General features: G+C 73.3%; 90 protein-coding genes and 1 pseudogene (2 of these 91 cut by a window edge). 41 read left to right on the top strand and 50 right to left on the bottom strand.

Features of this window, described 5'->3' with window-relative positions; translation table 11 throughout:
• The 3 genes from ACGFIM_RS06520 to ACGFIM_RS06530 all read right to left on the bottom strand — a co-directional run.
• Positions 1-817 carry the 5' end (the start) of a phosphodiester glycosidase family protein gene (locus ACGFIM_RS06520; protein ID WP_393195622.1) on the bottom strand. It extends 2,576 nt beyond the left edge of the window, so 817 of the gene's 3,393 nt are visible here — the first part of the coding sequence; its start codon is at positions 815-817; its stop codon lies off the left edge, out of view.
• A 63-nt stretch (positions 818-880) separates the two neighbouring features.
• Positions 881-2,998 (bottom strand): hypothetical protein, encoded by a 2,118-nt coding sequence (locus ACGFIM_RS06525; protein WP_393195625.1) that lies wholly within the window; start codon positions 2,996-2,998, stop codon positions 881-883.
• A 56-nt stretch (positions 2,999-3,054) separates the two neighbouring features.
• Entirely contained in the window at positions 3,055-5,616 is a 2,562-nt protein-coding gene (locus ACGFIM_RS06530) for a hypothetical protein (RefSeq protein WP_393195628.1), read from the bottom strand.
• Between the two features lie 319 nt (positions 5,617-5,935).
• Here ACGFIM_RS06530 and pulA point away from each other — a divergent pair, with 319 nt between their 5' ends.
• From pulA to ACGFIM_RS06545, 3 genes are all read left to right on the top strand, one after another.
• Positions 5,936-8,560: a pullulanase-type alpha-1,6-glucosidase gene (gene pulA / locus ACGFIM_RS06535; protein ID WP_393199642.1), complete on the top strand. Its 2,625-nt coding sequence runs from the start codon at positions 5,936-5,938 to the stop codon at positions 8,558-8,560.
• Positions 8,561-8,688: 128 nt separating this feature from the next.
• The gene (locus ACGFIM_RS06540; protein WP_393195631.1) at positions 8,689-9,369 is read left to right on the top strand and encodes a hypothetical protein; all 681 of its coding nucleotides are present in this window, start codon (positions 8,689-8,691) and stop codon (positions 9,367-9,369) included.
• Between the two features lie 529 nt (positions 9,370-9,898).
• Positions 9,899-10,621 (top strand): VIT1/CCC1 transporter family protein, encoded by a 723-nt coding sequence (locus ACGFIM_RS06545; RefSeq protein ID WP_364053404.1) that lies wholly within the window; start codon positions 9,899-9,901, stop codon positions 10,619-10,621.
• Positions 10,622-10,768: 147 nt separating this feature from the next.
• On the opposite strand, the gene ACGFIM_RS06550 is transcribed toward ACGFIM_RS06545, so the two are convergent.
• Entirely contained in the window at positions 10,769-11,395 is a 627-nt protein-coding gene (locus ACGFIM_RS06550) for a LysE family translocator (protein ID WP_393195634.1), read from the bottom strand.
• 163 nt (positions 11,396-11,558) lie between these two features.
• Between ACGFIM_RS06550 and ACGFIM_RS06555 the strand changes: the two genes are divergently transcribed.
• Positions 11,559-12,038 carry a spore germination protein GerW family protein gene (locus ACGFIM_RS06555; protein WP_393195637.1) on the top strand — a complete coding sequence of 160 codons (480 nt, stop codon included), beginning with the start codon at positions 11,559-11,561 and terminating at the stop codon, positions 12,036-12,038.
• A gap of 382 nt (positions 12,039-12,420) precedes the next feature.
• Here ACGFIM_RS06555 and zwf read toward each other — a convergent pair whose 3' ends face one another.
• Positions 12,421-13,767 carry a glucose-6-phosphate dehydrogenase gene (gene zwf / locus ACGFIM_RS06560; RefSeq protein WP_393195640.1) on the bottom strand — a complete coding sequence of 449 codons (1,347 nt, stop codon included), beginning with the start codon at positions 13,765-13,767 and terminating at the stop codon, positions 12,421-12,423.
• 214 nt (positions 13,768-13,981) lie between these two features.
• Positions 13,982-15,613: a glucose-6-phosphate isomerase gene (gene pgi, locus ACGFIM_RS06565; protein ID WP_393195643.1), complete on the bottom strand. Its 1,632-nt coding sequence runs from the start codon at positions 15,611-15,613 to the stop codon at positions 13,982-13,984.
• 208 nt (positions 15,614-15,821) lie between these two features.
• On the opposite strand from pgi, the gene ACGFIM_RS06570 reads away from it, so the two are divergent.
• The 5 genes from ACGFIM_RS06570 (at position 15,822) to ACGFIM_RS06590 (ending at position 23,063) form a co-directional block, all read left to right on the top strand.
• Complete coding sequence (locus ACGFIM_RS06570; protein WP_393195646.1) at positions 15,822-18,128, top strand: phosphoketolase; 2,307 nt, start codon at positions 15,822-15,824, stop codon at positions 18,126-18,128.
• On the top strand, positions 18,101-19,300 hold the full coding sequence (locus tag ACGFIM_RS06575) for an acetate/propionate family kinase (protein ID WP_393195649.1): 1,200 nt from the start codon (positions 18,101-18,103) through the stop codon (positions 19,298-19,300). The genes ACGFIM_RS06570 and ACGFIM_RS06575 overlap by 28 nt, the downstream gene beginning before the upstream one ends.
• A gap of 200 nt (positions 19,301-19,500) precedes the next feature.
• Positions 19,501-19,902, top strand: a complete 402-nt coding sequence (locus ACGFIM_RS06580) for a cation:proton antiporter regulatory subunit (protein ID WP_393195652.1) — start codon at positions 19,501-19,503, stop codon at positions 19,900-19,902.
• Positions 19,903-19,910: 8 nt separating this feature from the next.
• Positions 19,911-21,074: a cation:proton antiporter gene (locus ACGFIM_RS06585; RefSeq protein WP_393195655.1), complete on the top strand. Its 1,164-nt coding sequence runs from the start codon at positions 19,911-19,913 to the stop codon at positions 21,072-21,074.
• 132 nt (positions 21,075-21,206) lie between these two features.
• Positions 21,207-23,063 (top strand): hypothetical protein, encoded by a 1,857-nt coding sequence (locus tag ACGFIM_RS06590; protein WP_393195658.1) that lies wholly within the window; start codon positions 21,207-21,209, stop codon positions 23,061-23,063.
• A 7-nt stretch (positions 23,064-23,070) separates the two neighbouring features.
• Here ACGFIM_RS06590 and ACGFIM_RS06595 read toward each other — a convergent pair whose 3' ends face one another.
• From ACGFIM_RS06595 to ACGFIM_RS06635, 9 genes are all read right to left on the bottom strand, one after another.
• Positions 23,071-24,075, bottom strand: coding sequence for a hypothetical protein (locus tag ACGFIM_RS06595; RefSeq protein WP_393195660.1), 1,005 nt, complete (start codon positions 24,073-24,075; stop codon positions 23,071-23,073).
• Positions 24,065-24,745: a copper resistance protein CopC gene (locus tag ACGFIM_RS06600; RefSeq protein WP_393195663.1), complete on the bottom strand. Its 681-nt coding sequence runs from the start codon at positions 24,743-24,745 to the stop codon at positions 24,065-24,067. Before ACGFIM_RS06600 ends, ACGFIM_RS06595 begins: the two co-directional genes overlap by 11 nt.
• An 89-nt stretch (positions 24,746-24,834) precedes the next feature.
• Positions 24,835-25,473 (bottom strand): hypothetical protein, encoded by a 639-nt coding sequence (locus ACGFIM_RS06605; protein WP_393195666.1) that lies wholly within the window; start codon positions 25,471-25,473, stop codon positions 24,835-24,837.
• Between the two features lie 224 nt (positions 25,474-25,697).
• Positions 25,698-26,735 (bottom strand): fatty acid desaturase family protein, encoded by a 1,038-nt coding sequence (locus ACGFIM_RS06610; RefSeq protein ID WP_393195669.1) that lies wholly within the window; start codon positions 26,733-26,735, stop codon positions 25,698-25,700.
• 222 nt (positions 26,736-26,957) lie between these two features.
• The gene (locus ACGFIM_RS06615; RefSeq protein ID WP_393195672.1) at positions 26,958-28,091 is read right to left on the bottom strand and encodes an FAD-dependent monooxygenase; all 1,134 of its coding nucleotides are present in this window, start codon (positions 28,089-28,091) and stop codon (positions 26,958-26,960) included.
• A 26-nt stretch (positions 28,092-28,117) separates the two neighbouring features.
• Entirely contained in the window at positions 28,118-29,749 is a 1,632-nt protein-coding gene (locus ACGFIM_RS06620; protein WP_393195675.1) for an MFS transporter, read from the bottom strand.
• Positions 29,750-29,843: 94 nt separating this feature from the next.
• Positions 29,844-31,244, bottom strand: coding sequence for an FAD-binding oxidoreductase (locus ACGFIM_RS06625; protein WP_393195678.1), 1,401 nt, complete (start codon positions 31,242-31,244; stop codon positions 29,844-29,846).
• A 68-nt stretch (positions 31,245-31,312) separates the two neighbouring features.
• Positions 31,313-31,642, bottom strand: a complete 330-nt coding sequence (locus ACGFIM_RS06630) for a hypothetical protein (protein WP_393195681.1) — start codon at positions 31,640-31,642, stop codon at positions 31,313-31,315.
• 67 nt (positions 31,643-31,709) lie between these two features.
• Positions 31,710-32,606 carry a hypothetical protein gene (locus tag ACGFIM_RS06635; protein WP_393195684.1) on the bottom strand — a complete coding sequence of 299 codons (897 nt, stop codon included), beginning with the start codon at positions 32,604-32,606 and terminating at the stop codon, positions 31,710-31,712.
• Between the two features lie 245 nt (positions 32,607-32,851).
• On the opposite strand from ACGFIM_RS06635, the gene ACGFIM_RS06640 reads away from it, so the two are divergent.
• Positions 32,852-34,564, top strand: a complete 1,713-nt coding sequence (locus tag ACGFIM_RS06640) for an exo-alpha-sialidase (RefSeq protein ID WP_393195687.1) — start codon at positions 32,852-32,854, stop codon at positions 34,562-34,564.
• Between the two features lie 430 nt (positions 34,565-34,994).
• Here ACGFIM_RS06640 and ACGFIM_RS06645 read toward each other — a convergent pair whose 3' ends face one another.
• From ACGFIM_RS06645 to ACGFIM_RS06655, 3 genes are all read right to left on the bottom strand, one after another.
• Complete coding sequence (locus ACGFIM_RS06645; protein ID WP_393195690.1) at positions 34,995-36,173, bottom strand: DUF2382 domain-containing protein; 1,179 nt, start codon at positions 36,171-36,173, stop codon at positions 34,995-34,997.
• Between the two features lie 96 nt (positions 36,174-36,269).
• On the bottom strand, positions 36,270-36,917 hold the full coding sequence (locus ACGFIM_RS06650) for a hypothetical protein (RefSeq protein WP_393195692.1): 648 nt from the start codon (positions 36,915-36,917) through the stop codon (positions 36,270-36,272).
• 354 nt (positions 36,918-37,271) lie between these two features.
• Positions 37,272-37,826, bottom strand: coding sequence for a DUF4142 domain-containing protein (locus tag ACGFIM_RS06655; RefSeq protein WP_393195695.1), 555 nt, complete (start codon positions 37,824-37,826; stop codon positions 37,272-37,274).
• A gap of 821 nt (positions 37,827-38,647) precedes the next feature.
• On the opposite strand from ACGFIM_RS06655, the gene ACGFIM_RS06660 reads away from it, so the two are divergent.
• Positions 38,648-40,129, top strand: a complete 1,482-nt coding sequence (locus ACGFIM_RS06660; protein ID WP_393195698.1) for an alpha/beta fold hydrolase — start codon at positions 38,648-38,650, stop codon at positions 40,127-40,129.
• A 913-nt stretch (positions 40,130-41,042) separates the two neighbouring features.
• Here ACGFIM_RS06660 and ACGFIM_RS06665 read toward each other — a convergent pair.
• Positions 41,043-41,315 carry a hypothetical protein gene (locus tag ACGFIM_RS06665; RefSeq protein WP_393195701.1) on the bottom strand — a complete coding sequence of 91 codons (273 nt, stop codon included), beginning with the start codon at positions 41,313-41,315 and terminating at the stop codon, positions 41,043-41,045.
• 115 nt (positions 41,316-41,430) lie between these two features.
• Between ACGFIM_RS06665 and ACGFIM_RS06670 the strand changes: the two genes are divergently transcribed.
• Positions 41,431-42,411 (top strand): acetylxylan esterase, encoded by a 981-nt coding sequence (locus tag ACGFIM_RS06670; protein WP_393195704.1) that lies wholly within the window; start codon positions 41,431-41,433, stop codon positions 42,409-42,411.
• Positions 42,412-42,456: 45 nt separating this feature from the next.
• On the opposite strand, the gene ACGFIM_RS06675 is transcribed toward ACGFIM_RS06670, so the two are convergent.
• Complete coding sequence (locus tag ACGFIM_RS06675) at positions 42,457-42,744, bottom strand: HesB/IscA family protein (protein ID WP_393195707.1); 288 nt, start codon at positions 42,742-42,744, stop codon at positions 42,457-42,459.
• A 119-nt stretch (positions 42,745-42,863) separates the two neighbouring features.
• Here ACGFIM_RS06675 and ACGFIM_RS06680 point away from each other — a divergent pair, with 119 nt between their 5' ends.
• The gene (locus ACGFIM_RS06680) at positions 42,864-44,027 is read left to right on the top strand and encodes a methyltransferase domain-containing protein (protein ID WP_393195710.1); all 1,164 of its coding nucleotides are present in this window, start codon (positions 42,864-42,866) and stop codon (positions 44,025-44,027) included.
• Positions 44,028-44,037: 10 nt separating this feature from the next.
• On the opposite strand, the gene ACGFIM_RS06685 is transcribed toward ACGFIM_RS06680, so the two are convergent.
• The 3 genes from ACGFIM_RS06685 to ACGFIM_RS06695 all read right to left on the bottom strand — a co-directional run bounded on the left by ACGFIM_RS06685 (position 44,038) and on the right by ACGFIM_RS06695 (position 49,833).
• Complete coding sequence (locus ACGFIM_RS06685) at positions 44,038-44,496, bottom strand: pyridoxamine 5'-phosphate oxidase family protein (RefSeq protein WP_393195713.1); 459 nt, start codon at positions 44,494-44,496, stop codon at positions 44,038-44,040.
• A 78-nt stretch (positions 44,497-44,574) separates the two neighbouring features.
• Entirely contained in the window at positions 44,575-48,702 is a 4,128-nt protein-coding gene (locus ACGFIM_RS06690) for a hypothetical protein (protein ID WP_393195716.1), read from the bottom strand.
• A 159-nt stretch (positions 48,703-48,861) separates the two neighbouring features.
• Positions 48,862-49,833 (bottom strand): NAD(P)-dependent alcohol dehydrogenase, encoded by a 972-nt coding sequence (locus ACGFIM_RS06695; protein ID WP_393195719.1) that lies wholly within the window; start codon positions 49,831-49,833, stop codon positions 48,862-48,864.
• A 69-nt stretch (positions 49,834-49,902) separates the two neighbouring features.
• Between ACGFIM_RS06695 and ACGFIM_RS06700 the strand changes: the two genes are divergently transcribed.
• The 4 genes from ACGFIM_RS06700 to ACGFIM_RS06715 all read left to right on the top strand — a co-directional run bounded on the left by ACGFIM_RS06700 (position 49,903) and on the right by ACGFIM_RS06715 (position 52,447).
• Positions 49,903-50,607, top strand: a complete 705-nt coding sequence (locus ACGFIM_RS06700; protein WP_393195722.1) for a TetR/AcrR family transcriptional regulator — start codon at positions 49,903-49,905, stop codon at positions 50,605-50,607.
• Between the two features lie 115 nt (positions 50,608-50,722).
• Entirely contained in the window at positions 50,723-50,917 is a 195-nt protein-coding gene (locus tag ACGFIM_RS06705; RefSeq protein WP_393195725.1) for a DUF1918 domain-containing protein, read from the top strand.
• Positions 50,918-51,098: 181 nt separating this feature from the next.
• A complete protein-coding gene (locus ACGFIM_RS06710; protein ID WP_393195727.1) occupies positions 51,099-51,689 on the top strand; it encodes a hypothetical protein in 591 nt (196 codons plus the stop codon).
• Positions 51,686-52,447, top strand: a complete 762-nt coding sequence (locus ACGFIM_RS06715; RefSeq protein ID WP_393195730.1) for an SDR family NAD(P)-dependent oxidoreductase — start codon at positions 51,686-51,688, stop codon at positions 52,445-52,447. The genes ACGFIM_RS06710 and ACGFIM_RS06715 overlap by 4 nt, the downstream gene beginning before the upstream one ends.
• A gap of 475 nt (positions 52,448-52,922) precedes the next feature.
• On the opposite strand, the gene ACGFIM_RS06720 is transcribed toward ACGFIM_RS06715, so the two are convergent.
• From ACGFIM_RS06720 to ACGFIM_RS06755, 8 genes are all read right to left on the bottom strand, one after another.
• A complete protein-coding gene (locus ACGFIM_RS06720) occupies positions 52,923-54,341 on the bottom strand; it encodes an aldehyde dehydrogenase family protein (protein ID WP_393195733.1) in 1,419 nt (472 codons plus the stop codon).
• 304 nt (positions 54,342-54,645) lie between these two features.
• A complete protein-coding gene (locus ACGFIM_RS06725; RefSeq protein WP_393195736.1) occupies positions 54,646-55,650 on the bottom strand; it encodes a P1 family peptidase in 1,005 nt (334 codons plus the stop codon).
• On the bottom strand, positions 55,650-56,834 hold the full coding sequence (locus ACGFIM_RS06730) for a M20 family metallopeptidase (protein ID WP_393195739.1): 1,185 nt from the start codon (positions 56,832-56,834) through the stop codon (positions 55,650-55,652). The genes ACGFIM_RS06725 and ACGFIM_RS06730 overlap by 1 nt, the downstream gene beginning before the upstream one ends.
• On the bottom strand, positions 56,825-57,616 hold the full coding sequence (locus ACGFIM_RS06735) for an ATP-binding cassette domain-containing protein (protein ID WP_393195742.1): 792 nt from the start codon (positions 57,614-57,616) through the stop codon (positions 56,825-56,827). The genes ACGFIM_RS06730 and ACGFIM_RS06735 overlap by 10 nt, the downstream gene beginning before the upstream one ends.
• A 13-nt stretch (positions 57,617-57,629) precedes the next feature.
• Entirely contained in the window at positions 57,630-58,613 is a 984-nt protein-coding gene (locus tag ACGFIM_RS06740) for an ABC transporter ATP-binding protein (RefSeq protein ID WP_393195745.1), read from the bottom strand.
• The gene (locus tag ACGFIM_RS06745) at positions 58,600-59,433 is read right to left on the bottom strand and encodes an ABC transporter permease (protein WP_393195748.1); all 834 of its coding nucleotides are present in this window, start codon (positions 59,431-59,433) and stop codon (positions 58,600-58,602) included. Before ACGFIM_RS06745 ends, ACGFIM_RS06740 begins: the two co-directional genes overlap by 14 nt.
• Positions 59,430-60,368, bottom strand: a complete 939-nt coding sequence (locus tag ACGFIM_RS06750; protein ID WP_393195751.1) for an ABC transporter permease — start codon at positions 60,366-60,368, stop codon at positions 59,430-59,432. The genes ACGFIM_RS06745 and ACGFIM_RS06750 overlap by 4 nt, the downstream gene beginning before the upstream one ends.
• Positions 60,365-61,867 carry an ABC transporter substrate-binding protein gene (locus ACGFIM_RS06755; protein WP_393195754.1) on the bottom strand — a complete coding sequence of 501 codons (1,503 nt, stop codon included), beginning with the start codon at positions 61,865-61,867 and terminating at the stop codon, positions 60,365-60,367. The genes ACGFIM_RS06750 and ACGFIM_RS06755 overlap by 4 nt, the downstream gene beginning before the upstream one ends.
• Positions 61,868-61,955: 88 nt before the next feature.
• Between ACGFIM_RS06755 and ACGFIM_RS06760 the strand changes: the two genes are divergently transcribed.
• The 8 genes from ACGFIM_RS06760 (at position 61,956) to ACGFIM_RS06795 (ending at position 69,439) form a co-directional block, all read left to right on the top strand.
• Positions 61,956-62,723, top strand: a complete 768-nt coding sequence (locus ACGFIM_RS06760; protein ID WP_393195757.1) for a FadR/GntR family transcriptional regulator — start codon at positions 61,956-61,958, stop codon at positions 62,721-62,723.
• Positions 62,724-62,762: 39 nt separating this feature from the next.
• Complete coding sequence (locus tag ACGFIM_RS06765) at positions 62,763-63,719, top strand: adenylate/guanylate cyclase domain-containing protein (RefSeq protein WP_393199645.1); 957 nt, start codon at positions 62,763-62,765, stop codon at positions 63,717-63,719.
• A gap of 115 nt (positions 63,720-63,834) precedes the next feature.
• The gene (locus ACGFIM_RS06770; RefSeq protein WP_393195760.1) at positions 63,835-64,317 is read left to right on the top strand and encodes a SigE family RNA polymerase sigma factor; all 483 of its coding nucleotides are present in this window, start codon (positions 63,835-63,837) and stop codon (positions 64,315-64,317) included.
• A complete protein-coding gene (locus tag ACGFIM_RS06775; RefSeq protein WP_393195763.1) occupies positions 64,314-65,309 on the top strand; it encodes a hypothetical protein in 996 nt (331 codons plus the stop codon). The genes ACGFIM_RS06770 and ACGFIM_RS06775 overlap by 4 nt, the downstream gene beginning before the upstream one ends.
• A gap of 18 nt (positions 65,310-65,327) precedes the next feature.
• Positions 65,328-66,110: an aminotransferase class IV gene (locus tag ACGFIM_RS06780; protein WP_393195766.1), complete on the top strand. Its 783-nt coding sequence runs from the start codon at positions 65,328-65,330 to the stop codon at positions 66,108-66,110.
• A 29-nt stretch (positions 66,111-66,139) separates the two neighbouring features.
• Positions 66,140-67,123, top strand: coding sequence for an LLM class flavin-dependent oxidoreductase (locus tag ACGFIM_RS06785; protein ID WP_393195769.1), 984 nt, complete (start codon positions 66,140-66,142; stop codon positions 67,121-67,123).
• Between the two features lie 42 nt (positions 67,124-67,165).
• Positions 67,166-68,686 carry an acyl-CoA synthetase gene (locus ACGFIM_RS06790; RefSeq protein WP_393195772.1) on the top strand — a complete coding sequence of 507 codons (1,521 nt, stop codon included), beginning with the start codon at positions 67,166-67,168 and terminating at the stop codon, positions 68,684-68,686.
• A gap of 111 nt (positions 68,687-68,797) precedes the next feature.
• Positions 68,798-69,439: a class I SAM-dependent methyltransferase gene (locus tag ACGFIM_RS06795; RefSeq protein ID WP_393195775.1), complete on the top strand. Its 642-nt coding sequence runs from the start codon at positions 68,798-68,800 to the stop codon at positions 69,437-69,439.
• Here ACGFIM_RS06795 and ACGFIM_RS06800 read toward each other — a convergent pair.
• Both ACGFIM_RS06800 and ACGFIM_RS06805 read right to left on the bottom strand, forming a co-directional pair.
• Positions 69,382-69,777: a hypothetical protein gene (locus tag ACGFIM_RS06800; protein ID WP_393195778.1), complete on the bottom strand. Its 396-nt coding sequence runs from the start codon at positions 69,775-69,777 to the stop codon at positions 69,382-69,384. The two genes, ACGFIM_RS06795 and ACGFIM_RS06800, sit on opposite strands and share 58 nt — an antisense overlap.
• A 52-nt stretch (positions 69,778-69,829) precedes the next feature.
• The gene (locus tag ACGFIM_RS06805; RefSeq protein WP_393195781.1) at positions 69,830-70,792 is read right to left on the bottom strand and encodes a LysR substrate-binding domain-containing protein; all 963 of its coding nucleotides are present in this window, start codon (positions 70,790-70,792) and stop codon (positions 69,830-69,832) included.
• Between the two features lie 90 nt (positions 70,793-70,882).
• On the opposite strand from ACGFIM_RS06805, the gene ACGFIM_RS06810 reads away from it, so the two are divergent.
• Positions 70,883-72,145 carry an MFS transporter gene (locus ACGFIM_RS06810; protein WP_393195784.1) on the top strand — a complete coding sequence of 421 codons (1,263 nt, stop codon included), beginning with the start codon at positions 70,883-70,885 and terminating at the stop codon, positions 72,143-72,145.
• 88 nt (positions 72,146-72,233) lie between these two features.
• Here ACGFIM_RS06810 and ACGFIM_RS06815 read toward each other — a convergent pair whose 3' ends face one another.
• Complete coding sequence (locus tag ACGFIM_RS06815) at positions 72,234-73,262, bottom strand: MerR family transcriptional regulator (protein ID WP_393195786.1); 1,029 nt, start codon at positions 73,260-73,262, stop codon at positions 72,234-72,236.
• A 104-nt stretch (positions 73,263-73,366) separates the two neighbouring features.
• Here ACGFIM_RS06815 and ACGFIM_RS06820 point away from each other — a divergent pair, with 104 nt between their 5' ends.
• Positions 73,367-74,182, top strand: a complete 816-nt coding sequence (locus ACGFIM_RS06820; protein WP_393195789.1) for a maleylpyruvate isomerase family mycothiol-dependent enzyme — start codon at positions 73,367-73,369, stop codon at positions 74,180-74,182.
• Between the two features lie 92 nt (positions 74,183-74,274).
• Here ACGFIM_RS06820 and ACGFIM_RS06825 read toward each other — a convergent pair whose 3' ends face one another.
• From ACGFIM_RS06825 to ACGFIM_RS06835, 3 genes and pseudogenes are all read right to left on the bottom strand, one after another.
• Positions 74,275-75,093, bottom strand: coding sequence for an aldo/keto reductase (locus ACGFIM_RS06825; RefSeq protein ID WP_393195792.1), 819 nt, complete (start codon positions 75,091-75,093; stop codon positions 74,275-74,277).
• Positions 75,094-75,126: 33 nt separating this feature from the next.
• Positions 75,127-75,532, bottom strand: a pseudogene (locus tag ACGFIM_RS06830) (response regulator).
• A gap of 161 nt (positions 75,533-75,693) precedes the next feature.
• Positions 75,694-78,567, bottom strand: coding sequence for a response regulator (locus tag ACGFIM_RS06835; RefSeq protein ID WP_393195795.1), 2,874 nt, complete (start codon positions 78,565-78,567; stop codon positions 75,694-75,696).
• Between the two features lie 155 nt (positions 78,568-78,722).
• On the opposite strand from ACGFIM_RS06835, the gene ACGFIM_RS06840 reads away from it, so the two are divergent.
• From ACGFIM_RS06840 to ACGFIM_RS06865, 6 genes are all read left to right on the top strand, one after another.
• Positions 78,723-79,409: a response regulator gene (locus tag ACGFIM_RS06840; RefSeq protein ID WP_393195798.1), complete on the top strand. Its 687-nt coding sequence runs from the start codon at positions 78,723-78,725 to the stop codon at positions 79,407-79,409.
• A gap of 46 nt (positions 79,410-79,455) precedes the next feature.
• Positions 79,456-80,286: a glutamate ABC transporter substrate-binding protein gene (locus ACGFIM_RS06845; protein ID WP_393195801.1), complete on the top strand. Its 831-nt coding sequence runs from the start codon at positions 79,456-79,458 to the stop codon at positions 80,284-80,286.
• Positions 80,287-80,386: 100 nt separating this feature from the next.
• Entirely contained in the window at positions 80,387-81,130 is a 744-nt protein-coding gene (locus ACGFIM_RS06850) for an amino acid ABC transporter ATP-binding protein (RefSeq protein ID WP_393195804.1), read from the top strand.
• A 30-nt stretch (positions 81,131-81,160) separates the two neighbouring features.
• Positions 81,161-82,003, top strand: a complete 843-nt coding sequence (locus ACGFIM_RS06855; RefSeq protein WP_393195807.1) for a glutamate ABC transporter substrate-binding protein — start codon at positions 81,161-81,163, stop codon at positions 82,001-82,003.
• 7 nt (positions 82,004-82,010) lie between these two features.
• Entirely contained in the window at positions 82,011-82,679 is a 669-nt protein-coding gene (locus tag ACGFIM_RS06860) for an amino acid ABC transporter permease (RefSeq protein WP_393195810.1), read from the top strand.
• Positions 82,676-83,485, top strand: a complete 810-nt coding sequence (locus ACGFIM_RS06865) for an amino acid ABC transporter permease (RefSeq protein ID WP_393195813.1) — start codon at positions 82,676-82,678, stop codon at positions 83,483-83,485. The genes ACGFIM_RS06860 and ACGFIM_RS06865 overlap by 4 nt, the downstream gene beginning before the upstream one ends.
• Here ACGFIM_RS06865 and ACGFIM_RS06870 read toward each other — a convergent pair.
• Positions 83,482-84,780 (bottom strand): hypothetical protein, encoded by a 1,299-nt coding sequence (locus ACGFIM_RS06870; RefSeq protein WP_393195816.1) that lies wholly within the window; start codon positions 84,778-84,780, stop codon positions 83,482-83,484. The two genes, ACGFIM_RS06865 and ACGFIM_RS06870, sit on opposite strands and share 4 nt — an antisense overlap.
• A 59-nt stretch (positions 84,781-84,839) precedes the next feature.
• Between ACGFIM_RS06870 and ACGFIM_RS06875 the strand changes: the two genes are divergently transcribed.
• Complete coding sequence (locus ACGFIM_RS06875) at positions 84,840-86,189, top strand: amidase (protein WP_393195819.1); 1,350 nt, start codon at positions 84,840-84,842, stop codon at positions 86,187-86,189.
• 22 nt (positions 86,190-86,211) lie between these two features.
• On the opposite strand, the gene ACGFIM_RS06880 is transcribed toward ACGFIM_RS06875, so the two are convergent.
• The 4 genes from ACGFIM_RS06880 to ACGFIM_RS06895 form a co-directional block, all read right to left on the bottom strand.
• Complete coding sequence (locus ACGFIM_RS06880; protein WP_393195822.1) at positions 86,212-86,412, bottom strand: hypothetical protein; 201 nt, start codon at positions 86,410-86,412, stop codon at positions 86,212-86,214.
• Positions 86,413-86,424: 12 nt separating this feature from the next.
• Positions 86,425-87,846 (bottom strand): amidase, encoded by a 1,422-nt coding sequence (locus tag ACGFIM_RS06885; RefSeq protein ID WP_393195825.1) that lies wholly within the window; start codon positions 87,844-87,846, stop codon positions 86,425-86,427.
• 20 nt (positions 87,847-87,866) lie between these two features.
• Positions 87,867-88,619, bottom strand: a complete 753-nt coding sequence (locus ACGFIM_RS06890) for a GntR family transcriptional regulator (RefSeq protein WP_393195828.1) — start codon at positions 88,617-88,619, stop codon at positions 87,867-87,869.
• A 462-nt stretch (positions 88,620-89,081) separates the two neighbouring features.
• Positions 89,082-89,810, bottom strand: a complete 729-nt coding sequence (locus ACGFIM_RS06895) for an SDR family NAD(P)-dependent oxidoreductase (protein ID WP_393195831.1) — start codon at positions 89,808-89,810, stop codon at positions 89,082-89,084.
• 119 nt (positions 89,811-89,929) lie between these two features.
• Between ACGFIM_RS06895 and ACGFIM_RS06900 the strand changes: the two genes are divergently transcribed.
• From ACGFIM_RS06900 to ACGFIM_RS06910, 3 genes are all read left to right on the top strand, one after another.
• Positions 89,930-91,351: a tetratricopeptide repeat protein gene (locus ACGFIM_RS06900; protein WP_393195834.1), complete on the top strand. Its 1,422-nt coding sequence runs from the start codon at positions 89,930-89,932 to the stop codon at positions 91,349-91,351.
• Positions 91,352-91,361: 10 nt separating this feature from the next.
• Positions 91,362-92,186 carry a PIG-L family deacetylase gene (locus ACGFIM_RS06905; RefSeq protein ID WP_393195837.1) on the top strand — a complete coding sequence of 275 codons (825 nt, stop codon included), beginning with the start codon at positions 91,362-91,364 and terminating at the stop codon, positions 92,184-92,186.
• Between the two features lie 652 nt (positions 92,187-92,838).
• Positions 92,839-94,449: a PQQ-dependent sugar dehydrogenase gene (locus tag ACGFIM_RS06910; RefSeq protein WP_393195840.1), complete on the top strand. Its 1,611-nt coding sequence runs from the start codon at positions 92,839-92,841 to the stop codon at positions 94,447-94,449.
• Between the two features lie 231 nt (positions 94,450-94,680).
• On the opposite strand, the gene ACGFIM_RS06915 is transcribed toward ACGFIM_RS06910, so the two are convergent.
• A complete protein-coding gene (locus ACGFIM_RS06915; RefSeq protein ID WP_393195843.1) occupies positions 94,681-95,688 on the bottom strand; it encodes a helix-turn-helix domain-containing protein in 1,008 nt (335 codons plus the stop codon).
• A 193-nt stretch (positions 95,689-95,881) separates the two neighbouring features.
• On the opposite strand from ACGFIM_RS06915, the gene ACGFIM_RS06920 reads away from it, so the two are divergent.
• Together ACGFIM_RS06920 and ACGFIM_RS06925 are read left to right on the top strand one after the other, a co-directional pair.
• Complete coding sequence (locus tag ACGFIM_RS06920; RefSeq protein WP_393195846.1) at positions 95,882-99,241, top strand: S8 family serine peptidase; 3,360 nt, start codon at positions 95,882-95,884, stop codon at positions 99,239-99,241.
• Between the two features lie 278 nt (positions 99,242-99,519).
• The gene (locus ACGFIM_RS06925) at positions 99,520-100,500 is read left to right on the top strand and encodes a carbohydrate kinase (RefSeq protein ID WP_393195849.1); all 981 of its coding nucleotides are present in this window, start codon (positions 99,520-99,522) and stop codon (positions 100,498-100,500) included.
• A gap of 97 nt (positions 100,501-100,597) precedes the next feature.
• Here the strand turns inward: ACGFIM_RS06925 and rhaS are convergent, their stop codons facing one another.
• From rhaS to ACGFIM_RS06960, 7 genes are all read right to left on the bottom strand, one after another.
• Positions 100,598-101,662 (bottom strand): rhamnose ABC transporter substrate-binding protein, encoded by a 1,065-nt coding sequence (gene rhaS / locus ACGFIM_RS06930; RefSeq protein WP_393195852.1) that lies wholly within the window; start codon positions 101,660-101,662, stop codon positions 100,598-100,600.
• Positions 101,663-101,694: 32 nt separating this feature from the next.
• Positions 101,695-102,732, bottom strand: coding sequence for an ABC transporter permease (locus ACGFIM_RS06935; protein WP_393195855.1), 1,038 nt, complete (start codon positions 102,730-102,732; stop codon positions 101,695-101,697).
• Positions 102,725-103,753: an ABC transporter permease gene (locus tag ACGFIM_RS06940; RefSeq protein ID WP_393195858.1), complete on the bottom strand. Its 1,029-nt coding sequence runs from the start codon at positions 103,751-103,753 to the stop codon at positions 102,725-102,727. The genes ACGFIM_RS06935 and ACGFIM_RS06940 overlap by 8 nt, the downstream gene beginning before the upstream one ends.
• On the bottom strand, positions 103,750-105,255 hold the full coding sequence (locus ACGFIM_RS06945; RefSeq protein ID WP_393195861.1) for a sugar ABC transporter ATP-binding protein: 1,506 nt from the start codon (positions 105,253-105,255) through the stop codon (positions 103,750-103,752). The genes ACGFIM_RS06940 and ACGFIM_RS06945 overlap by 4 nt, the downstream gene beginning before the upstream one ends.
• Positions 105,256-105,415: 160 nt before the next feature.
• Entirely contained in the window at positions 105,416-109,459 is a 4,044-nt protein-coding gene (locus tag ACGFIM_RS06950; protein WP_393195864.1) for a TIGR02680 family protein, read from the bottom strand.
• On the bottom strand, positions 109,459-110,673 hold the full coding sequence (locus tag ACGFIM_RS06955; protein ID WP_393195867.1) for a TIGR02678 family protein: 1,215 nt from the start codon (positions 110,671-110,673) through the stop codon (positions 109,459-109,461). Before ACGFIM_RS06955 ends, ACGFIM_RS06950 begins: the two co-directional genes overlap by 1 nt.
• Positions 110,670-112,223 carry a TIGR02677 family protein gene (locus ACGFIM_RS06960; protein WP_393195870.1) on the bottom strand — a complete coding sequence of 518 codons (1,554 nt, stop codon included), beginning with the start codon at positions 112,221-112,223 and terminating at the stop codon, positions 110,670-110,672. Before ACGFIM_RS06960 ends, ACGFIM_RS06955 begins: the two co-directional genes overlap by 4 nt.
• Before the next feature lie 131 nt (positions 112,224-112,354).
• On the opposite strand from ACGFIM_RS06960, the gene ACGFIM_RS06965 reads away from it, so the two are divergent.
• Positions 112,355-112,774, top strand: a complete 420-nt coding sequence (locus ACGFIM_RS06965; protein ID WP_393195873.1) for an SRPBCC family protein — start codon at positions 112,355-112,357, stop codon at positions 112,772-112,774.
• A gap of 1,714 nt (positions 112,775-114,488) precedes the next feature.
• Positions 114,489-115,343, top strand: partial view of an alpha/beta hydrolase gene (locus tag ACGFIM_RS06970; protein WP_393195876.1) — the 5' portion only. The gene runs 438 nt beyond the window's last position; 855 of the gene's 1,293 nt are visible here — the first part of the coding sequence; its start codon is at positions 114,489-114,491; its stop codon lies beyond the right edge, outside the window.

A 115,343-nucleotide genomic window follows, 5' to 3' on the forward strand; every position in this document is an offset into this window, starting at 1 on the left:
TCACGTCCACCTTGTCGCCCGGCTCGAGCGCGGCCACGGCGGCGGCGCCCTTGTCGCGGCCGAGCAGGATGGTGCTGCCCGCCGGGATGGGGCCGCTGCCCGCGGCGTCGCGCACCTCGGAGACGACGCCGTCCACCAGCACGGCCTCGGCGACCTCAGTGGCGCCCTCGACGGCGCGGGCCCGCGTGTACGAGCCCCACAGCGGGGTGAACAGCCCGACGCCGTCCTTCTGGATGAGCTGGTTGAACTGGGTCAGCGTGATCGGCTCGCCGCCGGACGGGGTGGCGGTGCCCTCGAAGTACATCTCGATGACGCGGCCCACGCCCTCGGGCGAGATGGCGACCGCCTTCTCGTGGCCGGCGATCGGCGACTGGATGAGCGTGCCGTTCTGCACGCCGATGCCCTGGGCGGCGCCGGAGTTGTTGATGTCGAAGAAGTCGCCGTTGACGGCGGCGACCGCGCGGCTGCGCCTGGCCGGGCCGGACAGCGGCTCGGTCTTCGACACCTCGCCGGAGAACACGTAGTCGGCCTTGGCGCTGCCGAGGTCGGCGGTGAGGGCGTCGGCGCGCAGCCAGCCGAGCTCGTCGAAGGTGTCGAACGAGGTCAGCGAGATGCCGGGCGCGACGGGCCGGGTGGTCTTCGCGGTCTCCAGCCGCCGGCTCTCTGCGGCCTTGGCGAGGAGGGTGGAGGAAGCGGGGTAGGACGACGCCGGGAGCGCGTCCTCTGCGGGAGAGACGGGATCGGCCTGCGCGGGCGTGCCCAGGGCCACGGGGCCTAACACGAGCGCGGCGGCGGCCAGCATTCGGAGGGTCTGCACGACCCGAATGCAATCGCTCGTGGTTATAAGTTTCAAGGCTTTGACATGAACTAAAAGAAAATTTCAGATCTTGACGCCGATCCGCTCCCCCACCGCGCCTTCAGGAGGCTCCTCCTGCCCGGCGACCTCGGGCAGCCGGACGCCGGCGTGCAGCACCAGCGGCACCGCCAGCGCCACCACCATCGACAGCACCGCCGTGCCGGAGTCGTTGACCAGCATGCCGACCACGCCGCTGGCCAGCGCCCCGAGCAGCCCGGCCCGCAGCATCGGCGCCCGCGCGAACGCGGCGGGCACCACGCCCGCGCTCACCGTCCCCGGCCGCAGCACGGCGAAGACCAGGAAGACCAACCCGGCCAGCACGATCGGCATGAGGGTGGGCGAGAGCAGGGTGCTGAGCATCGCGCCCAGCTTGCGCCCGATGACCGGCCAGAACGTGCCATCGAGCACCTGGCCCACGAACCTGCCGAGGTGCGTCTGCTCCTCCTGCGGGCGCAGATGGTCGAGCGCGGCGATGACCGTCACCGCCACGCCGCCGAGCACGCAGAACCCGGCCAGCTTCAGCAGCGACACCGTACGCCCCGCGACCAGCAGCGCGGTCACCGCGATGCCCGGCACGAACGCGATCACGCCGCCGAAGTCGCTGCCCACGCCCGGCCAGCCGGCCAGCAGCATCGCCACCACGCCGAGCACGACCACCCCGGCCACGGCGGCGCGCCGCCGCCCGGCGCGTAAGAGGTGCTGGGCCGCCACCGCCGAGCCCATGAGCACGGAGGTGACGAGCAGCGCGAACGGGATGTTCGCCAGCCCGTAGTAGCGGCCGCCGACCACGGCGGTGTAGCCCATGAGGCTGTTGAACTGCAGCGTCGTGCCCGTCAGCAGGTCGGCGACGAGCACGCCCGCGGTGATCGCGGTGACCGCGGCGGGCGGGCCGAGCGGGTCGCGCCGCCACGGGCCGAGCAGCGCCACGGCCGCGAAGGCCGCCGTCACCGCGAGCACCGCCCCGACCAGCGTCGCCACCGGGTAGGGGCTGCGGTCCCACGGCAGCACGTTCACCGCGTACGTCGCGACCGGCACGCAGGCCGGGATCACCGCGGCCGTCCCCACCAGCCGCAGGTGCCGCCGCCGCGACAGCAGCAGGTACGCCGCGACGTAGAAGGCCACCTGGACCACCGCGTAGGCGGTGAAGAACCAGCCGGTCAGGCCGCGCACGCTGGTGCCCGCCACATCGGCCCTGACCAGGTCGGCGGGCGTGACGGGCGCCCCGAGCCGCCACGGCACCCCGACCACGCCGGGCGGCGGGGCGATGCCGGCCGCGTTCAGGATCGTGGGCGTGATGTCGGGCAGCGCCACGAGGTCGTCGCGCATGGTGGAGGCGGCCCCGATCGACGGCCCCGCCTCCCCCGCGACGGCCTCCGTGCCCGGCCGCCGCCACATCGCCACCCGCAGGTGCGGCACCGAGCCGTGGTCGCCGATGCCGGCCAGCACGACCTCGGTGTCCGGGGGCAGCCGGTCGAGCACCGCGCCCACCTCGGTGTCGGCCTGCCTGGCCAGCTCGCGGCGCTGCTCGGGCGAGATCACCTCGGGCTCGCGGGGCAGCCTGCCGTCCAGCAGGTACGGCTGCACGAGCGCGGCCACGTCCACGGCCAATACCCGGCAGCGCGACCAGTCGGGCAGCTTGGCCGGCTCCGCGGCGTACAGGTCGACGCGGCCCTCCCGGTCGGCGAGCGCCACCGCCGCGCCCCTGCCGATCGCCGCCGTGCAGCCGCCCGCGGCGTGCACGGCGGCGCCCAGCGTGCCGGCGAACGCGCCGTCCGTGGTGCCGATCAGCTCGGGCACCTCGGGCACGATCGCGCCGGAACCCGTGGGGATCGGCTCCGGCGGCAGCCCGCAGCGGCGCCCGACGGCCGAGCGCACGCCCGCCGACACGCTCAGCCAGCCGTCGTACGGGCAGGTGACGGTGCCGACGGCCTTGACCGAGAGCGAGCCGAGCGCGCTGTCGCCGGCCAGGTCCCACAGGCGCGGGGTGTCGCGCGGGTCGAGGTCGTCCCACATGAGGCCGGGCACGCCGATGAAGGCCACCCGCCCGGCCGGCGCGCCCGGCTCGGCCCGCGCCGCCGCCTCCCCCGCCTGAGGCACCGCCCACGACCCCGCGACCAGCACGAGTAACAGGACCCAACGCACGTCAGCCCCCATGCCTCACCGACTCGGACCGCGGGCCACCCTACAGCGCGGGACGTTCAGACGGCGGGAGTGACGGTGATCAGGCTGTCCAGGGCCTCGTCGTACAGCGGATCCAGCCAGTACGCGGTGTGCCATCGCGTCTCCGGCAGCGGCTCGCCGGGGCCGGGGCGGCGCGGATCCCAGCAGAACCGGTCGACGCCGTCCGGCCGCCCGCCGGCCAGCGGATCGACGCGGCGGAACACGGGGCCGCCGATCGGGTCGCTGAGCCGGTAGAGGTTGCACCACGTCACCGCCTCGCGTACCGCCGCAAGACCCTGAGGACCGAAGTAGGCGGGGAAGTACGCGGCGTAGAGACGGCGCAGCGGCGAGCCGTGCGTGAGCAGCCGCACGCGCGCCCGGGTCGCCGGGTCGAGCTGCAGCACCACGGCGGCGGCGATGACGCTGCCCTGGCTGTGGCCCGACAGCACGACCTGGTCGCGGTCGGTCGCGGCGAGCCTGCGCACCCTGTCGACCAGCTCGGGCACCACGCGCTCGGTGTAGCAGGGCGGCGCGAGGGGGTGGATGGCGCGCGGCCAGAACGTGCAGATGTCCCACAGCACGCCGATCGCCCTGCGCAGCCGCGAGTCGCGGTACGTGCGCCGCGCCACCAGCACGACCGCCGCCACGGCCACCACCATGGCCCAGGCGCCCGCCGACGCGAAAATCCCGGCGACCCCGCCGCCCGGCGTGAACAGCCCGAGCCAGTGCAGCACCGTCACCGCCGCCGAGCCCGCCGCGCCGATCGCGGTGAGCACGCCGAGCACCAGCCCCGCCCGGTCGGTCAGCGCGGCCAGCGCCCAGGCGTCGGCGACCCGCTCGGCGTCGTCGCGCTGGTCGTAGTACGCCTTCAGCTCGGGCGCCAGCCGGGCCGCCACCGACCTGCGGATCAGCCAGAGCACGCCCGCGAGCGCGAGCAGGCCGCAGGCGAGCAGCGGCACCAGCGCCGCCGTCCACCAGGCCGAGTCGTCGAGCAGCAGCGCCCGGTCCAGCGGGCCGGGCGCGGCGGCGGTGCCGGGGACGCCGAAGAACGCGGCCGTCCAGAACAGCAGGCCGAGCGCCAGCACGTTCGCGCTGCCCACGGCCACCATGAGCACGAACCAGGCGGCCATGCCCATCATCGCCCGCGGCCCCCTGTCGCCCGGGCGGCCGGCGCGGGCCAGGACGAACGTGGTGATCAGCAGGAACAGGCCGAGCCCGACGGTGAGCGCGTACTGGAAGGCGCCGATGCCGACGCCGGGCAGCTGCCAGGCGAGCGTGCCGCCGTCGCCCGGCGGCAGGCCGGCGAGCGCGGCCCCTGCCGTGGCGAGGAACACCGCCGGTGCCGCCACCCGCAGCGCCCGGCAGGCGACGTCGAGCGGGACGGGCGTGCGGCGTCCGGCGTGCGGATCGACCCGGCGTGCGATGCACGGCAGCGTGACCAGCACGGCGGCGGCCACCTGCACCGCCGCGTTGGCGGCGGTGAGCGCGAGCCCGGCCGCCGTCCCGGCGAACGGCGCGGCCACCGCGACCCCGATCGAGGCGATGGCGAACGCCACGTGCACCACCCGCAGCCGCCACACCGGCGCGCCGCCATGCCACAGCCTGGGCCGCTCCAGCAGCACTCCGTTTCCCGCCCGCTCCCCCGGGCCCGTCGCGCCGCCCGCCCGCGCACCCGCTCCCGCCGCGCCGCTCCCCCGCCCGGCGGAGATCCCCGCGCCCGTGGCGACCCCGCTCCCCCGCGCACCCGCTCCGGCCGCGCCGTTCCCTCGCCCGGCGGAGATCCCCGCGCCTGGAGCGCCCTTCAGGCGTGCGGTCGTGGCCGAGGCGGCGCCCGCCGTGCGGGCGGCCGGGATGACCGCCCCGCCCCCGCCCGGTGCGGCGGATGGGGGCGGGGCGTCGTCCGCCTGGGCGCGCGGGGCCGGGACCCCGCCCGCGGGCGGCATCGCCGCGGCCGGCGCGGGCGTCGCGGGCTCGCCAGGCGGAAGCGTGTTCTCGTCGCGCCGCCAGGTGCGCCGGGCGAGCCACCACAGCAGCACCACGACCAGCAGCGGCACCAGCGACGTGACCGCCAGCCGCCTGGACGGCGCGTCGCCCCACACGACGGCGAGCCACCGCACCCAGGAGGGCGCGGTCTCGGCGGCGCAGGCGCGTCCTGCGGCGGTGCACTGCCAGCCGATGACGTCGACGGCGGCCCTGGTGACGGCGCCGACCAGCGTGCCGGTGAGCAGCAGGGCGAACAGCCGCTGCCCCGCCTCGGTGACGTGGCGCAGCCGGCGGGCGCGGGCGGGCCTGGGCAGCATGAAGTAGGCGAGGTTGGCCAGCGAGAACGGCAGCAGGAGCAGCCACAGCGCGACGGCCCGCCCGCCCGAGGTGAGGTTGCCCCAGGCGTAGGCCTCGCGGTGGCGCACGCCGGGCACGTCGGCGTGCTCTCCGGAGGGCGGCCCGCCCTCCCACCAGCGGCGGTAGAAGCCGGTGGTGCCGTCGCCGGCGACGAGCCTGGGGCGGGGGTGGGCGAGGATGACGGACGGCGGCGTGCCCGAGACGCCGTGCACGCGCAGCTCGGTCACACCCTCGCAGGTCTCGTCGATGAATCCGTCCATCAACCCAGCATCTAATCACTACAGGTAATCGGTCAAATACCGAAAGTGATCGAACCGGCGGGATCGCGGCCCTCGACGGCCTGCGCCACCGGGCTTGGCGAACCTTGCGGGCGGGACGAACGGGGAGTGCGAAAGACCAGGTCAGCGTTACTTTTTTCGAAACTTCCGGCAAGCAGCCCTAAGGAATGGTTTTCCGGACGCTTCGCTTCGCTTTCACTCAGGGGGGAACGACGACCCGCGGAGGCGGTCACCCGCGCAGGGGACGTGAAGAAACGCGGGATGCCTGTGCACCGAGGGGGCGGGGAGCCTGAGGAACATCATTCGCAGAGGTGACGACACCGAGGCGCCGCAGCAGGGGCATGCCGACGGGGACGGCGAGAGCCTGCGGGAGGCGCGAGCGCACTGGATCGACCGTGACACGGTGGTGTGGCCGGGCGACCCGAACGCGACCGAGGGCGCGTTCCTCGCCTTCCACCCCGGCGACGTGCCGCTGCGGCACGACGAGCACGCGTGCGGCTCCGGCCTGATCCGGCTGCTGCCCTGCCGGCTCACCGCGCAGCAGCGGGTACGGTGGCCGCACCTCGCCGGGCATCCCGCGTTCCAGGTGGACCCCGCGGACATCGACCTCGTCCACGAGGCGCTGCGCGGCCAGGTCGTGGCCGTGCGGCGGGACGCCGAGGGCGGGGTCGCGGCCGTGACCGGGGTGCAGATCGCGGGCGTGCTCGACGACCTGTACGCGGCCGCCGCCGGCGCCGTGCTCGGCCCGTCGGGGCGGATGTTCCCGAAGCTCTCGGTGTGGGCGCCGACCGCGCGGAAGGTCGAGCTGGCCCTGTACGGCCCCGGCGGGCGCCGGGTGTACCGCATGAAGCGCGACGACGAGACCGGCGTGTGGTCGGTGCACGGGCCGCCCGCCTGGTGGGGGCTGGAGTACACGTACCTGGTGACCGTCTACTCGCCCGAGGCGGGAGCGGTGGTCACGAACGAGGTCACCGACCCCTACAGCGTGGACGTCACCGCCGACGGCCGCCGCAGCAGGCTCGTCCACCTGTCCAGGGCGGCGCTCAAGCCACCCGGCTGGGACCGGCACGCCACGCCGCCGCCCGTGCCGCAGCACCAGGCCGTGGTCTACGAGCTGCACGTCCGCGACTTCTCCGCCTCCGACGCGACCGTGCCGGAGGAGCTGCGCGGCACGTACGCGGCCTTCACCCTCGACTCGGCCGGGATGCGCGAGCTGCACAGGCTGGCCGCCGACGGGGTCACGCACGTGCACCTGCTGCCCGTGTTCGACTTCGCCACCGTCCCCGAGCGCCGCGCCGACCGCACCGAGCCTCCCATCGGCGAACTGGCCGCGCTGCCGCCCGACTCCGAGCGGCAGCAGGAGATCATCGCCCGCACCGCCGCCGTCGACTCCTACAACTGGGGCTACGACCCGCTGCACTACACGGCGCCCGAGGGCTCGTACGCGACCGATCCTGACGACCGCGTGCGGGAGTTCCGCGCGATGGTGGCCGCGCTGCACAAGGCCGGGCTGCGCGTCGTCATGGACGTCGTCTACAACCACACCTACTCCACCGCCGTGCTCGACCCCATCGTGCCCGGCTACTACCACCGGCGCCTCGACGACGGCTCGCTCGCCACCTCCACCTGCTGCGCCAACACCGCACCCGAGCACATGATGATGGGCAAGCTCATCGTCGACTCGGTGGTCACCTGGGCCAGGCAGTACCGCGTCGACGGCTTCCGCTTCGACCTCATGGGCCACCACCCGCTGTCCAACATGCTCGCCGTACGCCGCGCGCTCGACGCGCTCACGCCCGAGACCGACGGGGTGGACGGCCGCTCGATCATCCTGTACGGCGAGGGCTGGAGCTTCGGCGAGGTGGCCGGCGACGCCCGGTTCCTGCAGGCCAGCCAGGCCCACATGGCGGGCACCGGCATCGCGACGTTCAACGACCGGCTGCGCGACGCGGTGCGCGGCGGCGCGCCCTTCGACGCCGACCCGCGCGCACAGGGCTTCGGCTCCGGCCTGGCCGGCGCGCCCAACGGCGCCCCCGTCAACGGCGGACCCGAGCAGCAGCGCGAGCGGCTGGCCGCCTACGCCGACCTCATCAGGATCGGGCTCACCGGCGGCCTGGCCGACTACGTGCTGCCGTCCGGGCAGGCGGCCCGCGACATCTGGTACAACGGCATGCCCGCCGGATACGCCGCCGAGCCGGGCGAGGCGGTCGCGTACGTGGACGCGCACGACAACGAGACGCTCTACGACGCGCTGGCGTACAAGCTGCCGCAGCAGACGCCGATGGCCGACCGGGTGCGCATGCAGGTGCTGTCGCTTTCCATGGCGGTGCTGGCGCAGGGCATGGTGTTCGTGCACGCGGGCAGCGAGCGGCTGCGCTCGAAGTCGCTCGACCGCAACTCCTACGACTCCGGCGACTGGTTCAACCGGCTGCTGTGGGACTGCGAGCAGGGCAACAACTTCGGCGTGGGCCTGCCGCCCCGGCGCGACAACGAGGCCCGCTGGCCGTACGCGCGGCCGCTGCTCGCCGATCCGGCGCTGCGCCCCGGCTGCCCGGAGATCCGCGCGGCCCGCGCACAGTTCGGCGAGCTGCTGCGGATCCGCTGGTCCACGCCGGCGTTCTCGCTCGGGTCGGCGGAGGAGGTCCGGCGGCGGCTGACGTTCCCCGCCTCCGCCGAGGGGGTGATCGCGATGCACGTGGACACCTCGGGCCTGGACGCGCGGTGGCGATCGGTCACGGTGGTGTTCAACGCCACGCCGTGGACGCAGGCCCAGGCCATGCCGCCGTCCGCGGGGCCCGGCGTGCGGCTCCACCCCGTACAGGCGAACTCGGTCGATCCCGTCGTACGGCGGTCCTCGTACGACCCGGCCACCGGAACGCTGACGGTCCCGGCCCGCACGGTCGCCGTTTTCGTCGAGCCGGCGTGACATGCCGGTGAGAGCGGGTTGGAGTGTGACCTCTAAGGGTAGAGGGAACGTTCATCGCATCACTGGTAATGAGCCGCACGACAGCGCAGACTGGATAGACGGCGATCGCGTGGAGCAGTGGAGCACCCGTGAACAATCACCTTGATCACCTCCCGGTCCTTTCCCGTGGCAGGCATCGCAACCCCAAGCGCGGCGCCTGCTTCATGGAACTCGCCTCCTACCTGGCCGGCGAGCGCTGGAGCGACCACCCGGCCTGCACGCACCCGCTGCTGGCCGCGCTCGCCCGGCTCGTCAACGACAACACCGACGACGAGAACCGCGCCAAGCTCGTCCCGCTCGTGCCGTCCATCATCGGCCTGGTCAGCGACGACCTGCGCGTGGACGCCCACATCGCGCTGCGCTGTGCCACCACCGCGCTGCCCGTCGCCGCCGCCGAACGCCAGCTCGCGCTGGCCGTGTCCGTGCTCGCGGCCGAGGAGATGCTGGCACGGCTCGACGGCGCGCCGCCCGGCCGCATGAGCGAGCGCAGCCGGCAGGCCATGGCGGAGGTGCCGCACGCCGCCCAGCAGGCCCGCCGCTTCAGCCGCGCCGCCCGCATCACCGAGAAGGGCTTCCGGCGGTACGCCGCCCCGAACGCCGTCCAGCTGGCCGTGGTCGGCATCGTGCAGGCGTGCATCCCCGACCCCGACGGGCTGCTGCGCAGGCTGCTGGAGGAGACGATCGAGGAGTGCACCGCGCTCATCCGCCCCTCCCGCCCCGAGCCCACCACGCTGAACCACCTTCCGCCCTTGACCCCGACCCACGCCTGACCTTTCCCGAGGCCAACGGGGGCCCGGCGTCCCCGGCGCGATCCGGGCCGCGGCGCCAACGCCCGCCCTCGGGCGAGCGACCCGGACCGGCGCCCATCTTTCGAGCGAACACCCGTCCCCGGGGCTGGACTCCGCGCCCTCGGGCGCCCCGAGCGTGGTCGGCCGGGTGACATGGTCGCACCCGCCACTTCACCCGCCCGGGGTCACCTTCCCGGGTCCCCCCGCCAGGGCCCGCGCCCCGGCCCTGGCCGACGGCCTCCGACCACCCCGGTCGGACCCCGGCACTCGAGACCCGCGTGCGCAAAACCGCTTGTCAGCGCCTTCCTGGACCTGCTCCCCGCTGCCCGCCGACCCGCGGCCGTGCCCTCGATCAGGCCCTCCACCCCCCCGATCACTCTTCGAACAAGAAGCTCACTGTAAGTAACAGTCGGTGCTAATGCCGCAGGTCAGGCAAGCCTCTCCTTCGTTGCGGATCTTGCATCCCATATGTCACATTCAAGGCGAGAGATCCAAAAGGGGAGGAAAAGCTATGACCATCGAGCTCGCTCGCCCCCACTCCCCCGAGGCGCACCACAGCCACCGAGACGTGACCGGCGGGTGGCTGCGGCCGGCGGTGTTCGGGGCGATGGATGGGCTCGTGTCCAACTTCGCGCTGATCGCCGGAGTAGTCGGCGCGGCGGGGGCCGGGCAGGGGGCGGTGCTCGCCGGTTTTGCAGGACTGATCGCCGGGGCGTGCTCCATGGCCGCGGGCGAGTACACGTCCGTGAAGTCCCAGACCGAGCTGATGCGGGCGGAGATCGCGGTCGAGCGCCGCGAGCTGGCCCGCAACCCGGACGGCGAGCGTGCCGAGCTGGCAGCGCTCTACCGGTCGCGCGGGCTCGACGCCGAGCTGGCCGAACGGGTGGCCGACGGCCTGTCGGCGGACCCCGAGCAGGCGCTGCGGGTGCACGTCCGCGAAGAGCTCGGGGTGGACGTCGACGACCTGCCGTCCCCGTACGTGGCCGCCGGATCGTCGTTCTGCGCCTTCGCCACCGGGGCGCTGGTGCCGCTGGTGCCGTTCCTGTTCGGGGCGTCCGGGCTGATGGTGGCGCTGGTGGTGAGCGTGCTGGCGCTGTTCGGGTTCGGTGCCGTGGTGGCGGTGATGACGGCACGGCCGTGGTGGCTCGGCGGCCTGCGCCAGCTCGCCCTGGGCGTCGGCGCCGCCTCCGTGACCTTCGGCCTCGGCCATCTCCTAGGCGTCACCATCGCCTGACCCCGCGCCACGGAAACGGCCTCGAAGGGACCCTCATCCTGGCCGGCGTGCGAGGGGACCTCGGGCCGACCGACGCGCGAAGGGGCCTCGACCTGGCCGGCGCACGGAGGGTCCCTTGTCCGGGCCGGCGCCGGAGACGGTAGGGCGTCAAGGGCGGGTGGTGGTGGCCAGCTTGAGCCCGAGAGCGACGAGCGCGACGCCGGTCAGCCCGTCGATCGCGCGCCGCACGTTCGGCCGGGCGAACAGCCTGCGCAGCGCGCCCACGACGTTCGCCACCACCAGGAACCAGAGCACCGTCCCCACCAGCGCCACCGCCGAAAGCGCCGCCACCGGCACACCCGCCCCGAGGAACTGCGGCACCAGCGCCACGAAGAACAGCGCGGCCTTCGGGTTGAGCACGTTCGTGAGGAAGCCCTCCATGAACGCCGCCCCCGGCCCTCGCCCGCCCGCGTCCGGCACGTCCAGCCGAAGGGCGCCGCCGCCGCGCCAGGCCGCGCGCAGCGACCGGATGCCCAGGTAGAGCAGGTAGGCGGCGCCGACCACCTTGACGACGGTGAACGCCACCGCGGACGCCGCGAGCAGCGCGGCCACACCCGTGGCGGCGGCGACCACCCAGGCGAAGACCCCCACCGCGATCCCGGCCGCGGCGGCCATCCCGTGCACGCGCCCCGAGACGGCCGAACGCCGCACGACCACGGCGAAGTCAGGGCCGGGCGACATCGCCCCGAGCATCACCACACCACCGAACGCCGCAATCTCCGCCACCGCCGACATACCGCCCACCCTACGACCCACGCCCCTTCTCCTGGCAGCGACCGGCGACTTCGGCAGGAGCATCGCCTCCGGCCGCCCCCGCTCCGGCCGGTTCACCGGAAGGCAGGCGCACCGACCGTGGGATACGGCCCTGATCGCTTTGGCCGTGGGCGTTGTGGCGTTGGTGGCTGCGCAGCAGTGCGGGCCGCTGGACATTGCGAGGGCTCACCAGGCGAGATCCTGGGCAGGCGGGCGCACGGCGGGCGAGGGGTTCGACGGGGCGGCGTCGCCGGGCGACGATGGGGAAATGGACATCATGGAACTGGTCGAGAAGTCGAAAGACACCGCGACGGTGAGCCGGGTCTTCGGCGAACCGATCCGGCACGGCGACGTCGTGGTCATCCCGGTCGCCAGGGTCGCTCAGGGCGGCGGAGGAGGCCAAGGCGAGGGGAAGGGCGAGAAGGGCGAGGTCGCCGGCGGCGGCAGCGGCGGAGGATTCGGCTTCGGCGCCACTCCGGCCGGAGTGTTCGTCATCAAGGACGGTGAGGTCTCCTGGCGCCCCGCGGTCGACGTCAACCGGATCGTCATCGGCGGCCAGTTCGTCGCGGTCGTTCTGCTGCTGACCCTGCGCTCGATTCTGAAGAGGCGCCGCCGCAAGCACTGACAGCCCTGGCGCGTTCGCGGGACGGCGTTTCTTCTGGCGCCGGTGCGGCGGCGCTCACGGAGCGCCGCCGCCGAATCGAACGCACCACGCGGCACAAACCCCGGGAACTCGAATGCACCACACGCGGGCGCGACCCCGCCACCTCAGGCACACCACACACGCGGCACAACCCTGCGAACGCGAGCGCACCACAGGCGGCGCGGATGGCCGGCGCAGGTCACCGCAGCGGGCGTCGGCGCGCCGACCCCGGATCCGAGCAGCCCGGTGTCCGGGCCGGGGCCGGGCCGGACACCGGGCCGGGCCGGGGCCGGGCCGGGCCGGGCCGGACACCGGGCCGGGCCGGGGATGGGCCGGGGATGGGGCCGGGGCGGGTGGCGGGTGGTCAGTCGAACGTGTTGGAGATCTTGTGCCAGCCGCCCGGGGGGATCTCGGCGGCGGGTGCCGGGCCCCAGGTGCCCGGTTCGTACGGCAGCGGCGGCTCCGTCATGTCGAGGACCGGAGCGACGATCCGCCACGACTCCTCCACCAGGTCGAACCTGAGGAACCTGCGCGCATCGCCGCTCACCGCGTCGGAGAGGATGCGTTCGTAGGCGGCGTCCATCGGCCCGAGCTCCTTGGTGAAGTCGACGCTGACCGGGACGGGCCTGGTGCGCTGCCTGCCCGGCTCCTTGGCCAGCACGTCGAAGGTCACCCCGGCGTCGGGTTGCAGCCGGAACCGGATGAGGTTGGGGCCGGCGGGTGCCTGGGCGTCGTCGAACATGGTGACCGGCGGCCGGCGCAGCTCGGCGACGACCTCCAGGTCGGTCATGGGCATGGCCTTGCCGGAGCGGATGCACCAGGGCACGCCGGCCCAGCGCCAGTTGTCGATGTAGGCGCGCAGGGCGACGAAGGTCTCGGTGGTGGAGCCGGGACGTACGCCTTCGGTGTCTTGGTAGCCGGCGTACTGGCCGCGTACGACGTCGGCCGGGTCGATGGTCTTGACCGCCCGCAGCACCCGCCACTTCTCGTCGAGAGTGGCCCGGGCGTCGGTGGACGGCGGCGGGTCCATGGCGAGCAGGGCGAGCAGCTGTAGCAGGTGGTTCTGTACGACGTCGCGCACGGTGCCGTTGGCGTCGTAGAAGGCGCCGCGGTCGCGCACGTCGAAGTCCTCGGCCATGGTGATCTGCACGCTGCGGATGTACGAGCGGTTCCAGATGGGCTCGAGCAGCATGTTGGCGAACCTGAAGACCATGAGGTCCTCGACCGGCTCCTTGCCGAGGAAGTGGTCGACCCGGCGCAGGTGGTCTTCGTCGAAGTGCCGCAGGAGCCGGTCGTTGAGCTCGCGCGCCGACCGGAGGTCGTGGCCGAACGGCTTCTCCACGACCAGCCGGGCGTCGCGGTTGAGCCCCACCCCGGCCAGGCCCTCGGCGACGGGGGCGAACAGCGCGGGCGGCACGGCGAGGTAGTGGACGAGGAAGCCCATGCCCTCGACCTCGTCGCGGAGCCGGGTGAAGGTGGCGGGGTCGCCGTAGTCGCCGGCGACGAGCCGCAGGTTGCCGGCCAGCCGGTCGAACGCCGCGTCGCGCACCCCGCCGCACGCGTCGCGGGCGCGCTCGCGCAGCCCGTCGAGGTCGAGGTCGGTCTTGGCGACCCCGACGATCGGCAGGTCGAGCCGCCCGGCGGCGGTCAGCCGGTAGAGGGCGGGCAGCAGCATCTTGTGCGCGAGGTCGCCGGTGATGCCGAACAGCACCAGCGCCCCCGCCCGGCTGGATCCGGCCGAGCCCGCCCGCGCCTGCCCGGCCGAAGCCGGAGCCGGAGTCCCCCGCCGGGCCCCGGCCGAAGCCGGAGCCGCAGCCCCCTGCCCGGCCCCGGCCGGAGCCGCAGGCTCCTGCCCGGTCTCCTGCGAGACCGGGCCTGAATGGCCGGACGCCCCCGGGCCGGGGGCCGCCGCACCGGTTCCCATGTCAGACGCGCCTTCCGCGCAGCGCCCGGTAGCGGCGGATCAGCTGCTCGGTGGAGGTGTCGGGGAAGGAGGTGGGCGGCTCGTCGGAGACCAGCGCGGGCGCGAGGTCGAGCGCCATCTTCTTGCCCAGCTCGACGCCCCACTGGTCGAAGGAGTCGATGCCCCAGATGGTGCCCTCGACGAACACGATGTGCTCGTAGAGCGCGACGAGCTGGCCCAGCGTGGACGGGGTGAGCTTGGGCGCGAGGATCGTGGAGGTGGGCCGGTTGCCGGGCATCACCTTGTGGGGCACGATCTCGGGCGCGGTGCCCTCGGCCGCGATCTCCTCGGCGGTCTTGCCGAACGCCAGCGCGGAGGTCTGGGCGAGCAGGTTGGCGGTGAGCTGGTCGTGCATGCCCTCGCGGTCTTCGTACGGCTCGGCGAAGCCGATGAAGTCGGCGGGCACGAGCCGGGTGCCCTGGTGGAGGAGCTGGTAGAAGGCGTGCTGGCCGTTGGTGCCGGGCTCGCCCCAGAAGATCTCGCCGGTGGTGGCGGTGACGGGCGTGCCGTCGGCGCGTACGGACTTGCCGTTGGACTCCATCGTGAGCTGCTGCAGGTAGGCGGGGAAGCGGTGGAGCCGCTGGCTGTAGGGCAGCACGGCGCGGGTCTCGGCGCCGAAGAAGTCGGTGTACCAGATGCCGAGCAGGCCCATGAGCACCGGCATGTTCTCCTTGAACGGCGCGGTGCGGAAGTGCTCGTCGATGGTGTGGAAGCCGTCGAGCATCTCGCGGAAGCGCTCGGGGCCGATGGCGATCATCAGGGAGAGGCCGATGGCGCCGTCGTAGGAGTAGCGGCCGCCGACCCAGTCCCAGAAGCCGAACATGTTGGCCGTGTCGATGCCGAACTCCTGCACCTTGGCGGCGTTGGTGGAGACGGCGACGAAGTGCTTGGCGACGGCCTCCTCGCCGAGCGCGTCGACCAGCCAGCGGCGCGCGACCCTGGCGTTGGTGAGGGTCTCGAGCGTGGTGAAGGTCTTGGAGCTGACCACGAAGAGCGTGGTGGCCGGGTCGAGGCCGGCGAGGTTGCCGGTGATGTCGGCGGGGTCGATGTTGGAGACGAACCTGGCGGTGATGCCGGCGTCGGCGTAGTCGCGCAGCGCCTCGTACGCCATCGCGGGGCCGAGGTCGGAGCCGCCGATGCCGATGTTGACGACGGTCTCGATGGGCTTGCCCGTGGCGCCCTTCCACTCCTTCGACCTCACCCGGTCGGCGAAGTCGCTCATCTTGTCGAGCACGGCGTGCACGTCGGCCACGACGTCCTGGCCGTCCACCACCAGCTCGGCGCTGCGCGGCAGGCGCAGCGCGACGTGGAGGACCGCGCGGTCCTCGCTGACGTTGATGTGGTCACCGCGGAACATGGCGTCGATGCGCTCGCGCAACCCGGCACGCTCGGCCAGCGCCACCAGCAGGTCGATGGTCTCCTGCGTGGCACGGTGCTTGGCGTAGTCGAGGTAGAGGTCGCCGGCGGTCACCGTCATCCGCCCGGCCCGCCCCGGGTCGTCCGCGAACAGCTCGCGCAGGTGCTTGCCCGCCAGCTCTTCGTGGTGCTTGCCCAGGGCCGCCCACTCCTGGCTCTGGGTGATGTCGCCGTTCACAATGCCTCCTCATGTCGCCAGAACAGTGGCGCCAAGCCGATCTTGCCTGGTCCCATCGTCCCGTAACCGTGTACCCCACGCGGTTGATTCCGCGCATGGCGGAGCGGAGTCTTTAGGCGCTCAGTGAAAGTTCCGTGAAATGCGCGTGCCGGGCGGCATATCGGGCCGTGGGGGGATTGCGCCCCTTCTGTGGAGGAAGCAGCAGGGGATGGAGCACATAGACGCGTACTGGCGGGCGGCCAACTACCTGTCCGTCGGGCAGATCTACCTGCTGGACAATCCGCTGCTCACCGAGCCGCTGCGGCCCGAGCACATCAAGCCGCGGCTGCTCGGCCACTGGGGGACGACGCCCGGCCTGAACTTCTGCTTCGCCCACCTCAACCGGGTGATCCGCGAGCGGGACCAGGACATGATCTACATCGCGGGGCCGGGACACGGCGGTCCCGCCGCGGTGGCGCACGCGTGGCTGGAGGGCACGTACTCCGAGCGCTATCCGGACGTGTCGCAGGACGTGTCGGGCATGCGCCGGCTGTTCCGGCAGTTCTCCTTCCCCGGCGGCGTGCCGAGCCACGTCGCGCCGGAGACGCCAGGGTCGATCCACGAGGGCGGCGAGCTGGGCTATGCGCTGGCGCACGCGTACGGCGCCGCCTTCGACAACCCCGATCTGGTGGTGGCCTGCATCATCGGCGACGGCGAGGCCGAGACGGGCCCGCTGGCCGCGAGCTGGCACTCCAACAAGTTCCTCGACCGCGAGAGGGACGGGATGGTGCTGCCGATCCTGCACCTGAACGGCTACAAGATCGCCAACCCCACGATCCTGGCCCGCATCCCGATCGGCGACCTGATCAAGCTGATGGAGGGGTACGGCTACCGCCCCCACCTGGTGGGCCCCGACCACGGGGAGATGGCGGGCACGCTGGACACCGCGTTCGACGAGCTGGCCGCGTACAAGGCGGGCGACACGGACCGGCTGCCGATGATCATCCTGCGCACGCCGAAGGGCTGGACGGGCCCGCGCGCGGTGGACGGCCTGCCGGTGGAGGGCACGTGGCGCTCGCACCAGGTGCCGCTGGCCAAGGTACGCGAGAACGCCGCGCATCTGGCGCTGCTCGAGGAGTGGATGCGGTCGTACCGGCCGGAGGAGCTGTTCGGCCCCGACGGGCGGCCGGTCGAGGCGATCCGCCGTACGGTGCCGCAGGGCGAGCGCAGGATGAGCGCCAACCCGCACACCAACGGCGGCGAGCTGCTCGAGCCGCTGCGGCTGCCGGACTTCCGGCGGCTCGCGGTGGAGGTGAAGGCGCCGGCCGCGCAGATGAGCGAGCCGACGCGGGTGCTCGGCGGGCTGCTGCGCGACGTGATCGAGGCGAACCCGCGCACGTTCCGGCTGATGGGGCCGGACGAGACGGCGTCGAACCGGCTGTCGTCGGTGTTCGAGGTGACCGACCGGGCGTGGAACGCCGAGACGCTGCCCACGGACGAGAACCTCGGCGCGGGCGGCCGGGTCATGGAGGTGCTGAGCGAGCACCTGTGCCAGGGCTGGCTGGAGGGCTACCTGCTGACCGGCAGGCACGGGCTGTTCAACTGCTACGAGGCGTTCATCCACATCGTGGACGCCATGTTCAACCAGCACGCCAAGTGGCTGGAGTCGTCGCAGAAGATCCCGTGGCGGCGGCCGGTGGCGTCGCTGACGTACCTGCTGTCGTCCCACGTGTGGCGGCAGGACCACAACGGCTTCAGCCACCAGGACCCGGGCTTCCTCGACGTCGTGGTGAACAAGAAGGCGTCGGTGGTGCGGGTCTACCTGCCGCCGGACGCCAACACGCTGCTGTCGGTGGCCGACCACTGCCTGCGCTCGCGCGACTACGTCAACGTGATCGTGGCGGGCAAGCAGCCGGTCCTGGACCTGTTCACGATGGACGAGGCCGTGGCGCACAACACGCGCGGCCTCGGCATCCTGCCGTGGGCGTCCAGCGACGAGGGCGGCGAGCCGGACGTGGTGCTGGCCTGCGCGGGCGACGTGCCGACGCTGGAGACGCTGGCCGCCACCGCGCTGCTGCGCGAGCACCTGCCGGAGCTGAAGGTGCGCGTCGTCAACGTGGTGGACCTCATGCGGCTGCAGCCGGAGTCGGAGCATCCGCACGGCATGCCGGACGCCGCGTTCGACACGCTGTTCACCGTCGACCGGCCGGTGATCTTCAACTTCCACGGCTACCCGTCGCTGATCCACCAGCTCACCTACCGCCGCCACGGGCACCGCAACATCCACGTGCGCGGCTACAAGGAGGAGGGCACGACGACGACGCCGTTCGACATGTGCATGCTCAACGACATCGACCGCTTCCACCTCGTCATGGACGTGATCGACCGGGTGCCCGGCCTCGGCAGCAGGGCGGCCCATCTGCGGCAGCGAATGAGCGACGAGCGGCTGCGGGCCAGGGCGTACACGCGCGAGCACGGCGAGGATCCGCCGGAGATCAGGTCGTGGACATGGCCGGACGACACATCCTCGTCCTGAACACCGGCTCGTCGTCCATCAAGTACGAGCTGGTGGACGTGGCCGGCCGGGACCGCCCGGCCAAGGGCCTGGTGGAGCGCATCGGCGAGGAGCGCGGGCGGCTCGTCCACCGTCACGGCGGCGCTCCCCCGTACGTGGTGGAACGGCCCTTCCCCGACCACGGGGAGGGGCTGGCGGCGATGATGGCGGCCTTCGCCAAGGCGGGGCCCGCGCTGGATCCGGTCGCGGTCGGTCACCGGGTGGTGCACGGCGGCGCCAGGTTCGACCGGGCGGTGCTGGTGGACGATGAGGTGATCGCGGCGATCGAGGAGCTGGCCCCGCTCGCGCCGCTGCACAACGCGGTCAATCTCGCCGGGATCAGGGTGGCGCGGGCGGCGTTCCCGTCGGTGCCGCAGGTGGCGGTGTTCGACACGGCGTTCCAGCTGTCGCTGCCGCCGGAGGCGTACACGTACGCGGTGCCGCGCGAGTGGCGGGAGCGCCTGGGCGTGCGCCGGTTCGGCTTTCACGGGACGTCGTGCGCGTACGTCTCCCGCCGCGCCGCCGCCTTCCTCGGCCGCGATCCGGCCGAGCTGAAGCTGATCGTGCTTCACCTCGGCAACGGCGCGAGCGCCACCGCCGTCGAGTGCGGCCGCAGCATCGACACCTCGATGGGCCTCACCCCGCTGGAGGGCCTGGTCATGGGCACCCGGTCGGGCGACGTTGACCCCGCGCTGCCCGGCTACCTGTCCAGGGTGGACGGGCTGGACGCCGAGAGCGCGGAGGACGCGCTGGGGCACGCGGGCGGACTGCTCGCGCTGGCGGGCTCCGGCGACATGCGCGAAGTCCGCGCTCGCGCCGCGGACGGCGATGAGGAGGCCCGCCTCGCCCTCGCCGTCTACACCCGCCGCATCCGCAAGTACGTCGGCGCCTACTACGCCCTCCTCGGCCGCCTCGACGCGATCGTCTTCACCGGCGGCGTCGGCGAGAACGACCCCCTCACCCGCGCCGAAGCCCTGAACGGGCTGGACCGCCTCGGCATCACCCTCGACCCCGCCCGCAACCACGCCGCAGCGCACGGCGAACGCGCCGTCTCACCCGGTGGCGCCGAGGTCGCCGTGCTGGTCATCCCCACCGACGAGGAGTGGGAGATCGCCCGCCAGGCCCACGCCCTCATCAACGGCGAGCAGCCGTAATCCAAGTCCGCGCCACAGGAGAGCGCGCCCGGTCAAGCGCGCTTCAGGCCATGGGCAACTCCGGGTCACAGCATTGGTAGGGTTATCCAGAAATGCGCGGATCTATACGGGTGGGACAGGTGGAGGTAGAACAAACAGCACTGCCGGGCATCGGATTGCGGCACGACTTCACCACTCGCAAGGGACAGCGAGTCGGTGTCGTGTCTCATCGCACCGGCCGCCGGGATCTCGTCATCTACGACGCCAACGACCCCGACGCCGTCTGCCACACGGTGAAGCTCAACGACGAAGAGGCCGACGCTCTGGCCGAGCTCCTCGGCGCGCCCCGCATCGTGCAGCGGCTCAACCAGCTGCACCAGCAGGTCGAGGGCCTGGTGAGCGTGCAGCTGCCCATCCCGGCCGGCTCCCCCTACGCGGGCCGCCCGATGGGGGACGCTCGCGTGCGCACCCGTACCAGCGCGTCCATCGTCGCGATCGTCCGGGGCGGACAGGTGTTCGCGAGCCCCGGTCCCGACTTCGTCTTCGCCGTGGGCGACGTCGTGGTCGTCGTGGGCAGCGAGGACAGCACGTCCGAAGTCGCCGACATCCTGGTGAACGGGTAGGGCTGCGGGTGCACGAAACCGCGGTCATCTTCCTGGAGTTCGGCGCCGTCCTTCTCGGTCTGGGGATCCTCGGCGCGCTCGCACTGCGCGGCGGCATCTCTCCCATCCCTCTGTACCTGATCGCCGGGCTGGCGTTCGGTACCGGCGGGGTGTTGCCGCTGGCGACGAGCGAGTCGTTCATCTCCACCGGCGCCGAGATGGGCGTGGTCCTGCTGCTCCTCACGCTCGGTCTCGAATACAACGCGGACGAGCTGGTCACCAGCATGACCAGCAACTTCCGCGCCGGCCTCGTCGACCTGGTGCTCAACGCCGCGCCGGGCGCCATCATCGCCCTGCTGCTCGGCTGGGGGCCGGTCGCGGCCGTCGCCATGGCGGGCGTCACGTACGCCACCTCCTCGGGCATCACCGCCAAGGTGCTGTCCGATTTGGGGTGGATCGGTAACCGCGAGACGCCCACGGTGCTGTCGCTGCTGGTCTTCGAAGACCTCACGATGGCGATCTACCTGCCGGTCCTGACGACCATGCTGGCCGGGCTGAGCCTGCTCAGCGGGGCGATCTCGGTCGGCATCGCGCTGCTCACCGTGAGCGTCGTCCTCGTCGTGGCGCTGAAGTTCGGGCGCTACATCGAGGCGTTCGTGCGCAGCCCCAACAACGAGGTGATGCTGCTCAAGGTCGTCGGCCTGGCGCTGCTGGTGGCCGGTCTGGCCCAGCAGCTGCAGGTCTCGGCGGCGGTCGGCGCGTTCCTGGTCGGCATCGCGCTGTCCGGGCAGCTCGCCGAGGACGCGCACGCGCTGCTCGCGCCGCTGCGCGACCTGTTCGCGGCGGTGTTCTTCGTCTTCTTCGGTTTCCAGACCGACCCGTCGAAGATCCTGCCGGTGGCCGGCCTCGCGGCGCTGCTCGCCCTGATCAGCATGATCACCAAGCTGCTGACCGGTATGTACGCGGCCAGGCGGGCGGGCATCGCCAAGGCCGGCCAGGCACGTGCCGGTATCGCGCTCATCCCGCGCGGTGAGTTCAACATCGTCATCGCCGGTCTGGCGGTCGGCGCGGGCGTGCACCCCGACCTGGGCGCCCTGGCCGCCGCGTACGTGCTCATCCTGGCGGCGTTCGGCCCGCTGGCGGCCAAGCTGGTCCAGCCGCTGATCACCGCCATCACCGAACGCGCCGCCTGACACCGGCCGTGGGGCCGGGCACCCGCAGACGCCCTGGAGCGGGCGGTCACCGTCCGCCGGCCGGCAGGCCGGCCCGGAGGTGGCCGCCCGTTCCGGCTTTCGGCGCGGGCGGATGAACGCCAGGATGTCCTCGTGCGCGACAAGGAGCTGACCCCCGCGGAGCAGGCCATCGCCGAGGCCGTCCCGCACGGGGCGAAAGTGGACGTCGGCCCGCTCGGGCGGGTGCGCGCCGAGGTGCTGGCCGAGCTGCTGCTCGCCGACCGCACCGAGCCGGGCGCCAAACCGGCGCTGCGGCTGACGGGGGCCCACATCGAGGGGCGGCTGCACCTGGCGTTCGCCGAGCTCGACCTGCCGATCCTGCTGCACGACTGCGTCTTCGACGAGGTCCCCGACATCTACCAGGCCCGTACCAGGTTCCTCAGCCTGGCCGGTTCCAGGCTGCCCGGCCTGATCGCCTCGAACGCCCAGGTCGAGGGCAACATGCGGCTCAACGACTGCCACATCACCGGCGAGCTGCGCATGCACGGCGCGCGGATCAACGGCACGCTCACGCTCAGCGGCGCCCGGCTCGAACACCCCGGCGGCGCCGCGTTCAACGCCGAACATCTCGACGTCGGCGCGAGCCTGCGCGCTCAGGACGGCTTCACCTGCGACGGCGAGATCGTGCTGACCGCCGCCAGGGTCGGCGCGGCGGTGAACTTCGACGGCGCCCGGTTACGCGCGCCGGGCGGGCTCGCGTTCGGCGGCTCCGACCTCGACGTCCAGGCGGGGCTGTTCGCCCGGTACATGGAGGTGGACGGCGAGGTCAGCCTGCGCTCCGCGCGCGTCGGCGGCCCGCTCACGCTGCGCGGCTCGCGGCTGCGCAACCCCGGCGGCCTCGCCGTGCACGGCGGCGGGCTCACCGCGGAGGGCGGCCTGTTCCTTGCGCACGCCAGGACCGAGGGGACGGTGTGGCTGAAGTCCGCCGCCGTCGGCCGCACGCTCAGCCTCGACGGCGCGCACCTGGCCGACCCGGGCGGCCTCGCGCTGGCGGGAGACGGCCTGTCCGTGAACGGCGCGCTGGCGGCCCGGCGCGGCCTGGTCGCCGAGGGCGAGATCAGCCTGCTCGACGCCTCCGTCAGCGGCCCCGCGCACTTCGACGGAGCGCGGCTGGTCAACCCCGGCGGCACGGCCCTGTCGGCCAACGGCATCACCGTCGGCAAGGTGCTCAACCTGTGTGACGGCTTCTCCGCCGAAGGCCGGGTACGCCTGACGAACGCGCAGATCGGCAGCCGCCTGTGCCTCGACGACGCCGTGCTGTCCGCACCCGGCGACGTGGCGCTCAAGTGCCGGCGGCTGGAGACGCGCGAGCTGGCCATGCGCACCGCCGAGCCGATCCGCGGCCGGGTGGAGCTGGGCCACGCCCGCATCGGCGTCCTGCGCGACGACCCCGCCGTCTGGCCGGGCGAGCTGCGCATGGACGGCGCGTCGTACGAGGTGCTCGAACCCATGCTGCCGGCCGCCGAGCGCATCGCCTGGCTGCGCCGCGACCCCGACGGCTACCGGCCCAACGCCTACGAGCAGCTCGCCGCGATGTACCGGCGGCTGGGCGGCGACGCCGACGCCCGCGCGACCATGCTGGCCGGGCAGCAGCACCGCCGCACCACGCTCCCCTGGTACGCGCGCTTGTGGGGCCACCTCCAGGACGTCACCGTCGGCTACGGCTTCCGCCCGCTGCGCGCGGCCGCCTGGCTGCTCGCGCTGCTCGCCGCCGGCACCGTGGTGTTCGCGCTGAACCCGCCGCCGCCGCTCAAACGCGGCGAGTCGCCCGAGTTCAACCCGCTGGTCTACACGCTCGACCTGCTCCTGCCGATCATCGACTTCGGGCAGGAGAAGGCGTTCAATCCGGGGGGCGGCGCCCAGTGGCTGGCGTACGGGCTGATCGCCGCCGGGTGGGTGCTGGCGACGACGATCGCGACCGGTCTCACCCGCACCCTGCGCAGGGCCTGACCCCGGCTCACGACGGCATGAGCGCGGTGGCGGTCCGCCACAGCTCCGGCAGCTCCGCCAGCACCCGGCCGGCGCGCCTGCGGCGGTCGGCGTGCGTGGCCGCGCCCAGGTCGGCGAGCAGCTCGCGGAAGCCGTCCTCATAGCCCCGCTCCCCCGCCAGCGCCCGCTTGTCCAGGCAGCGCGCGTACGTCGCCACCAGCCAGAACACCGCCTCCCTGTGCAGGCCCGAGCCGATCAGCTCGCGGGTGCCGCCGACGGCGGCCGGGCGGGCGACGGGGCTGATGTCGGTGTCGAACCGGTAGCCGGGGACCCGCAGCGGGGCGGTGGCGTCGAAGACCTGCTCCAGTGCCGCCAGGTGCCTTTCGACCTGAGATCGGCTCAGGTGGGCGCAGCCGAGCAGGTCGAGCAGGCTCTCGTGCTGGTCCAGCCGCCCGTGCGCGGCCAGCAGCTCGCGTGCGGCGGCGTAGCGGCGCCGCACGGTCGGGTTGCGCAGCCCGGCCACCAGCAGCACGTGAGCGGTCACGCCGGTGCCGAACAGCCACGAGGTGACCTGGGCGGGCAGCGGCGCGGACTCGTCGATGCCGTTGAGCCAGGCCCGCACCCGGTCCATGGCGGCCGTGCAGCGGGCCAGCACCCAGGGGCGTTCGGCGAAGCCGCGGGCCACCCCGCGCTGGATCTCGGCCAGCCGTCCCGTAGGGTCGGCCAGCAGCCCCGGGAGGTGGAGGCTGCCGGCCAGGTGGTAGTCACTGAGCGCGTCGTGGACGGAGCGGGGCTCCGCCATGGTGGAGACCTCGAGCAGCACCCCCTCGTAGCGGAACTTGCCGATGTGCCCGGCGCCGGCCTCGGGGTCGGTGACCACCATGACGTCCACGTCGGAGTGCGGGGCCAGCTCGTCGCCCGGGTCGGCCCACAGGACCGACCCGGTCAGGAACGCCCCGCCGAACCCCGGCAGCTTCGTCCCCTCGTCGAGGACCCACTGCCGGGCGATCTCCCGTGCCCGCTCAACCTGCATCCGTTTCCGCCGGCTTGGGCGCCTCCTCGGGTGCGCGGCGCGCGGTCCGCAGCCAGACGAGCACGCCCAGCACGACGAGCACCGCGAGCACGGCCCAGATCCAGGCGGGGACGCCGGCCGTGGCACCTGCCGCAGCGGCCGCGTCGCCCTGCTGCCCGGCCGTTGCGTCGGTGGACGGCGCCGCTGCCGCCTCGCCGGTGCTCGACGGCGCGGCCGAGGCGTCCGATGGCGAGCCCTGCACGGTGAAGGGGATCTCGCCCTCGATGGGGTGGCCGTCGGAGGAGACGACGCGCCAGGCGATGGTGTACGAGCCGGGCGCGACCGGCTGCGTCACCCCGGCGGTGACGACCGGCCCGTCCAGCTCGGGCTCGCCCAGCGGGAGCTGCTTGCCGGCCGCGTCGTGCAGCACCACGAACGGGAACTTGACGCTCGCGGTGAACTCCAGCTCGATCTTCTCCAGCGTGACGACCTCGGCGTCCTTGGCGGGCGAGCTGCGCTTGAGCGAGTCGTGCGCGAGCGCGGGCGAGGCGGAGAAGGCCAGCACGAGGCAGGCGCTCAGCAGCGCGGCGAGCGCGGCTGCCGCGGCGCGGAGGAACCCCGCGGGCGCGGCGGACGCCGGGGCGGGCGTGCCGGTGGACGCTCGGTGGGTGTGGCGTGGTGGGTATGCCATGGTGGGTCTCCAAGAACGATCTTCTTCCGGACGAGCGCGCAGGTGGCGCCGGACGTCCGGACACAGGCCAGAGGGAACCGCGGAGGGCGTCAGCGACGCCGGAACGCGGGCGGACCTCGCCTGCTGATCGTGCGGGAGACGAGGCGGCCCCGGCGCGGGGCGGCCTCGGAGGTGACCGGTCGCCGGACAGGCCTCCCCGTCTCGGGCATGGCGGGTGCGGTGGCGAGCAACCCGACGGCCGGGAGCGGGATGCCGTACAGACGGATGATCAGCCACAGCGCCCGCTCGCCGCGGTGCAGCCACCACGCGGTCAGCGCCGCGACCGTGAGGTGGACCAGCATCATGCCCGTGGCCGCGGGACCGTGGACGTGGCCGGTCAGCTCGCCGGGCGCGAACCGTTCGAAGATCTGGTGGAGCAGCGTCTGGGTGCCGACGGTGGCCGCGAGCACGGCGCCGAGCCCGCGCTCCCGCCTGTCGGCGAGGTAGGCCATCGCGAGCGTCGCCAGCACCGCGGCCAGGTAGACGGGGAACGGCACCGGGCCTCCCCCGGCCAGCATGTGCCCGCCCGCCGACACCGCGCCGCAGACCGTCGCGAACACCACGGCCCGCGCCAGCCGCAACACCGTGGCCGCCACCGGCGCACCGGCCGTCCGCGCGGTGGCGGACGGGCCGGGCGGGCGGCCCGTTGGCAGGCCGGGCAGCGGGGCCGGGGATGTCGCGGAGGACACGATCGCCATCCTTCCACACGACACCCGCGCTCCTGAGATCCGTGACAGTGCGCGCCGGGACGGCGGAAGTCCCGGCCACCGAGCCCGCGCCGGGGTGCCGGGACGGCGGAACCCGGCCATCGGATCCGCGCCGGGGCGGCGCAGCCCAGATCGCCAGGCCCGGAGCGGAGACCGGGGCCGTCAGGCTCAGGGCGGAGGCCGAGACCCAGCGGAGGCCGGGGTCGTCAGGCTCTGGCGGCGCGGAGCGGGCGGCCGACGTCGTGGAGGTGGCGCAGCGCCTGCCCCCACGACTCGAAGAGCCCGCATTCGACGTAGTCGATGCCGAGCGAGGCGCAGTAGTCGCGGACGATGGGCCGCGCCCTGTGCAGGTTCGCGGTGGGCATGCTGGGGAAGAGGTGGTGCTCGATCTGGTAGTTCAGGCCGCCGAGGGCGATGGTGACGAGGTGCCCGCCGCGCACGTTGCGCGAGGTCAGCACCTGCTTGCGGAGGAAGTCCAGCTCGTCCTCCGCGGTGAGCACCGGCATGCCCTTGTGGTTGGGGGCGAAGGTGCAGCCGAGGTAGATGCCGTAGCAGGCCTGGTGGACGGCGAAGAAGAGCAGCGCCTTGGGCAGCGGCAGCACCAGGAGCAGCGCCCCCAGGTACGCCAGCACGTGCCCGCCGAGCAGCGCCCCTTCCAGCCCCCGGCTCTTGAGCGTGGGCCTGCGCAGCGCGCGGAAGCTCGACACCTTCAGGTTGAGACCTTCGAGGGTGAGCAGCGGGAAGAACAGCCACGCCTGGTAGCGCCCGATGAAGCGGGGCAGCCCCCGGCTGGCCTCGGCCTGGCGGCGTGACCACACCAGGATGTCGGGGTTGACGTCGGGGTCGTGGTCCTCGTGGTTGGGGTTGGCGTGGTGGCGGGTGTGCTTGTCCATCCACCAGCCGTAGCTGAGCCCGACGGCGAGGTTGCCGGCGACGAGGCCGGCGATCCTGCTGGTGCGCCGGGAGCGGGAGATCTGCCCGTGCGCCAGGTCGTGGGCGAGCAGCGTGACCTGGCCGAAGGCCACCGCGAGGAGCACGGCGACGGGGATCTGCCACCACGAGTCCCCGACCGCGGCGAACAGCGCCCAGGTGCCGGCGAACAGGGCGGCGACCAGCCCGATCCTGACCGCGTAGTAGCCGGGCCGCCGGTCGAGCAGCCCCGCCTGGGCGATGAGCCGCGACAATCTCGCGTAGTCGCTGCCCCGCCGCCCCGAGGGGGCGCGGGAGGTCTCCGTCACAGTCACATGCGTCTCCGGATGCCGAGGGGATTGTGCGATCGCTCCTCAGCATCGCGGCGCGAGGGGTGCCGGCGGACCCCCGCTGTCACCCGACTTGGGGGTAGGGCCAGCACTACCGCGATCACCCGCCGGAGCGCCCCCGCCGCCTGGGTATCGGGCTGCCACCGCACTCAGCGCGGCGCTGAACGACCTCACCGGGTGGGGATCGGCGGGCGGCGGGGGCGCGGCTCAGACGAGTTGCGGCACATTCGGCACGGCACCCGCCTCACCGAAGATGTGCAGGTCGGGGCGGAAGGCCGCGAGGTAGGCGTCCCGGTCGTGGAACGTCGTGGCCAGCGCGTCGCCGTAGTCGATGAGCTCGCGGTGTGCGTGCCTGCGCGGCTCGTAGCGTGCGTGCAGCAGCCGGTCGAGCAGCTCGGCGTCGCCGCCCGCGGCGCAGATGACGTCGGCGAGGATCTCGGCGTCGCGGACCGTGTAGCTCATGCCCATGCCGGTCATCGGGTGGCAGGCGAACGCGGCCGAGCCGAGCAGCGCGGCGTTGCCCATGTGGTAGGGCTCGACCCGCATCGCGGACACCTTGATGCGCTGCCAGGTCGCCGCCTGCAGGTGGTCGAAGGCGTCGGAGCTGTCGGTGACGAACTTCTTCAGCTCGTCGAGCAGTGACGGGATGCCGTCCTCGAAGATCATCTCGTCGTCCTCGGGCGGCAGGCCGACGAACACGCGGGTCTCGTCCCTGCCGACCGGGTAAAGGTAGGTGAACCAGCCGTCGGAGGAGAAGTACAGCCGGTTGAGCTGGGCGACGCTGGCGCTGAGCGGCACGGTCGCCACCCGCATGATCACCCGCTCGTACGGCGAGACGCGCTGCTCGATGCCGAGCGCGCTCCGGACGACGGACCTGGTGCCGTCGGCGCCGACGAGGGCGCCGGCGCGTAGGGTGCGCCCGTCCTTGAGCGTCAGCTCGGCGGGGCGGCCCTCGCCGAGGTCGAGGCGGTCGATGCCGGCGTCGAACCAGAACTCGACGCCCGCCGTCGTGCACGCGGTGTAGATGAGCTCGACCAGCTCGCGGTACGGGCGGATCAGGAAGCCGCCTTCGGGGAAGCGGATCTCCTGGATGGGGTCGCCATCGTGGTAGTAGCGGATGGTGTCGCGCCGCAGGCCGTGGCGTCCGGCGAGGTCCGCCAGCCCGTGCCTGGCCAGCACGCGCAGCCCGGGGGGCTTGAGGAAGTCGGCGCCCGCGCTCGGGACCGATGGTCCCTGCTCGATGACGACGACGCGCTGCCCGCGGCGGCCCAGCAGTAAGGCCAGGAAGCAGCCGCCGAGCCCGGCGCCGACGATCGCTACGTCGCACGATGTGGTTGCCATGACGAGAGCCCTTCTGAATGGTCGATCTAGTTCGTGTGCCCGCGGGTGCCGGCGAGCGGCCCCGGCTCGGCCGTGCGCGGCCGCGGGACCCCGTCGGTGTGCGTGCCGGTGTGCGGGCCGGTGTGCGGGCCGGTGTGCGGGCCGGTGTGCGGATCCGCGGCGGGGGCGCGGTTCTCGACCGGCAGCAGCGCGTCGGCCTCCGCCGCCACGGTGGCGAGGGTCATGCGCAGTTCGAGCAGCATCCGGCGGGGCACCTTGACCATCACGTCACCCGGGTCCGGCCTGAGCCGGGTGACCTTGGTGAGTGCCAGCGCGCCGGTCAGCACCGAGATGGCCACGCACATGGCGAGCGCGCCGGCCAGGCCCGCGAAGGGGCCGGTCATGAACGGGTGGTCGATCACGACCGACACGACGGCCACGCCGACCGCTCCGCCGACCATGCGGGCCATGGTGCCCGCGCCGACGGCGGAGGCGTACTGGTGCGGGTGGGCGGCCAGGGTGGTGGCGACGGAGGTGCCGGGCGCGAGCGCGCCGACGCCCATGCCGGCCACGACGCTGGCGATCAGGCCCCAGATGGTGGGTCCCGTCTGCGTCATCACGAGCACGCAGGCGCCGCCGCACAGCAGCGAGCCGGCGTAGATGAGCCCGTACGCACCGACCCGCTTGACCAGCTTCCCTGCCAGGAAGCTCGTCACGACCACGGCCACCGAGGTCGGGGTGAGCCACATGGCCACCTCCAGCATCGGGTAGCCGAGGTGCAGCAGGTAGAGGGGCTGCACGGTGAGCAGCCCGTACGACAGCGCGCCGAATCCCCAGGTGGCCAGCCAGCCCCAGACGAACCTGGGCCGCCGCCACAGCGCCAGGTCGATGGCGGGCAGGCGGTGGTGCCGCGCCTGGGCGAGCGCGCCGCCGATGAGCGCCAGGGCTGCGAGCCCCAGCCACAGCACGTCCGTTCCCCACTCCATGGCCTTGGAGATGGCGAGCACGATGACCGCGATGCCGGCGGCCAGCAGCCAGGCGCCGAGGACGTCCGGCACGCCCTTGGCGTTGCCGCGCTTGCCCGCGGGCACTCCGAGGCAGGCGATCAGCAGGAGCACGCCGATCACCACGTCGGGGACGAACAGCGCCCGCCAGCCGACGGCCGCGGCGAGCCAGCCGCCGCCGGCCTGCATGAGCAGGCAGCCGAGCCCGGAGGCCGAGCTCCACAACGCGATCGCGCCGCGCCGCTGCGACTCGGGCAGCTCGCCGAGCAGCAGCCCGAGGCTGGCCGGGATCATCGCCGCGGCACCCGCGCCCTGGACGGCCCGTGCGGCCAGCACGGCGGACCAGGACTCCACGGTGACGGCGGCGATGCCGCCCAGCACGAACACGACGAGCCCGACCGCGAGCACCCGCCGGCGGCCGAACAGGTCGGCCCAGCGGCCCGCGGTGGCCAGCAGCGCGGCGATCGGGATGAACGCCGCACTGGTCAGCCAGACCAGATCACCGAGCGGCATGCCGGCGCCGGCGGGCGTGTACTTGAGCACTCCCACCGCCAGAGTGGTGGCCGTGGTGTCGGCCATCACCGTGAACATGACGCCCGCGCCGACCAGGCGCAGCATCACGCCGTGACGCCTGCTGGTCGTGGTGGGCCTGACGGCCGCTGGTGACGAACGCACGTGGATCCTCCTTGGGATGCGTCGAGCCGTTCTCCCGCCCCGGGCGCTCCGGCCGCGCGCCGGGGCGGCGCGTTGTCCGTGTCCGGCTCCTGGGTCAGGCGCCGTACCGGCCGGGTGAGAGCAGGCCGTCCGGGTCGAGCGCCGTCTTGAGACGGTGCAGCATGCCGAGGCCGGCGGTGCTGGTCTCGGACCAGACGTCGGCGGCGGCGTGGTCGATGTCGGAGCGGTAGATGGCGCAGCCGTTGCCGCGCAGCACGCAGCTACCGTCGTTGCGGAGCTGGTGCGCCCGGTGCGCCGCGCCGGGGGCGTTGCGGTCGAAGAAGATCTGCATGACGCCGTTGGCCCGGTGCGGGCTGACCATGTTCCACTCGATCATCATCGCGGTGCTGTGCGCGTCCACCGCGGCCTGCAGACCGGCCACGACGTGCTCGGTCTTGCGGGCCTGCTGCGGCATGAGCGGCAGCAGCGCGAGGAAGCCCATCGGGCCGTCGTCGATCTGGTCGCAGGAGGTCACGTTGAGCGCGTGGTGCACGCCGAGGCAGGTGGGGATGCCCCGCGACATGAGCGCCCTGGCGTACAGGGGGTCGGCGGGGTCGACCGTGGCGGTGTCCACGACGCGCAGCGCCTCGGCGCCCTCGACCTCGATGAGCGACTTGCGCAGCAGCTCCTCGGCCAGCTCCACGGTGGCGTCGCTGCCCATGAGCGGCCCGAGCACGGTGAACAGGCTCGGGTCGACGCCGGCGGGCAGCGTCCAGTCGCCGGAGGAGGGGACGAGGGACAGCTCGCGTACGCGCATCAGCCCGTCGGCCGGGTTGCCACGGCGCAGGAAGCCGGAGATCGCCTCCACCGCCACGCCCACCTGGCGGGCCGGCATGCGGCCGTGCACGAGCGCGATGGTCTGGGGGCGCGGTATCAGCGAGACGGCCATCGCGGTGACGATGCCGAGGTTGTGCTGGACGAACGCCTGCGTCAGGTCGGGTCCTGCGACCCGGCCGTGGTAGTGGCCGGCGGGGTCGAGGCCTCCGGTGGTGACCACGCTGCCGTCGGCGAGCACGGCCTCGAGGCCGGCCACGTCGTGGACGCGGGAGCGGATGGAGCCGTCGCCGCGGTCGAGCGCGTTGCCGATCACCGAGGTGTCGGCGCACGAGGCGGTGACGTTCAGCATCCACGGGGTGCCCTCCAGCACCTCGGCGAGCTGCCGCTGGGTGACGCCCGGCTCGACGATCGCGTAGCCGTTGTCGAGGTCGAGACCGCGGATGCGGTTCATGCCGCCGAGGTCGACGACGAGGTTGTCGTCGGTGACCGGCATGGCCGAGCCCATGCCCCAGTTCCTGCCGGTGCTGATGGGGTACAGGCGGAGCTTGTCCACCATGGCCTGGCGGACGAGGGCGCGTACCTCGTCGAGGTTGCGCGGCGTCTCGATGCCCGCCACGGTGCGCGGCTGGTGGCCCCCGACGTCACGCGACCGCAGTTCGGGGCGCGAAAGGTCCTGCATGACTCTCTCCAAGTGGTGCGGTTTGACGCTCTTCCGGCCTCCGCCGTTGGGGGCCGCTGGTGACGACTTCAGGCGGTGTGCTGGAGCAGGTCGTCGATGGAGCCGATGGCCTGGTTGGACATCTCCCTGATGCCGAGCAGCCGCTGCTCGACGAACGCGTCCGCCTCGGGGGGCGGTGCCGCCTCGAACGGGGTGCCGAAGCGGCCGCGGAACGGGTCGCCCTGCACGTGGTCGTGCTGTCCCGTGTAGGTGTGGGGGGCGTACGTCGTACGTGCCGTGTGCGGCGCGGACGGGGCGGGCAGGTCCCGCCCGTACGGGTGGCGCCTGGGCTGCTCGGCACGGGCCCGGTCGGTACGGTCATGCCTGGGCCGGGCGGGCAGGTGCGGGGGGGTTCGCATGACGGGACTCTCCTACCGGATCGTTCGGGGTTTTCCGGGCGACCGCTCGCCGTTGAGCGGCTCGAGGTCAGCGCGCGCCCTCTCCGAGGTCGACAGGGGCGACCTGGGGAGTGACGGCCACGGGGGTCGCCCGCGGCACGCCGTGGTTGATGACGCTCGCGGCGATGCGGCGTTCGGCCAGGCTCATGTGCGGCCGGCCCGCGCCTGTGGTGATCGGCCGTGCGGTGGCCGTCACGCGGATCATGGAACTGGCGTGCACCCATCGGCGCGACTCCGCCAGGACGTCGCGCCGCGCGCGGGCCGGGTCCCCGTGCCGCGCGTGGTGCTCGATGACGGCCCGCGCCAGCACCCGCGCCATGACGAGGTGCTCTTCGCAGGCCGCTGCCACCTTCGCCTCCAGGCCGGTGACCTGGGCGAGGAGCAGTTGCAGGTGCGGCAGGCCCGAGCTGCGCTCGAACCCGTCGAGCTCCGCCAGCCGCTCCGGCCAGCGCAGCCGCCGCTTGATGGCGGCGCACACCTCGTCCACCAGCCGCGTCGCCGGCTCGTCGCCGGGGTCGCGGCCTTCGAGTTGCACGGCCCGCTGGGCGGTGGGCCCGAAGTCGGCGAGCCTGCGCAGCCCGCTCTGCAGCAGGCGGACCCGGTTGTGCAGGCACGCGGCGCTCCAGCCCAGGACCAGCAGGCGGTCGGCGTCGGCCTCGCAATGCCAGCCGACCAGCGCCACTTCGCGGGCCATGCGGTGGTACAGCACCCACGACTCCTGCTCGGCGATCGGCACCGGGGTGTCGATCCACACCTGCAGTCCGCCGGGGGGTAGTTCGGCTACGCCGATGTCCACGCCGGCCGGCGCGACCCTGGCGCAGATCCGTTCGACGACCCGCTGTTGCGCGGCCGTCTCCGGCGCCATCGGCGCCGGGGTGGGCAGCACGCGCTCGGGGGCTACGCTCGCCCTCGGCTCGATGCTCATTGAGGGCCACCTCCTGACCCGACCTACGTAAATTGACACTTAATAGTGCCGTCCCGATAGTCGTCAGGAGCCGGTTCTCTGTCAACTGTCACTTTACGCAACTGGCATGCATACACCCGGCAGAACCTGGGTAGCGCCGCGAACCCCCGACTTCCCGCAGGTGAATGCGGCGTCACGCGCTGTCGATGATCTAAAGTGCGCTCAGATGCCGGCGGTCGGCAGGGGGAAGCCGAGGAGCGAGCGCGGTGCGGGTGCCAAGATCCATGGTCGTGGGCCTGTCTCTGGCCCTGCCGGCGGTCCTCGCGCCGCTCGCCGCCCCCGGTCGCGCGCAGGCCGAACCCGGTTACTGCGTGCTACCGGAGCGCTCCCTCCAGTCCGGGTCTTACCTCATCGCCACTGCTTCCTCACTAGGCTGGATTCACCCGTATCCCCCGCCACCCGCGCGCGAGCCCACCAACACCGAGCGGCTCGACTTCGCCGGGTTCCCCAACGTGTCGGCACTTGACGTGACGGGGCCGCGCGGGCGTCCCGCGCGCAAGGTCATCACCACGTTCACCACGAACGTCGACCGCGTGGTCGTCCTCACCAGCGCGGCGGCCGTCTCCGACGACGACGGCCGCACGTTCGGCCCCGCCGCGCCCACACCGCTGCGCGAGTCGCCGATCGAGCTGCTGGACGGCCGGTTCTTCGCCACCGAGTACTATCCGGCCCGCACCGGGCCGCACACCGCGCGGCTCGGCGTGCTCACCTCGCCGGTGTCGTCCGACGGCGAGAGCTGGGTGCGCTCCGAGGCGACGCTGGTCACGCCCGGCGAGCTGCTGCCCGGCGGCGCCGCCCACGGCACGCCGGTCCAGCTCGCCGACGGCACCATCCTCATCACCGTGTACGCCCGCTACGCCGAAACGGAGGCCTACCAGGCCGAGGTGTACGCCAGCGGCGACGGCGGCGGCACCTTCGTCAGGCGCGGGGTCATCGCCGAGCCCGCGGACGGCTTCGCCTTCACCGAGGCCGCGCTCGCGCAGGCCGCGGACGGAACCCTGGTGGCGGTGCTGCGGCGCGACGGCGGGCCGTACGCGACGCTGTGGCAGAGCCGCTCCGCCGACGGCGGCATCACCTGGACGCCGGCCCGCGAGCTGCGCTTCGCCGGGCTCGACTGCGTGGTGCGCGGCGTGGCTCCCCGGCTGCTGCTCATGCCCGGCGGCGCGCTCGTGCTCAGCGCCGGACGCCCGGACAACTGGCTCGCGATCTCCCCCGACGGCACCGGCGAGCAGTGGCTGGAGCCGCGTGTCACGTACCACAACCGCGACGGCATCTGGGACGCGCACGGCTCCTCCGGCTACACCGGCATCGCCGCCGTGGGGCCGCACCGGCTCATCCAGGTCTTCGACAACTGCAAGCTGCCCGGCGTACGGCCGGACGGGATGCTCGACGAGACCGCCTGCCCCGCGCACGGGCGGTTCGAGCACGGCGGCTGGTACGCGATCAAGCGGTTGCTCTTCGACGTCGCCGTCCCCGGCACCCGGATCGACCTCGCCGACCTGCACCGCCGCGGCGAGCTGCGGATCTCCACCACGATGCGCTGGACGAGCCCGCACCGCCCGCGCACCCGCCCCACCGGGGCCTTCGACGGCAGCACCGGCTACTGGTCGAGCGCCGTCGCCGCCGGGCGCGGCCGGTACGTGCTCCGCTTCGACCGCCTCCGCCCGATCAGCCGCATCGGGCTCAGCCTCCGGCCGGGCCATCCGGCGTCGGCGCGCGTGTACATGTCGGATGACGGGCGATCGTGGGGTCCGCCCGTTCTGACGATCGAGGACCGCACCGATTACGCACTCCGATACGCGACGGTCGGGCGGACCGCCCGATACGTCAAGATCGTGCTGCCCGCCGCGCGCTCCGGATGCGAACCGGAGATCGGGGAATCGTGCAGCATGCTGAACGAGCTCGAACTGTATTCCTGAGGTGGTATCCGAATCGCACGCGAGAAGTGGTCGCCGGCTTTTCAACGGCGGGCTTCACCGACCTATCGGTGAATGCCGCTGAATGGCAGCGGAAGGCGTCTCCTGTGAGCCCCCGAATTCCCGATCACGGCTTTTGATTGACGCGTTTGAATGCGCACTGGCGCGGCGATCACGGCGCAACCGTACGCATGGACCGGCGAGCTCGGCTACGGCGTGCAGCGCCACCCGTCAGCCGGACGGCGAGCGCGACGCCCGGCCCTCGGCCGTCCACCCGGCGGCGGCCCGCCCGGCGCATGGCCGCCTGCTTCTTCGGGCCGCCCGCCCTTCCGGACGTCGGCCGCCCCAAGTGGGACCATCCGCCGCGGAGAACCACCCGGGGCGCGACCGCGCTGGGGCGGGCGTGTTCGCTTGCCGGTTCCGTTTCCGGCCCTTACCGGCTCGGCGGGAATCCGTCGCCGCGGCCGAATCCTCTGTCGTCCCTGCTCGCGCCTTCCTCGTCGATCTCCAGGCGCTCCTTGCGGATCTGCCCTTCGACGACCTCCTCGCTCTGGACGTCCCTCTTGTACACGTGAATGCGCTCGACGGGAACGGTCTCCTTGCCGATCACCGGGCGCTCCTCGTGCAGAATCATCTCCCGGTCTTCCGCGCCTATCTCGTACGGCCCGGAAAGGCCGGCGTCGCGAATGTCCTCGCGCTCGATGACGATTTCCTCGTGCGAAAGCGGAACCGTTTCCTGGACGTCCTCCGTCTCCACGTACTTGTGCAGCCGGACGCGTCCGCTTTCCCGGCTTTCCTTGCCGATGTGCAGCTGTTCCTCCGACCGCGTCATGTCGATGTCGCGGTCCTCGGCGAAGCCGCCGCCGGTCTCGCCCGCGAAGCCCCGCGCCCGTTCGCCGGGCACGTCATCGCGCAGGTCGCCGGACATGTCGTCTCTCATGCCGGTCGTCTCGCCGGGCATGTCGGAACGCATGCCGGTGACGGGTCCGCCGGGCATGAAGCCTGGCTCGTCGGCCCTGCCGGATGCGAAGCCTGGCTCGTCGGCTCTGCCGGCGGTGAAGCCGGGCTCGTCCGAGGTGAAGCCGGTCTCGTCGGCTCTGCCGGATGCCAAGCCGGGCTCGCCCGTTCCGCCGGACATGAAGCCGGGCTTGTCGGTTCTGTCCGGCGTGTCGCCGATAAGGCGATCGGAGTCCTCCAGCCCTCCCGGCCGGTCGGTGTCCGTCGCGGCCGGTCTGCCCAGCAGGCCCTGGCCGCCTGCGGCCATGCCCTCAGGGCTGTCGGCGGTGCGCTGACGCGGGACGTCCGCCGGCTGCATGCCGTAGTAGCTGTAGAGGTCGGCCTCCTCGTCGAGGGAGAGCCTGCCATCCACGTCGATGCTGGGCGCTCCCTTGATCATCTCTTTGTCGAAGGGGACCCTGAGTTCCTCACCCGAGCGGCGAGCGTCCTGCAGCGGCACGAAGGTCTGCTTCATGCCGAAGAACCCCGTACGTACGGTCACCCACTCGGGCTCGCCCGAGCGGTCGTTGAGGTAGACCTGGCCCACCTTCCCGATCGGTTGCCCGTCGGATCCCACGACATGGCAGTCGAGCAGGTTACGGATCTCTGTGTTCATGGCCACGACGATCCCCTTGGTGTGTTGTCCTGGTTTCAAAAAGGACAAATACCCCAAATCGCGACTTTTCCGTAAATGTTCTGGGCATGTTTCGCCCTATTTCACGGAACGACTCTCGCGCCACTCCCCGCCGCGCCCCAGCTTCGCCCGGCGGCCCTGCCGCGACCCCTCGTACGCGGCGCCTCTCAGCACCTGCAGGCGGCTCGCCGGGCACAGGTGGGGGACGCTGTTGACGAGCGGATCGAACGTCAGGTCCTGCCCGACGAGCGCCGTGTGCACCCGCAGCCGGCCCAGATACCGCACCCCCGCCCACAGGTGGAAGACGAGGTCCCGGCGTGCCAGCACGCCCGGCAGCTCCGCCGGATCGACCGGCACCCATCCGCCCGCCTCCGGCCTCGCCACGATCCTGCAGCGCCGCGACCCGCAGCGGTAGGAGGCGAGCGTCGAGTACGGGCCCGAGGTGAAGCCCCGTCTGGGCACCGGCAGGAAGCCGTACCCGGTGGACAGCAGCAGATCGACGCCGTTCGGCAGGCGCACGGCCAGGCCCAGCACGTCGGGCAGGCGGCCGGGCAGCGACACGCCCTTCGACAGGCGTACCGGAACCTCGTGCTCGCCGCGCTCCCCCAGCAGCTCCGACTTCACCGTGAGCGTCCCCTGCAGCAGGTGGCCGCGCGGATGCAAGGCGCGCCCGCGCCGCACCACCGCGACCAGCCGCGTCACCGCCCGCGCCACCTTCCCGGCCACGCTCCCGAGCCTGCGCGCGGCCCGATCACCCACGCCTTCACGTCCGTGCACGTCCTCCCCCGCCGCACCCTCGGCTCTCCGCCCGTCACGCCCGCCCGGGGCTCGACCCCCCGCGCCTTCACGCCCGCGCACGTCCTCCCCCGCCGCACCCTCGTCCCCGCGCACCGCTTGGCCCCCTGCGCCCTCGCCCCCGCGCACCGCCTGACCCGCTGCGCTCTCGTCCCCGCGCAACGCCTCGCCTGCCGTGCCCTCGTGCCTGCGCGCGGTTTCCTCGGCCGCTTCCTTGAGCTTGCGCGCGGCTCTGTCCGCTCCGCTCACCGTCCATCGCCTCCTGCGCGATCCGTGCCGTGCCGGTCAGCCGCCGCCCTGAGCCTTGCGCAGGTCGGCGAGGTGCTTCTCCAGGGACGGCTCCGCCGCCTTGGCCAGCGACACCACCGCCGGCGCGGAGCCCTTGGAGATCTCGGTCTTGGTGGCGTTCAGCGCCTGCCGGTGCGCCTTGATCATTCCCGACACGAAGTCCTGGTCGAAGTCCTGCCCGCTGGCGCTCTGGATGCGGTCGAGCATCTCGCGCTGCTCCTTCGACTGCGAGGTGGGCAGGTCGATGCCGAGCTGCTCGGCCGTCTTGGTGACCTTGGTGTCGAGCTGGGTGTGGTCCTTGACGAGCGTCTCGCCGACCTTCTTGATCTGCTTGGTGGTGGCCTTGCCCTGAGCCAGCCGTCCCGCTTGGACCTCGGCCAGGTTCGCCTGGTGGATGAGCCGCATCCACTCCCGGTCCTGCTCGGAGACCTCGGCCCCGGCATCGGAGGGCGGCGCGGGCACCGCCGCGGTGTACGGCGGCTGCTGCCCGGCACAGCCAGGCAGAACGGCCAGAGTGATGACGGCCAGCGACAGGGTCAGACGAGCACGCATGAGGCTTCCTACGACGGAGTGGTACATCTCACACACAGAGCGTAATCGTCACCCTTTCCTCAGCCCGGCATCCGCCCGCACCGGGCGCGTCCAGGTCACGCCCGCCCACCCCACACCCACCCGCCCAGACACTTGACCGCCCCCACCCCACCCGGCCGCCGCCCAAGCACCTCCTTCGCCATGCCCGGCTCCGCCTGACCGCCACCCACCCGGCCTCCTTCGCCACCGCGCCCCACACCTGACCGCTCGTCCTGCTCGGCTCGTCCTGCTCGGCGCCCTCGCCACCGCAACTCCACACCCGACCGCGCACCCTCAAGGCGCCCTCACCACCGCAACTCCACACCCGCCTCCTCACCCTCAAGGCGCCCTCACCGCGACTCCACACCTGACGACCCGCCCACTCGGCGTCCTCACCACCGCAACTCGGCACCCGACCACTCACCCACTCGGCGCTCACCACCGCGCGCGACGCCGGCGCACTCCCCCACCGGCGGCGCTTCCCTCGATCGGCGCCCGCTTCCGACGAACCCGGTTGCGTCCCGAGGACGCAGATCGCGGCGCGAGCGCACTGACGCCTCCGATCGTCGGTCCCGCCTGCCCGACCGAACCGCGGAAAAACCGCGCCTGTCCGACTCACCGCGCGAACAGCCCCGGCCTTCGACCGCCCCGCCGGAGGCGTCCTGCACTCCCCCACCAGCGCGGCCCTGCCCCCTCACTCAAGGCATCGCGTGCTTCCTTCCACACCGCACCCATCGCCCGGCCCCTGCGGCTCCGCCTCGTTCGCAGGTCTCGGCGAGGCGGATTGCACTACCGTCCCTTTTGTGGCTTTGGTCGCCAGGATCACCGGGCGGGTGGTGGCGGGTGCCGGGGTGCTGGCGCTCTCGCCGGTACTGGGGCTGGCCGCTCTGGCCGGGACCGCGATGGTGGGGGCGCGGCCGGTGGTGTTCGCGGGTACGGGGCTGACGGTGTTCGCATCGGTGTTCTTCCTGGGGCTGCTGCTGTGCGTGCCCCGGCCGCAGGCGGTGTGGGGGCGCCGGGTACGGGCGGTGGCGCTGCTGGCCGTCGAGACGCTGGTGGTGTGGCAGGTGGGTGCCGCTGCGCTCGGGCCGCCTCCGCCCGCCGAGCCGGTCGCCAAGGTGCCGGGGCAGCGGGAGTGGCGGCTGCCGACGGGATCGCGGCTGGCGTACGTACGCACCGCTCCCAAAAGGGTCACCCGGCCGGAGCCGGTGGTGTTCTTGCACGGCGGGCCCGGGATCGGCGACCTCGCCGGTGACGCGGCGTTCTACGGGCGGCTGGCGTCCGAGGGTTTCGAGGTGTACGTCTACGACCAGGTCGGCGCGGGACGGTCCGCCCGGCTCGCCGATCCGCGCGACTACGGCCTCGACCGGGACATGGCCGACCTGGAGGCGATCCGCCGTCTCCTCGGTGCCGAGCGGCTGAACCTCGTCGCCCGCGACCACGGCGCCCAGCTCGCGGCCGCCTACCTCGTACGCCATCCAGGGAGGGTCGCCAGGGCGGCCCTGTACTCCCCCGACGGGCTCACCCCGTCGCGTCCCGCCGCCTCGGCCCTCCTGAGCCCCGCGAACCTGGCCTCCGACCCGCCGGATCCCCGCTCTCTGGCCATCGCCACTCTGCTCCGGGTGGATCCGCCCGCCGCGCACGCCTACGCCGGTGACAGCGGGCTGGCGGCGTACCTCGATCACCTGCGCCGGACCGCCGAGCCTCCCTGCCCGTCGCGGTCCACGGCGGCCCTCGGGCACGGGTCGGCTCCGGCTCCCGATGGGGCTCCTACGTCCGAGAAACCTTCCTCACCCGAGAAGGCTCCAGCGCAGGAGGGGACTTCAGCGCAGGAGAAGATCCCAGCGGGGAGGGAGAATCCGGCGCAGGACAAGGAACCAGCAGGGAGGGAGGCCCCGGCGCAGGACAAGGAACCAGCGGAGAAGGAGACTCCGGCGCGGGGGACGACCGGCGCGTCCCGAGAGCGGTCCGCCGCGGCCGGCGACCGTCTCGGGGGTTACGTCGCGGTGGCCGGGCGGCCGGGGCCCGCGTCTCTGCGTACCGACCTGGGTGCGGTGGAGGTGCCGGTGCTGATCGTCAAGGGCGCGTGTGACGCTGAGAGCTGGTCGGCCGCCACCGCGTACCGGGAGGCGCTGCCCGATGCCCGCCTCGCCTACATCGGCGACGCCGCTGGGGGCGACCACAGCACGGCCCACCTGCGGCTGCTCCGGGCGTTCCTCACCGGCCGCCCCGTCTCCGCCTACGAGGGCGACGCTCCTCCCCGGGACTACCTCGGCCCAGCCTGACCACCCTGACCGTTGCCGTGATCAGGCCCGCCGTCCAGGACCGACCCGCCTCTGGCACGGTCAGGCTCTCGCCGGTCGGCCCAGGTCCCCGCTGTCGCCGGTTTCCTCCCCCGGCCACTCCGCCCAGGCCGGCCGGACGGCGAACGGCCGACCTCGGGAGCCAGGCCGGCAGGCCGCCGAGGCACAGCGGCGCGATCGGAAGCGGTGCAGCCGGAGCGTGAGATCCCGTGCGGGGGTGACCGCACGAGAGATGGTCAGGAGCGCGGCCAGGTACGCGAATGAAGCAGGGCAGAGTGCGGCATCCGGCCAACCGCGAAGGACGAGGCGAAGAAGGAAGCAGCGCACCGGACACGAAGGGCGAAGCAGTCGAAAGGCAGCGCACTATCGGCAGGAGCCGCCGCGCACCAAAGCCGCACACCGGAAGAGAGCCGACGAGTGAGCAGCACGACACCAAGCGCGAGAGGCGACGCAGCCGAAAGGCAGCACACCGCCCACCAGGAGCCACCACACGCCACAAACCGGACCCTGCACCGAGCAGCACGACACCCGAGCACGAGAGGGCGGGGTGGCCCGAAGGCAGCGCACTGCCGGCTGGAGCGGCCGCAGGCCGGAAGAGGGGCGATGGGCAAGCAGCGCGGCACCGAGCGTGAGACGGCGGCGGAGAAGGGGGCGCGACGCCGAACCCGCAAGGGGGCGGGAGCGGTGCGGGGGCGGACTGTAGTCTCCGGCCCGGGGGGGCGGGCTGGAGGCTCCCTCCCCAGTCTCCGGCCCCAGGGGCGGGCTGGAGGCTCCCTCCCCGGAAAGCGAGCTGGAGGCTCCGCGCCGGAAAACGAGCTGGAGGCTCCGGCGCCGGAAGGTGGGCTGGGGGCCGAGGTGGGCTGGGGGCCGAGGTGGGCTGGGGGCCGAGGTGGGGTCAGGGGATGGAGGGGCCGAGGTGGAGGTGGAGGCGTGTGCCGTGGCGGACGAGATCGCGGACGGTCCAGACGCGTTCGTCCACCACCGTCCCGTCGGCCGTCATGTAGCCGCCCACGCGGAGCAGCGGCCGGCCGGTGTCGTCGTTGAGGAGCTGCGCGCGGGACTCGGTGTCGCCGAGGAGGACGAGGAAGTCGTGAGTGCCGGCGGGGGCGTCGAGGATCAAACCGGGGCGGAGGTGCGAGTAGGGGACCTCGATAACATGTTCGCTCACGGCCCCGCGCCTACCCATATTTCGGCTCTTGAGCGGAGAAAGCAGACAGGATAGCGCTTTCCATCGGTTTGGGATGAAATAGCAGGAACCTCTCTACACAGCTGGAGTTACCACAGTGCCACTGTTCGACCTGCCCCTGGAGCAGCTCCGTACCTATCTCCCCGACCGCGACGAGCCCGCCGACTTCGACGCGTTCTGGCAGGCGACCCTCGCCGAGGCCAGGGAGCACGACCTGGCCGCCGAGTACGTCCCGTACGACCTGCCCTTCACGACCGTGGACGTCTACGACGTGTCGTTCGCCGGGTGGGGCGGGCACCGCATCAACGGCTGGTTCCTGCTGCCGCACGGCACGGAGGGCCGGATCCCGTGCGTGATGCACTACATCGGCTACAGCGGCGGCCGCGGATTCCCGAAGGACCACCTGCTGTGGCCGGCCGCCGGGTACGCGGTGTTCGTGATGGAGACGCGCGGCCATGGCGGCGCGAACGTCAACAGCCCCGGCGTCACCGGCGACCCGCACGGTAGCGCGAACTCGCAGGCGCCCGGCATGATGACGCGCGGCATCCTCGACCCTAAGGACTACTACTACCGCCGGGTGTTCACCGACGCGGTGCGGGCGGTGGACGCGGCGGCGCAGCATCCTTCGGTGGACCCGAGCCGGATCGTGGTGTCGGGCGGCAGCCAGGGCGGCGCGATCGCGCAGGCCACGGCGGCGCTGCACGAGGGCGTGAAGGCGGCGCTGATCGACGTGCCGTTCCTGTCGCACTTCCGGCGGGCGGTGGAGATCACGCCGCGCGATCCGTACCTGGAGCTGGTGCGCTTCCTCGCGTCCCGGCGGGACACGGCCGACCAGGTGTTCCGCACGCTGTCGTACTTCGACGGGATGAACTTCGCCGCCCGCGGCAAGGTGCCGGCGCTGTACTCGGTGGCGCTGATGGACGACATCTGCCCGCCGTCGACGGTGTTCGCCGCCTACAACCACTGGCAGGGCCCGAAGGAGATCACGGTCTGGCCGTGGAACAACCACGAGGGCGGCGGCGGCTTCCAGACGGAGGAGCAGGTGCGCTACCTGCACAAGCTGCTCTCCGAGAGCTGAGAGGGACCTCGCCGCGCCGGAGTGCTCCGGCGCGGCGAGGCCGCCTCAGGCGGGCTTGTCGGTGACCAGGAACGACACGCTGCCCTGGTCGTCGGATCCGGCGTCCAGGGACTTGTCCTCGAGCACGGTCGCGGCCACCGGGTCGAGGTAGACGCGCGCGCCTTCGGACTCGACCACCGCGTCCGCCGGTTCGGGGGCGGTGGCCAGGGTCAGGGTGAGCGAGCCGGTGCCCTCTCCCTGGGACGAGATGCGGATCCCGCTCTGGGAGGGTTCGGGCGCCGCCGCTGTGAGATCGCGGATCGCCTGGGCTGCGTTGGCTGTCAGGGTGAGCACTACGGCTCCTCCTCACGTTCGACGTACATGAATTGGCTGCCCTTCCCGCTGAATCGCCGCTCAACCCTCTTTGCCGGTTTTCTTTACGAGGGCTTCCGGTCGCGGTGGACAATGACCGCGTGGATGTGACCGGATTGCGGGAATCCATGGTGGCGAAGCTCACAGAGCAGCAGGGGGTGAGCGAGCGGGTCGCGGCGGCCATGCGCGCGGTGCCGCGCCATCTCTTCGTGCCCGGCGTTCCGCCGGACGAGGCCTACCGCGACGAGCCGATCGTCACCCGGCGCGACGACGCGGGCCGGCCGACCAGCTCCTCGTCGCAGCCTGCGATCATGGCCGCCATGCTCGACCAGCTCGACGTGCGGCCGGGGCACCGGGTGCTGGAGATCGGGGCGGGCACCGGCTACAACGCGGCGCTGCTGGCCCGCCTCGCGGCGCCCGGCGGCCTGGTGGTCTGTCTCGACATCGACGCGGACGTCGCGGACGAGGCGCGCGCCCATCTGGACGAGGCCGGGCTGCCGCAGGTCGAGGTGGTGTGCAGGGACGGAGCCGAGGGCCATCCCGAGCGGGCGCCGTACGACCGGCTGATCGCCACCGTGGGCGCCTGGGACCTCGCGCCCGCCTGGATGGAGCAGCTCGCGCCCGGCGGGCGGATGGTGGTGCCGCTCGACGTCAACGGTCTGCAGCTGTCGGTGGCGCTGGACCGCGACGGCGACCACTGGACGAGCCGGTCGGTGCTGCCGTGCGGTTTCATGCGGATGCGCGGGTCGCTCGCGGGCACCGAGGTGACCGAGGTGGTGAGCCGCGATCCGCAGGTGGCGCTCTCGCTGCCCGGGCCGCGCGAGCTCGGCGACCTGGCGGCGGCGCTCGGCTCCGCCCCCGTCGAGCTTCCCCTGGGGGATCTCCTGGACGGCAGGAAGGCGCCGCAGGACGGCGCGTGGGACGCGGGGCACCACACGGGCGTGCCGATGTGGCTGGCGCTGCACGAGCCGCGCTGGTGCACGGTGCTCGGCGAAGAACACGGTTTCTGCGCGGGTATCGCAGAGCCGAGCGCCGTGGCGCTCCTCCCTCTGTGGGGCGATGCCGTCGTGCGCGGCCACGGGCCCGGCGGTGAACGGCTCGCCCGCGAGCTGCTCGCCCACGTGCGGGCCTGGACGGACGCGGGACGCCCGCAGCCGACCGGCCTGCGCATCGACGTCCATCCGGCCGGTGCGGACGTCCCGGGGCCGCTCGTGGTCCGCAAGCGCCATACGACGGTGTCGGTCGCCCTGCCGTCCCGGGGCTGAGGGGCGGGCGTCAGCCGACGGTCCAGCGGCCGTCGCGCATCAGCGTGCGGCCAGCCAGCTCGTTCGCCTCGCGCCACGCCTGGATCCGGAGCGGCGTGATGTGGAAGTAGTAGTAGGACTCGGGCTCCTTGCGCGGGTCGAACCCGGCCTTGGCCGCGAACGCGTCGCCTACCTCGGCGGGCAGCTCAGCGGCCGGCGTGGCGCGTACGGTGCCGTCGATGAGCACGACGTCGCGCACCAGCCCGATGCCGATCCGGACCTTGCCGCCCGCGAGCAGGTTGCGCCCGGTGGCGCTGGTGGCGGTGGTGGAGACGATCAGCGACTGGCCGTCCCAGAGGAATGACAGCGGCACCATGTACGGCGTCCCGTCGGCGCTCGCGGTGGCCACCCAGGCGTCCACGTCGTGTTCGAACCGGTGCAGGGTGTCCTGCTTGCGCTGCTGCGGGCTGCGCGGTGGTGGGGCGGTCATGCGTTCCTCTCCCTGTCGGACGTTCGTCACGGCCGCGGGGAGGCGGCAGCGACTTGATCCGACATTATGGACGAGAACTCAGCGATCGTCATCGCCGGGCCCGGCGGTCTTGCCGGGCCCGCAGGACCCGGCGTCCAGCCCGGCCACCTTCCACTCCGCGCCCGGGAACGGGCTCATGAAGTGCGTGAGCAGGTCCACCGCGTAGTCGGGCACCTGACCGCCCGGGTCGAGCAGCGACACCATCTGGGGCCCGTCGGCGCCGCGCAGCGTGATCCTGTTGGCGGCGCCGCCGCCGGCCGCGAAGCCCGGCTTGGCGTCCACGGTCACGCAGGCGAGGCTGATGCCGGCGGCCTTGATCTGCTGCTTGGCCCCGATGCGCCGCATGCGCTGGTCGTAGCGGCGCAGGGCGAGCGAGGTGGTGGGGCCGATGCGGACGGACTGGCGGAAGACGTCGGCGCCGATCTCGCGGCTCAGCTTGATGTCCAGCTTGACGTCCGGCCGCAGGTCCACGCCCGTCGCGGCGATCTTGACGGTGCCGTACGAGCCTTCGAAGCCGGGTGCGACGTACCCGATCGCGGCGGGCGCCTTCAGCCCGAACGGGATCCTGCCGGGCCGCAGCCGCAGCCACGACATGCGGGAGATGCTGAACGTGACCCGCTCGACCGAGCTCTTGCGCAGCCCGAAGCTGCCGCCCACGTGGTAGGTGAGGAAGCCGCCGGTGTGCGGGACCTCCTTGTCCACGGCGAGCTTCTGCGCGGGCATGCCGTCGATGCGCAGCCCGCCGCGTACGGTGATGCGCCCGGTGGGCACCGGCTTGGAGACCAGGTCGAGCGACTGGTCGGGGTTGAGCCTGATCGTGGTGTCGGCGGCCAGGTCGCGCACGGAGAGCGCGACGTCGCCGAGCCGCCCCGACGGGTCCACCAGGCCGCCCTCGACGCTGAGCCGCCCGTCGAGCGTGTTGACGTTCCCGACCGCCTTGTAGGTGACGGCGGGCACGCTCAGCCCGGCGGCCGAGGCGTCGGCGTCCACGCCGAAGACCGCGGGCACGTCGGAGAAGCGCAGCTCGCCGGTGCCCTTGCCGGGCAGCGTGACCTTGGCCTTGAGGTGCTTGACGGGCGCGGAGTTGCTGACCCTGATCCGGGTCTTGGCCCCGTACGTGCCCTGGAAGGCGAAGGAGGCGGGCACCGGGTCGATGGCGAGCCGTCCGCGCAGCCCGGCGGCCTCGGCGTGCACCGACAGCGCGCCGAGCGTGGCGGCGGGCTCGATCTTGTACGCGGCCTGCACCGCGCCGCCCTGTGACACCGTGATCGGCCCGAGCGACATGCCGGTGACCTTCTCGGGCAGGCCGGCCAGCTTGGCCCTGGCCTTGACCGGCACCGGCGACAGCACGCTGCTGGCGAGGTAGACGTCCAGGGAGCGGTTCTCGGGGCGGAAGCCGGAGAAGGCGAACGTCTTGCCGCCGAGGTCCACCGTCACCTGCTCGGGCAGGCCGCTGACGTCGAGGTAGCCCTGCAGGCCGAAGCAGCCGCGCCGGGCCGCGCAGAACGCCCCCTGCGCGCAGCCCGGGCGTCCGGGGGCGCAGGCGCCGTCCACCAGCGACACGCCGCCGGACACGGCGGGCGCGGCCCGCATGCGGTCGAGCGCGGCGGCCTTGCCGAGCCAGGCGCGGGCCTTCACGTCGAGCGGGGAGCCGGTGTAGGTGAGCCTGCCGCCGTCGGAGGCGACCGAGAAGCGGCCGGGGACGGGGCCGACGGTGCCGAGGATGCCGTAGCGGTCGTCGCCCTGCCGGATGTCGGCGTCCACGGTGATGCGGCCTCCCGCGGCGTCCAGGCCGGCGGTGAGGCCCTGCGGCGACGGGGTGAGCTCGACCTGCTTGAGCTTCTCCACGCGCACGCTGGCGTCGAGGTCGCCGCTCGCCTGGTCGTAGTGGGCGGCGAGGTGCGGTCCTGCGGGCGAGGTGGCGCGGTCGTGGTTGGTGAAGGCGAGCTCCGCCGACCCGACGGGGCCGGACAGCCCGCGGAAGCGGTACGCCCCGGCGGCCCACGAGGCGTCGAACGTGGCGGGCACGCCGGTGACCTGGGCCGCGGCCCTGGCGTAGCGGTCGCCGAGCTTGGCTCTGGCGAGCGCGGTCACCTTCGACACCGGCCCGTCGGCGGTCCAGGTGAGGGTCTGCGCCTTGGTGTCGGCGACGAGCTCGGCGCGCTTGCCCACGCCGTCGACGACGGCGCGGACGTCCTCGCCGGACGGCGTCGTCACGTGCGCTTTATTGGCATAAATCCGCACCGAACGTACCTTGCCCGACGACGCGACCTTGACCGTCGAGCGCTCGCCGAGCGCCCATGACGCCTCCACGCTGTCGCGCACGCCGAGCACGGTGGCGTCCACGGTGGGGCCGGACCTGACGTTCGCGTACGCGGCCCGCATCGTGCCGATCACGCCGCCGGCCCGGTAGACGGCCTTGCGCGCGACGGGGTCGAGGGTGACGTCCACGGTCGCGGGCGTGCTGGACAGCTCCAGGCGGGCCAGATGGGTGCGGTCGATGCTCGCCGCGCCCGTGAACGGCCCGCCGCCCGCCGCGGCGTCGAGGTGGGCGTGCGGCTTCGCCCCGTACGTGACGTCGAAGCCGCGCAGCCCCGACAGCCTGCCGGACACGCCGATCGCGGCGCCGTCCTTGATCATGGTGACGTGGTCGCCGCGCGGGGTGGCGATCGCGCCGCCCCCGCGCTGCAGCACCACGGCGAAGTCCTTGATGGGCGCGCTGGAGCTGTGCGTGACGCGGTGCGCGGCCATGTCGTTGACCACGCCGACCTTGCCGGGCACGGCGCTGAGCCGGGCCTTGATCACGGTCTGCCCGGCGCCGCGGTCGTAGAAGACGATGTCGGACCGGCCGGCACCGCCTCCGGCGGTCGCGGCCGAGAGCGTCTGCTTCCTGTCCGCCGAGCGGTAGCGGGCGGTGAAGGAGGGCGGCACCCGGTCCATGCCGACGCGGATGACGCGTGACAGGCGGCCGTTGCGGTAGTGGAGGTCGTCCAGCTCGGCCCGGCCCACGGAGGAGGGGCTGGTGAAGGTGATCGTGCCGCCGGAGACGCGCACCTGGGCGCGGGCGGCCATGCGGTCGAGCACGGCGTGGGTGAAGCGGCTGCCGGTCACGGCGAGCGCCTCGAGCCGGGCGGGGGCGGATGCGGCGACGTCGAGCGAGGGCTCGCCGAGCGCCGCGTTCACGGTCAGCCGGGAGGTGGCCGGGGTCTGGCGGAGGCTGACGGAGTTGCGGCCCTTCAGCCCGGCGACCAGGGCGGCGGAGGCTCCCGGCTCCTTGCGCCGCACGACGGCCTTGACCCGCCTGCCCGCCAGGTCCACGGTGAACGTGCCCCGGTCGGATGCCGACAGCGAGGAGCCGCGGCGCAGGCCGTCGAAGCCGACCGAGACCTTGCCGTCGTACTCGGCCCAGACCTGCGCCTTGAGGTTCTGCCCGCCGAGCCGCTTGACGGTGAACGTCACGCCGGCCACGCCCTTGCCCGGCTCGGTCGCGGGCACCAGGTCGGCGACCAGGTCGGGCTTGTCGTCGCCGGTGACGTCGGCGTACATGGGGACGGCCACGGGACGGCGGGCCGAGCAGGACACCGGCACCTGGGCGCTCTCCACGCACAGCCGGTACGTCACCCCGGAGACCGTCTTGGCCGCCGGGTCCGGCAGCGACGTGGTGGTCTTCGGCAGCACCTTCGAGGTGACCTTGCCGAGCGTCTTGCCGAGGTCGCCGACCGCCTTGCCCGTCCGCTCGGTCACCTTGGCCAGCCCGAGCGGGCGGGCCTTCGAAGTGTCCGGCAGCACGTTCCCCGCCTCCGGCGCGCCCCTGCCGTACCCCAGCCGCTCCTGCACGGCGGCGGCGCCCGAGGTGATCTGGTTCACCAGGCCGGAGCCCGCGGGCGTGGTCACCACGGGCGCGCCGGGACCCACCCGCCGCTCCCCCATCGGCCGCAGGGCGAGCGAGGGCCGGCGCGAGACGGTGACGACGGCGGGCGGCGGCTCCTCCACGGCCGGTACGGGCGCGATGCGCACCGCCGCGGGCTTGGCCCGCACCTGCGCCGGGGTCCGCGGTCCGGCCTGGGCCGGCGTCCAGGTTCCCGCCTGGGCCGCCGGCGGTACGGCCGTCAGGGCCGTGCCCGCGATCGCCGTCGAAACGAGCACGCGCAGGAGGGCGTGCGGCATTGAGCGTTTCCCCCGACCTGGTCTCGGTTCATCCCTTCAGAAACAATGGTCACGAGATGACCACATTTCCTCACAGGGAGTCAAACGCCCCCGGACATGGGGCTCCAATTTTTCGGGAACGGTCGGGTTTCGCCGCAGGTAGCGGGCTTCAGGAGGGTTTCACGACACGTGTACGACGATCTTGCCGCGTACGCCGCCCGCCTCCAGCGCCCGGTGCGCTGCGGCCACCTCGTCGAGCGGGAACACCCGGTCCACGGCCGGCCGCAGCTCGCCCTTCTCGACGTGGCGGGCCAGGTCGGCGAGCAGCCGATGCGAGGGCTTGCCGCTGAAGAAGCGCACGCGGGAGCGCCCGCGGCGGGCCGACGCGGCGATGTAGGCCAGCGAGGAGACGGGGCGGCGCAGGTCGAACGCGATCGTCACCATGCGCCCGCCCGGCGCGAGCAGGCGGTGGAAGACCCGCTGATCGGTGCCGACGGTGTCGAAGACCACGTCGAAGCGGCCCAGCTCGGACGGGTCCGTGGCCGCGTAGTCGAACGCCTCGTGCGCACCGAGGCCGCGGACGAAGTCCAGCGTGCCCGCCCCCGTGAGCGCGGTGACGTGCGCGCCGTACGCCCTGCCGAGCTGTACGGCGATGTGCCCCACGCCGCCGGCGGCGCCGCGGACGAGCAGCCGCTCGCCGGGGCGCAGCCCGCCCTTGTCGCGCAGCGCGGTGATCGCCACCGTGCCCACGGGCAGGGCCGCCGCCTCCACGTGGCCGAGCCCGGACGGCGTCAACGCGATGGCCCGGGGGCGTACGACGACGTACTCGGCGAAGCTGCCGAACGTCCTGCCGAGCACGCCCCACACCCGGTCGCCCGCCTTCGGGCCGGTGGCGCCGGGGCCCACCTCGGCGACCTCGCCGGCGAAGTCGAGACCCATCGGCTTCGGCCAGCCGCGCGGGTTCACGTCCGTCACCAGCCGCACCTCGCCCGCCCTGCCGTGCAGGTCACCACCGTTGACGCTGCCCGCGTGCACGCGCACCAGCACCTCGCCGGGGCCGGGGACCGGCTTGGGGAGCGTGCCGACGTACAGCACGTCGGGCGGGCCGTACCGGTCGAACAGGACCGCGCGCATCTCGTTCACTGTGCTCATTCCCTTTCGCTTCGGGTGTCTCCGACAGCTAAACGGATGGCGCCCTCCACTTACGCTAATCTGAGAGACATGCCTGGTCATCGCTCTCACATCGCCGATCGCCGGGAGCTGCGGGCCGACGCGCGGCACAATCGCGATCGGATACTCGACGCGGCCAGGGAGGCGTTCGCGGCGCGCGGTCTCGACGTGCCGATGGCGGCCATCGCGCGGCGGGCCGGCGTGGGCGTCGCCACGCTCTACCGGCGCTTCCCCTCGCGCGAGTCGCTGGTGACCGCGGTCTTCTCCGACCAGGTCGCCGAGTGCGCGGGAGCGGTGGACGAGGCGCTGGCCGACCCCGACCCGTGGCACGCGTTCCAGACGCTGGTGGAGAAGGTGTGCGCGATGCAGGTGGCCGACAAGGGGTTCACCGCCGCGTTCATGACCGCCTTCCCCGAGGCGATCGACTTCGAGCGCATGCGGCGGCGGGCCGAGCAGGGGCTGGCCGAGGTCGTGCGCAGGGCCAAGGCCGCCGGGCGGCTGCGCGCCGACTTCGCCATCGCAGACCTGGTCGTGCTGATGCAGGCCAACGGCGGGGTCGCCGCGATGGCGGGCGAGTCGGCGGCGGTCGCGTCGCGGCGGCTGGTGGCGTACATGCTGCAGGCCTTCCGTGCCGGCAGCCCCGCCGGGAACGCGGCCGAGGACAACGCCGCTGACAACAAGGCAGCTGAGCGCGCCGTGCCGCTGCCGCCGCCCGCGCCGCTGCGGCTCGTGCACGCTCTCGCCCCACAAACCTGACGGCCGCGCCACGGGTTCCACCGCTTTGCTGGGCGGCCGGCATGTTGCAAGGTGGAAATAGGTGGAAGTAGGCACCTCAACGTTGACGAGAGTGTTCGGCTGAGAGGAGCCCACCATGCATGCGAAGACCGGTGACAAGCTGATCATCCACGGCAATGTCGTCGGCCAGGGCGACAGGGAGGGCGAGATCATCGAGGTCCGGGGGCCGGAGGGCGCGCCACCGTACGTCGTGCGCTTCCCCGACGGCCACGAGCAGTTCGTCTTCCCCGGGCCCGACGCCGTCATCGTCCCGGCCCAGAGGCAGGACTGACCGGGGAGGCCGGCGAAGGCCCCAGGAGGCCGTCAGCAGGCTCCTGGGGAGCTTCTGAGGAGGGCATCGCGCGGTCCCGCCGCCCGCTCCGGCGGCGGGCCGCAGCGGGCCCCTGACAGGTGAGAGCCACGCGAGCCCGTGGAGCGCGTCGCGCGAGCCCCTGGGCGCGCGGGGCCTTCGGGTGCCCGGCGGCCCGGCGCGGCAGGAGAGCGCCGACGGCCACGAACTGCGGTTCGCGGTCGACTACCTGTCCGGATACCTGCTGACCCGGCTGCCGCTGCCGGTGCTGAAGGCGGCGGCGCCGTCCAGGATCGTCAACGTCAGCAGCCTCGGCCAGTCCCCCATCGATTTCGACGACGTGATGCTGCTCAAGGGCTACAGCGGCCGCCGGGCCTACACGCAGAGCAAGCCGGTGTTCACCGTCGATCTGGCCGAGGAGCCGGCGGGCACCGGGGTGACGGCCAACGCGCTGCACCCGGCCACGTACATGCCGACCAAGATGGTGACCGCGGCGCCGCTGAGCGAGCTGCGCGAGGGCGTGGAGGCCACCTCGCGGCTCGTCACGGACCCGGAGCTGGACCCCGGAGCTGGAGGGGGTGTCCGGGCGGTTCTTCGACGGGCTGCGGCCCGCTCGGGCGCTGGAGCAGGCCCACGATCCCGACGCGCGGGCCAGGCTGCGGGCGCTGTCGCGGGAGCTGACCGGGTGCTGAGCGTCACCCGCTTCACCTGCCCCTTTGGGCGCATCGGCGGGCGGCTAAGGTGCCTCGTATGAAATATGACACGTTGTTCCGCCTGGACGGGCGGCGGGCCGTAGTGATCGGCGCCGGAAGCGGGATCGGCAGGGAGGCGGCGCTGGCGCTGTCCGCCCACGGCGCTCACGTGATCTGCGCCGACCGCGACCTCGCCACCGCCACCGAGACCGCGGAAGGGTGCGGCGGCAGCGCCCGTCTGCTCGACGTGCTCGACGGCGAGGCGGTGCGGGCGCTCGCCGCCGAGGAGCCGGCGGACGTGCTGGTGTTCACCGCGGCCACGAACGTGCGCAAGCGGCTGCTCGACTACTCGGGCGAGGAGTTCGACCGCGTGGTGAACCTCAACCTGCGCGCCTCCTTCGACGTCGTACGCGCCTTCGGAGCCGGCATGGTCGAGCGGGGACGCGGATCGATCATCGGCTTCGCCTCCATCCGCGCCTCCGTCACCGAGCCGGGCCAGGGCGTCTACTCGGCCACCAAGGCCGGCCTGGTGCAGCTGCTGCGGACGGCGGCCGCCGAGTTCGGGCCGAGCGGCGTGCGGGTCAACGCCATCGCGCCCGGCGTCGTGGAGACCCCGCTGACCCGGCAGATCAAGGACAACCCCGCCTGGTACGACGCGTACGCCGCCAAGAGCGCGCTCGGCCGCTGGGCCGCGCCCGAGGAGCTGGCGGGCGCGGTGGTGTACCTCGCCGGCGACGCGGCCAGCTTCGTGACGGGCTCCGTCCTGTACGTGGACGGCGGCTGGACCGCCGTGGACGGCCGCTTCGACCCGCCCAACTGACCCCTCCCCCGGGCCACCCCGCCCTCACCCGGCCTCCCCGCCTCACCCGGCCTCCCCGGCCTCGACCGGCGCGGAGGCCGGGCCACCCCGCCCTCGCTCGGCTTCCCCGCCTCACCCGGCCTCCCCGGCCTCGACCGGTGCGGAGGCCGGGCGTCCCCGCCCTCGACCGGGCATCCCACCCACGACCGGCTTCCCCACCCCCGATGGGGGAGGAAGCCCGGGCACCCACCCTCGAACGCCAGGAGGCCGGGCGCGCTTCTCCAGCGCCCCAGGCGCGGTCAGGCCGCACTCGCAGTCAGGCCGCACTCGCAGTCGGGCCGTGGTCGGGGTCGGAGCGCCGTCGCGTCGGGCCGCCGACGGGGGACCGGGCCGGGGACCGGGCCGGTCCCCCGGCTCGGGCCGGGCGGGACTGCGCCGCGGGCGGACCCCGGGCCGGGGGCGGGGCTTCCCGGCCCGGAAAGCCCCGCCGGGGCGGTTACGGGCGGATGATGGCCATGCGGGTGACGGTCAGCTCCTCGATGGCGAACCTCGGTCCCTCGCGCCCGGCGCCGGAGTCCTTGACGCCCCCGTACGGCATGTTGTCCGCACGGAACCCCGGCACCTCGTTGACCACCACTCCCCCGGCCTCGATGCGGTCGATGGCGGCGAACGCCGTGGCCAGGGAGCGGGTGAAGACGGCGGCGTGCAGGCCGTACCGCGAGGCGTTGACGGCGTCGAACGCGGCCTCCAGCGAGGGCACGGGCCGCACGCACACGACGGGCCCGAAGATCTCCTCCTCCCAGGCGGCGGCGCCGTCCGGCACCCCGGACAGCACGGTCGGCGCGATGGCCCGCCCTTCGCGGTGCCCGCCGGTGACCACCTCGGCTCCGGAGCCGGCGATCCAGTCGAGGACGCGGTCGGTGGCGGCGGGGTCGATGAGCGGCGCGACGCGGGTCTCGGGCAGGCGCGGGTCGCCGACGGCGACGTCCTTGACCTTCTCGGCGAGCAGCGCCGTGAACGGCTCGGCCACGCTCTCCTCGACCAGCACCCGCTGCACGGAGATGCAGGCCTGCCCTGAGGCGTAGTAGCCGCCTCTGACGACCGCGTCGGCGGCGGCCTCGATGTCGGCGTCGCCGGCCACGACGAGCGCCGCGTTCGAGCCGAGTTCGAGCAGCACCTTGGTGGGGGCGGCGGAGCGGGCGATGGCGTGGCCCGCGGCGGCCGAGCCGGTGAAGGAGACCGCGCCGATCCTCCGGTCCTCCACCAGCCGCCTGCCCACCTCCACGTCGCCGGTGACGAGCTGCACGCCGGCCGGGGGCAGGCCCGCCTCCCTGAGCAGGTGCACCAGCCAGAGCGTGGCGAGCGGGGTGGCGGGGGCCGGCTTGACGATCACGGGGCAGCCCGCGGCGACCGCCGGGGCGATCTTGTGGGCGGCCAGCAGCAGCGGATAGTTGAAGCCGGTGATGCCGACGACGACGCCGATGGGGCGGCGCGTCCAGAACCCGACCAGGCCCTCGCCGGACGGCAGCAGGTCGAGCGGCACGGTCTCGCCGTGCAGCCTGGCGACCTCCTCTGCGGCGGTCTCCAGCGTCACGAGCGTCCTGTCCACCTCCACCCGGCAGTCCACCAGCGGCTTGCCGGTCTCCAGCACCAGCAGCCGCTCGAAGTCGGCGCGCCGCGCGCGCAGGGCGTCGCGGGCGCCGGTCAGCGCGGCGCGGCGGGCGTGCGAGGGCAGCGCCGCCATCCGCGGGGCGGCCTCCAGCGCGGCGTCCAGGGCGCGCGCGGCCAGCTCGGGCGTGCCGAGCGGGGCGTCCGCCACCGTGGAGCCGTCGTAGGGGAAGATGACGCCGCTGGTGTCCGCGGTCTCCACCCAGCCGCCGCCGATGGGCAGCCCGCCGGGCCACTCCTGCTTCATGACCGCCTCCTCAGGCTTGGAACAACGTTGAGACTCAGGTGGCGTCCCCGCGAGCGTGGAGGGACGCTCAGGGGCACGCCGGGCGCAGGCGCGGCGGCGCCCGGGACCGTGCCGAGCGCGGACGCGCGCCCCGCACCACGGGGACAGGCGTCAGGCGCGGGCACCGCACCACGGGGACGAGCGTCAAGCGCACCCGCCGCACCACCGGGGCGAGCGTCAAGCGCACCCGCCGCACCACGGGGACAGGTGCCGAGCGCGCGCGGCGCGTCGCGGGGACAGGTGCCGAGCGCGGGCGCGGCATCGCTCACGCCGGCCGCCTCGCGCTCGGGAACACGTCGAGGTAGGCGGGCGCGCCGTCGCGGCCGGTGGCGGCCAGGACGGCGTGCGCGACGGCGCGGCTGAAGGCGTCGGCCGCCGCCGCGAGCATGTCCTGGAAGGCGTCGTGACCGGGAGCCGGGGCGGCGCAGGTGGCCAGGCCGAAGACGGTGTCGCCGTCGGTCATGGTGTGGGCCGGCCTGATGGCCCTGGCCAGGCCGTCGTGGGCGACCGCGGCCAGCTTGCCGCACTGGGCCTTGGTGAGCGTGCGGTCGGTGGCGACGACGCCGATCGTCGTGTTGAACGACGGTGCGCGCACGGGCGTCCAGGCGGCCACCTCGGCCGGGTCGGGGACCTGGAGGTGGCCGAACTCTCCGGGCAGGCCGTAGCGGACCCCGGCGAGCGTGCCGTCGAGGGGGTCGAGCACGGAGCCGGCCGCGTTGACCACGCTCAGCGCGGCCACGGTCGTGCCGTCGCCGAGCACGGCGCTCGCCGTGCCCACGCCGCCGGCCAGCCCGCCCGCCACGGCCCCGGTGCCCGCGCCCACGCTGCCCTGGCCGGGGACGCCCCCGGCCGTCGCCACGTCGTAGGCGGCCGCGCCGAAGGACGGATCGGGGGTGGCGCGGAAGGAGCCGCCGCGACCGAGGTCGAAGATGACGGCGGCGGGCACGATCGGCACCACGCCGCCCGCCACCGGGTAGCCGATCCCGGCGTCGGCCAGCCGGTCCACCACGCCGCACGCCGCCGCCAGCCCGTACGCGCTGCCGCCGGTGAGCACCACGGCGTGCACCCGCTCGACCAGGTTGCGCGGGTCGAGCAGCTCGGTCTCCCTGGTGCCGGGCGCGGCGCCGCGCACGTCGACGCCGGCCACCGCGCCCGCGCCGGAGCACAGGACGACGGTGGTGCCGGTGCGGTGGCCGGCATCGGTGCGCTGGTGGTGGCCGACGCGCAGCCCGGCCACGTCGGACAGGCAGTTGGCCGGTCCCGGCCGCATCAGTGGTCCCCGGTGAGGAAGCGCCTGGCGGCCTCGGCGAAGACGCGGGTGCAGCGCACGATGTCGTCGATCTCGACGTACTCGTCGGCCTGGTGGGCGATCCACTTGCCGCCGGGGCCGTACACGACGGACGGGATGCCGCCCCAGTGGGTGAGCACGGTGCCGTCGGTGCTGCCCGGCACGCCGCCGTAGACGGGCTCCTCGCCGGTCACCGTGCGGTGGGCGGCGGCGAGCGCGGCGACCACGGGGTCGGTCACCGGCACGTCCACCGGCGGCCGGTCCACCAGCACGCTCACCTCGGCGGTGATCCCGTCGTGAGCGGCGAGGGCGGCGACCCGGTCGGCGATGTCCTTGTGCTCGACGCCGGGGATGGTGCGCACGTCCACGAAGATCGAGGCGACCGCGGGGATGACGTTGACCTGCTCCTGCGAACCCGCCTGGAGCACGGTCGGGGTGACGTACACCTCGCCGAGGTGCTCGTGGGCGGGGTGGCGGGCCTGCAGCTCGTCCTGGAGCGCGCGCAGCCCGACGAGCAGCGGCCCGGCGGCCTGGATGGGGTTGCGGCCGTGCTGCGGCATCGCGCCGTGCGCCATCTTGCCGGTGAGGTCGACGCGCAGCCGCAGCGCGCCCTTGGCGACGGCGCAGATCTCGCCCGCCTCGGGCTCGGCGACGATGGCGCCGTCCACGTCCGCGGCGAGGCCCTCGGAGACGAAGTGGTGCGCGCCGATCATCAGGCCCTCCTCGTCGGCCAGCGCGCACACCTTGATCCGGCCGGGGAACGGTCCAGCGAGCTGCAGCGCGCGGGTGGCGTAGAGGGTGGCGGCCAGGCCGGATTTCATGTCGGCGCTGCCCCTGCCCCACAGCTTGCCGTCGCGGATCTCGCCGCCGAACGGGTCGACGGTCCAGGACGACAGGTCGCCTTCGGTGACGACGTCGGTGTGCCCCTCGAACATCAGCGTCGGGCCGGGCCCTCCGCCGCCCTCGACCACGGCGACCACGTTGGGGCGTCCCGGCGCGGCCTCGTACACGACGGGGTCCCAGCCCCACTCGCGCATCTTGGCCGCGACCAGGTCCGCGGCGGGCTGCTCGGAGCGGCCCTTCGCCGGGTCGTTGGTGCTGGGGATGCGTACCAGCGCCTGCGTGAACTCCACCACTCCGTCGGCGTCGACCTCGATCATGTCCATCCCTCCAGCGTCGGTACGGCCTCCAGCAGCGCCCGCGTGTACGGGTGGGCGGGCGCGGCCCAGACGTCGTCCACGGGCCCGGTCTCGACGATCTCTCCCTGCCGCATGACCGCCACGGTCTCGCACACGTGCCGCACCACCGACAGGTCGTGCGAGACGAACACGAGCGTGAGCCCCAGCTCGTCGGCGAGGTCGGTGAGCAGGTTGAGTATCTGCCCGCGCACGGAGACGTCCAGCGCGCTGACCGGCTCGTCGGCGACCAGCACCGCGGGTCTGGGCGCGAGCGCGCGGGCGATGGCGATGCGCTGGCGCTGCCCGCCGGAGAACTGGTGCGGGTAGCGCTCGGCGGCGTCGGCGGGCAGCCCGACGGCCTCCAGCAGCTCGGTGACCCGGCCGTCCACGGGGAGGCCGAGCGCGACGAGCGGCTCGGCGATGAGGTCCCGGACGCGCATGCGCGGGTCGAGCGAACTGAGCGGGTCCTGGAAGACGATCTGGAGGTTCTCGCGCAGGAAGCGCAGCCTGCGCTCGGGCAGTCCGGTGATCTCCCGCCCGTCGAAGCGGATGCTGCCCGAGGTGGGCCGGTCGAGCCCGCACAGCAGGCGCAGCAGGGTCGACTTGCCCGAGCCGGACTCGCCGACGATGCCGAAGCGCTCGCCGCGGTGCACGGTCAGGGAGACGTCGCGCAGCGCGCGCACCTCCGCGCCCGGCTTGGTCAGCGAGGTGCGGGGGCGGCGGTAGACGCGGGTGAGGCCGGTGACCTCGATCAGCGGGGTGCCTGGCATGTCGCTTCTCCCGTCAGTGGTCCGCACGGTCTGCTGCGGGGTCTGCTGCGTGCTCTTCTGCGGGGTGCTCTTGGGCGGGGTTCTCTTCTGCGGGGTGCCAGCACGCGTACGCGTGGCCGTCGCCCGTGAGGTCCGGCGCCGTCTCGCACTGGGGGGTGGCGTGCGGGCAGCGGTTACGGAACACGCAGCCGGCGGGGAAGCGCCCGGCGGGCGGGACGCTGCCCGCGATGGTGGGCAGGCGGGTGCCGCGCGGGGTGAGCTTGGAGGCGGCCAGCAGGCCCTGCGTGTAGCGGTGGCGGGGCCGGGAGAAGACCTCGCGCAGCGGGCCGGACTCGACGATGCGGCCGCCGTACATGACGATGACGCGCTCGCAGACGGAGGCGACGACGGCGAGGTCGTGGGTGATGAACAGCAGGGCGGGCGCGACCTCGGCGATCAGCTCCAGCATCTGCTTCTGCACGGTGACGTCGAGCGCGGTGGTGGGCTCGTCGCAGATGAGCAGCGAGGGGTCGTTGGCCAGGGCGATGGCGAGCATGACGCGCTGGCGCTGGCCGCCGGAGAGCTGGTGCGGGTACGAGCGGGCGATCTGGGCGGGCTCGGGCAGACGCACCCGGTCCAGCAGCTCGACCGCCCGCGCGCGGGCCTCGTCGCGGGGCCGGCCGTGCAGCGTCATGACCTCGGCGACCTGGGCGCCGATCCGCATGAGCGGGTTGAGCGCGGTCATGGGCTCCTGGAAGACCATGGACAGCTCGCGCCCGCGCAGCCGCTTGAGCCGGCTCTCCGGCACGCCCACCAGGTCGTGCTCGCCGAGCCGCGCCCGGCCGGTGGCGGTGACGCCCTCGGGCAGCAGGCCCATGAGGGACAGCGCGGTCAGCGACTTGCCCGACCCGGACTCGCCGATCAGCCCGACCCGTTCGCCGGGCGCGATGCCGAACGACACGTCGTGGACGAGCTCGACGTCGCCGGCGCGGACGGTGAGTCCGTCAACGCTCAGCACGGATCCTCCTGAGCTTGGGGTCGAGGAAGTCGCGCAGGCCGTCGCCGAGCAGGTTGAAGCCGAGCACGGCGAGTGCGATGGCGAGGCCGGGCCACAGGGCCAGGCGCGGGGTGGAGAACAGCAGCTCCTGCGACTCCTGCAGCATGCGTCCCCACGACGGGGTGGGCGGCCGGGTGCCGAAGCCGAGGAACGACAGCGCCGCCTCGGCGAGGATCGCGATGGCGAACGACACCGACGCCTGCACGATGAGCACGGAGCCGATGTTGGGCAGCACGTGGCGCAGCGCGATGGCGGACCGGCGGCGGCCGGCGGCCCTGGCGGCGAGCACGTAGTCGGTCACCATGACCTGGAGCGTGGCGGCGCGGGCGACCCGGGCGAACGCCGGGACCGTGGCCACACCGATCGCGATCATCGCGGTGAGCGTGCCGGGGCCGTAGACGGCGCCCAGCATGACGGCGAGCAGCAGCGCGGGGAAGGCGAAGACGAGGTCGTTGACCCGCATGATGAGCTCCGACAGCCAGCCGCGCGGCGTCATCCCGGCGATCATGCCGAGCGGGATGCCGAGCGCGGCGGCGATGCCGACCGCGACGATGCCGACGTACAGGGTGGTGCGGGCGCCCACCATGAGCTGGCTGAAGGTGTCGCGGCCGAACTTGTCGGCGCCGAGCAGGTAGCCGCCGCCGGGCTCGCGCAGCTTCTGCGCGGCGTCGACGAGGGTCGGGTCGTGCGGGGTCCAGAAGAACGACACCAGCGCGGCGAGCGTGACGAGCCCGACGAGCGTGCCGCCGACCAGGAGCCCGGCGTTCAGCCTGCCTCTCATCGCAGCCTCGGATCGAGCAGGTGGTAGGCGACGTCCACCACGAAGTTGATCAGCAGTACGGCGGCCACCAGCACCATCACCACGCCTTGGACGAGCAGCAGGTCGCGCCCGGCGACGCCGTTGAGCAGCAGGTCGCCGAGCCCGGGGATGACGAAGACGCGTTCGACGACGACCGCGCCGATGAGCAGCGTGGCCAGCTGCAGGCCGAGCACGGTGACGACGGGGATGGAGGCGTTGCGCAGGCCGTGCCGCCACAGCGCGCCGGTGGCGCCGCGGCCCTTGGCCCTGGCGGTGCGCAGGTAGTCCTCGCGCATGACGTCGAGCACGGCGCTGCGCACGTACCGGGTGAGCACGGCGCCCTGGACGAGGCCGAGCGACAGCCACGGCAGCAGCAGGCCGCGCAGCCACTCCCCCGGGCTCTCCGAGATCGGCACGTAGCCGCCGGACGGCAGCGCCTGCGCCTTCACCGCGAAGACGAACACCAGCAGGATGCCGGCGAGGAACGCGGGGACGGCGATGCCGACCTGGCTGAAGGCGCTGATGGCGGCGCCGAGCGGGTTGCGGTGGTGCACGGCGGCGAACGTGCCGGCGGGCACCGCCAGCACCAGCGCCACGACCATGCCGCCGAGCACGAGCACGGCGGTGACGCCGAGCCGGTCGGAGATCTGCGGGCCGATGGGCGAGCTGGTCACGTACGAGACGCCGAAGTCGCCGTGGAGCAGGCCGCCCGCCCAGTCGAGGAACTGGGTGAGCGGCGGGCGGTCGGTGCCGTACTGGCGGCGCAGCTCGGCGACCGCCTCGGGGGTGGCGTTGACGCCGAGCGCGATCTCGGCGGGGTCGCCGGGCAGCAGCGCCATGAACGCGAAGACCACCACGGCGGCCGCGGCGGTGCTCGCGATGAGCACCGCCAGGCGTTTGAGCAGGTAGAGCGTCACTGTTGCCGGGAGAGTGCGGTGAAGTCGAAGGACTCGGAGATGGCGTTCTTCGGCAGCCCGGTGACGCCCTTCTTCGCCACGATCAGGTTGGGGAAGAGGAAGAGGAAGTCCGCCGCGGCGTCGTCGGACAGCAGCTTGGCGGCCTTCTTGAGGTCGTCGATCTGCTCCTGCTCGGTGCCCTCGTCGGCGGAGGCGAGCAGCTTGCCGAACTCGGGGTTGTCGTACCGGAAGTAGTACGACTTATCGGCAAATATGCCCATGTCGCGGGGTTCGACGTGGTTGATGATCGACAGGTCGTAGTCGCCCTTGGTGAACACCTGGTCGAGCCAGCGGGCGGGGAACTCCAGCGGCTCGATCTCGGCGTTGATGCCGACCTGGGCGAGCTGCGACTTGACGACCTGCGCGCTGCTGACCGCGTACGGCAGGTTGGGGATGCGCATCTTGACGTTGTACGTCTTGCCGCCCAGCAGCTGCTTGGCCTTGGCCGGGTCGTACGGGTAGTCGCCGGTGCGGTCCTCGTACCAGGGGTCGGTGGGCGGCACCATCGAGCCGATGAGCTGGCCGCGCCCGGCCCAGGCGGTGTCGAGCAGCGCCTTGTGGTCGATGGCGTACCGGACGGCCTGCCGGACCTTCTTGTCGTCGAACGGCGGCCGGCCGTTGTTCATCGACAGCACGACCTCGCCGTTGGTGGTGCCCTCGACGGTCTCGAACCTGTTGGGGTCGGCGAACTGCTGCAGCGACTCGGGCGCCTGCACGCTGGAGATGACGTCGATGCCGCCGGTCAGCAGCGCGTTGTTCATCGCCGTGGCGTCCTTGAAGTACTTCAAGGTGATCGACGACAGCGCCGGCTTGGCGCCCCAGTAGGAGGGGTTGGCGTCGAGCCTGATGGAGTCGCCGCGCCGCCAGTCGCCGAGCACGTACGGGCCGGTGCCGACGGGCTTGTTGGCCAGGTCGTCCACGCCGGTGCGGCTGAACATCGCGCCGAGCCTGGTGGCCATGGCGTAGAGGAAGCCGTTGCTCGGCCGCTTGAGCGTGACGACGGCGGTGCCGTCGTCCTTCTTCTCCACGTCGTCGATCACGTCGAGCTGCGACTTGATCTTGAGCTTCCAGTCGGTCTTGACGCGGTCGAGCGAGAAGACGACGTCGTCGGCGGTGAACGGCGCGCCGCTGGAGAACTTCACGCCCTTGCGGAGGGTGAAGGTGTAGGTCTTACGGTCGTCCGAGATGTCCCACTTCTCGGCGAGCAGCGGCACGATCTTGCCGTCCTGGTCGAGCTTGACCAGTCCCTCGTAGACGTTCACGAGCAGCGCCTGCGGGATGGCGGCGCCCTCGGTGGAGGTGAAGTCGAGGTTGGCCGGCTCGGCCACGAACCCGACCGACAGCGATTGCGCCTTGGAGCCTCCTGTGTCACCGCCGCCGCCACCGCTACCGCCGCCGCCGCACGCGGCGGTGGCCAGCAGGAGGCCGCCCGCGGCGAGCCAGATCCCGATTCGCCTCATGTCTTACAGCCTCCTGGCTAGTGCACTGGTCTGACCAGTAGGCTACGCACATTGCCAGTTGACGACGGCTCGGGTCAAGGGGGCTTACATGGGTGGTCCGCGCTTTGAGCCCGTACGCGCGGTGCGCGCCTACGAGCGGGTCGTCGAGCAGATCGAAGAGGCGATCGAGAGCGGCGCCCTGTCCCCGGGCGAGCGGCTGCCCAGCGAGCGCGAGCTGATGGTGCAGCTCGCGGTGGGCCGCTCCACCGTACGCGAGGCGCTGCGCGTGCTGCAGGCCCGCGGGCTGGTGCGCTCGCGGCCCGGCGACCCCCACGGCGCGGAGGTGCTGCCGTTCTCGCCGGCCGCGCTGCACAAGTCGATGACCACGCTGGCCCGCGTGGAGCAGCTGTCGCTGGGCGAGCTGGTGCAGTTCAGGATGGTGCTCGACTCCGCGGCGATCCTGCTGGCCGCGCGGCTGCGCACCGATGAGCAGCTCGCCGAGATGAACAAGGCGGTGGAGGCGATGCGCGCGGCGGCGGGCACGGAGCCCGGCACGGCCGACACCGAGGCGTTCGGCCGGGCCGACGTGGCCTTCCACGACGCGGTGGTCGCGGCGAGCGGCAACAAGCTCATCCAGATCTGCACCGACGTCGTACGCCAGATCGTGCTGCGGCAGATCTCCGCCCGCATCGACGCCGCCGACGACCGGCAGGCGCTGATGCGGCGCAGCATCCGGCACCACGAAGAGGTCATCGAGGCGATCAGGGCCGGCGACGGCCCGCTGGCGGCCCGCCTGTCACGCAGGGCGATGTACGACTACTACGCACCTTATGTAAAGGAAAGCGAGACAAGTGCCCTGCGAGCACTGCTGGAGTGATCTGGCCCACAAGGGTGTTATCTTGCCCAGGTGGCGCGCGTGGACCGGGATCGGTTGACTGAGGCTTTTCTACGCGAGCCGCGCCGATACACCAGTCACCAGGTCGCCGAGATGGCGGGCGTGCCGGTCTATCGCGCGCGGCGCTTCTGGCGTGCCCTCGGGTTCCCCAACGTGCCCGACGACGCGATCGAGTTCACCGATTCCGACGTCGAGGCGCTCAAGACGCTGCTGGGCATGGTCACCTCCGGCATCTACGACGAGGAGCACGTGCTGCTGACGGCCCGCGCGCTCGGCCAGGCCACGGCGCGGCTCGCCGAGTCGCAGGCCGAGCTGGGCGCGGAGGCGCTGGACCGGGCCGGCGTGCCGCTCGCCGAGCGGCCCAAGGCGTGGCGGCGGCGGGCCGAGCGGGTGGTGCCCGACCTCGCCCGCCTGCTCGTCTACGCCTGGCAGCGCCAGCTCGCCGCCGCCGCGGGCCGCATAGCCGAGCAGGACATGAGCGCCGTACGCCTGTCCGTGGGCTTCGCCGACCTGGTGGCCTTCACCCGGCTGAGCCGGCAGATCACCGCCGCCGAGCTGGCCAGGCTCATCGACAGGTTCGAGGGGCGCTCGGCCGACATCGTGACCTCCACCGGCGGCCGGGTGGTCAAGACGCTGGGCGACTCGGTGCTGTTCGTCTCCGAGAAGGCGCACGTGGCGGCCGAGATCGCGCTGAAGCTCGTGGAGACGCACGCGCGCGGCCGGGACATGCCCGAGCTGCGGGTGGGCCTCGCCTCGGGGCCGGTCATCTGGCGCATGGGCGACGTGTTCGGCACGACCGTCAACCTCGCCAGCAGGCTGACCGCGCTGGCGCTGCCCGGCAGCATCCTCGCCGACCCGCAGCTCGCCGAGGAGCTGGAGGGCGATCGCGCGTTCCGGCTGCGCGAGGTGAACCGGCTGTCGGTGCGCGGGCTCGGCGAGCTGGCCCCGTACACGGTGCTCCGCGCCGAATCCACCTGAGCCGTCCGCAGCCGTCCGCAGCCGTCCGCAGCCGTCCGTGCAACCCGGGCAACGCGGCGCGGCGGACGATGCGTCTGTACCGGCGACCGGCAAGGGCGACGGAAGGCGCACAAAGGTGGCGGACAGGGCGATATTCGATGAATTCGTGGCGACGCGCACGGATCGGCTGTTACGCACCGCGTACCTGCTGACCAGGGACTGGGGCGTCGCGGAGGACCTGCTGCAGGAGTCACTGGCCAAGGCGTGGTTCGCCTGGCCGGACATCGACGAGCCCGAGGCGTACGTGCGCAGGGTCCTGGTGACCACGTACACGTCCTGGTGGCGGCGGCGCTGGCGCAGGGAACTGCCCAGCGACGCCCTGCCCGAGCGGCCCGTCGAGGACCGGGGCGACGGCGAGCGCGAGGAGGTCTGGCGGGCGGTGGGGCGCCTGCCCGCCAGGCAGCGCGCGGTGATCGTGCTGCGCTTCTACGAGGACCTGCCGGTGAGCGCGGTGGCCCGGCTGCTGGGCTGCGGCGAGGGCACGGTCAAGAGCCAGACCGCCAAGGCGCTGGCCAAGCTGCGCGTGGACGAGTCGATCATGAGGGAGGCGTACCGATGAGCGTGCGAGAGCTGCGTGACGTCCTGCGCGAGCGGGCGGATGGTCCCGCGCCGGCGAACCCGTACCGCATCGAGCAGGTCCGCGCGCGGGTGCGGCGGGTCAGGAGGCGGCGGACGGCGGCCACGGTGGCGCTGGCGGGGGCCGCGACCGTGGTCACCGTGCTCGCCTCGGTGACCGTCACGGGCGCGCTGCACCCGGGCGCGCCCGACGCGGCGGCCGTGCCGGGGATCGGCGGCGGGGCGGAGCTGCCCGCGTACTACGTCTCGCCCGACGGCACCGCGTACCGGCGGCTGGAGGAGGCCACGGTGGACGCGCGGGGCGAGAAGACGACGATCACGGTCACCAACACCGGGCGCCCGCTGGAGGCGGCCGTCATGTGCGGCACGGACGCGGCCGCGATCGCGCCCGAGGTGTACGTGAACGGGCGGCGGGCGGAGTCGCCCGGGATCGCCTGCGAAGGCGCCGGCATGCGGCTGCGCCCCCTGGAGGTGCCCGCGGGTGCCGGAGAGGTGCAGGTCACGTTCGACACGACGGGTCCCGCCTGCGTGATCAGGACGGAGAACGGGCCGTGCACGCCGGAGCAGCCCCGCGCGGGCCGCTGGAGGGTGGCGGTCTACGACTGGACGCCGCCTGCGCGCCCCGTCAAGCCGCGCCCCGTCACCCTGCCCGGCCGTCTCGACGGCGCGACGCGGATCAAGGGGTTCACCGGCACATGGCCGGACGACGGGTCCTACGAGACCACGCTCACCGCTCCCGGCCGCTACACCATCGAGCGCGACTGCTCGGGCGACCTGGGCGACCGGCTGTGGTTCAAGTACTGGATCGACGGCGCCGAATCGCGCGCCCTCACCGGGTGCGGCGTACGCCCGCTGGGCGGGGACGCGTTCACCGTGCGCAAGGGCCAGAAGGTGAAGGTCCGGGTGCTGGTGGGGCTGTGGGGGGCCGGCACCAACCGGCCGGTGTCGTGGGCGGTGGGACTCTACCGCCGGTAGGCGCATAATCTGAGGCGCGTGATCGTCGAGGAGAGGGGGCCGGCGTTGGTCCGTCGTGCCGCGATGGAGGGCGAGCCGCTCGGCGGCGAGGCGCTGCTCGGCCTGGAGGCCCGCTACGGCCACTTCACCGCCATGCAGGTGGCCGGCCGCCGGGTGCGCGGGCTCGAGCTGCACCTCGACCGGCTGGAGCAGGCGGGTAAGGAGCTGTTCGGCGCCGGTCCCGACCGCGAGGTGGTGCTGGCCACGATCAGGGCGGCGCTGGGCGACGAGCGGGACGCGAGCGTGCGCGTCTACGAGGTCGAGGTGGACGGCAGGCCGCGGGTCATCGCCACGACGGCGCCGCCGCATCCGCCGCTGCCCGGCCCGCTGCGCGTCAGGCCGGTCGTCTACCAGCGCTACCTGGCGCACATCAAGCAGGCGTCGGGCTTCCAGCAGCCGCACATCCTGCGTACGGTGAACCGCGCCGGCTTCGACGAGGCGCTGCTGACCACCGAGGACGGCCTGATCAGTGAGGGCGCGATCACGAACCTGGGCGGCTTCGCCGGCGGCCGGCTGATCTGGCCGGACGCGCCGAAGCTGCACGGCATCACCATGCGGCTGCTGGAGCGGATGGACGTGCCGCAGGAGCACCGCCCGCTGCGGGTGGCCGACCTCGCGGGCTTCGACCTGGTGTTCCTGTGCAACTCGTGGGGCGTGATGCCGGTCGGCGAGGTGGACGGCACGAAGCTGCGCCTGGACGCCGGGCCGGCCGAGCAGGTGGCCGCCTTCTACGAGGGCGTCCCCGGCGACCCGGTGGATTGATCCCGCGGCCGGGTGCGTTGCACCAGGACGTGACCGGCTCGCTCTTCTCGATCCTTGACCGCTCGCTCGTCCGCCGGGGCTCCACGCCCGCCGAGGCGCTGCGCGAGACCGTGCGCTTCGCCCGGCAGGCCGAGGAGCTCGGCTATCACCGGTTCTGGGTGTCGGAGCACCACAGCGTGCCCGGCGTGGCGGGCTCGGCGCCGACCGTGCTGGCGGCCGCCGTGGCCGCGGCGACCTCCCGGATCCGGGTGGGCACCGGCGGGGTGATGCTGCCCAACCACCGGCCGCTGGTGGTGGCCGAGCAGTTCGGCGTGCTGGAGTCGCTGTATCCGGGCCGGGTGGACATGGGGCTGGGGCGCTCCGTGGGGTTCACCGGCGGCATCCGCAGGGCGCTCGGGCACGGCAAGGACGACGCCGACCGCTTCGGCGAGCAGCTCGGCGAGCTGCTGGGCTTCTTCACCGGCGGCCAGACCGCCTACCCCGGCGTGCACGCGCTGCCCGCCGAGGGGCTGCGGCCGCAGGTGTTCGTGCTGGCCATGGGGGCGGGCGCGGAGATCGCGGCCGAGCACGGGCTGCCCCTGGTGATCGGGGCGGGCTCGCGGATGCCGGACGCGGTGGCCCGCTACCGTGCCGGGTTCCGGCCGTCGGCGTGGGCGGCACGGCCGTACGTGGTGATCGCGGTGAACGTGGCGGTCGGCGCGACCGCGGAGGAGGCGGCGCTGCTCCAGCTCCCCGAGGCGTGGGCGACCGCGAAGTCGCGCACCAGCGGCTCGTTCCCGCCGCTCATCCCGGCCGAGGAGGTCGCCGCGATGGACATGACCGAGCGGGAGCGCTCGTATCTGGAGCAGTCGCTGAAGGGGCAGATCCACGGCACCGAGCGTGAGGTCGCGGTCGCGCTGGGCTCGCTGGTGGACGCGAGCGGCGCCGACGAGGTGCTGATCACCATGAACACCTACGATCTCGACCGGCGGCTCGACTCCTACCGGCGGCTCGCGGCGCTGTTCACGGGTTAGGATCGCCCGAACATCGCTCTGCGACTGAAGGGTGCCCCCCATATGACCCGTCAGCACACCATCGGTGACCTCCTGCGGCGCTCGGCCGCCCGCCACCCCGCCAAGACCGCGATCGTCTTCGGCGATCTGCGCCAGAGCTACGCCGACCTGGACCTCATGGTGAACAGGACGGCCAACGCGCTCGCCGCGCGCGGGGTGCGCAAGGGCGACAGGTTCGCCGTCTTCAGCCACAACAACCACGCCTTCGTCGTCGCCTACTTCGCCCTGGCCCGGCTGGGCGCGATCTCCGTGCCGGTCAACTTCATGCTGGGGGCCGAGGAGGTGGCGTACATCCTCGAACACTCCGGCGCGACCGGGATCCTGGCCGAGGACGCGCTGCTGCCGGTCGCGCGGGAGGCCGTGAGCGAGCGGGTGACCGTACGCGGGGTGATCGGGGCCGGGCAGGAGGGGTGGGAGCCGTTCACCGCCTGGTCGTCCCACGACGACGGCTCCGAACGGGCCGTGGAGATCGCCGACGACGACCCGATCCAGATCATGTACACCAGCGGCACCGAGTCCCGCCCCAAGGGTGCCGTGCTGTCCAGCAAGAGCCTCATCTCCCAGTACGTCACCTGCATGGTGGACGGCGAGATGAGCCACGACGACGTCGAGGTGCACGCCCTTCCCCTCTACCACTGCGCGCAGCTCCACTGCTTCCTGACGCCCGGCATCTACCTCGGCGCCACCAACATCGTGCTGCCCGGCGCGAGCCCCGCGGCCATCCTGGCCACGATCGAGGGCGAGCGCGCGACCAAGCTGTTCTGCCCGCCCACCGTGTGGATCTCGCTGCTGCGCCACCCCGACTTCGACCGGCGCGACCTGTCCTCGCTGCGCAAGGGCTACTACGGCGCCTCGATCATGCCGGTCGAGGTGCTGAAGGAGATCGCCGCCCGGCTGCCGGACGTGCGGCTGTTCAACTTCTACGGGCAGACGGAGATGGCCCCGGTGGCGACCATCCTGCGCCCCGAGGAGCAGCTCACCCGGCTCGGTTCGGCCGGCAAGCCCGCGCTGAACGTCGAGACCAGGATCGTCGACGACGCCGACCGGCCGGTGCCGCCCGGCACGGCGGGCGAGATCGTCCACCGCAGCCCGCACGCCATGCTCGGCTACTGGAACGACCCGGACAAGACCGCCGAGGCGTTCCGCGGCGGCTGGTTCCACAGCGGCGACCTCGGCGTGATGGACGCCGACGGCTACCTGTCGGTCGTCGACAGGAAGAAGGACATGATCAAGACGGGCGGCGAGAACGTCGCGAGCCGCGAGGTCGAGGAGGCCATCTACCAGCATCCGGCGGTGGCCGAGGCGGCGGTGTTCGGAGTGCCCGACGAGAAGTGGATCGAGGCGGTCACGGCCGCGGTGGTGCTGCGGCAGGGGGCCGAGCTGACCGCCGGCGAGCTGATCGGGTTCCTGCGGGGGAGGCTCGCGCCGTTCAAGACGCCCAAGCGGGTGATGTTCGTGGACGCGCTGCCGAAGAACGCCTCCGGCAAGGTGCTCAAGCGGGAGCTGCGGGAGGCCATGGCGTAGAGCGGCGGCTTCGGCGTTGCCCGCCCGGTTCCCGGGAATCCCATCCGGCGACGACTTCACCTCACGTCCCGGACCGACCGGCCATGGGGGTCCCTGACCGAGAGAGGCCGCATGCCGAGTCTGCCTGACCGCCTGCACCGCACGTTCTTCCGTGCCCTGTCCCTGCTCTCTCCCAAGGGTCAGGGCATCGTCCTGCGCGGCTACTTCGAGTGGCGGCACCGCACGCCCGATCCGTGGCGGCTGGCGAGCGATGACTACGAGCAGCACAAGTACCGGGTGACGCTCAGGCACCTGCCGGCCAGGCCGTACCGGCGCATCATCGAGGTGGGCTGCGCCGAGGGCGTCTTCACCGGGACGCTCGCCGCCGCCTACCCCGACGCGGAGATCACCGGCGTGGACGTCTCGGAACGTGCCCTGGCGCGCGCCAGGGCACGCGTGCCGGACGGCGGGCGGATCCGCTTCATCCAGGCCGACCTCCTCACCCACCGCCCCGAACCCCGCTACGACCTGGTCCTCTGCTCGGAGACCCTGTACTACCTGGGCCGCCACGACCGGCTGCGCCGCGCGTCCCGGCAGCTCAGCGCGCTGCTCGCGCCGGACGGCGTGCTGGTGGCGGTGCACCCGTGGCCGGAGGCGGACCGGCTGCACCGGTACCTGGACGTCTACGGCGCGCTGACCCGGCTCAGCGAGGAGGTCTACCCGGCACCGCCGCGCCCGTTCGCCGTCACCGTCTGGTCCCGCGGCCCCGCCTGACCGTCTCCAGGACGCCGGTCGAGCGCCTGCACCCACTTCACCGCGACCGCCGCGACCTGGATCAGCTCCCTGCGCAGCCGCTGCGGGTCCTCCTCGGCGAACGCCTCCATGACCTCCTCGGCCAGGATGTGCCGCCACGTCAGCCCGCCGGCCCGCGCCGCCGCCTCCGTCTCATCGCGCGCCGCGCCGGCCGCCGCGACCGTGCCGTGGCCGCCGGTCCCGTCGGGCAGCACCTGCATGCCCCACCGCTCGTCCTGCGCCACCCGCTCGTCCCGCACGTCCGCGAGCACCCGCGCCAGCGACCCCGGCACTCCCGCGTCCCCGTCCTGCTCTCCCATGCGCCCCAGTCTCCCGCAGCACTCGCCCGCGCGGGTACGGCCTCCGCAGCCCTCACCCGCCGGCCCCCGGCTGCGGGGCTCTGGGCGGGCGGAAGCCCGGGGTGTGCAGGGGGAGGGCGGAGAGGGCGTGGTCGCGGAAGGCGCGGGCGGCCGGGGTGAGGCCGTCGCCGGCGCGCCAGCTCATGCCGATGGTCCGGAACAGCGGCGGCGACAGGGGAATCTCGACGACGCCCCCGGCGGGCGGCTGTTCGGAGTGGGGCAGTACGGCGACGCCGAGCCCGGCGGCGACGAGCCCGCGTACGGTCTCCGACTCCTGCCCCTCGAACGCGATGCGCGGCTCGAACCCGGCCGCCGCGCACAGGTCGTCGGTGATCTGCCGCAGCCCGTACCCGGGTTCGAGCGTCACCAGCTCCTCCCCCGCCAGCTCGGCCGCCCGCACCCGCTTCCTGGCGGCCAGGCGGTGGGTGGGCGGCACCGACAGCACCAGCTCCTGATCGGCGATGGGATGGCTGACGAGGTCGGGGTCGTCGAGCGGCATGGGGGCGACGAACACCAGGTCGATCTCGCCGTCGCGGAGCGCCCGCAGCATGTCCTGCCGCGAGCCCTGCGCCAGGCTGAAGCGTACGCCGGGGTTGCGCTCGCGGAACGCGCCGATGAGCGAGGGCACCAGCGTGCGGCCGAGCAGGTGCAGGAAGCCGAGGCCGATACGGCCGGTGGCGGGGTCGATCTCCTCACGGACCTCGCGGACGGCTGCGGTCACGGCGGTCAGGGCGCGGCTTGCCGCGCCGGCCAGCGTGATGCCGGCACGGGTGAGGCGGATGCCGCGGCCCGACGGGAGCGTGAGCGGGGCGCCGACCAGCTCGCCGAGCGCGGCCAGGCGGCGGCTCGCGGTGGGCTGGGGGATGCCGAGGAGCTCGGCGGCTCGGGTCACGTGGCCGGTCTCGCCGACGGCGGCCAGCAGGGCGAGTGACGGGGCGAGCCGGGCGGCCAGCCTGTCATCGGATTCATACGTCACAGCATGAATTATCGGCTATGTGCGTATTGGACGTATTGTTTCCGCCGACCTAGCGTGCTGGACGTGGCGGTTTTGCGTAGTTCATCCCCGATGGGAGGCGATGGCACCCGGCGGGTCAGCGCGGCCGTCGCCGCGGCCGGCCTGTCGTCCTTCGCCCTGCTGTACTCGCCGCAGCCGGTGCTTCCCCAGCTCGCGGCCGCGTACGGACTGGATCCCGGCGGCGCGTCCCTCGCGGTCGGCGTGGCCACCGGGTCGCTCGCCGTCGCGGTCCTGCCGCTGGCCTGGCTGGCAGGCCGCGTGGGGCGGCGGCGGGTCATCCTGTGGGCGGTGCTGGTGCCCGCGGTGCTGGGGCTGCTGCCGCCGCTCGCGCCGTCGTTCCCCGTGCTGCTGGTGCTGCGGGCGGCGCAGGGGGTGGCGATCGCCGGGTTCGCCGGTGTGGCGGCGGCCTACCTGGCCGACCAGCTCGGCACGAGCCGGCTGGCAGGCGCGGTCGGCGCGATGATCGCAGGCAACTCCGTGGGCGGCATGCTGGGCCGGCTGGGCGCGGGCTTCGCCGCCGGCCCGCTGGGCTGGCAGGGCTCGCAACTCGCCGTCGCGGCCGTGGCCCTCCTCTGCGCGGGCTTCGCCGCCGCCACCCTGCCCGGCGCGCCCCGGCCCGATGCCGCACCCGGACCTGAGACCGCACCCGGACCTGAGGCCGCACCCGAGCCTGGAGCCGCGGCCCGGCCCGCGACCAGGGCCGCGGGGCGTACGTGGGCGGTGCTCGGGGTGCCCGTGGCGGTCGGAGGGCTGGCCATGGGGGCGTTCGTGGCCGTCTACAACGCGGCCGGGTTCCGGCTGGCCGCGCCGCCCATCTCGCTCAGCCCGGCCGCCGCGTCGCTGGTGTTCCTGTCGTACGCGATGGGCACGATGTCCTCGGCCGCCGCCGGACGGCTGACGGCCCGCTTCGGCAGGACGGCGGCGCTGGTGGCGGCGCTGGCCGTGACGGTGGCGGGTTCGCTGCTGACCGCCCACTCCGCACTCGCCGTGGTCGTCACCGGTTTCGCGGTCCTGACGGCGGGGTTCTTCGCCGCGCACGCCATCGCCAACGCCTGGGTCACCGCCGACGCGCCCCCGCACGCCCGCGGCCGCGCCGCCGGAATCTACACGCTCTGCTACTACCTGGGCAGCGGCGCGGGCGGCACGGCGGGCGCCGTCGTGTACGGCCACGCGGGCTGGCCCTGGCTGATCGCCATGACCTGCGGCTGGCTGCTGCTGGCGGCCCTCCTCGTCCTCGCCGCCCACCGCGCGCACCCGCCCCGCACGGCCGGCGGCGCCGCCACCCCGGCGGCGGCAACCGTCCAGGACGCCTGAGACACGGGTGCGGCTCACGGCGCCCGGCCCCGGCTCCCGCCGTCAGAAGCGGCCGCGCCGCCCGACGCCCGTCTTACCCGTGCCCGTCTTACCCGGTCTTACCCGTGCCCGTCTTACCCGGGCCCTTCTTACCCGGGCCCCGCTCTGGGACGGCGAGCGAGTGCGCCAGCGCGTCGCCGAGCCAGGTGATCGTGTGGCCGACCGTCGTGGACGTGCCGCTCACCTCGCCCACCAGCCGCCAGTAGCGGCGCATGCGGGGGTCGTGGTCGGCGGCGAGGACGCCGAGCAGCTCGCGCCGGAAGTCCGGGGTGTCGGCGCGGCGGCGTACACCGGCGTGGGCGGCGACGAACCGGTCGAGCTCCGGCCCCGGCCCGGGCGGCTCGCCCGCCGCGACCAGCGGCTGCGCCAGGGCGACGGCCTCGCCGACGCCGTGCATCAGCTCGTTCTCGTCGGTGATGGCGCGGGCGTTCTCCCGTGCCCTCGCGCGCAGATCGCGCGCCAGCGAGCGGTCGCCGGCCAGGGCGACGAGTTCGGCGTACGCGACGACCTGCGCGGGAGCCGGATCGGCCGGAGGCGGTGGAGCGGCCATGGCGGCGAACGAGCCGAACAGCTCGTCGGTCACCGGCAGGACCATCTGCAGCCGCCAGAACGCGACCAGCCGCGCGTGCGCGGCCTCGGCGTCCTCGACGGCGGCGAGCAGCTCGAGCCTGGCCGCGACCAGCCGCTCGCGGGCGGCCTCGGCGTCCTCGGCCGGGGCGAGCCCCGCCGCCTGCTCGGCGGCTGATGCGGCCTCCTCCACGGCCCGCAGCCGGGCGCGCCGCCAGGCCAGTTCGCGCAGCCGTGCGTCGAGGGCGGCGCGTTCGTCCGCCACCGCCTTCGCCAGGGTGGCCTCGCCCTCCAGCACCGCGCCGATCGCGCTCAGCCCCAGCCCGAGCCCGCGCAGCCGCCTGATGAGGGCCAGCCGCTCGACCGCCGCCCGGTCGAACCTGCGGTGGCCGCCCGCGCTGCGCACGGACGTGATCACCCCTTCGTCGCAGTAGAAGCGGATGGTCCGCACGGGCACGCCGGTGAGCCTGGCCAGGTCGCCGATGCCGAGCATCTCATCGCGAAACGGCACTTGAACCTCCACCCGGGTGGAGCTCCTACGCTACCGGCGATCCCGGCCGGCGGCCCGAGCGCCCCGGCCTGGGGGTGGATGAAAGTGAGGAGTGCGTGAAGGCCATGACGACGTTGGAGCCGGACCGGCTGGTGGCGGGGCTGCGCGAGCAGACGGCGGCGTTCGGCAGGGCCGTCGCGGGCGGCGACCCGGAGGCGAAGGTTCCGGCCTGCCCGGAGTGGCGGCTGCGCGATCTGACCGGGCACATGGGACAGGCCACCCGCTGGGCGGCGGGCCTGATCCGCGCGGCGAGCAGCCCTACGCGCGTGCCGGATGAGCACGGCGGCGCACCGGCCACCGGGCGGACCCCCGCGGCGAGTGCCCCGCCGCCCGTGCCCGATCCGCTCGACGGCCTGCCGGATGCGCCCGGGGCCTGGGAGGCATGGCTGCGGGACGGCGCCGAGGAGCTGATCGCCGCCGTACGGTCGGCCGCGCCGGACGCGCCCGTCTGGTCGTTCACGGGTTCGGTGCCGCCGGTCTTCTGGCTGCGGCGGATGTTCTGCGAGACCGCCGTCCATCATCACGACGCGGCGGTCACCACGGGTGCGGGCTTTGCGATCGCCGACGACCTGGCCGCCGACGTGATCACCGAGGGCCTTGAGCTCGTGACGGCGCCGGGGGTGGAGGCGTTCAAGCCGGAGCTGGCCGGGCTGCGCGGCCGGGGTGAGCGGCTGGCGGTGTGGCCGGACGGCATGCGCGGCTGGCTGATCACCAGGACGCCCGGCGGGCCGCGGTGGGAGCGGTCGCAGGCGGACGCCGACGTGGTGCTGTCGGGGCCGGTGGCCGAGTGCATGCTGGTGCTCGCCCGGCGGGTGCCGCCGCACCGCGTGTACGGCGATCGGGCGCTGCTGCGGCACTGGCTCGACCACACCGCCTTCTGAGCCGGGCGGTCGCACCTCATCACCGCCACGCCGGCCCGGACGGCTTCCCGCGCCCGGCGGTCAGGGCGCCGCGGGTCCGGACGGCGGCGGTGTCACAGTTCGACGTGGGTCTCGGGGTCGCCGCCGATGCGGCCGCCGGGCAGGGCGTCGAGGCGGGCCATGTCGTCGGGGGTGAGGCTGAAGTCGAACACCTCGATGTTCTGGCGCATCCGCTCCGTGTCGGCCGACTTGGGGATGGGCACGGCGCCGAGCTGGAGGTGCCAGCGCAGCACCACCTGGGCGGGCGTGCGGCCGTACGTGGCGGCGAGATCGGTGACCACGGGGTCGTCGAGCACTTTGTGCCCGAGGCCGAGAGGGCTCCACGACTGGGTGACGATGTCGTGCTCGGCGTGCCAGGCGCGCAGGTCGGTCTGGGGGAAGCCGGGGTGCAGCTCCACCTGGTTGAGCACGGGCCAGACGCCGGTCTCGCCGGCCAGACGCCGGATCTGCGCGGGCGTGAAGTTGGAGACGCCGATCGAGCGGACCAGGCCCTCCTCGCGGAGCCGGACGAAGGCCCGCCAGGTGTCGGCGTACAGGTCCTTGCCGGGCAGCGGCCAGTGGATGAGGTACAGGTCGATGTAGTCGAGGCCGAGCCGGCGCAGGCTGGCCTCGCAGCCGCGCAGCGCGGCGTCGTAGCCGTGGTCGGCGCCGCGCAGCTTGGTGGTGACGAAGACGTCCTCCCGCGGCACGGCCGACTCGGCGACGGCGGCGCCGACGCCGCGTTCGTTGCCGTATCGCGCGGCGGTGTCGATCAGCCGGTAGCCCAGTGACAGGGCGTGCGTCACGGCCTGCCGGGCCTGCTCGTCGTCCATGGGCCAGGTGCCGAGGCCGATGCGGGGCATGGGGCGTCCGTCGGCGAGCATGACAGTCATGGCGGCGTTCCTTCCCCCCTCATGTGCGATCAATCAGGCGTCGAGGTAGCGCAGGATCGCGAGCACGCGGCGGCTGTGGCCGGGGGCGCGGGGCAGGTCGAGCTTGTCCACGATGGCGTTGACGTGCTTCGAGCCGAGGAACTCGGCCACCTCTGAGACCCGGTCCTTCAGCGGGTGGCCGAGCCCTTCGGCGGGGCCGGCGAGAAGGCGGGCGACTTAGCGCCGCTCGAGTACTGGGACAGGACGAGCACGCCGGCCTCCGGCAGCCGCTCGCGGATCTCCGGGCCGTCCGCATGCCGTCGTCCTTGTGCCCCAGCGGCATGCGCACGTCGATGACCACCACGTCGGGCCGGTGACGCTCGACGGCGTCGAGCAGCGCGGGCGCGTCGCCGACGGCGGCCACCACCTCGTGGCCCACGTCGCCGAGCAGCCGGCTCATGCCGGGCGACAGCGTGCCCGCGCGCCTGCGGGCGGCGGCGCCCAGGCCGACGGCCTCCAGCACCTCTCCCACGCGCCGCACCGGGATGCCGTTGCTGCGGGCCGGCGCCGTCAGGTGGGCCTGCCCACTGCGTCCCGGGTGCGAGGAAGATGCGGACCCGTCTAGGGTGAGCGGACCGCGCCCATCCAGTCCGGGACCTCGTTCAGCAGCGCCTCCAGCTCCTCTAACAGCGCCTCCCCGACCACGCCGCCGGCCCTGGAGATCTCCTCGGCGCGGCGGCACAGCTCGGCCTCCCTGGTGGCGCCGACCGTGGCGCAGGCGCCCTTGAGCCGGTGGGCGAGCGCCGCCGCCTGGGGCCGGTCGCCGTCGCGTACGGCCTGGCGCAGCTCCTCGAACGTGCGGGGCGCGGTCTCCAGGTAGGCGCGCGCCACGTCGGCGAGGGCCTCGGCGGAGAGCCCGGCCAGCTCGGGCGGCAGCCCGGCGGAGGCGGTCCACTCGGGGATCCTGGCCAGCACGCGCGCCCAGTCGACGGGCTTGGCGAGGTGGTCGTCCATGCCGGCCTCCAGGCAGCGGATGCGGTCGTCCGGCATGGCGGCGGCGGTCATGGCGATGATCGGGGTGTGGGACTCCTCGCGGCTCCTGATCTCCTCGGTGGCGGCGAGCCCGTCGAGCACGGGGAGCTGGCAGTCCATGAACACCAGGTCGTAGTCGCCGGCGAGCACGGCGCGCACGGCCTGCTCGCCGTCGTCCACGGTCTCGACCTCGTGCCCGGCCTGGCTGAGGACGAGCGTGGCGACCTGGCGGCTGACCTCGTCGTCCTCGGCGACGAGGATGCGGGCGCCGCCGACCGGCCCGCCGCCGGAGACGCTGGGCCCGCCGGAGGCGCCGCCGGGGTTCTCGGCGGTGCCGAGGGCGTTCTCCACGGCGGCGAGCAGGCGGCGGCGGCTGAGCGGCCGGGTGATCGACTGCACGGCGCGCTCGCCCGCGGGCGCCGGCCAGGCGACGCCGGAGCGTCCCGGGGTGACGACCACGATGACGCTGGTGGCCTGGAGCAGCGGGTCGACGAGGATCGCGTGGGCCAGCGAGCGCGGCACGTCGGACGACTCGCCGTTGGACGCCCCCGAGCTGAGGTCGAGCGCGACGACGGCCAGCTCGTACGGCTCTCCGCTCTCGGCGGCGGCCCGCAGCATGCGCAGGGCGGACTCGACGTTCCTGGTCTCCTCCACGTCGGCGCCCGCCTGGGCGAGGAAGCGGGCGGCCAGCGCGCGGTCCTCGGGCCGCTGGTCGGCGACGAGGGCGCGCCGGCCCTCCAGGGCGGCGGCGCCGGGCTCGGACCAGTCGAGCACGTCCATCGGCAGCGTGGCCCAGAACCGGCTGCCGACGCCCTCCACGCTGTCCAGCCCGATGCGCCCGCCCATCAGCTCGACGAGCTGGCGGCTGATGGCCAGGCCGAGTCCGCTGCCGCCGGTCCTGCGCGTGATCGGGGTGTCCACCTGGCGGAAGACGCCGAACACCTTCTCGCGGTCCTGCGGTCCGACGCCGATGCCGGTGTCGGCCACGGCGAACCTGAGCACCACGCGGTCCTGCCCGGGCTCGCCCTCGTCGAGCGTGACGTGCAGGTCGACGCCGCCTTGGACGGTGAACTTGAGCGCGTTGCCGACGAGGTTCGTCAGCACCTGGCGCAACCGGGCGGGGTCGCCCACGACCTGGCGGGGGACGTTCTCGTCGAGCCGGAGCGTGAGCCACAGGCCCTGCTCGTAGGCGTGCGGCGCGAACGGCGCCACGACCTCGTCGCACAGGCGCGGCAGGTCGAACGGCACGGCCTCGACCTGCAGGTGCCCCGCCTCGATGCGCGACAGGTCGAGGAAGTCGTCGAGCAGGCGCAGCACGTTCTGTGCCGCCTCCTGGGCGGTGGTGGCGTAGTAGCGCTGCTCGTCGTCCAGGCGGGTGTTCATGAGCAGCGAGTTCATGCCGAGCACGCCGTTGATGGGGGTGCGGATCTCGTGGCTGATCTTGGCGACGAACTCCGACTTGGCGTTGGACGCGCTGAGCGCCTCGTCGCGGGCGGCGGCCAGCTCGGCGGCGTACCTGGAGAGCGTGGCCTGGGCGCGGCGGCGGCCGTGGGTGCTGTGGATCTGCAGGCCGAGGCCGATGAGGATGAGCAGGGCGAGCAGGGCGGCGACGGTGAGCACGTTCGTGCGCACCCGCTCGGCGGAGGCCAGCGCCTCGGCGGCGAGCACCTCGGCGGTGACCGTCCAGCCGATGCCGGGGATGGGCTCGGACGCCGACAGCACGACGCCGTCGATGCCCTTGTACTCGCCGCTCCACGCCTGCCCGTTGAGCGCGTTGTCCACGCGCGGGTCCTCGCGCAGGGAGGTCAGGGCGTTGATCTTCTTGCTGGGGTCGTCGGCGACGAGCACGCCGGCCTTGTCGGTGATGAGCAGCCGGATGTCCTGGGCGTCGGCGGCCTTCTCGGCGAACTGCTGGATCGCGTCGAGGCTGTAGACGACGGCGAGGATGCCGATCATGCCGACGCCGTCGGCGGAGGGGATGGGCGCGGCCACGGCGACGGCTCTGGAGACGTCGCGCATGGTCGGGGTGTACGCCTGCGAGACGTAGGCGCTGCGCTGGTCGCGCACGGCGCGGTACCAGTCGGTGCTGGCGGTGTCCTGGGGCAGCACGACGGGCGGCTCGACGCCGAGCGTCTGACCCTCCGGCGAGATCATGAGGAGGCCGCTGACGCCGTCGCGCATGCGCCGCAGCTCGGCGAGCCAGCCGGCCAGCGTGCCGGGTTCGGTCTTCTTGACGGCCTGGCGGACCTCGGGCCGCTGGGCGAAGGCGGTGACGAGTTGCTTGAGCGAGTCCATCTGCTGCTCGACCACGACCCGGCTGACCGAGGCCGTGGTCTTCACGCGGTCGCTCACCTCGTCTCTGACCGCGCCCTCCGACAGCGAGATGCTGGACGACGTGAGCAGCGCCAGCGGCAGCAGGCCGAGTAACGTCCACAGGGCCGTCACCGCGAGCAACCATCGCACGGGCGTCCGTCCCTCCCCCCTCTCGTTGGGGTACAGAGTAGGAGGGTTCCGGCGTTCACGCCGGTTCCCGGTGAGCAGAACGAGCAAAAGTCGATCTTTTCTGGCAAAACCCGCCTAAGCTGCAGTGATCGACCGGTTAGACGAGGAGCGTGGCGATGCCTGAGCTCAGGGACATCACCGTACTCATCGTGGACGACGACCCCGTGGTGACCGCCGCGCTGCAGGCTCAGGTCAACCGGGTGCTGGGGTTCAGGGTCGTGGGGATCGCCCATACAGGTCACGCCGCTCTGGCGGCCGCCGCCCGCTTCGCGCCGCGCCTCATCCTGCTCGATCTGCACCTTCCGGATATGCCCGGCTTAGAGGTGGCTCATCGCCTGCGCAGGCCCGAGCAGCCCCCTGCCGACGTGATCGTCATCTCCGGCCGCAAGGAGTCGGCCACCGTACGCGCCGCGATCCAGCGCGGCGCCCTCTACTACCTGGTCAAACCCACGCGGGCGGGCACCCTTGAGCAGACCCTGCTGCGCTACGCCGCCACGCTGGAGCAGCTGGAGTCCGGCGACAGCTTCGCCGAGCAGCAGGAGATCGACCGCATCTTCCGCTCGATGCACCTCGACTCGGTCGCCCGGCCCAAGAGCATCTCCCCCGCCACCGAGCAGGCCGTGCTCGACGCCCTTGCGGAGGTCGAGGAGGACGCCTCGGCGCACGAGCTGGCCGGCATGATCGGCGTCAGCCGCGCCACCGCCCGCCGCTACCTCGAGCACCTGGCCGATCGCGGGCTGGTCGAAGGCCGCCCGAGGTACGGCCCGACGGGCCGGCCGCAGCACCGCTACCGCGTCCGATGATGGGCCCGTTGATGCACCCGCTGATGGGCCCGATGAGGGAGGACCGGTGAAAGGGTTGCGGGCCTTGCTCGCGGCGGTGCTCATCTGCCTGGCGCCGGCGGGCTGCGGCGAGCCGGACCCCTTCCCCGAGGACTCGACGATGGCGCGCATCAGGGAGCGCGGCGTGCTCACCGTCGGCATCAAGTTCGACCAGCCGATGTTCGGCTACAAGGACCCGGTGAGCGGGCGCATCACCGGATTCGACGCGGAGATCGCCCGGCTCATCGCCAAGGACCTGACGGGCAGCGAGCGCAACATCCGCTTCGTGGAGACGGTCTCGCGCGAGCGGGAGAACTTCATCACCCAGGGCCTGGTGGACCTGGTCGTGGCGACGTACTCGATCACGCCGGAGCGGGCCAAGGTGGTGTCGTTCACCGACCCGTACTACTACACCGGGCAGGACCTGCTGGTCAGGGTGGGCGACACGACGATCAACGGCGTCGAGGACCTGAAGGGCAAGACCGTCTGCACGGCCAAGGGCTCCACGTCGGTGGACCGGTTGCGCAAGACCGTGCCCATGGCGCGCCTGGAGATCGTGGACGCCTACAGCATCTGCGTGCCCGCGCTGATCTCCGGCCGGGTGGACGCGGTGAGCACCGACGACACGATCCTGCTCGGCCTGCTGGCCCAGCATCCCGACACGCTGCGGCTGGTCGGCAAGCCGTTCGGGCGCGAGCCGTACGGGATCGGCATCCGCAAGGGGGACGCGGTGTTCCGCGACTACCTCAACGGGCTGATCGCGCGCTGGCTGCGCGACGGGCAGTGGGACCGCGCGTTCGTCGCCACGATCGGGGTCACCGGCACCACGTCCGCCTCGTCCCGGCCGGCCAATCCGTGAATTAAACGATCAGAAGGATCTAAACGATCATAATCCGCTCCGCGGCGGGTTCCGCTTCTTACGGTTACGCCAACGCTGACCGAGACAAGGAGCGTGACGCATGAGCCACGCGGACCTGATCGTGCTGGACCGGGTGAACAAGCGCTTCGGTGACCATCACGTGCTCAGGGACGTCAGCCTGACCGTGCGGCAGGGCGAGGTCGTGGTGATCATCGGGCCGTCCGGGGCGGGCAAGTCCACCCTGTGCCGGGCGATCAACCGGCTGGAGACCATCGACTCCGGCACGATCACCCTGGACGGCGTGCCGCTGCCGGCCGAGGGCAAGGCGCTGGCCCGGCTGCGGGCCGAGGTCGGCATGGTGTTCCAGTCGTTCAACCTCTTCGCGCACAAGACCGTCCTGGAGAACGTCGTGCTCGGGCAGGTGCACGTGCTGAAGCGGCCGAAGGACGAGGCGGTGCGCAGGGCCCGCGGGCTGCTCGACCGGGTCGGCATCGGCGGCCAGGCGGACAAGTATCCGGCGCAGCTGTCCGGCGGGCAGCAGCAGCGGGTCGCCATCGCCAGGGCGCTGGCCATGGACCCGAAGGCGATCCTGTTCGACGAGCCGACCTCGGCGCTCGACCCGGAGATGGTCAACGAGGTGCTGGAGGTCATGACGGCGCTGGCCCGCGAGGGCATGACCATGGTCGTCGTCACCCACGAGATGGGCTTCGCCCGCCGCGCCGCCGACCGGGTGGTGTTCATGGCGGACGGCCGGATCGTCGAGCAGGACACCCCGGCCGCCTTCTTCGGCGCGCCCAGCAGCGACCGCGCCCAGAACTTCCTCGCCAAGATCCTCACCCACTGACCCGACCGCGAGACCCCCTGAGGAGTCGCCATGTCCCGCATATCGCTACTCACGGTGATCGCAACGACGCTGACCGTGGCAGCCGCCGCGTCCGGGTGCGGCGCCGACAGCCAGGCCGCCACCGCGTCCATCGTGGACAAGGCCAAGAACGACAAGAAGCTCGTCATCGGCGTGAAGGCCGACCAGCCGGGGCTGGGGCTGCGCACCCCCGACGGCGGGTTCACCGGCTTCGACATCGAGGTCGCCAAGTACGTGGCCAAGCAGCTCGGCGTCGAGGAGAAGGACATCACGTTCAAGGAGACCGTGTCGGCCAACCGGGAGGCGTTCATCGAGCAGGGCCAGGTGGACATGGTGGTGGCGACGTACTCCATCACCGACGCGCGCAAGCAGAAGGTCTCCTTCGCCGGGCCGTACTTCGTGGCCGGGCAGGACCTGCTGGTCAGGGCCGACGACACCGAGCTGACCGGGCCTGAGGCGCTCAACGGCAAGAAGCTCTGCTCGGTCGCCGGCTCGACCCCGGCGCAGAAGGTCAAGGCGGAGTACGCCAAGGAGGTGCAGCTGCAGGAGGAGCGGACGTACTCGGCGTGCGTGGACCGGGTGCTCGGAGGCCAGCTCGACGCGATCACCACCGACGACGTCATCCTGGCCGGTTACGCCGCGCAGCACGCAGGCAGGCTCAAGGTCGTCGGCAAGCCGTTCAGCACCGAGAAGTACGGCATCGGGCTGAAGAAGGACGACGCCGCGGGACGCAAGGCGATCAACGACGCGCTGGAGAAGATGTTCTCCGACGGGAGCTGGACCAAGGCGCTGCAGGACAGCGTGGGCGCCTCCGGTTTCCCGCTGCCCCAGGCCCCGCGGCTCGAGCGGTACTGAGGGCCCCATGGAAGCGCTGCTGACCGAGGGCGGCACGATCATCGCCGCCTTCTGGATGACGGTGCGGCTGACGGCGGTCAGCGCGCTCGGCTCGCTGGTGCTGGGCACGCTGCTGACCGCCATGCGGGTCTCGCCGCTGGGCGCGCTGCGCGCCGCCGCCACCGCGTACGTGACCGTGGCCCGCAACACCCCGCTCACGCTCGTGCTGCTCTTCACCGGCCTGGGAGTGGGCGCGAACCTGGGCCTCGAGCTGTCCGACGACATCGCCACCAACAACTTCTGGCTCGCCGTCATCGGGCTGACCGCCTACACCTCGGCGTTCGTGTGCGAGGCGCTGCGCTCGGGGCTCAACACGGTGCCGGTGGGGCAGGCGGAGGCGGCCCGCGCGCTGGGCCTGGGCTTCGCCAGGACGCTGGTGCTGATCACGCTGCCGCAGGCGTTCCGCGCGGTGGTGGCGCCGCTCGGCGGCATCCTCATCGCGCTCACCAAGAACACCACGATCGCGCTGGTGGTGGGCGTGGCCGAGGCGTCGGTGCGGATGCGCGAGCTGATCGAGACGTACGGAGACCAGGTGATCGAGATCTTCCTCGGCTTCGCGGCCGGGTTCGTGCTGCTCTGCCTGCCGATGGGGCTCGCGTTCGGCCGGCTGTCGCGGCGGCTGGCGGTGGCCCGATGAGCGTCTGCGCCACGCTGTACGAGCCTCCCGGGCCGCGCGGCGTGCGCCGCAACCGGGTGCTGACCGCGCTCGTCGCGCTGGCGCTGCTCGCCGTGGCGGCCTTCGTGTACGCCCGCTTCGACGCCAAGGGCCAGTGGGCCGCCGAGAAGTGGACGCCGCTGCTGCGGGCCGACGTCTGGGCCACGTTCATCCTGCCGGGCCTGGCGGGGACGCTCGCGGCGGCCGTCGCCGGCGTGGTGCTGGCCGGGCTGTTCGGGCTGGTCTTCGCCACCGCGCGGCTGTCGGACCACCGGTGGGTGCGGGTTCCCGCGGCGGTGGTGGTGGAGTTCTTCAGGTCCGTGCCGCTGCTGCTGCTGATCTTCTTCGCGTTCTTCGGCTCGTACGTGCTCATCGGCGTGAACATCTCGGCCTTCGCCGCCGTGGTGTTCGGCCTCACGCTCTACAACGGGTCGGTGATCGCCGAGATCATCCGAGCCGGGGTGCTGAGCCTGCCGAAGGGGCAGCGGGAGGCGGCGTACGCGGTGGGCATGCGCAAGGGGCAGGTGATGCGGCTCGTGCTGCTGCCCCAGGCGGTCAAGGCCATGCTGCCCGCGCTGATCAGCCAGTTCGTCGTGCTGCTGAAGGATTCGGCGCTCGGGCTGATCGTCGGCTACGACGAGCTGGTGGACCGGGGGCTGAACGGCATCGCGGCGAACTTCTCGAACGTGATCCAGGCGGCCGTGCTCATCGCGGCCATCTTCATCGTCATGAACATGGCGCTGGACCGGCTGGCCGCCCGGCTGGGCGCGCGCGCCCGGACCGCCTAGGCCGGCGCCGAGCTGCTGCGCACGGCCCGTCGGCGCGCGGCCCGTCTGCGTGCGGCCCGCCCGATCGCGGGCAGCCAGGGCGCGAGGCCGATCAGTGCGAGCAGCGCGAGCAGCGGCATCCGCCACCCCGGGCCGACCACCGGGTGCGGGGCGGCGGGCGGCGGCGAGATCCAGGGGCGGGCGGTCTTGGACCAGGCGAGGAAGGCGTCGCCGATGGGGAGCAGGCCGAAGGCGTACCGCTTGGTCGAGGGCGTGCCGATCGGCAGCCCGGCCAGCTCCCCGTAGTTGGCCAGCGCCCCGGCGAGCGTGGCGTCGCCGTGCACCTGCGCCGTGCCGAGTGCGACCGCGGTGGCCGACAGGCTCACGCCCAGGGGCAGCGGCCCTGAGTCCACGTCGGCGGGGCCGTCCATGCCGTGCGGGTACTCGCGCACGGCCGGGCCGAGTCCCAGCGGGGTGGCGAGGTACAGCTCGCGGAAGCGGGCGTACTGGGCGGCGGCGAAGGCCGGGTCGATGTCCACGAGGAAGCGCAGGATGAGGCTCTGCGAGCTGCCCCGCGCCACCCCCTGGGGCTCGCCGGTCTCCGCGTCGACGGCGTGCGGGATCAGGCCGGTACGCGGGTCGAGCCGCTTGCGCACCTCGTCCAGCCAGCGGGCGACGGTGTTCCCGTGCCCCTCCGTGCCGGTCAGCAGCGTGTCGTGCAGCCGCAGCGAGGCGATGGCGACCGCCGAGTCCACCGGCCACGCCTGCCCCGGGTACGACTCCAGGAACGGCGTGCCCGCGGCGTCGAACGCCCGTGCCAGCTCGGCCGACTCCTCGGTGAAGCGGCGCCGCTCGGTCTCGTCGCGCCGCTCCTCCGGCTGCAGGCTCAGCACGCCGCCGAGCAGCCAGTTGCTCCAGCCGCGGTAGAAGACGCCGAACGGCGGGTCGAGCGACGGGTCGAAGGGCGCCCTGCCGGCGGGGCCGTCCAGCCGGGCCAGCGCCCACCTCGCCTCGCGCAGCGCCGTCTCCCGCTCGGCGGGCAGGCGGTGGCCGAGCTCGACCCAGGCCAGGCCGTACAGGGCGTGCAGGAAGAAATAGCCCTCGGGGAACAGCGCCTGCGCCTCGTCTCCGGCTCCCGCGTCCAGTTCGGCGCGCAGGAACGCGAGCTGCCGCCGTACCCCCGGCGGCTCGCCGGCGACGTCGGTGGCGGGCGCGATCAGGCGTACGGCGCCGAGCAGCGCGCACAGGCCGACCACGACGGCGGCTGCCCGGCGCGCTCCGCGCATCACGGACCGGAGTGACAGGGGTGCGGACACCGGGCTGATCGTAGCCGCGGGGGTCGATCTGGATGGCAGGAAATGTGTAGAAAGATGCCATGCCTATCTCCCCCCGGCCTGTTCCCCCCGGCCCTTTCGCGGGCCGCTCGCTCGCCGAGCTCGCCCAGGACCTCCGCGACGGCCGTACCACCTCCCTCGATCTGACCGAGCAGGCGCTCGGCGCCGCCGCCGCGCTCGACCCTGCGCTGAACGCGTTCGTCACCGTGGACGGCGCCGGTGCGCTGGAGGCGGCCAAGGCGGCGGACGACGAGCTGGCCGCGGGCCGCGACCGGGGGCCGCTGCACGGGATCCCCGTGGCGGTCAAGGACCTGATCGAGGTGGCCGGGCTGCCCGCCACCATGGGCTCCCGGCACTTCGCCGGCTACGTCCCCGACCGCGACGCCGCCTGCGTGACCCGGCTGCGGGAGGCCGGGGCGGTGATCGTCGGCAAGACGACCACCCACGAGTTCGCCTACGGCCCCACCGGCGACCGCTCGGCCAACGGCGCCTCGCGCAACCCGCACGACACCGGCCGCATGTCGGGCGGCTCCAGCGGGGGCAGCGGCGCCGCCGTGGGGGCGGGCATCGTGCCGCTGGCGCTCGGCACCGACACGGGCGGGTCCGTCCGCATCCCGTCCGCTCTGTGCGGGGTCGCCGGGTTCAAGCCCGCGTACGGCGCGATCTCCGCCGACGGCGTGTTCCCGCTGTCGCGCTCCCTCGACCACGTCGGCGTGCTGGCGGCCGACGCGGAGAGCTGCCTGACGGCGTACCGGTGCCTGATCGAGGGCGAGATGCCCGAGCGCGCGCAGGACGCCCGGGTGGCGTGGCTGGACGCGAGCGACCTGCTCGCGGGCGACCCCGAGGTGGTGGCGGCCGCCCGCGCGGCGGCCGCTTCCGCGGGCCCGGCGGGTGAGCTGCCCGAGGTGCGGCTGCCCGGCGGGTTCGCCGAGGAGGTGCTGCACACGTACCGGATGATCCAGTCCTGCGAGGCGGCGGCCGTGCACGCCGAGCGGATGGAGCGCGCGCCCGAGCTGTTCGGCGAGGAGGTGCTGGAGCGGCTGCGCGGCGCGGCGCAGGTGCCGGGATGGCGCTACGTGCGCGCCGTGGAGGACCGCGAGCGGCTCGTCGCCGCCGCGGGCGCGCTGTTCGAGCGGCACGACGTGCTCGCCCTGCCGACGGCGGCGATCACCGCGCCGCCGATCGACCGGCGCGAGGTGACTCTCGGGGACGAGACAGTGCCCGTCGGAGTCGCGCTGCTCTCGCTGACCTGCCCGTGGAACGTGCTGCGCTTCCCCGCCCTGACCGTCCCCGCGGGCACGGTCGCGGGACTGCCGGTGGGCCTGCAGCTCGTCTGCCGTCCCGGCGACGAGGCCCTGCTGTTCTCGGCCGCCCGCCGCCTCACCTCCTGAGGCCGGGGCGCGCGGGCCGGTCTCAGCTCGGCCAGTCCACGATGCGCGCCTCGGCGCGGAAGCGCAGCGCGGGGTCGGCGTAGCGGGCCTCGGGGACGGCGTACAGGGCGTCCACGCCGGCCCGCTGCAGGTCGTACCCGGCGGCGATGAGCGCGATCTCGTCGTCGGGCACGGTCAGCCCTGCGGCGGCGAGCAGGCGGCGTACGGTCTCGTCAGAGCTCATGACACGGTCCTCCTATGCGGCGTGCGCGGGCGCGGCCATGGCGGGAACGCGCAGGTGCCAGTCGGTGATCTGCTGGTAGGCGGCGCCGGCCCGCAGGATCGTGCCCTCTTCGAAGGGCCGCCCCGCGAGCTGCAGCGACAGCGGCAGCCCGTCCCCGGTGAAGCCCATCGGCACGGCCAGGACGGGGTTGCCGACGCAGTCCCAGTACTGCGTGAAGATCCGCGCGAACACGGCCTCCACGTCGAGGCGGCCCTGGGCGTCGGTGAGCGATGCGAAGGAGGGCGCGCCCACGGACGCGGTCGGCGAGGCGACGACGTCCACCTCGCCGAACAGCCTGGCCACCGCGTCCTGGGCGACCCGCCGTACGCGCTGGGCCTGCACGTAGTCGGCGCCGCTGATCAGCGCGCCGCGCGCGAGCATGGCGCGGGTGGCGGCGAAGTAGTCGCCCCAGCGGGCGGCGGCGTCGTTGCGGTGGTAGGCGAGCGCCTCGGCGCAGGCGGTGACGAGGTTCGCGGTGAGCATCTCGTGCCAGTAGGGCAGCTCGACCTCGACCGCGGTGGCGCCGAGGCCGGTCAGCGCGGCGATCGCGGCCTCGAAGGCGGGCGCGGCGGCGGGGTCCGACCCGTCGGGGAAGTGATGCTCGCGTACGACGCCGATGCGCAGCCCGTCCAGCCGGCCGCCGTCGAGGGCGGGCAGGTCGAGCGGGACGTCGACGGAGTCCGGGTCGCTCGGGTGGTGCCCCGCGATGACCTGCAGCACGGCGGCGCAGTCGCGGGCGCTGCGGGCCAGCGGCCCGACGTGGTCGAGCGAGTAGCCGAGCGGCGCGACCCCCGACTTCGGCACCCGGCCGAACGTCGGCATCAGCCCGCTCACCCCGCAGAACGCGGCCGGGATGCGGATGCTGCCGGCCGTGTCCGTGCCGAGCCCGGCGAGGAACATCCCGGCCGCCACGCCGTTGCCGGTGCCCGAGCTGGACCCGCCGGGCCAGGTGCGCGGATCCCACGGGTTGCGCGGCACCGGGAACGGCTTCGACGGGTCCGCCATGCCGCAGGCGAACTCCATCGTCGTGACCTTCCCGGTGATCACCGCGCCGGCCGCCTTGAGCCGGGCCACGACCGGGGCGTCCTTGCCCGCCGCCCACGCCGGGTCGAGTATCAGGCTCTGCGCGGTCGTCGGGCCCTCGGCGGCGGCGATGATGTCCTTCACGCCGAACGGGATGCCGTGCAGCGGCCCGCGGTCCACGCCCGCCGCCAGCTCCTCGTCCGCCCGGGCGGCGGCGGCCATGGCGGTGTCGTCGAAGCGGGTCAGATAGGTGCCGAGCTCGGAGTCCAGCCGGTCGGCGCGCTCGATGGCCTGCTCGGTCAGCTCCACGCTCGTCACCTCGCCCGCCCGCAGGCGGGCGGCGGCCTCGGTCAAGGTCAAGGGGGGTTCCATCGTCCGCTCCTCGGTGGGGGTCAGGGCAGTGGCGCGCGGCGGGCGGCGTTCGAGACGAACAGGAAGCGGTCGCCGCGCACATGAATGAAGGCCAGGTTGAACGGCCGGCCGCCGGCGTCCCTGATCACCTGCTCCATGGTGATCAGCGGGGCGCCCTCGGCGACGCCGAGCCGGGCCGCCGTGGCCGCGTCGGCAGGGGTGCAGCCGCAGATGAACTCCGACTCCTCGTAGGTGACGCCGGCCTCGTTGAGCAGGGCGTACCAGTCGTGCACGAACGGCCTGCCGCGCAGGCGGTCCGCCTCGGGGCTGAGCACGTAGTTGGTGGCCATGCCGTGGGGCTCGTCGCCGTACAGGGAGACGTACTCAAGGCGCAGGCACGGCGTGCCCGCCGGGACGCCGAGCCGCTGCGCCGCCGCCTCCGGCAGCGGGATCGTGGACCGGTCGAGCACCTGGGGGCGCAGCCGCCGGTTGAGCAGGCTCTCCTGGCTGGGCGGCGCGACCCCGTGTGCCTCGGCGAGGCGGGTCATCACCGCTTTGACCACGGCGTGGGTGCCGACGCCCGGGCGGCGGTCGATCAGCCCCTCGCGGCGCAGCACGGCGAGCGCCTCGCGCACGGTGGCTCGGCCGACCCCGTACGCGGCCATCAGCTCGGTCTCGGCGGGCAGCAGGCCGTCGGGGAACGCGCCCCGCAGGACCGCCGAGCGCAGCAGGTCGAGCAGCCGGCGCAGGTCGGCCTCGCGGCCGGCGCGCGGCCGGTGTGATCGCCCCGCCATGCCCGCGGACGATACGGACACGCCGTTACCGCGCCATTCCCGGCCCGTTTCCGGCGGGTAACCCGCTGCGCGGCAGGCCGCCGCCTCCATGACACCTCCAACCCGGCTCGCCCGTTCTCCTGGCGTCCTTGCCGCAGGACGGTAGGGAGGGCGTGTTGCGCGGGCATGACCTGGTGGTTGCGCCGGGTTACGCCGTATCCGGCCCCGTCCGTACGGGGGGTGAGCTGCGCTGACGCGGGGCGCGGCGGCCGTCGCGCCGCTTTCACCACCGACCCGCCGCCTTCCGCGGCCGCGACCGGCCCTCGACCCGCCGCCTTCCCACCGACCGGCCGCCGCGCCCGGCCCTCGACCCGCCGCCATGGCCCACCGACCGGCCACCGCGCCCGGCCCTCGATCCGCCGCCGCTGCCCCGGCCTCCGGTCGGCTCACCCTCAGGCGCACAGGCCGCGAGCCGGGCGGCGGTCACCTCGGGTGGGCGCCGCCGTCCACGCTGAGCACCTGGTTCGTCAGGTAGCCGTTGCGCAGGACCGCCATGCACAGATCGGCCACCTCCCCGGGCCGCCCGAACCGCCCCACCGGCAGCGCACCGGGGCTCGCGCCCGGCGGGAGCATGGCGGTGTCCTCGATGAGCGCGGGCGCCACCGCGTTCACCGTCACCCCATCCGCCGCCACGCGCGGCGCCAGGAAGTGCACCAGGCCGTGCAGCCCCGCCTTGGACGCCGCGTAGTGCGGCCCCACGATCCCGCCCGTGAACCCGGCGACCGACGACATGAACAGCACCCGCCCGAACCGCCGCGCCACCATCCCCGGCAGCGCCGCCTGGGCGAGCAGGAACGGCGCGCGCAGGTTCACCGCCATCGTGCGCTCCCACGTCTCCAAGCCGACTTCGGCGTAGCCGAGCGGTTCGGCGTACCCGGCGTTGGCGATGAGCAGGTCCACCGGGCCCAGCTCCCCCTCGGCCGTGTCGAGCAGGGCGCGGGGCACGCCGGGGTCGGCCATGTCGCCGGGCAGCGCCAGCGCGGGCACCCCGGCGGCCACCGACTCGGCGACGAGCCGCCCCGCCTCGACGGCGCGGCCCCCGTACGCGAAGACCGTGCGCACGCCGGCCGCGATGAGGCGGCGCCCGATCGCCTGCCCGATGCCGCCGGACGCCCCGGTGAGCAGCGCCACCCGACCCTCCAGATCCTCCATGTCCCCTCCAGCCCCGTGGTCACCGTCCTCCCTCGCTTCGTGCCCGTCCGCCGGACACGGCACGCGGCACGGCCGGGCGAGCCGTGCCCCGCGGCGGATCCGCTGGTTACAGTGAGGCCGTGAGCCACGATCGGCACGGCCTGGCCATGACGGGCGCAAGCGCGGCGGCGGTACGCCACTACGACCAGGCGCTCGACGAGCTGCTGCACTTCAGGGCCGAAGTGGACGCCGAGGCGAACGCCGCCGTCGCGGAGTCGCCCGGCTTCCCCATGGGCAACGTCCTGGTCGCCTATCTCGGGCTGCTGACCACCGAGGTGGAGGACGCGCGCACGGCGCGGGCCAGGTTCGAGGCGTTCCAGCGCAGGACGGAGGGCGCCGAGCTGCTGCCCCGCGAGCGAGCGCACGTCGCGGCCGTGCGGGCGCTGCTCGACGGCGACTTGCTGGCCTGCGGGTCGCTGCTCGCCGAGCTGACCGCCGAATACCCGCGCGACGCGCTCGCCCTCGCGGTCGGCCACCAGATCGACTTCTTCACCGGCAACGCGCGCATGCTGCGCGACCGCATCGGCGGCGCGCTCACCGCATGGCCGGACGACGACCCGCACTTCGGTCATCTCCTCGGCATGTACGCGTTCGGTCTCGAGGAGACCGGGCACCGCGACCGGTCGGAGGAGGTCGGGCTGCGGGCGGTCGAGCGGAACCCGCGCGACGTGTGGGCGATCCACGCGGTGGTGCACACGTACGAGGAGCAGGGCCGCTTCGGCACCGGCCTGCGCTATCTCGACGCCCGGCTGCCCGACTGGTCCACCGGGACGTTCTTCAACGTGCACACCTGGTGGCACTACTGCCTGTACGCGCTGGAGAGCGGCGACCACGCGCGGGTGCTCGCGATCTACGACTCCGTGCTCGCGGACGGGCAGTCGTGCCTGGAGCTGCTGGACGCCGCCGCGCTGCTGTGGCGGCTCCACCTGGAGGGCTCCGACCAGCACCGGCGGTGGCGGGACCTGGCCGATCGGTGGCCCGCGCGGGTGGCCGAGCCGTTCTACTCGTTCAACGACATGCACGCGGTGATGTCGTACGTGGGCGCGGGGCGGATCGCCGAGGCCGAGAAGCTGGTCGCCGGGCGGGAGGCGTACGTGGCGCGGCCCCTGCCCGGCGTCACCAACCACGGCATGACGCTGCGGGTGGGCCTGCCGGTGTGCAAGGCGATCGTGGCGTTCGGGCGGGGCGACTACGACGCGGTCGTGGACCTGCTCTACCCGATCAGGCACCGCATCGCCGAGTTCGGCGGCAGCCACGCCCAGCGCGACGCCGTGCAGCGCACGCTGCTCGAGGCGGCCCTGCGGGCCGGGCGGCACCAGCTGGCCAGGCTGCTGGTGAGCGAGCGGATCGGCCTGCGGCCGTGCAGCCCGTACAACTGGCTCAAGCAGGCGGCGCTGGCCGACGCGCTCGGCGACGGCGCGGCGGCGGCCGTGGCCCGGGAGCGCGCCGGCGACCTCGCGCGCGGCGGCGGCGCCGGCCGGAATGTCGGTGGCGTCGAGTAGCTTGCAGGGCATGGAACGGCAACTCACCCTCATGGTCGTGCACGCCCACCCCGACGACGAGTGCCTCAGCACCGGCGGCATCCTCGCCCGCTACTCCGACGAGGGCGTCCGCACCGTCCTGGTCACCTGCACCAACGGCGAGCAGGGCGACGGCGAGGGCGGCGTCAAGCCCGGCGACCCCGGCCACGACGAGGCCGCGGTGGCCAGGCAGCGGCTCGGCGAGCTGCGCGAGTCCGTCGCCCACCTCGGCGTCGAGCACCTCGAGCTGCTGGGCTACCGCGACTCCGGCATGCAGGGCTGGGAGGCCAATTCTCATCCCGAGGCGTTCGCCAACGTGCCGCTGGAGGCGTCGGCCGGGCGGCTCGCCGAGCTGATGGAGCGCTACCGGCCGCAGGTCGTGGTGACGTACGACGAGACGGGCGGCGGCGGTTACGGCCACCCCGACCACGTGCGCGCCCACCAGATCACGATGGCCGCCGCCGAGCGCACCGGCATTCCCGACAAGCTCTACCACACCGCCATCCCCCGGGCCGCGATCAAGCGCATGTTCGAGCTGATGCGCGCCCACGGCATCGACCTCGGCGGCGAGTCCCCCTCCGACGACTTCGGCACCCCCGACGAGAAGGTCACCACCGTCGTCGACGTCTCCGCCTACACCGAGCGCAAGCTCAAGGCGCTGCGGGCGCACGAGAGCCAGGGGGAGAACATCTTCTTCCTGCGCATGCCGGAGGAGGCCCAGCAGCAGGCGTTCTCGCACGAGGCGTTCGTACGCGTGCTGTGCAAGGTCGACGCACCCGCCCGCGAAGACGACCTGTTCGCTGGTCTGCGCTCGTAGGCGTTGAGGGCGGCGGCTGCGGGTGCTGGGGCGACGCCCGCCCCACGGGTGTGAGCCTCGGCGCCCGACTGCAGCCGGCCACGCCGGCGCGGTCTCCGACGCCGGGTCTGCACGGCCGCGGCCGGACCATGCACGGGCGGGCGCCGACACCAGGACCGTGCGACAGCGGTCAGACCTGCACATGCAAGCGCCGCCGCCAAGACCGCACGACAGCGGTCACACCTGCACGTGCAAGCGCCGCCGCCAAAACCGTACGGCTGCGGCCGAACCCGCAGGTGAGCAGGCGACGCTCGCGGCGCGGCGCTCGCGGCGCGGCGTTCGGGACGAGCCACCACCGACGCGCCACCTTCACACAGCGCCTCCTCCGCGCCACCGGCTGCCCAGGGCCACCACCGGTGCCGGGTTTCCGGGGAGAGGCAGCCCGGCCGCTCGGCAAAGCAGCCGGAGGGACGGCGAGCCGACGAGACCGCTGAGCATCACACCGGACAGGGCGGCCGGGGCGTTGTGTGTGACGGCCGGGGTGAAAGTTTCATCGGCGGGTGGCCGTCTTCGCAGCTTGCGCGGAGGCGCGCGATCACGGTGATGGTGAGCGGCCGTACCGGCGCCTACAGTGCTGACAGACGCATCCGGAGATCTGGTCAAGGAGCCTGTCATGCGCGCCCGACTCGTCCCGGTTCTTGTACTCGCCCTCCTGACGTTCGGCCTCGGTGCGCCACCGGCCGGTGCGCAGAGCGCCGCTGAGCCGGGCGCCACGCGGGACGCCGCACCCAGAGCGCAGAGCACGGAGCCGAAGACGCGGGACACCGCACAAGAGGCTGGGGACACCGCACAAGAGGCGAAGGGCACCGCACAAGAGGCGGGGGGCACCGCACGCAGAGCGCAGGGCACGGCACCGAGGGCGCGGGGCTCCGCAGCCGGGGTCGCGGAGGGGGCTGCGCGGGACGCCGAAGCGGGAGCCGCCCAGGACGGGTTCGACTTCGCGCGGGCGGAGGTGTCGGTCACCGGGCTGCAGGTGCCGTGGGGGCTGGCGTTCCTGCCCGACGGCAGCGCGCTGGTGTCAGAGCGCGGCACCGGCCGCATCATGCAGGTACGCCCGGGGCAGGCGCCGACGCCGGTGGCGACGATCAGCGGGCTGCAGGCCTCGGGCGAGGGCGGCCTGCTGGGCATCGCGGTCTCGCCGACGTACGCGCAGGACGGCTGGGTGTACGCGTACTTCACCAGCACCGCCGGCGACAACCGCCTGGCCAGGCTCAGGCTCTCGGACCCGCAGACGCAGGAGGTGCTCTTCTCCGGGGTGCCGAGCGGGACCATCCACAACGGCGGCCGCATCGCGTTCGGCCCGGACGGCATGCTGTACGTCGCCACCGGCGACGTCGGCAACACCTCCAACGCGCAGAACCTCAACAGCCCGGCCGGCAAGATCCTGCGCATGACGCCCGAGGGGGGCGTCCCCGAGGACAACCCGTTCCCGGGCTCGCGGGTGTGGAGCTACGGCCACCGCAACGTCCAGGGCCTGGCGTGGGACGACGAGGGCCGGATGTTCGCGAGCGAGTTCGGTCAGGACACCTGGGACGAGGTCAACCAGATCGTCGCGGGCGGCAACTACGGCTGGCCGGTGTGCGAGGGCAGGTGCGGCGACTCGTCCTACCGCGACCCGATCGTCACGTGGTCGACCGCCGAGGCGTCGCCCAGCGGCCTGGCGTACGCCGGCGGCGCACTCTACGTGGCGGCGCTGCGCGGGCAGCGGCTCTGGACGATCCCGCTGAACGCCGGCACGCCGGGCACGCCGGTGGCGGAGCTGCGGTCGGCGTACGGCCGGCTGCGCGCGGTCGCGGCGGGCCCGGACGGCCATCTCTGGGTGACGACCAGCAACCGCGACGGCCGCGGCATCCCGGTGGCGCAGGACGACCGCATCATCCGCATTCCGCCCGCGACGGACGGCGGCGGCGAGCCGTCCGGCACGTGCACCGCCACGGCCACCGTGCAGACGCAGTGGAGCACCGGATACGTGATCCAGCCGGTGACCGTCGCCAACACCGGCTCGGCGCCGCTGGACGGCTGGACGGTGACGTTCACGCTGCCGGCCGGTCACGCGGTGACGGGCTCGTGGAACGCGACCCTGACCGTCTCCGGCCAGACCGTCACGGCCAGGAACACCGCGGACAACGGCACCCTCGCGGCCGGCCAGAGCACGACGTTCGGCTTCCAAGCCACCCGCCCCTCCGGCGACACCAGCGTCCCGTCCGGCTACCAGTGCTCCTGAGCGTCCGCTCTCCGGGTCTCGGCCCGTGAGGGGGCGATCCGGCAAGCTGAACGGGGCAGGGCGGACGAACGGGGAGCAGGCTCACGGGCGAAGCGGACCGACGAGCAGGGCGGAGCCGGAGCGATGGCCGACGAGGCGAAGCCGGAGCCCGCTCGATCGGCGACGCCGCAGCGGTGGTCGGCGGGGTGTGACGGACTCGTTCCGTCGGTGGAGCCGGACGGGGAGGCGGGGTCAGATCCAGCCGCGCCGGGTGGCTTCCATGGCGATCTGGAAGCGGGTGCGGACTCCCAGCCGGTGCATCAGCCTGGTGATGTGGCGCTGCACCGTGCGCTCGCTCCACCCCAGGGCGCGGGCCGCTGAGCGGTCCGTCGCGCCGGCGGCGAGCAGGGTGAGCAGGCGTTCCTCGTCGGGCGGCAGGTCCCGATCGGAGGCGATCTCGCCGGCCCCGGCGAGCCCGCCGGCGCCGCCCGCTCCGGGGAGGCGGACGGGGACGCTGCGGTCCCACAGGGCCTCGAAGAGGGCGATCAGGGCGTCGAGCAGCGGCGACGGGTGGATCAGGTACGACGCGCTGAGCACGTCGTCCCCGGCCCGCATGAGCGGGATGATGGCGAGCCGGTCGTCGGAGATGCCGAGCTTCATGGGCAGCCCGGCGTGGATCCTCGCCTGCTCGCCGTGCTGCATCCCGATGGTGACGTCCTCCAGCCAGCCGGACATCTCAAGGACGCTGGAGTCGTAGATGACCCGGTAGCTCACGCCGCGCCGCAGCAGGTCGAGCTCGACGGAGTTGGGTTCGCGGTGCTGGGCGGGGGCGGCGTACGGCGGGCGGTCGAAGCCGCGCATCTGCGCCCGCGTGTCCCGCTGCATCTGCACCCACCGCTGGTTGACCTCGTCTCGCCCGGAGACGACTTCGACGAGTTCGCCGGGGTGGGCGAAGCGGGTGTTGGCGCGGTAGACCTCCATGAGGGCCCGGATGTGGGCGCGTACGCCGTCCAGTTCGCGCTCCCGTTCGCGCAGCAGCGCCTCGAGGCTGCTGTCGGGCGAGACGGCGACGTAGCGGGTGGGCCGCCCGGTGGAGCGGGTGGCCAGGCCGAGGTCGAGCAGCGTCTGGAGAATCCGGCGGGCGGCGGCGGCCGGCAGGTGGCAGTCGGCGACGATCTCGGCGACGGTGGCCTGGGTTCTGCGGACGAGCGCGTGGTAGACCTCCTCGTCCTGCGGGCTGAGCCCGATCGCCTCCAGCACGCGATCCTCCTGTCGGGATAACGACACATGACAGAAACTCGCCACTAACAGATCTTGTCAGTAAATGGCGGATGATGTCAGCGTTCTTGAGCACCACTGGCCCCAGTGGCCACAGGAATGAAGGAGCATCATGCCGTTGTCCCCTCGTCGCTTGCCTGGTCGCCGACTGCTGGCAGCTGTCTTACCTGCGGTCTTGCTGACGACTGCGACGTTCGGGACGCTCGTCCCGGCGACCGCGGGCCCGGCCGCGGCTCAGACGGCCCCCGCCCCCGAACGGGGCGGCAAGATCGACGCCAAGCTTGCCGAGCAGATGAAGAGCGCGCGCGGTCGCATCGAGGCGCTCGTCATATTGCGTACGCTGAAGGAGCCGCCCCCGGCCGACACCCCCGTGAAGGCGCGTGCCGCTCTCAAGGAGAGCGCGGAGCCGGTGCAGGACCCGGTGGCCGAGTACGTGCGCTCGCGCGGCGACCAGGTGGTCAACACGTTCTGGCTGAAGAACATGATCCTGGTACGTGCCACGCCCGCGACGCTGGCCGCGCTTGCCGAGCTTGAGCTGGTCGAACGGATCATCCCGAACTTCACCCTCACCGCGCCCGAGCCGAAGCAGGCGCCGCAGCCCAGGACCATGGCGGCCGAGGAGACCACCTGGGGCATCGCCAAGATCGGCGCGGACCGCGTGCAGAAGGAGCGCGGCCTGACCGGCAAGGGCGTCCGCGTGGCCGTGCTCGACACCGGCATCGACATCACCCACCCCGACCTGCAGGGCAAGCTGGTGGGCTCGGGTCCGGAGCACGCGGGCGGCTGGATCGAGTTCGACCCTGACGGCAAGCCCGTGGCCAGCGAGCCGCACGACAGCGCCTTCCACGGCACCCACGTGGCGGGCACGATCGCGGGCGGCAACGCCTCCGGCACGCAGATCGGCGTCGCGCCCGGCGCCGAGCTGATGGCCGCGCTGACCATCCCGGGCGGCAACGGTACGTTCGCGCAGGTGATCGCGGGCATGCAGTGGGCGATCGCGCCGTACGCCGCCGACGGCACCCCGGCGGGCGAGCCCGCCGACGTGGTCAGCATGTCGCTCGGCGCCGAGGGCTTCTGGGACGAGATGATCGAGCCCGCGAGGAACATCTACCGGGCGGGCGCGTTCCCCTCCTTCGCCATCGGCAACAACTGCGCGGAGGGCGCGTCCTCCAGCCCCGCCAACGTGTACGAGGCGATCTCCGTGGGCGCGACCGACGCCGACGACAACGTGGGCGAGTTCTCCTGCGGCGGCGTGGTCAAGTCGACCGACTGGTTCGACGCGCCGCCGGAGTGGCCGGACTCGTACGTGGTGCCCGACGTCTCCGCGCCCGGCGTGGACGTGGTCTCGACGATGCCCGGCGGCGAGTACGCGGCGCTGAACGGCACCTCGATGGCCACCCCGCACGTGTCGGGCACGCTCGCCCTCATGCTGGAGGCCCGCCCCGACCTGACCGTTGAGGCGGCCGAGGAGATCCTGGCCGGTACGGCGGTCGCCGACGACCGCTACGGCCCGCTGCCGAACCCCCGCTACGGCCGTGGCCGCATCGACGCCTACGCGGCGGTCGCCGAGGCGACGCTGACCAGCGGCGTGCGCGGCACCGTCGTCGACAAGCACGGCCGCAAGCCGCTGGCCGGCGTGCGGGTGACCAGGCCCGACGGGCGCAGCACCGAGACGGACGAGGACGGCCGCTTCGAGCTGCGGCTGCCCCCGGGCGAGCACGAGCTGACGCTGTCCAGGTTCGGCTACGAGGACGAGAAGAAGACCGTCAAGGTGGAGGCGGACCGCCTCTCCGACACGCGATTCGAGCTGAAGCGGACCAAGTGGAGCGCGATCTCCGGGCACGTGACGTACGGGCCGACCGGCACGGCCGTGCCCGGCGCCACCGTCCGCGTGCTGGGTGTGCCCGACGAGCTGGCCGCCACCACCGACGCCAGGGGCCACTACACGATCAAGGACGTGCCGGTCGGCACGTACAAGATCGCCGCACAGGGCGTCGGCGTCTCCAGGTCGCCTGAGACCGAGGTGACGGTGGACAAGCACAACGCGAAGGCGGACCTCACGCTGCCCCGCCGCTCCCCCACCGAGCGGGTCTCGCTCGCCACGGACGGCCGGCAGGCCAACCACGACTCCTGGTGGGCCGAGCTGAGCGGCGACGGCAGCACGGTGGTGTACGCGAGCCTCGCCACCAACCTCACCGATGAGCGCGACACCAACGGCGAGCTGGACGTCTTCGCCACCGACCTGCGCACCGGCGTGACCGAGCGGGTCTCGGTGGCGGCCGACGGCGGGATCGCCGACTCGTTCTCGCTGTCGCCGAAGGTCAGCCACGACGGCCGGTACGTCGGCTTCAACAGCGGCGCGACCAACCTCGTCGAAGGCGACGACAACGGCCAGACGGACGCCTTCGTGTACGACCGGCAGACCGGGAAGACCGAGATGGTCTCGGTGTCGTCCAGCGGCGAGCCGGGCGACGGGAACTCGGGCCCGCCGAGGCTCAGCGCGGACGGCCGGTACGTGGTCTTCGACAGCATGGCCGCGAACCTCGTGCCCGGCGACACCAACGGGCGCAACGACGTGTTCCTGCACGACCGGCAGACCGGCACCACCGAGCGGATCTCCGTGACGCAGGACGGCGAGCAGTCGAACGGCAACGCCCGCGAGGCCACGATCAGTGGCGACGGCCGGTACATCGCCTTCCAGAGCGACGCATCCGACCTGGTGCCGGGGGACGACAACGGGGAGATCGACACCTTCCTGCTGGACCGGCAGACGGGCACGCTCACCCGTATCACCGGCCCCGACCCGGCCACCCCCACCGACGGCCCCGTGATCAGCGCGGACGGCACCAAGATCGCCTACTCCAACGGCATCGGGCTCGGCGAGATCTACGTGCAGGACCTCGCCACCGGCAAGACCGACATGGTGTCGGTGACGCTGGACGGGACCGGCGCGAACGCCCTGAGCTTCGCCCCCTCCCTGTCCGCCGACGGAAGCAAGGTCGCCTTCTACAGCGACTCCCCTATGCTCGTCGAGGGCGACACGAACAACCTCAACGACATCTTCGTCCGGGACGTCGCGGCGGGCATCACCACCCGGGTGTCCACCGTGCCCGGAGGCGGTGAGGGCGACGGGCGCTCGTACCTGCCGTCGATCAGCGCGGACGGCCGGTACGTGGCGTTCGAGAGCGGCTCGACCAACCTGGTCGACGGAGACACGAACAAGCGTTCGGACATCTTCGTGCACGACCTGGTGAACGGGCCCGAGGCGCTGTTCGTGGTGAGCGACCTGAAGGTGACGCCGGAGTCGTCGCCGTCGGGGCACGCGCGGGTGAGCGCGCAGGTGCGCAACATCGGCGAGCGCGATGGGACCTACGACGCCGTGCTGCGCGTGAACGGCGCCGAGGAGCAGCGGCGCGCGGTGACGCTGAAGCCCGGTAAGGACGCGAAGGTCTCGTTCGAGCTGCGGCGCACCGAGGCGGGCACGTACACCGTCACGGTCGGCCCGCTGACCGGCCACTTCACGGTGAAGCGGTGATGCACGCCGCTCCGCTGACCGGCCGCTCCGCGGCCGGACGGTGATCACGTGACGAGGGGGCCGTCCCGGATGAAGGGGCGGCCCCCTCTGCGTGTGCGGGCTCAGGGGTGGGGCCCCGCGCGGGCTCGGCCGCCGCTCCCCCGATGCCCGCCGGGCGTCGTCGAGGGCAACCGGGCCGTGCTGCGATGATGAACTCCGTCCAGGAGGGCGTCCGTGCACACGACCGCGCTCCTGACCGTGCGGACACGGCAGCGTACCCGGGAAGAGAGGCTGGTCCGATGATCGCTGTGCTCGGCGAGTGCGTCGCCGATGCCTTCACCGAGCCGCCGCCCGCGGGCGGCCGGAGCGGGACAAGCGGCGGAAGCGGACCCGGCAGGGGGAACGAGGCCGGCGGCCCGGGGGCGGGGCTGAGGTTGCGGGTGCTGCCCGGCGGCGGGCCGGCGAACACGGCGGTGGCGCTCGCCCGGCTCGGCACGCCGACCCGCTTCCTGGGGCGGCTGTCGGGGGACGTCTTCGGCGAGATGTTCCGCGCCCGGCTGGCCGCGTCGGGCGTCGACCTGTCGGCGGCGGTCGCGGCGGGCGAGCCGAGCACGCTGGCGGTGGCCGCGCTCGACGAGGACGGCCGGGCCGCGTACACCTTCTACGCCCAGGGCACCGCCGACTGGCAGTGGACGCGCGGCGAGCTGGACCTGTCGCGGCTCGGCACCGCCTCGTGCCTGCACACCGGCTCGCTCGCGCTGGTCAAGCGGCCGGGCGCGGCGGCCGTCGAGGAGTTCGCGGCCTCCGCCGCCGGGCGGGTCACGGTCTCGATCGACCCCAACGTGCGGCCCAGCCTCGCCGCGCGGGACGACTACCAGGTGGAGCGGTGGTGCGCGTACGCCGACGTGCTGCGGCTGAGCGACGACGACCTCGCGTTCCTGCTGCCGGGCACCCCGGCCGAGGCCGCCTGCGACCGCTGGCACGCGGCCGGGGCCCGGCTGATCGTGGTCACGCTCGGCGCGAAGGGCGCGCTGGTGTCGCTGGACGGCGAGCGCGCCACCGTGCCCGCCGTGCCCGTCGAGGTGGCCGACACGGTCGGGGCGGGCGACGCGTTCACCGCCGGGCTGCTGCACCACCTGGAGGGCAGGGGGCTGCTCGGCGGGCGGCTGGACACCCTCGACCTCGACACCGCCGTGGCGGCGGCGACGTTCGCGGCCCGCGTGGCGGCGCTGACGTGCACGGTCCCCGGCGCCGACCCGCCCTGGCCGCACCGGCTCTGACGCCGCCCGCGGATGAGCACGCCGCCGGTGAGAACGCCCTGCCGGAACGCGGCGGCCGGGACCGCGCCTCAGGCCCCGGCCCCGGCCGTCACGCGCCTCAGAAGTCGAAGTCGTCGATGTTGTCCTTGGTGAAGACGAACGGGTCGCCCAGCAGGACCGTGCCGTCCTTGCCGACCGTGTAGTCGCCGAGCCTGCCCGCCTGGAACGTCTCGCCCTCCTTGCCGGTGATCAGCCCGGAGGCCAGCGCGCCGCCGGCGTAGGCGGCCAGGTAGCCGAGGTCGGACGGGTTCCACAGGGCGAACGCCTTGACCGTGCCGTCCTTGACGTACGCGCGCATCTGGTTGGGCGTGCCGAGCCCGGTGAGCTGCACCTTGCCCTTGTACTCGGAGGCGGACAGGTAGCGGGCGGCCGCCGCGACGCCGACCGTGGTGGGCGAGATGATGCCCTTCAGGTCGGGGTGCTTGGCCAGCAGGCCCTGCGTCTCCTGGAACGACTTCTGGTCGTCGTCGTCGCCGTAGACGGTGTCGACCAGCGTGAGCTTGGCGTACTCGGGTTTGGCCAGCTCCTTCTTCATCATCTCGATCCAGGTGTTCTGGTTGGTGGCGTTCGCGGTCGCCGACAGGATCGCGATCTCGCCGCCCTCCTCGCCGATCGCCTCGCTGATGAGCTTGATCTGCGAGGCGGCGATGCCTTCGGGGCCGGCCTGGTTGATGAACAGGTCGCGGCAGGAGGGGTTCGTGTCGGAGTCGTACGTGACGACCTTGGCGCCGGCGGCACGGGCCTCCTGGAGCGCGCCGCAGATGGCGTCCTTGTCGTTGGCGGAGACCACGATCACGTCGGTGCCCTGCTGCGACAGCGTGTTGATGTAGCTGACCTGCGCCGACGGGCTCGCCTCCGAGGGGCCGGTCTGACTGTAGACGCCCTTGAACTCCTCGACCGCGACCTTGCCGCCCTTGTTGTCGGAGGCGTCGAAGTACGGGTTGTTCACCTGCTTGGGCAGGAAGGCGACCTTCAGCCCCTCCTTGATCGTCCCGGTGCCCGCGGAGGCGCCGGAGCCGGGCTGGGCGGCCTCCTCCTGGCTCGCACAGCCGGAGACGGCGAGGCTGAACGCGGTGAGCACCGCCAGGGCGACGGCCCTGCCTCCTCGAGTTATCGCTGCCATGATGAGGTTCCTTTCGCGGCCCGCGATCGCGGTCAGGGGGTGAAGGATCGCCGCCGGCGCAACCGCTCGCGCACCATGCCGGCGACATTGGGTCCCACGACGGAGACGATGAGCAGGGATCCGGTGATGATGGTCAGGGTGTTGGCCGGGACGTACGCGAGCTGCAGCGCGTTGCGCAGCGTGCCGAGCAGGATGACGGCGGCGATGACGCCGAGCAGCCCGCCGCGCCCGCCGAAGATGGACACGCCGCCGAGCAGCACCGCGGCCACCACGGCGAGCTCCAGGCCCATGCCGTTGTCGGCGCGGGCGCTGGCGAAGCGCAGCGTCCAGAACACGCCGGCCAGCGACGACATCGCGCCGGTGGCGACGAAAAGCCAGAACTTCGTGCGGGCCACGCCGATGCCGGTGAAGCGGGCGGCCTCGGCGTTGTTGCCGATGGCGTACAGGCCGCGGCCGATCGGGGTGGCGTGCAGCACGAGCGCGAAGACGATCGCCAGGGCGGCGACCACGAGGATCATCCACGGGATGGTCAGCCCGGGGATGGGGGCGATCGCGCCCATCGTCCACTCGGGCGGGTAGTCGGCCACCGCCTTGTCGCCGAGCACGACGTACGCGAGCCCCCGGTAGAGCGCCAGCGTGCCGATCGTCACCGCGAGCGACGGCAGGCCGAAGCCGGTCACGAACAGGCCGTTGACCGCGCCGAGCAGCGCGCCCAGCAGCAGGCAGAGCACGATCACCACGGGCAGCGAGGTCACGCCCCACAGCCAGAGCTGTCCCATGACGGTGCAGGTCAGGCCCAGGGTGCTGGCCACCGACAGGTCGATCTCGCCCGTGATGATCACCAGGGTCATGGGAAGCGCGATGAGCGCGATCGGGATGACCTCCAGCGTGACGAACCGCCAGAAGCGCGGGCTCGCCACGCCCTCGATCGTGAGCGCGCCGATCGCGACGACCAGGATCAGCGCCACGACGAGGACGGCGTCCCAGGAGCCGGCGACCGGCCGCACCCGCCGCAGCAGCCCGCCGCCCGCCGTGGTGTCCGTGACTCTCTCGTGCAGCGTGTCAGCCACGGCCGCTCCTTCCTCGCAGGGACCTCGCCATGCGGACGGCCAGCGCCCGGTCCAGGCCGATCGCGGCCAGGATGAGCGCGCCCACGGCGGCCCGCTGCCAGAACGGGCTCACCCCGAGCACCGGCAGCGCGCTGCTGATCGTGGTGAGCAGCACCGCGCCGAGCGCGGCGCCGTAGACCGAGCCGCTGCCGCCGAAGATGGCCACGCCGCCGACCACCACGGCGGCCACGACGTTCAGCTCGAAGCCGGTGCCGGCGTTGGCGTCGAGGGTGCCGAAGCGGGCCGCGTACAGGACGCCGGCCAGGCCCGCGAGCGCACCCGAGACGGCGAACGCGGCGAAGACCCGCCTGCCGACGGGGATGCCGGCCAGGCGGGCGGCGGGCGGGCTGGAGCCGATGGCGTACAGCTCCCTGCCGCTGCGGTACGTCCGCAGGTAGTAGCCGGCGGCCACCAGCACCACCACCGCGAACAGCGCGAGCACCGGCACGCCCAGCACGGTCGCGCTGCCCATCCGCAGGAAGCCGGGCGGCATGTCGGCGGCGTTGATCTGGCGTCCCGTGGCCCAGGTGTAGTCGACGCCGCGGAAGACGTACAGGGTGCCGAGCGTCACCACCAGGGCGGGGACGCGGGCGGCGGCGATGAGCGCGCCGTTGACGGCCCCGCAGGCCGCGCCGAGCAGCACGCCGGCGGCCAGCGCGACGGGGATGGGCAGCTCCGGGTTCGCCACGAAGAGGCTGCCGGTCGCGAACGCCGACAGCCCCAGCACCGAGCCGACCGACAGGTCCACGTTGCGGGTGATGACGACGATGCTCTGCCCGACGGCGAGCACCGCGAGGATGGTCGAGCCGAGCAGCAGGTCCTTGATGCCCTGCGCGGTGAGGAAGCGCGGGTTGACCAGCGTGGTCACGGCCACGAGCAGCACCAGCGCGGCGGCGATGCCCAGCTCTCTGATCACGAACAGCCGGTGCACGAGCCGGGTGCCCTCGCGCGCTGCCGTGGGGGCCTGCGTCACCGCCGTCATGCGTCACCGCCCTGTCCGGTCGCGGCCAGCATCACCGACTCCTCATCCGCCCGCGTTCGCGGGATGCCGGCCACCAGCCGCCCCTCGTGCATGACGAGCACACGGTCGGCCATGCCCAGCACCTCGGGCAGCTCGCTGGAGATCATCAGCACCGCGACGCCCTGCCCGGCCAGCTCCGACAGCAGCCGGTGCACCTCGGCCTTGGTGCCGACGTCGATGCCGCGGGTGGGCTCGTCCACGATGAGCACGCCGGGCTCGGTGGACAGCCACTTGGCCAGCACCACCTTCTGCTGGTTGCCGCCCGACAGCGTGGAGACGGGGTCGGTGAGGCGGGCGCTCTTGACCTGGAGGCGCTCGCTCCACGTGCGGGCCGCGGCCCGCTCCGCGCCGCCGAACAGCAGCCCGAGGCGGCTCAGCGACCAGCGCCTGGTGAGCGTGGCGTTGCGCTCGACCGACAGCTCCATGACCAGGCCCTGCTGGCGGCGGTCCTCGGGGACGAGGGCCAGCCCCGCGGCGATGGCGGCGGCGGTGTCGCCGGGCGGGAGCGTCCTACCGTCCACGATCACCTCGCCGGCGTCGGGCCGGTCCACGCCGAACACGGCCCGCGCCACCTCGCTGCGCCCGGCCCCGACGAGCCCGGCGAGGGCCACGATCTCGCCGGCGCGCACGGTGAAGGAGACGTCCTCGAAGACGCCGTGCCTGGTCAGGTCGCGCACCTCCAGGCGGGGCCGGCCGATGTCCGCTGCCGTCTTGGGGTACAGCGAGGACACCTCGCGGCCGACCATCCTGCGGACCAGCTCCTCGACGGTGAGGTCAGAGGCGGGGTCGGTGGAGACCCAGCGGCCGTCGCGCATCACCGTGATCCGCGAGCAGAGTGTGAAGATCTCGTCGAAGCGGTGGGAGATGAACAGCACCGCGGCGCCGGTTTCGCGCAGCGACCCGACGACCGAGAACAGCCGCTCGACCTCCACGCCGGACAGCGCGGCGGTGGGCTCGTCCATGATGAGGACGCGGGCGTCGAACGCGAGCGCCTTGGCGATCTCCACGAGCTGCTGGTCGGCGATGGACAGGCCGCGGGCGGGCCGGTCGGGGTCGAGCCCGACGCCGAGCCTGGCGAACAGCTCCGACGTGGCCGCGCGCATGGCCTTGGCGTCGATGCGCCGCATGCTGCGCAGCGGCTGGCGGCTCATGAAGATGTTCTCCGCGACCGACAAATCCGGAAATAGTGTCGGTTCTTGATAAATCACCGCAATTCCGGCGGCCTGGGCGTCGGCGGGACCGGAGAACGCCCGCTCCTCCCCGTCCACGGTCAGCGTGCCCGTGTCGGCGGGATGGGCGCCGGCGAGGATCTTCACCAGCGTCGACTTACCGGCCCCGTTCTCTCCCACCAGGCCGTGCGCCTCGCCGGCGTACAGGTCGAGCCGCACGCCCGACAGGGCCTGGACCGCGCCGAAGGACTTGCTGACATTCCGTAGCGACAGGATGGGAGGAGATTCGCTCATACGCCCTCCGGCGCCGTTGTCGGCGAAACGTTTTAATGTGTCCAGAACGTAAAACGGCGGGGAGTTACGTGTCAATACTCTTCGCCTCCGGCCCGCTCCCGGCCATAAACGTTCTAAAACGATTTAGACACTGGTCGGTCGCATGAAACGCCTCCTGCGCTCACTCGGCCAGCACCGTGCGGTAGCCGTTCCAGACGAACCTCGCCGTCGTCACCGCGTCGTCGCCGTCGCCCGTGATGAGCTGGTGGATGGCGATGCCGTCCAGCTCGCGGTACTCGCACCACTCGTGGTCGGAGGTCAGGACCATGTCCAGCCCGAGGTTCACCAGCAGATCGAACACCTGGCCCCTGTTGGCCCTGTCCACGCCCACGAACACCTCGTCCAGCAGGATGAAGCGCGGGCAGCCCGGATCGGTCAGATAGTGCGCGGCCACGGCGGCGAACAGCGGCAGGTGCAGCGCGATCGCCTTCTCCCCGCCCGACAGCGCCCCGTGCAGCTTCCGCGTCAGCTCCTGCCAGCCCTGGCCGTCGCCCCGGTCGAGCTTGACCACGAACCGGTGCCAGGCGGTGTAGTCGAGCACCTTCATGAGCTGGTCCTCCCAGCTCGCCGACGAGTCGTCGGCCCGCGCCTCCTCGATGCGCTCCCTGAAGAAGACGTACAGAGCCTCCTTGTCGGCCTCGCTGAGACCGGCCGGGTCGCGCAGCAGCAGGTCACGGGCCGCACGGGTGCCGGGCGACTGCGTGGGATCGACCTGCCAGACCAGCCGCACCGCGACCTTCGAGGCGGTGCGCACCCGTTCCAGACGCTGGTTCATGGCCTCGACCAGCGCCGTCGCCTGCCTGATGCGGTCGGCGAGATGCCGCCTGGTGTCGCCGGCCAGCGTGCGGTCGAACAGGTCGCGCTCGGCCTCGGTGATGTCGCGGCGGCGCGCGTCCCGCTCCTTGTGCAGCGCCCTGCACAGCGCCGCCGCGCCGGCGCGCACGCCGCCCACGGTGGCGGTGAGCACCTGCACGTCCTCGTCGGGGGTCAGCTCCAGGTCGGCCCGCCCGGCCAGCGCCTCCCTGGCGTGGTGGAAGGCGTCGCGCAGCCGCGCCTCAGCCTCCCTGACGTGCTTGTGCTCGTACGGGACCGCCTCCAGCTCGGCGGTCACCGCCAGGGCCGCCTCCAGCACAGCCCGCCCGCCGGCCTCGGGGGCGGAGGCGGCCGTCACCCGCGCGTCCGCCGGCAGGTGCCCGGCCATCAGCCGGCGGAAGCGCTCCGAGACCGCCTCGCGGGCCCGCGCCGCCTCGGCGTGCCGCTCCTCGGCCGCGCCCAGCTCGCCCCTGAGCCGGCCCAGGCGGGCGTTGATCCTGGCCAGCCCGTCGTTGACCTGCTTGATGGCCTGCCGGCACTCCTGGTAGGCGGCCTGGGCCTCCTGGAGCCTGGCGAGCGCCTCGTGCTGCTCGGTGCCCACCGCGGCCTCGATCGCGGCCAGCCGCTCGGCCAGCACGACGGCGGCGGACGCGGCGCGCTCGGCGCGTTCGACGGCGTCGAGGGCGAGCCGCTCGTACTGGGCGGCGGTCTCGGCCGCCAGCCTGGCGTTCTCCGCGGCGGCGCGGGCGTCGGCGCGGCGGTCGTGCCAGACCGCGCCGGTCGTCTCGGCGGTGCGCAGCGCCTGCTCCAGATTGTCCAGCGCGGACGGCGCGGCGGGCAGCGCGTGCCGGTCGGCCAGCTCGGTCAGGCGGCGCAGCGACCTGGCCACGTCCTGCTCGCGCTCGTGCAGCCGCTCCTCGTACGCGCGCAGCCGGTCCTCGAGCAGCGCCGCCTTGCGCTCGGCGCCGTCGAGCGCCTGCAGGGCCTGCGCGTACGGCCTCCTGTCGGGCCTGCGGCGCAGCTCGGCGGCCAGCGTCTCGCGGTCGGCGTCCACCACGGCGAGCAGGTGGTCGCACTCGGCGATCCGCCCGGCCAGCTCGCCCAGCCGGTCGTCCAGCTCGGCGACGCGGCGGCGCCTCGCGCGTTCCCTGGCGGTCGCGCCGATGTAGGCGGGCTCCGGCTTGACCCAGCGGCCCGCCGCGGGACCGAGCCGCCAGGTGCCGTCCGCGCCGATGACCGCCGGGTGGTCGACACCGATCGCGGTGGGCGCGAACGCGATGCCGCCCAGCACGGCGTCCGCCGAGACCGGCGAGTCCGGCTCGGTGAGCAGCACGTGGGCCAGGCTGTAGCCGGGCGCGGGGCGGGCCAGCGCGGCGACCGCGAACGCGTCGTGCTCGCCGGGGTCGAACCCGCCGTCCGGCCGCAGCCACAGGTTGAGCAGCCCGGACGCCTCCAGCGCCGCCTCCACGCCCGCCTGCGCCACCGGATCGAGCCCCGAACGGAACGCCACCGCCCGCCACAGCGGTATGCCCGGGCGGGCCAGCCGGCCCGTGGCGGTGCGGGTGGGCGGTGCGGGCGGTTCGAGCGCCGTCTGGTCGCTGAGGCGCTCGCGCTCCTCGGCGAGCTCGGCCCGTTCCGCGGCCAGGCGGTCACGCAGCCCGGTGAGCTGCTGCTCGCGGGCGGCCAGCTCGACGGCGGCCATCGTACGCGCGGTGCTCACCAGGTCGTCGGCCCGCTCGAAGTCCTCGGCGAGCCCGGCCAGCGTGGCGGGGTCGAGCTGGAGCTGCGTGCAGCCGCCCGCCCAGTCGGCCAGCGCGGCGGCGAGGTCGCGGGCCCGCTCGTCGCGCAGGCGCTCGGCCCGCTCGCGCTCCTCGTGCGCGGCGGCCAGGTCGTCGCGGGCCTCGTCGCGGTCGCGCTCGGCCGCGGTGCGACGGCCGACGGCCTCCTCGTGGGCCAGCACCCCGGCCCTGACCTCGCGGATCTGCGCGGTCCTGCTGGTCACGGCGGCCCGCGACAGCTCGCGCGCCCGCCGTACGGCGGCCTCCGCATCGCCCGCGCCGGCCTTCACGTCCCCGCCGGGGTGCTCGGCCTCCTCGTGGACGGAGAGCAGCCCGGCGCGGGCGGCCGCCTGCCGGGCCTCGGCGCGGGCGCGCTCGGCCAGGGCGGCGGCCGTGCGGGCGGCGGCCGCGGCGCGCTCGGCGCGTTCCTGCCGGGCCGAGACCTCCCTGGCCGCCTGCCCCGCCTGGTCGCGCAGCCGGGCCGCCGTCTCGTGCGCCGCCTGGGCCTCGCTGCGCAGCCGGTGCAGGTCACCGCCCTCGCGGTAGGCCTCGCTCTCCTTCAGCCCGTCGATCCGCGCCGCGAGAGCCAGCTCGCGCGCCTCCTCCTCACCCAGCCGCACCGTCGTGGCGGCGAGCTCCCGCTCGGCCTCCTTGAGCGCCTCGCGCCGCTCCTTGACCTCGGCGGCCAGCGACTCCACCCGCTCCCAGGCGGAGGTCACCGCCGCGGCGGCGGCCCGCAGCACCCGCTGGGCGTAGCCGCGCTGCCGCTCGGCCAGCCGGTCGGCCTCCTCCACGTCGCGGTCGAGCCGCCGCAGCTCCTCGCGCTGCCGGTCCAGCCGCTCGAACCCCTCGGCGATCTCGTGGATCTCGCCTTCGCCGAGCGGCGGCAGGGCGCTGGACAGCAGGTCGGACAGCAGCCCGGGGTCGAGGCGCTCCGACAGCTTGGGGGTGCGGAGCTGGCGCAGCGCGGTCAGCAGGGAGTCGTAGCGCTGCTCGTTCAGCTCGCGGTAGAGCGTCCTGCGGACGACGTCGCGGTAGGACTCGGCGGTCTCGTGCACGGTGCCGGACGGGCCCAGCTCGTCGATGAGCTGCGCCTTGGTCAGCGGCTGGCCGCCCTCGCCGGTGAGCCTGATGCCGTCGGGGGCGTCCACGCGGGCGTCGGTGGTGAAGTAGGTGGCGGTGACGTTCTTGGTGTGCACGGTGGCCTGCAGCCGCGCCCCGCAGGTGAACCAGCGGCCGTCGGCGTGGCGGAACTCCAGCCACACATAGCCGACGCGGGTGGTGCCGCCGCCCGCGCCGTCGCCCATGAGGTTCCAGTGCATGGTCCGCTCGCCACCGCCGAACGTGGACAGCCTGCTCGGCTTGAGGCTGGCGTCCAGCAGGTACGGCAGCAGCAGCTCCAGCACCTTCGACTTGCCGCTGCCGTTGGGGCCGCGCAGCAGCAGCCGTCCCCGGTGGAACTCGAACACCTCGTCGTAGTAGCGCCAGACGTTGAGTATCCCGGCGCGCACCGGAACCCAGCGGGCGTCCATCCCCTGCGCGGCGCGCTGCGGGGCGAGCTCGGTAACGGTCATCAATCCTCCTGTACGGCCGCGCGATCGACCCGGTAGCGGGCCGCGGCGGGCAGGGCCGCGACCCGGTCACCCGTACGGCGGGCGAGCCCGAACCGCACGAGCACCTCAAGCGCGTCGGCGGCCAGCCGCGGCCCGCCGCCGTCCGACTGGTACGCCTTGGCCCACTGCGGGAAGCGGCGCAGCAGCTCGGCGGCCTCCTCGTCGAGCCGGGCGGCGCTGACCGGGCCCGAGGTGACGAGCAGGTCGAGCATGAGCAGGGCGGCCACCTTGGCGTGGTTGCCGTCGTCGGGGAACCTGCTGTCGGTGGCGATGCCGTCGGGGTCCACCAGTAGGAACCCCTCGGCCCGCTCCTCCAGCACGAACCCGGCCTCCTCCGCGGCGCGGCGCAGGATCCTGCGGCCGGTCAGGGAGGCGGCGTAGGCCGCCTGCGCGGGGGTCAGCTCGTCGCGGTAGACGACGGGCTCGTCCAGCAGGCGGCGGATGAGCGTGTGGCGGGCGTGCAGGGCGCGCTGGGTCTCGCTGGGCTCGCCCGCGCCGTAGCGCGCCTCGGCGGTCAGCGCGGCCGGCGGCCCTCCGCCCTCCCACGCGCTCTCGAGCAGTGTCCCGGCCGCCGCCTCCGACGGCGGCACGGGGGCGGCCAGCAGGCGGATGATGCGCGTGGTGTCCACCTGGTAGAGCACCTTGGCCTCCTCGTCGTCGAGGTAGGCGTCGGTGGCTCCGTCCATCGCGGTGAGCGCGCCGTAGTGTTCGAGCAGCTTGACCGCGTCCACGAACGCGGCGCGCTCCTCCACCCGCACCGGCTCGAACGCGGGCACCCCCGGCTCCACGGCGGCGGCCTGCGCCACCCGGCTCGCCAGCATCCCGATCGTGGTGACGGGCGAGGTGAGCAGCTCGGCCGCGCACAGGCACAGCAGCGTGTAGCGGCGGCGGTCGAACGGCGCCCTGGTGGTGCGGCGGCGCCGGGCCGGCCGGGTGGCGCCCGGCTCGGACCTGACCTTGACCAGGCGGGCGTACCCCTGGCGGGGCTCCACGATCAGCCGCCAGCCGCAGAAGTAGTCGAACCACTGGATCAGCGGGCCGCGCCGCTTCCTGACCAGGTCGAAGGCGGCCGGGTCGTCGTGCGCGGAGACGAGGGGGCGGCCGAGCAGGGTCCTGATGGCGCGGGCCAGCTCTTCCTTCTCGGCGCGTACGAGCTGGTTGGCGAGGGTGCTCACGCGCCCACCACCCGCTCGCGCAGCGCTCCCGGCGCGCGCACGTCGATGAGGTAGTCGGGGGTGCGGAACCAGCCCTCCGACGTACGCAGCACCGCCACCGCGCGGCCGGTCGGCGTGTCGTCGGGGGCGCGCAGCACGATCTCCACCCGGCCGTCGGAGGTGACCGCCCGCCGGAACCCGGTCGGGTCCGGCCGCTCGGCCAGCGCCCTGCCGATCAGGTCGAGCAGCCGGCCGAAGGCGTCGTGGTCGAGCTCGCCGAGCTGCGACAGCCTGATCGGGCCCGTCGTGGCCAGCGCCGCCCACGCGGCCTCCAGCTCGGCGCGCTCGCGCTCGGCCTGGACCCGCCGGCGCGCCCGCAGCTCGGCCACGTCGCGCACCCTGCCCGTGCGGCCCATCCGCTCGGTGCGTCCCCTGGCCCGCAGCAGCGCCGACACCTCGACGGGCTCGGCCTCGGCCCACGGCACACCCGGCGGGATCAGCTCGGCGTCGGCGTGGCCGAGATGGGCGTGCCTGGCCGAGCCGAGCCCGAACGCCGCGTCCCACAGCCGGTGCGCGTCGTCCTCGGCGGGCGCCGTGGCGAACCAGCGGGCCAGCGTACGGAAGTCCGCCGCGGCGCTGGAGGAGCGGCGGCGGGAGTCGGTGATGCGGTCGAGCACCTGCAGCAGCGCCACGATGGCCCGCCTGGCCACGTCGTGCAGCCTGCGCACCCTCGGCATGCTGCCGTCCCCGGGCGCGAACCAGGCCAGCAGCCGCTCCCACTGCTCGGCCCGCGCCGCCAGCCAGGGCGTGGCGTGGTCGGCCCCCGGCACCTTCGGCAGGTCCGCCCCGTCGAGCGCGCGGGCGTGCAGCGTCTCGACCCCCTGCTCGGCGATGGCCCGCACGGCGGCGGCGATGGTGTCGCCGCGCTGCTCCAGATCCGTCACGAAGTCCTGCAGATAGGCGACGGTGGCGGTCTTGACCTCGTGGAACGTCGCGAGGTTCGTGCCCTCGGCGCGCAGCAGCCGCTGCAGCTCGGCGTTGAAGCGGCGGGTGTCGGCGCGCAGCGCGTCGAGATGACACTCCAGCTCCAGCAGGCAGGCGAAGATGCGCCGGTTGCGGCCCGGGCCGGGGTCGCGCAGCAGCTCGCCCAGCTCGGCGAGGCGCTCGGCGATCGCGTCGAGCACCGCGGTCTGCAGCGCCCCTCCCGTCTCCAGCACCGCCATCGCGTGCTGCAGCCCGGCGATGGCCGCCGCGCCGCGCCTGGTGAGCGCGTACTGCAGGTTCCTGCGCTCGAACTCCTCAGCGGTGGCGAAACCGCCCGAATGGTCGAAGACCACATCGAGCAGCCCCCACCCGGCCAGCTGCCGCAGCGTGCCCGCCAGGTCCTGCTCGCCCACCGGGGCGTAGCAGCCGGTGGCGCGCAGCCGCTCGCGCACCTCGTCGGCGGTCAGCGCCGTCTCCAGTCGCTCGTCGGCCTCGCCGAAGGCGAAGAGCACCGCCGTGTGCAGGTCGGCCCGCTCCGTCGTGGTGAACCGGAACATCTCCGGCGGCACCTGTGGCGCGCTCGCCATCACCCGCTCCCCTCACCGCTCGATTACCCCGTGCAACCGTAGCGGGACCGACCGTCGCCGGGACCGCTGTTTGCCCGCACATCACGGGGGTACGGCGCTGGCATGGGAACCCAGCGATCCGGGGGGACGGTATGGCCGAGTTCGAGGCGACTCGCGGGATGCCGGCGGAGAGCATGGTGGTGTTCGGAGTCGCATCCGATGTGCAACTGATGGACCGGTGGCTGCCGCAGGGCCTGTCGGTCCACGACGCGGGACCCGGCACCGTGGAGGCCGGCGGGTCGCTGGTGCCCGGCTCCGGGCGGCACGAAGGGCTCATCCGCGCCTCGGAGGAGCAGCTGAGAGTGGAGTGGGGCGGGCGCGACCACCCCGACTACTCGGGCTGGCTCCAGGTATCCGACGCGGCCGCCGGCACCAGCGAGGTGACCGTCCACATCAGCCTCCTCGACGAGCCCGACACGGGGGCCCGCGCCGACGAGGTCCGCGGTCTCCTCGACCGCTCGCTCGACAACCTCGCCGGCGAGGTCCAGCGCCGCGTCTCCGACGCCGGCTGACCACCCCGCCGACCCGGGGACGCCGCACATCCCCACCCCGCCCCGCAGGGAGAGACCACCCGGGGTGGGGGGACCACACGTGCAACCCCCTTCCCGGGAAGTGAGCGCTTCCCGGGAAGTGAGCGCCCGCACCGCGCCCATCCCGCCACCGGCGGAGGGAACGCACGCAACGCGCCCACCCCGCCACCCGGAAAGGAGACGCGCGCACAACGCCCATCCGCCACCGGCGCAGTGCAATGGGCCCGCGCCGCTCGGGGGCGGCACCGCCGTGCGGCCCCCGAGCCGCCGCTCGAGGGCGCGACCCCTGTGCAGCACCCACCCATCCCGGGTGAAGCTCCCTGCGGTACCACCCCGTCATCGGAGTGAAGAGAGGCCGGTGCGCCACCGTGTCATCCGAGGGAGGGAGCGTGCAGCGCCCGCTCCGGCGCCGGGGAAAGCACCCCGTCCGGCCCACCCCGCCACCGGCGGGAGGGACCCCGCGCGCGCAGCACCCGCCTGTCCCGAGAAATGCGCCCGTTACCCCCGAGAGAGGCGCCCGTTTCCTCCGGAGAAGCGTCCGTGCGGTCCGGCTTCACCCCAGGCGGCGCCGCCGCCGAGCGGCCCCAACCCAACGCCCGGCAGACGAAACGCCCGTGCAGCACCCAGCCGACCCCACAGAAGCACCGTTGCCCCAGGCGAAGCTCCCGTTCCCCTCGGGAGAAGCACCCATGCGGGCCGCCTCGCCCAAGGCAGCGCCGCCAAGCGGCCCCAACCCAACGCCCGGCAGAGGAGCGCCTGTACGGTGTCCGTCCCGCCGGCGGCGGGACTCTCCGTGCGGCCGGTGGCCGACGATCGTCCGGGTGGGAAGGCGAGGGCCGGTGGGCAGCCGGGGCCGGCCGCGGTGACACCTGCAACCCGGTCCTCGGGCGACGAACACCGATAAGCACCGAGAACGGGGACCGCCGTGTGGGCCGTTTGCGGGGTGGGCCGATAGTGGTGCCCGACCTGTTCACGAAGGCGGTCCTCAGCGGTGCCGACCATCTGCGGCGACCGCCTTTCACGGGGTGACCGTCCGCGAGGGCCGCCCTTCACAGGGGCCACCGACCGCCAGGCCCGCCCTTCACAGCAGCCACCGGCCACCGGGGCCGCCCTTCGCAGGGGCCGCCATCCGCTAGGGCGGCTCTTCACAGGGGCCGCCGACCGCGAAGCCCGCCCCGCCGTTCACAGGCGCCGCCGACCGCGAAATCCGCCCTGCCGTTCGCAGGGGCCGCCGTCGGCGGGATGGGCGTTCACGGGGACGGCCGTTGGCGGAACCGGTCGTGGCGGAGGCGCGGGTGAGGACGTGTGCGGGGGCGAGGCGGGAGGTGAGGACGGGCGGGTGGTGGGCGGTGAGCGCTTACAGCGCCGGAATGCCCTGCGGCGGCGGGGATTCACGCGTCTGGACACGCCGGAAATCCGGTGACCGTTCCGTAGATCTTTTTCCGTACGGGAATTCAGGTCTTTTGCGACTTGCCCCTGCTCTGGAGCAACGTCTATAAAGAACGACGAAACCGTTGCCTACCTCCCCTGAGACATGCGTCGACTATTCCGTTTCCTTACGCCTGCCGTCGCGGGCCTGATGACCCTTACCGGAGTCACCGGCCACGCCCAGGCCGCCGCACCGGCACGGCTTGGCGATTTCTATGGACAGCGCATGGCCTGGTCCCGCTGCGGCGACGGCTACGAATGCGGGAAATTGTCTGTCCCGCTGGACTACGCGCACCCCGAGGGAGACCGCATCGGGCTGAGCATGGTGCGTCTTCCTGCGACGGGGCGCAAGATCGGCTCACTCGTGATCAACTTCGGCGGCCCCGGCGCGTCCGGCGTGGACACGCTGATGCAGAGCAAGGACGTCGTTTCACCGGCGGTTCGCGAGCATTTCGACGTGGTCAGCTTCGACCCTCGCGGCGTCGGCGGGTCGTCGCCGGTTCACTGCATGAAGCCGCTCGATCTGGATGCGTACTTCACCCTCGATCCGACGCCGGACACCGAGGAGGAGGTCAAGCGTCAGGAAAAGTGGGACAAAGAATTCGCAAAATCCTGCGCGAAGCGTTCCGGTAAAAAGCTTCTCGCGCACGTCGGCACGGTCGACGCCGCGCGCGATATGGACGTGATTCGCGCCGCACTGGGCGACCAGAAACTGACGTATCTCGGTTTCTCGTACGGCACCTACCTCGGCTCGCTGTACGCCGACATGTACCCAAACCGGGTGCGCGCGATGGTGCTGGACGGCGCCGAGGACCCGGCGCAGGACACCGACGACTTCGTCCGCGACCAGGACCGCGGGTTCGCCCTGGCGACGAAGTCGTTCCTGCGCAACTGCTTCAAGACCAAGGACTGCCCGTTCGAGAAGCACTCGGTGAAGGCGGCGGTCAAGAGGCTCGACCGGCTCTACGACCGCGCCGACCGGGCTCCGCTGCGCAACGAGTACGACGCCCGCCAGGTCACCGAGGCCGTGGTCCGCAGCGCGGTCGAGTACTCGATGTACCAGACGGCGACGTGGCCGCGGCTGCGCAAGGCGCTGGCGGAGGCGTTCAAGGGCGACGGCACG

The organism is Nonomuraea sp. NPDC049309 (assembly GCF_043196965.1).
Taxonomy (GTDB): domain Bacteria; phylum Actinomycetota; class Actinomycetes; order Streptosporangiales; family Streptosporangiaceae; genus Nonomuraea; species Nonomuraea fastidiosa.

Coding starts and splice junctions, on each gene's coding strand:
- ACGFIM_RS06530 (WP_393195628.1), bottom strand. CDS start 5,616: ATGGACGGATTCATCGACGAGACCTGCGAGGGTGTGACCGAGCTGCGC.
- ACGFIM_RS06545 (WP_364053404.1), top strand. CDS start 9,899: ATGACCATCGAGCTCGCTCGCCCCCACTCCCCCGAGGCGCACCACAGC.
- ACGFIM_RS06550 (WP_393195634.1), bottom strand. CDS start 11,395: ATGTCGGCGGTGGCGGAGATTGCGGCGTTCGGTGGTGTGGTGATGCTC.
- ACGFIM_RS06570 (WP_393195646.1), top strand. CDS start 15,822: ATGGAGCACATAGACGCGTACTGGCGGGCGGCCAACTACCTGTCCGTC.
- ACGFIM_RS06575 (WP_393195649.1), top strand. CDS start 18,101: ATGGCCGGACGACACATCCTCGTCCTGAACACCGGCTCGTCGTCCATC.
- ACGFIM_RS06595 (WP_393195660.1), bottom strand. CDS start 24,075: ATGCAGGTTGAGCGGGCACGGGAGATCGCCCGGCAGTGGGTCCTCGAC.
- ACGFIM_RS06600 (WP_393195663.1), bottom strand. CDS start 24,745: ATGGCATACCCACCACGCCACACCCACCGAGCGTCCACCGGCACGCCC.
- ACGFIM_RS06615 (WP_393195672.1), bottom strand. CDS start 28,091: ATGGCAACCACATCGTGCGACGTAGCGATCGTCGGCGCCGGGCTCGGC.
- ACGFIM_RS06625 (WP_393195678.1), bottom strand. CDS start 31,244: ATGCAGGACCTTTCGCGCCCCGAACTGCGGTCGCGTGACGTCGGGGGC.
- ACGFIM_RS06630 (WP_393195681.1), bottom strand. CDS start 31,642: ATGCGAACCCCCCCGCACCTGCCCGCCCGGCCCAGGCATGACCGTACC.
- ACGFIM_RS06635 (WP_393195684.1), bottom strand. CDS start 32,606: ATGAGCATCGAGCCGAGGGCGAGCGTAGCCCCCGAGCGCGTGCTGCCC.
- ACGFIM_RS06645 (WP_393195690.1), bottom strand. CDS start 36,173: ATGAACACAGAGATCCGTAACCTGCTCGACTGCCATGTCGTGGGATCC.
- ACGFIM_RS06655 (WP_393195695.1), bottom strand. CDS start 37,826: ATGCGTGCTCGTCTGACCCTGTCGCTGGCCGTCATCACTCTGGCCGTT.
- ACGFIM_RS06685 (WP_393195713.1), bottom strand. CDS start 44,496: ATGACCGCCCCACCACCGCGCAGCCCGCAGCAGCGCAAGCAGGACACC.
- ACGFIM_RS06690 (WP_393195716.1), bottom strand. CDS start 48,702: ATGCCGCACGCCCTCCTGCGCGTGCTCGTTTCGACGGCGATCGCGGGC.
- ACGFIM_RS06695 (WP_393195719.1), bottom strand. CDS start 49,833: ATGAGCACAGTGAACGAGATGCGCGCGGTCCTGTTCGACCGGTACGGC.
- ACGFIM_RS06700 (WP_393195722.1), top strand. CDS start 49,903: ATGCCTGGTCATCGCTCTCACATCGCCGATCGCCGGGAGCTGCGGGCC.
- ACGFIM_RS06705 (WP_393195725.1), top strand. CDS start 50,723: ATGCATGCGAAGACCGGTGACAAGCTGATCATCCACGGCAATGTCGTC.
- ACGFIM_RS06715 (WP_393195730.1), top strand. CDS start 51,686: ATGAAATATGACACGTTGTTCCGCCTGGACGGGCGGCGGGCCGTAGTG.
- ACGFIM_RS06720 (WP_393195733.1), bottom strand. CDS start 54,341: ATGAAGCAGGAGTGGCCCGGCGGGCTGCCCATCGGCGGCGGCTGGGTG.
- ACGFIM_RS06725 (WP_393195736.1), bottom strand. CDS start 55,650: ATGCGGCCGGGACCGGCCAACTGCCTGTCCGACGTGGCCGGGCTGCGC.
- ACGFIM_RS06730 (WP_393195739.1), bottom strand. CDS start 56,834: ATGGACATGATCGAGGTCGACGCCGACGGAGTGGTGGAGTTCACGCAG.
- ACGFIM_RS06735 (WP_393195742.1), bottom strand. CDS start 57,616: ATGCCAGGCACCCCGCTGATCGAGGTCACCGGCCTCACCCGCGTCTAC.
- ACGFIM_RS06745 (WP_393195748.1), bottom strand. CDS start 59,433: ATGAGAGGCAGGCTGAACGCCGGGCTCCTGGTCGGCGGCACGCTCGTC.
- ACGFIM_RS06755 (WP_393195754.1), bottom strand. CDS start 61,867: ATGAGGCGAATCGGGATCTGGCTCGCCGCGGGCGGCCTCCTGCTGGCC.
- ACGFIM_RS06760 (WP_393195757.1), top strand. CDS start 61,956: ATGGGTGGTCCGCGCTTTGAGCCCGTACGCGCGGTGCGCGCCTACGAG.
- ACGFIM_RS06775 (WP_393195763.1), top strand. CDS start 64,314: ATGAGCGTGCGAGAGCTGCGTGACGTCCTGCGCGAGCGGGCGGATGGT.
- ACGFIM_RS06790 (WP_393195772.1), top strand. CDS start 67,166: ATGACCCGTCAGCACACCATCGGTGACCTCCTGCGGCGCTCGGCCGCC.
- ACGFIM_RS06795 (WP_393195775.1), top strand. CDS start 68,798: ATGCCGAGTCTGCCTGACCGCCTGCACCGCACGTTCTTCCGTGCCCTG.
- ACGFIM_RS06800 (WP_393195778.1), bottom strand. CDS start 69,777: ATGGGAGAGCAGGACGGGGACGCGGGAGTGCCGGGGTCGCTGGCGCGG.
- ACGFIM_RS06810 (WP_393195784.1), top strand. CDS start 70,883: ATGGGAGGCGATGGCACCCGGCGGGTCAGCGCGGCCGTCGCCGCGGCC.
- ACGFIM_RS06820 (WP_393195789.1), top strand. CDS start 73,367: ATGACGACGTTGGAGCCGGACCGGCTGGTGGCGGGGCTGCGCGAGCAG.
- ACGFIM_RS06825 (WP_393195792.1), bottom strand. CDS start 75,093: ATGACTGTCATGCTCGCCGACGGACGCCCCATGCCCCGCATCGGCCTC.
- ACGFIM_RS06840 (WP_393195798.1), top strand. CDS start 78,723: ATGCCTGAGCTCAGGGACATCACCGTACTCATCGTGGACGACGACCCC.
- ACGFIM_RS06850 (WP_393195804.1), top strand. CDS start 80,387: ATGAGCCACGCGGACCTGATCGTGCTGGACCGGGTGAACAAGCGCTTC.
- ACGFIM_RS06855 (WP_393195807.1), top strand. CDS start 81,161: ATGTCCCGCATATCGCTACTCACGGTGATCGCAACGACGCTGACCGTG.
- ACGFIM_RS06860 (WP_393195810.1), top strand. CDS start 82,011: ATGGAAGCGCTGCTGACCGAGGGCGGCACGATCATCGCCGCCTTCTGG.
- ACGFIM_RS06865 (WP_393195813.1), top strand. CDS start 82,676: ATGAGCGTCTGCGCCACGCTGTACGAGCCTCCCGGGCCGCGCGGCGTG.
- ACGFIM_RS06875 (WP_393195819.1), top strand. CDS start 84,840: ATGCCTATCTCCCCCCGGCCTGTTCCCCCCGGCCCTTTCGCGGGCCGC.
- ACGFIM_RS06880 (WP_393195822.1), bottom strand. CDS start 86,412: ATGAGCTCTGACGAGACCGTACGCCGCCTGCTCGCCGCCGCAGGGCTG.
- ACGFIM_RS06885 (WP_393195825.1), bottom strand. CDS start 87,846: ATGGAACCCCCCTTGACCTTGACCGAGGCCGCCGCCCGCCTGCGGGCG.
- ACGFIM_RS06890 (WP_393195828.1), bottom strand. CDS start 88,619: ATGGCGGGGCGATCACACCGGCCGCGCGCCGGCCGCGAGGCCGACCTG.
- ACGFIM_RS06895 (WP_393195831.1), bottom strand. CDS start 89,810: ATGGAGGATCTGGAGGGTCGGGTGGCGCTGCTCACCGGGGCGTCCGGC.
- ACGFIM_RS06905 (WP_393195837.1), top strand. CDS start 91,362: ATGGAACGGCAACTCACCCTCATGGTCGTGCACGCCCACCCCGACGAC.
- ACGFIM_RS06910 (WP_393195840.1), top strand. CDS start 92,839: ATGCGCGCCCGACTCGTCCCGGTTCTTGTACTCGCCCTCCTGACGTTC.
- ACGFIM_RS06925 (WP_393195849.1), top strand. CDS start 99,520: ATGATCGCTGTGCTCGGCGAGTGCGTCGCCGATGCCTTCACCGAGCCG.
- rhaS (WP_393195852.1), bottom strand. CDS start 101,662: ATGGCAGCGATAACTCGAGGAGGCAGGGCCGTCGCCCTGGCGGTGCTC.
- ACGFIM_RS06940 (WP_393195858.1), bottom strand. CDS start 103,753: ATGACGGCGGTGACGCAGGCCCCCACGGCAGCGCGCGAGGGCACCCGG.
- ACGFIM_RS06945 (WP_393195861.1), bottom strand. CDS start 105,255: ATGAGCGAATCTCCTCCCATCCTGTCGCTACGGAATGTCAGCAAGTCC.
- ACGFIM_RS06950 (WP_393195864.1), bottom strand. CDS start 109,459: ATGACCGTTACCGAGCTCGCCCCGCAGCGCGCCGCGCAGGGGATGGAC.
- ACGFIM_RS06960 (WP_393195870.1), bottom strand. CDS start 112,223: ATGGCGAGCGCGCCACAGGTGCCGCCGGAGATGTTCCGGTTCACCACG.
- ACGFIM_RS06965 (WP_393195873.1), top strand. CDS start 112,355: ATGGCCGAGTTCGAGGCGACTCGCGGGATGCCGGCGGAGAGCATGGTG.